98 protein-coding genes, 2 tRNA genes and 1 pseudogene (2 of these 101 cut by a window edge) are annotated in these 115,343 nt (G+C 71.2%); 70 read left to right on the top strand and 31 right to left on the bottom strand.

Features of this window, described 5'->3' with window-relative positions:
- Positions 1-772, bottom strand: partial view of a hypothetical protein gene (locus tag ACH4XV_RS14030; protein WP_395789458.1) — the 5' portion only. It extends 44 nt beyond the left edge of the window; only the first 772 of its 816 coding nucleotides appear in the window; the start codon lies at positions 770-772; its stop codon lies off the left edge, out of view.
- 194 nt (positions 773-966) lie between these two features.
- Positions 967-2,070, bottom strand: coding sequence for a M48 family metallopeptidase (locus ACH4XV_RS14025; protein ID WP_395789456.1), 1,104 nt, complete (start codon positions 2,068-2,070; stop codon positions 967-969).
- A gap of 160 nt (positions 2,071-2,230) precedes the next feature.
- On the opposite strand from ACH4XV_RS14025, the gene ACH4XV_RS14020 reads away from it, so the two are divergent.
- The 9 genes from ACH4XV_RS14020 to ACH4XV_RS13980 all read left to right on the top strand — a co-directional run bounded on the left by ACH4XV_RS14020 (position 2,231) and on the right by ACH4XV_RS13980 (position 11,081).
- The gene (locus ACH4XV_RS14020) at positions 2,231-2,380 is read left to right on the top strand and encodes a hypothetical protein (protein ID WP_170222196.1); all 150 of its coding nucleotides are present in this window, start codon (positions 2,231-2,233) and stop codon (positions 2,378-2,380) included.
- Between the two features lie 135 nt (positions 2,381-2,515).
- On the top strand, positions 2,516-3,901 hold the full coding sequence (locus ACH4XV_RS14015; RefSeq protein WP_395789453.1) for a TerD family protein: 1,386 nt from the start codon (positions 2,516-2,518) through the stop codon (positions 3,899-3,901).
- 102 nt (positions 3,902-4,003) lie between these two features.
- The gene (locus ACH4XV_RS14010; RefSeq protein ID WP_395789451.1) at positions 4,004-5,293 is read left to right on the top strand and encodes an extracellular solute-binding protein; all 1,290 of its coding nucleotides are present in this window, start codon (positions 4,004-4,006) and stop codon (positions 5,291-5,293) included.
- The gene (locus tag ACH4XV_RS14005) at positions 5,290-6,222 is read left to right on the top strand and encodes a carbohydrate ABC transporter permease (RefSeq protein ID WP_395789449.1); all 933 of its coding nucleotides are present in this window, start codon (positions 5,290-5,292) and stop codon (positions 6,220-6,222) included. Before ACH4XV_RS14010 ends, ACH4XV_RS14005 begins: the two co-directional genes overlap by 4 nt.
- Positions 6,219-7,052, top strand: a complete 834-nt coding sequence (locus ACH4XV_RS14000; protein ID WP_395789447.1) for a carbohydrate ABC transporter permease — start codon at positions 6,219-6,221, stop codon at positions 7,050-7,052. The genes ACH4XV_RS14005 and ACH4XV_RS14000 overlap by 4 nt, the downstream gene beginning before the upstream one ends.
- A gap of 42 nt (positions 7,053-7,094) precedes the next feature.
- A complete protein-coding gene (gene nadD / locus ACH4XV_RS13995) occupies positions 7,095-7,697 on the top strand; it encodes a nicotinate-nucleotide adenylyltransferase (RefSeq protein ID WP_380002968.1) in 603 nt (200 codons plus the stop codon).
- Complete coding sequence (locus tag ACH4XV_RS13990) at positions 7,694-9,871, top strand: LytR C-terminal domain-containing protein (protein ID WP_395789445.1); 2,178 nt, start codon at positions 7,694-7,696, stop codon at positions 9,869-9,871. The genes nadD and ACH4XV_RS13990 overlap by 4 nt, the downstream gene beginning before the upstream one ends.
- Positions 9,872-10,020: 149 nt before the next feature.
- On the top strand, positions 10,021-10,443 hold the full coding sequence (rsfS, locus tag ACH4XV_RS13985) for a ribosome silencing factor (protein WP_126638526.1): 423 nt from the start codon (positions 10,021-10,023) through the stop codon (positions 10,441-10,443).
- The gene (locus ACH4XV_RS13980; RefSeq protein WP_380003156.1) at positions 10,440-11,081 is read left to right on the top strand and encodes a histidine phosphatase family protein; all 642 of its coding nucleotides are present in this window, start codon (positions 10,440-10,442) and stop codon (positions 11,079-11,081) included. The genes rsfS and ACH4XV_RS13980 overlap by 4 nt, the downstream gene beginning before the upstream one ends.
- Before the next feature lie 120 nt (positions 11,082-11,201).
- Here the strand turns inward: ACH4XV_RS13980 and ACH4XV_RS13975 are convergent, their stop codons facing one another.
- A complete protein-coding gene (locus ACH4XV_RS13975) occupies positions 11,202-11,783 on the bottom strand; it encodes a PadR family transcriptional regulator (RefSeq protein ID WP_380002971.1) in 582 nt (193 codons plus the stop codon).
- Positions 11,784-11,901: 118 nt separating this feature from the next.
- Between ACH4XV_RS13975 and ACH4XV_RS13970 the strand changes: the two genes are divergently transcribed.
- From ACH4XV_RS13970 to ACH4XV_RS13945, 6 genes are all read left to right on the top strand, one after another.
- Positions 11,902-13,041 (top strand): LLM class flavin-dependent oxidoreductase, encoded by a 1,140-nt coding sequence (locus ACH4XV_RS13970; protein WP_395789443.1) that lies wholly within the window; start codon positions 11,902-11,904, stop codon positions 13,039-13,041.
- A 134-nt stretch (positions 13,042-13,175) separates the two neighbouring features.
- On the top strand, positions 13,176-13,940 hold the full coding sequence (locus ACH4XV_RS13965) for an SDR family NAD(P)-dependent oxidoreductase (RefSeq protein ID WP_395789441.1): 765 nt from the start codon (positions 13,176-13,178) through the stop codon (positions 13,938-13,940).
- Positions 13,941-14,051: 111 nt separating this feature from the next.
- Positions 14,052-14,828, top strand: coding sequence for a glucose 1-dehydrogenase (locus ACH4XV_RS13960; RefSeq protein WP_395789439.1), 777 nt, complete (start codon positions 14,052-14,054; stop codon positions 14,826-14,828).
- 99 nt (positions 14,829-14,927) lie between these two features.
- The gene (locus tag ACH4XV_RS13955; protein WP_380029190.1) at positions 14,928-15,689 is read left to right on the top strand and encodes an SDR family NAD(P)-dependent oxidoreductase; all 762 of its coding nucleotides are present in this window, start codon (positions 14,928-14,930) and stop codon (positions 15,687-15,689) included.
- Between the two features lie 177 nt (positions 15,690-15,866).
- A tRNA-Ala gene (locus ACH4XV_RS13950) sits at positions 15,867-15,939 on the top strand.
- 138 nt (positions 15,940-16,077) lie between these two features.
- Positions 16,078-17,055, top strand: coding sequence for an SDR family NAD(P)-dependent oxidoreductase (locus ACH4XV_RS13945; RefSeq protein WP_395789437.1), 978 nt, complete (start codon positions 16,078-16,080; stop codon positions 17,053-17,055).
- 76 nt (positions 17,056-17,131) lie between these two features.
- Here ACH4XV_RS13945 and ACH4XV_RS13940 read toward each other — a convergent pair whose 3' ends face one another.
- Positions 17,132-17,593: a nuclear transport factor 2 family protein gene (locus tag ACH4XV_RS13940; protein ID WP_380002981.1), complete on the bottom strand. Its 462-nt coding sequence runs from the start codon at positions 17,591-17,593 to the stop codon at positions 17,132-17,134.
- Positions 17,581-18,219 carry an HD domain-containing protein gene (locus ACH4XV_RS13935; RefSeq protein ID WP_395789435.1) on the bottom strand — a complete coding sequence of 213 codons (639 nt, stop codon included), beginning with the start codon at positions 18,217-18,219 and terminating at the stop codon, positions 17,581-17,583. The genes ACH4XV_RS13940 and ACH4XV_RS13935 overlap by 13 nt, the downstream gene beginning before the upstream one ends.
- A gap of 136 nt (positions 18,220-18,355) precedes the next feature.
- Here ACH4XV_RS13935 and ACH4XV_RS13930 point away from each other — a divergent pair, with 136 nt between their 5' ends.
- From ACH4XV_RS13930 to ACH4XV_RS13920, 3 genes are all read left to right on the top strand, one after another.
- On the top strand, positions 18,356-19,312 hold the full coding sequence (locus ACH4XV_RS13930; RefSeq protein WP_395789433.1) for a GlxA family transcriptional regulator: 957 nt from the start codon (positions 18,356-18,358) through the stop codon (positions 19,310-19,312).
- Positions 19,313-19,364: 52 nt separating this feature from the next.
- On the top strand, positions 19,365-20,141 hold the full coding sequence (locus ACH4XV_RS13925; RefSeq protein ID WP_395789431.1) for a rhomboid-like protein: 777 nt from the start codon (positions 19,365-19,367) through the stop codon (positions 20,139-20,141).
- Positions 20,142-20,152: 11 nt separating this feature from the next.
- Positions 20,153-20,225: transfer RNA gene (locus ACH4XV_RS13920), tRNA-Ala, on the top strand.
- A gap of 88 nt (positions 20,226-20,313) precedes the next feature.
- Here ACH4XV_RS13920 and ACH4XV_RS13915 read toward each other — a convergent pair.
- Positions 20,314-21,480, bottom strand: coding sequence for an epoxide hydrolase family protein (locus tag ACH4XV_RS13915; protein ID WP_395789429.1), 1,167 nt, complete (start codon positions 21,478-21,480; stop codon positions 20,314-20,316).
- Positions 21,481-21,542: 62 nt separating this feature from the next.
- Between ACH4XV_RS13915 and ACH4XV_RS13910 the strand changes: the two genes are divergently transcribed.
- The 8 genes from ACH4XV_RS13910 to holA all read left to right on the top strand — a co-directional run bounded on the left by ACH4XV_RS13910 (position 21,543) and on the right by holA (position 35,228).
- Complete coding sequence (locus tag ACH4XV_RS13910) at positions 21,543-22,529, top strand: helix-turn-helix transcriptional regulator (protein WP_395789427.1); 987 nt, start codon at positions 21,543-21,545, stop codon at positions 22,527-22,529.
- A gap of 134 nt (positions 22,530-22,663) precedes the next feature.
- On the top strand, positions 22,664-23,308 hold the full coding sequence (locus ACH4XV_RS13905) for a lysoplasmalogenase family protein (protein ID WP_380002992.1): 645 nt from the start codon (positions 22,664-22,666) through the stop codon (positions 23,306-23,308).
- A gap of 245 nt (positions 23,309-23,553) precedes the next feature.
- A complete protein-coding gene (gene leuS, locus ACH4XV_RS13900) occupies positions 23,554-26,454 on the top strand; it encodes a leucine--tRNA ligase (RefSeq protein ID WP_395789425.1) in 2,901 nt (966 codons plus the stop codon).
- Positions 26,455-26,735: 281 nt separating this feature from the next.
- Complete coding sequence (locus ACH4XV_RS13895; RefSeq protein ID WP_395789423.1) at positions 26,736-27,485, top strand: hypothetical protein; 750 nt, start codon at positions 26,736-26,738, stop codon at positions 27,483-27,485.
- Positions 27,486-27,683: 198 nt separating this feature from the next.
- Positions 27,684-28,529: a DegV family protein gene (locus tag ACH4XV_RS13890; protein WP_395789421.1), complete on the top strand. Its 846-nt coding sequence runs from the start codon at positions 27,684-27,686 to the stop codon at positions 28,527-28,529.
- Positions 28,530-30,035: 1,506 nt separating this feature from the next.
- Entirely contained in the window at positions 30,036-30,674 is a 639-nt protein-coding gene (locus ACH4XV_RS13885; RefSeq protein ID WP_395789419.1) for a helix-hairpin-helix domain-containing protein, read from the top strand.
- 68 nt (positions 30,675-30,742) lie between these two features.
- On the top strand, positions 30,743-33,790 hold the full coding sequence (locus ACH4XV_RS13880; protein ID WP_395789418.1) for a ComEC/Rec2 family competence protein: 3,048 nt from the start codon (positions 30,743-30,745) through the stop codon (positions 33,788-33,790).
- A 448-nt stretch (positions 33,791-34,238) separates the two neighbouring features.
- On the top strand, positions 34,239-35,228 hold the full coding sequence (gene holA, locus ACH4XV_RS13875; RefSeq protein WP_395789990.1) for a DNA polymerase III subunit delta: 990 nt from the start codon (positions 34,239-34,241) through the stop codon (positions 35,226-35,228).
- Between the two features lie 499 nt (positions 35,229-35,727).
- Here holA and rpsT read toward each other — a convergent pair whose 3' ends face one another.
- Positions 35,728-35,994, bottom strand: a complete 267-nt coding sequence (gene rpsT, locus ACH4XV_RS13870; RefSeq protein ID WP_078977364.1) for a 30S ribosomal protein S20 — start codon at positions 35,992-35,994, stop codon at positions 35,728-35,730.
- Between the two features lie 386 nt (positions 35,995-36,380).
- Between rpsT and lepA the strand changes: the two genes are divergently transcribed.
- The 3 genes from lepA to hemW all read left to right on the top strand — a co-directional run bounded on the left by lepA (position 36,381) and on the right by hemW (position 41,832).
- On the top strand, positions 36,381-38,234 hold the full coding sequence (lepA, locus tag ACH4XV_RS13865; RefSeq protein WP_126638507.1) for a translation elongation factor 4: 1,854 nt from the start codon (positions 36,381-36,383) through the stop codon (positions 38,232-38,234).
- Between the two features lie 459 nt (positions 38,235-38,693).
- Entirely contained in the window at positions 38,694-40,562 is a 1,869-nt protein-coding gene (locus ACH4XV_RS13860; RefSeq protein ID WP_395789416.1) for an AMP-dependent synthetase/ligase, read from the top strand.
- 49 nt (positions 40,563-40,611) lie between these two features.
- Positions 40,612-41,832 (top strand): radical SAM family heme chaperone HemW, encoded by a 1,221-nt coding sequence (gene hemW / locus ACH4XV_RS13855; protein WP_395789414.1) that lies wholly within the window; start codon positions 40,612-40,614, stop codon positions 41,830-41,832.
- A 197-nt stretch (positions 41,833-42,029) separates the two neighbouring features.
- Here the strand turns inward: hemW and ACH4XV_RS13850 are convergent, their stop codons facing one another.
- The 4 genes from ACH4XV_RS13850 to ACH4XV_RS13835 form a co-directional block, all read right to left on the bottom strand.
- The gene (locus tag ACH4XV_RS13850) at positions 42,030-44,003 is read right to left on the bottom strand and encodes a dynamin family protein (RefSeq protein ID WP_161500771.1); all 1,974 of its coding nucleotides are present in this window, start codon (positions 44,001-44,003) and stop codon (positions 42,030-42,032) included.
- Between the two features lie 70 nt (positions 44,004-44,073).
- Complete coding sequence (locus ACH4XV_RS13845; protein ID WP_395789412.1) at positions 44,074-46,767, bottom strand: dynamin family protein; 2,694 nt, start codon at positions 46,765-46,767, stop codon at positions 44,074-44,076.
- Positions 46,768-46,810: 43 nt separating this feature from the next.
- The gene (locus tag ACH4XV_RS13840) at positions 46,811-47,911 is read right to left on the bottom strand and encodes a hypothetical protein (protein WP_395789410.1); all 1,101 of its coding nucleotides are present in this window, start codon (positions 47,909-47,911) and stop codon (positions 46,811-46,813) included.
- A complete protein-coding gene (locus tag ACH4XV_RS13835; RefSeq protein WP_395789408.1) occupies positions 47,908-49,953 on the bottom strand; it encodes a dynamin family protein in 2,046 nt (681 codons plus the stop codon). The genes ACH4XV_RS13840 and ACH4XV_RS13835 overlap by 4 nt, the downstream gene beginning before the upstream one ends.
- A 297-nt stretch (positions 49,954-50,250) precedes the next feature.
- On the opposite strand from ACH4XV_RS13835, the gene ACH4XV_RS13830 reads away from it, so the two are divergent.
- Together ACH4XV_RS13830 and ACH4XV_RS13825 are read left to right on the top strand one after the other, a co-directional pair.
- Entirely contained in the window at positions 50,251-51,144 is an 894-nt protein-coding gene (locus tag ACH4XV_RS13830; RefSeq protein ID WP_395789406.1) for a phenylalanine 4-monooxygenase, read from the top strand.
- Positions 51,145-51,260: 116 nt separating this feature from the next.
- Positions 51,261-51,830 (top strand): Uma2 family endonuclease, encoded by a 570-nt coding sequence (locus tag ACH4XV_RS13825; RefSeq protein ID WP_395789404.1) that lies wholly within the window; start codon positions 51,261-51,263, stop codon positions 51,828-51,830.
- 81 nt (positions 51,831-51,911) lie between these two features.
- Here the strand turns inward: ACH4XV_RS13825 and ACH4XV_RS13820 are convergent, their stop codons facing one another.
- The 3 genes from ACH4XV_RS13820 to ACH4XV_RS13810 all read right to left on the bottom strand — a co-directional run bounded on the left by ACH4XV_RS13820 (position 51,912) and on the right by ACH4XV_RS13810 (position 54,795).
- Positions 51,912-53,117: a WD40 repeat domain-containing protein gene (locus tag ACH4XV_RS13820; protein ID WP_395789402.1), complete on the bottom strand. Its 1,206-nt coding sequence runs from the start codon at positions 53,115-53,117 to the stop codon at positions 51,912-51,914.
- Between the two features lie 62 nt (positions 53,118-53,179).
- Positions 53,180-54,010: a DUF3097 domain-containing protein gene (locus ACH4XV_RS13815; protein WP_395789400.1), complete on the bottom strand. Its 831-nt coding sequence runs from the start codon at positions 54,008-54,010 to the stop codon at positions 53,180-53,182.
- A 29-nt stretch (positions 54,011-54,039) separates the two neighbouring features.
- Positions 54,040-54,795 (bottom strand): MBL fold metallo-hydrolase, encoded by a 756-nt coding sequence (locus tag ACH4XV_RS13810; protein WP_395789398.1) that lies wholly within the window; start codon positions 54,793-54,795, stop codon positions 54,040-54,042.
- 150 nt (positions 54,796-54,945) lie between these two features.
- On the opposite strand from ACH4XV_RS13810, the gene hrcA reads away from it, so the two are divergent.
- The 11 genes from hrcA (at position 54,946) to era (ending at position 65,748) form a co-directional block, all read left to right on the top strand.
- A complete protein-coding gene (hrcA, locus tag ACH4XV_RS13805) occupies positions 54,946-55,962 on the top strand; it encodes a heat-inducible transcriptional repressor HrcA (RefSeq protein ID WP_078979500.1) in 1,017 nt (338 codons plus the stop codon).
- A gap of 2 nt (positions 55,963-55,964) precedes the next feature.
- Complete coding sequence (gene dnaJ / locus ACH4XV_RS13800; protein ID WP_078977376.1) at positions 55,965-57,098, top strand: molecular chaperone DnaJ; 1,134 nt, start codon at positions 55,965-55,967, stop codon at positions 57,096-57,098.
- Positions 57,099-57,922: 824 nt separating this feature from the next.
- Positions 57,923-58,990 (top strand): NAD(P)H-dependent flavin oxidoreductase, encoded by a 1,068-nt coding sequence (locus ACH4XV_RS13795; protein ID WP_395789988.1) that lies wholly within the window; start codon positions 57,923-57,925, stop codon positions 58,988-58,990.
- A complete protein-coding gene (locus ACH4XV_RS13790; protein WP_395789395.1) occupies positions 58,987-59,727 on the top strand; it encodes a 16S rRNA (uracil(1498)-N(3))-methyltransferase in 741 nt (246 codons plus the stop codon). The genes ACH4XV_RS13795 and ACH4XV_RS13790 overlap by 4 nt, the downstream gene beginning before the upstream one ends.
- Before the next feature lie 91 nt (positions 59,728-59,818).
- Positions 59,819-60,181 (top strand): histidine triad nucleotide-binding protein, encoded by a 363-nt coding sequence (locus ACH4XV_RS13785; RefSeq protein ID WP_395789393.1) that lies wholly within the window; start codon positions 59,819-59,821, stop codon positions 60,179-60,181.
- A gap of 6 nt (positions 60,182-60,187) precedes the next feature.
- Positions 60,188-61,099 (top strand): ribonuclease Z, encoded by a 912-nt coding sequence (locus ACH4XV_RS13780; protein WP_395789391.1) that lies wholly within the window; start codon positions 60,188-60,190, stop codon positions 61,097-61,099.
- A 214-nt stretch (positions 61,100-61,313) separates the two neighbouring features.
- Complete coding sequence (locus ACH4XV_RS13775) at positions 61,314-62,366, top strand: PhoH family protein (protein WP_380003159.1); 1,053 nt, start codon at positions 61,314-61,316, stop codon at positions 62,364-62,366.
- 5 nt (positions 62,367-62,371) lie between these two features.
- Positions 62,372-62,845 (top strand): rRNA maturation RNase YbeY, encoded by a 474-nt coding sequence (ybeY, locus tag ACH4XV_RS13770; RefSeq protein ID WP_078977380.1) that lies wholly within the window; start codon positions 62,372-62,374, stop codon positions 62,843-62,845.
- 51 nt (positions 62,846-62,896) lie between these two features.
- Positions 62,897-64,225: a hemolysin family protein gene (locus ACH4XV_RS13765; protein WP_395789389.1), complete on the top strand. Its 1,329-nt coding sequence runs from the start codon at positions 62,897-62,899 to the stop codon at positions 64,223-64,225.
- A 129-nt stretch (positions 64,226-64,354) separates the two neighbouring features.
- Positions 64,355-64,714, top strand: a complete 360-nt coding sequence (locus ACH4XV_RS13760) for a cytidine deaminase (RefSeq protein ID WP_395789387.1) — start codon at positions 64,355-64,357, stop codon at positions 64,712-64,714.
- Between the two features lie 83 nt (positions 64,715-64,797).
- A complete protein-coding gene (gene era / locus ACH4XV_RS13755; RefSeq protein ID WP_126638490.1) occupies positions 64,798-65,748 on the top strand; it encodes a GTPase Era in 951 nt (316 codons plus the stop codon).
- Between the two features lie 37 nt (positions 65,749-65,785).
- Here the strand turns inward: era and ACH4XV_RS13750 are convergent, their stop codons facing one another.
- Positions 65,786-66,517 (bottom strand): hypothetical protein, encoded by a 732-nt coding sequence (locus ACH4XV_RS13750; protein WP_395789385.1) that lies wholly within the window; start codon positions 66,515-66,517, stop codon positions 65,786-65,788.
- Between the two features lie 313 nt (positions 66,518-66,830).
- Here ACH4XV_RS13750 and leuA point away from each other — a divergent pair, with 313 nt between their 5' ends.
- The 8 genes from leuA (at position 66,831) to ACH4XV_RS13710 (ending at position 74,866) form a co-directional block, all read left to right on the top strand.
- A complete protein-coding gene (gene leuA, locus ACH4XV_RS13745) occupies positions 66,831-68,588 on the top strand; it encodes a 2-isopropylmalate synthase (protein ID WP_395789383.1) in 1,758 nt (585 codons plus the stop codon).
- 140 nt (positions 68,589-68,728) lie between these two features.
- Positions 68,729-69,685: a TauD/TfdA dioxygenase family protein gene (locus tag ACH4XV_RS13740; RefSeq protein ID WP_395789381.1), complete on the top strand. Its 957-nt coding sequence runs from the start codon at positions 68,729-68,731 to the stop codon at positions 69,683-69,685.
- A gap of 126 nt (positions 69,686-69,811) precedes the next feature.
- Entirely contained in the window at positions 69,812-70,483 is a 672-nt protein-coding gene (locus ACH4XV_RS13735) for a TerB family tellurite resistance protein (protein ID WP_395789379.1), read from the top strand.
- Positions 70,484-70,544: 61 nt separating this feature from the next.
- On the top strand, positions 70,545-71,297 hold the full coding sequence (gene recO, locus ACH4XV_RS13730; RefSeq protein WP_380003026.1) for a DNA repair protein RecO: 753 nt from the start codon (positions 70,545-70,547) through the stop codon (positions 71,295-71,297).
- Positions 71,294-72,181 (top strand): isoprenyl transferase, encoded by an 888-nt coding sequence (locus ACH4XV_RS13725; protein WP_395789377.1) that lies wholly within the window; start codon positions 71,294-71,296, stop codon positions 72,179-72,181. The genes recO and ACH4XV_RS13725 overlap by 4 nt, the downstream gene beginning before the upstream one ends.
- A 112-nt stretch (positions 72,182-72,293) precedes the next feature.
- Positions 72,294-73,382 (top strand): permease, encoded by a 1,089-nt coding sequence (locus ACH4XV_RS13720; RefSeq protein ID WP_395789375.1) that lies wholly within the window; start codon positions 72,294-72,296, stop codon positions 73,380-73,382.
- Positions 73,379-74,152, top strand: a complete 774-nt coding sequence (locus tag ACH4XV_RS13715; protein WP_395789373.1) for a TIGR03943 family putative permease subunit — start codon at positions 73,379-73,381, stop codon at positions 74,150-74,152. The genes ACH4XV_RS13720 and ACH4XV_RS13715 overlap by 4 nt, the downstream gene beginning before the upstream one ends.
- Positions 74,153-74,317: 165 nt before the next feature.
- Complete coding sequence (locus ACH4XV_RS13710; protein ID WP_395789371.1) at positions 74,318-74,866, top strand: hypothetical protein; 549 nt, start codon at positions 74,318-74,320, stop codon at positions 74,864-74,866.
- Between the two features lie 33 nt (positions 74,867-74,899).
- Here ACH4XV_RS13710 and ACH4XV_RS13705 read toward each other — a convergent pair whose 3' ends face one another.
- The 4 genes from ACH4XV_RS13705 to ACH4XV_RS13690 are packed head-to-tail and all read right to left on the bottom strand — an operon-like array spanning position 74,900 to position 78,007.
- Positions 74,900-75,319 (bottom strand): Fur family transcriptional regulator, encoded by a 420-nt coding sequence (locus tag ACH4XV_RS13705; RefSeq protein WP_078977389.1) that lies wholly within the window; start codon positions 75,317-75,319, stop codon positions 74,900-74,902.
- Entirely contained in the window at positions 75,316-76,278 is a 963-nt protein-coding gene (locus ACH4XV_RS13700) for a metal ABC transporter permease (RefSeq protein ID WP_395789369.1), read from the bottom strand. Before ACH4XV_RS13700 ends, ACH4XV_RS13705 begins: the two co-directional genes overlap by 4 nt.
- Positions 76,275-77,051 (bottom strand): metal ABC transporter ATP-binding protein, encoded by a 777-nt coding sequence (locus ACH4XV_RS13695; RefSeq protein WP_395789367.1) that lies wholly within the window; start codon positions 77,049-77,051, stop codon positions 76,275-76,277. Before ACH4XV_RS13695 ends, ACH4XV_RS13700 begins: the two co-directional genes overlap by 4 nt.
- Positions 77,048-78,007 (bottom strand): metal ABC transporter substrate-binding protein, encoded by a 960-nt coding sequence (locus ACH4XV_RS13690; protein WP_395789365.1) that lies wholly within the window; start codon positions 78,005-78,007, stop codon positions 77,048-77,050. The genes ACH4XV_RS13695 and ACH4XV_RS13690 overlap by 4 nt, the downstream gene beginning before the upstream one ends.
- A gap of 163 nt (positions 78,008-78,170) precedes the next feature.
- Here ACH4XV_RS13690 and ACH4XV_RS13685 point away from each other — a divergent pair, with 163 nt between their 5' ends.
- Positions 78,171-79,553 (top strand): glycine--tRNA ligase, encoded by a 1,383-nt coding sequence (locus ACH4XV_RS13685; RefSeq protein ID WP_395789363.1) that lies wholly within the window; start codon positions 78,171-78,173, stop codon positions 79,551-79,553.
- Positions 79,554-79,640: 87 nt separating this feature from the next.
- Here ACH4XV_RS13685 and ACH4XV_RS13680 read toward each other — a convergent pair whose 3' ends face one another.
- The gene (locus tag ACH4XV_RS13680) at positions 79,641-80,657 is read right to left on the bottom strand and encodes a hypothetical protein (RefSeq protein WP_395789361.1); all 1,017 of its coding nucleotides are present in this window, start codon (positions 80,655-80,657) and stop codon (positions 79,641-79,643) included.
- Between the two features lie 14 nt (positions 80,658-80,671).
- On the bottom strand, positions 80,672-81,373 hold the full coding sequence (locus ACH4XV_RS13675) for an NADAR family protein (RefSeq protein ID WP_395789359.1): 702 nt from the start codon (positions 81,371-81,373) through the stop codon (positions 80,672-80,674).
- Between the two features lie 101 nt (positions 81,374-81,474).
- Here ACH4XV_RS13675 and dusB point away from each other — a divergent pair, with 101 nt between their 5' ends.
- Together dusB and ACH4XV_RS13665 are read left to right on the top strand one after the other, a co-directional pair.
- A complete protein-coding gene (gene dusB, locus ACH4XV_RS13670) occupies positions 81,475-82,671 on the top strand; it encodes a tRNA dihydrouridine synthase DusB (protein ID WP_395789357.1) in 1,197 nt (398 codons plus the stop codon).
- A 57-nt stretch (positions 82,672-82,728) separates the two neighbouring features.
- A complete protein-coding gene (locus ACH4XV_RS13665; RefSeq protein ID WP_395789355.1) occupies positions 82,729-83,310 on the top strand; it encodes a TetR/AcrR family transcriptional regulator in 582 nt (193 codons plus the stop codon).
- Positions 83,311-83,420: 110 nt separating this feature from the next.
- Here the strand turns inward: ACH4XV_RS13665 and ACH4XV_RS13660 are convergent.
- Positions 83,421-83,840, bottom strand: a pseudogene (locus tag ACH4XV_RS13660) (peptidoglycan DD-metalloendopeptidase family protein); the annotation flags it as partial.
- Between the two features lie 490 nt (positions 83,841-84,330).
- On the opposite strand from ACH4XV_RS13660, the gene rpsB reads away from it, so the two are divergent.
- The 6 genes from rpsB (at position 84,331) to rlmN (ending at position 90,259) form a co-directional block, all read left to right on the top strand.
- Positions 84,331-85,251 carry a 30S ribosomal protein S2 gene (gene rpsB, locus ACH4XV_RS13655; RefSeq protein WP_395789353.1) on the top strand — a complete coding sequence of 307 codons (921 nt, stop codon included), beginning with the start codon at positions 84,331-84,333 and terminating at the stop codon, positions 85,249-85,251.
- A 203-nt stretch (positions 85,252-85,454) separates the two neighbouring features.
- Positions 85,455-86,288, top strand: coding sequence for a translation elongation factor Ts (gene tsf, locus ACH4XV_RS13650; RefSeq protein WP_395789351.1), 834 nt, complete (start codon positions 85,455-85,457; stop codon positions 86,286-86,288).
- Between the two features lie 80 nt (positions 86,289-86,368).
- Positions 86,369-87,178: a UMP kinase gene (pyrH, locus tag ACH4XV_RS13645; protein WP_078977400.1), complete on the top strand. Its 810-nt coding sequence runs from the start codon at positions 86,369-86,371 to the stop codon at positions 87,176-87,178.
- Between the two features lie 32 nt (positions 87,179-87,210).
- Entirely contained in the window at positions 87,211-87,768 is a 558-nt protein-coding gene (gene frr, locus ACH4XV_RS13640) for a ribosome recycling factor (protein WP_380003041.1), read from the top strand.
- A gap of 377 nt (positions 87,769-88,145) precedes the next feature.
- Complete coding sequence (locus tag ACH4XV_RS13635; RefSeq protein ID WP_395789349.1) at positions 88,146-89,033, top strand: phosphatidate cytidylyltransferase; 888 nt, start codon at positions 88,146-88,148, stop codon at positions 89,031-89,033.
- Between the two features lie 119 nt (positions 89,034-89,152).
- On the top strand, positions 89,153-90,259 hold the full coding sequence (rlmN, locus tag ACH4XV_RS13630; protein ID WP_380003043.1) for a 23S rRNA (adenine(2503)-C(2))-methyltransferase RlmN: 1,107 nt from the start codon (positions 89,153-89,155) through the stop codon (positions 90,257-90,259).
- Positions 90,260-90,651: 392 nt separating this feature from the next.
- Here the strand turns inward: rlmN and ACH4XV_RS13625 are convergent, their stop codons facing one another.
- The gene (locus ACH4XV_RS13625) at positions 90,652-91,959 is read right to left on the bottom strand and encodes a hypothetical protein (protein WP_395789347.1); all 1,308 of its coding nucleotides are present in this window, start codon (positions 91,957-91,959) and stop codon (positions 90,652-90,654) included.
- Between the two features lie 4 nt (positions 91,960-91,963).
- Positions 91,964-92,704 (bottom strand): ABC transporter ATP-binding protein, encoded by a 741-nt coding sequence (locus tag ACH4XV_RS13620; protein WP_395789345.1) that lies wholly within the window; start codon positions 92,702-92,704, stop codon positions 91,964-91,966.
- Between the two features lie 179 nt (positions 92,705-92,883).
- Between ACH4XV_RS13620 and ACH4XV_RS13615 the strand changes: the two genes are divergently transcribed.
- Entirely contained in the window at positions 92,884-93,690 is an 807-nt protein-coding gene (locus ACH4XV_RS13615) for a tyrosine-protein phosphatase (protein WP_395789343.1), read from the top strand.
- A 10-nt stretch (positions 93,691-93,700) separates the two neighbouring features.
- On the opposite strand, the gene ACH4XV_RS13610 is transcribed toward ACH4XV_RS13615, so the two are convergent.
- The 4 genes from ACH4XV_RS13610 to ACH4XV_RS13595 form a co-directional block, all read right to left on the bottom strand.
- Positions 93,701-95,080: an NAD(P)/FAD-dependent oxidoreductase gene (locus ACH4XV_RS13610; RefSeq protein WP_395789341.1), complete on the bottom strand. Its 1,380-nt coding sequence runs from the start codon at positions 95,078-95,080 to the stop codon at positions 93,701-93,703.
- A complete protein-coding gene (locus ACH4XV_RS13605) occupies positions 95,077-95,733 on the bottom strand; it encodes a pyridoxamine 5'-phosphate oxidase family protein (protein WP_395789339.1) in 657 nt (218 codons plus the stop codon). The genes ACH4XV_RS13610 and ACH4XV_RS13605 overlap by 4 nt, the downstream gene beginning before the upstream one ends.
- A 188-nt stretch (positions 95,734-95,921) precedes the next feature.
- Positions 95,922-97,307: an aspartate aminotransferase family protein gene (locus ACH4XV_RS13600; RefSeq protein WP_395789337.1), complete on the bottom strand. Its 1,386-nt coding sequence runs from the start codon at positions 97,305-97,307 to the stop codon at positions 95,922-95,924.
- Positions 97,304-97,795 (bottom strand): Lrp/AsnC family transcriptional regulator, encoded by a 492-nt coding sequence (locus tag ACH4XV_RS13595; protein WP_078977408.1) that lies wholly within the window; start codon positions 97,793-97,795, stop codon positions 97,304-97,306. The genes ACH4XV_RS13600 and ACH4XV_RS13595 overlap by 4 nt, the downstream gene beginning before the upstream one ends.
- A 186-nt stretch (positions 97,796-97,981) precedes the next feature.
- Here ACH4XV_RS13595 and ACH4XV_RS13590 point away from each other — a divergent pair, with 186 nt between their 5' ends.
- Together ACH4XV_RS13590 and ACH4XV_RS13585 are read left to right on the top strand one after the other, a co-directional pair.
- Complete coding sequence (locus tag ACH4XV_RS13590) at positions 97,982-99,412, top strand: gamma-aminobutyraldehyde dehydrogenase (RefSeq protein WP_395789335.1); 1,431 nt, start codon at positions 97,982-97,984, stop codon at positions 99,410-99,412.
- 192 nt (positions 99,413-99,604) lie between these two features.
- A complete protein-coding gene (locus ACH4XV_RS13585) occupies positions 99,605-100,822 on the top strand; it encodes a spermidine/putrescine ABC transporter substrate-binding protein (protein ID WP_395789333.1) in 1,218 nt (405 codons plus the stop codon).
- A 73-nt stretch (positions 100,823-100,895) separates the two neighbouring features.
- Here the strand turns inward: ACH4XV_RS13585 and ACH4XV_RS13580 are convergent, their stop codons facing one another.
- Complete coding sequence (locus ACH4XV_RS13580; RefSeq protein WP_395789331.1) at positions 100,896-102,095, bottom strand: cation:proton antiporter; 1,200 nt, start codon at positions 102,093-102,095, stop codon at positions 100,896-100,898.
- Positions 102,096-102,242: 147 nt separating this feature from the next.
- On the opposite strand from ACH4XV_RS13580, the gene ACH4XV_RS13575 reads away from it, so the two are divergent.
- On the top strand, positions 102,243-103,442 hold the full coding sequence (locus ACH4XV_RS13575) for a geranylgeranyl reductase family protein (RefSeq protein ID WP_395789329.1): 1,200 nt from the start codon (positions 102,243-102,245) through the stop codon (positions 103,440-103,442).
- Positions 103,443-103,585: 143 nt separating this feature from the next.
- On the opposite strand, the gene ACH4XV_RS13570 is transcribed toward ACH4XV_RS13575, so the two are convergent.
- On the bottom strand, positions 103,586-104,590 hold the full coding sequence (locus ACH4XV_RS13570) for a hypothetical protein (protein ID WP_395789327.1): 1,005 nt from the start codon (positions 104,588-104,590) through the stop codon (positions 103,586-103,588).
- A gap of 353 nt (positions 104,591-104,943) precedes the next feature.
- On the opposite strand from ACH4XV_RS13570, the gene ACH4XV_RS13565 reads away from it, so the two are divergent.
- Complete coding sequence (locus tag ACH4XV_RS13565) at positions 104,944-106,821, top strand: protein kinase (RefSeq protein ID WP_395789325.1); 1,878 nt, start codon at positions 104,944-104,946, stop codon at positions 106,819-106,821.
- Between the two features lie 7 nt (positions 106,822-106,828).
- Here ACH4XV_RS13565 and ACH4XV_RS13560 read toward each other — a convergent pair whose 3' ends face one another.
- Positions 106,829-108,442: a PucR family transcriptional regulator gene (locus tag ACH4XV_RS13560; protein ID WP_395789323.1), complete on the bottom strand. Its 1,614-nt coding sequence runs from the start codon at positions 108,440-108,442 to the stop codon at positions 106,829-106,831.
- Between the two features lie 365 nt (positions 108,443-108,807).
- On the opposite strand from ACH4XV_RS13560, the gene ACH4XV_RS13555 reads away from it, so the two are divergent.
- The 6 genes from ACH4XV_RS13555 to ACH4XV_RS13530 all read left to right on the top strand — a co-directional run.
- On the top strand, positions 108,808-110,304 hold the full coding sequence (locus tag ACH4XV_RS13555) for a gamma-aminobutyraldehyde dehydrogenase (protein ID WP_395789986.1): 1,497 nt from the start codon (positions 108,808-108,810) through the stop codon (positions 110,302-110,304).
- Between the two features lie 102 nt (positions 110,305-110,406).
- Entirely contained in the window at positions 110,407-111,558 is a 1,152-nt protein-coding gene (locus ACH4XV_RS13550; protein WP_395789321.1) for an ABC transporter ATP-binding protein, read from the top strand.
- A 5-nt stretch (positions 111,559-111,563) separates the two neighbouring features.
- Complete coding sequence (locus ACH4XV_RS13545) at positions 111,564-112,496, top strand: ABC transporter permease (RefSeq protein WP_395789984.1); 933 nt, start codon at positions 111,564-111,566, stop codon at positions 112,494-112,496.
- On the top strand, positions 112,496-113,296 hold the full coding sequence (locus ACH4XV_RS13540) for an ABC transporter permease (protein ID WP_078977419.1): 801 nt from the start codon (positions 112,496-112,498) through the stop codon (positions 113,294-113,296). The genes ACH4XV_RS13545 and ACH4XV_RS13540 overlap by 1 nt, the downstream gene beginning before the upstream one ends.
- A gap of 105 nt (positions 113,297-113,401) precedes the next feature.
- Positions 113,402-114,832, top strand: coding sequence for an NAD(P)/FAD-dependent oxidoreductase (locus tag ACH4XV_RS13535; protein WP_395789319.1), 1,431 nt, complete (start codon positions 113,402-113,404; stop codon positions 114,830-114,832).
- Positions 114,833-115,069: 237 nt separating this feature from the next.
- On the top strand, positions 115,070-115,343 hold the 5' portion of the coding sequence (locus tag ACH4XV_RS13530; RefSeq protein WP_395789317.1) for a CoA-acylating methylmalonate-semialdehyde dehydrogenase. 1,229 nt of this gene lie beyond the right edge of the window; the window shows 274 of its 1,503 coding nt (coding positions 1-274); the start codon lies at positions 115,070-115,072; its stop codon lies beyond the right edge, outside the window.

Below are 115,343 nucleotides of genomic sequence, written 5' to 3'. Positions count from 1 at the left end.
CCCTGCCGATCGGCCGGAGAATGGCCCGACCGACCCAGCGGCACGGCGCCACGACCAGAACCCGCCATACGGCGCGGATGGCCCTGCCGATCGGCGTGAGCACGTTGCGCCAGGCCCAGGCCACCGGCAGCACCACCAGATGCCGCCACACCACCGCGATGCCGCGACCGATCGGAACCAGCACCGCGCGCCACAACCAGGACAGCGGCCGGACGATCAGGAAGTTGAGCACCGCCGTGGAGACGTCCCACGCGAACCGCAGGGCGAGCAGCGTCGCGCGGCCGATCGGCCGCAGTACGTGCCGCCACAACCAGGCGCCGGGTACGAGCAGGAGGTAGCGGAACAGGAAGGCGAGGGGTCGGTGGATCAGCCGGGTGAACACCCATGCGAGGGCGTTGGCGAGCGGGACGAGGATGTAGCGGCCGACGAAGCTCAGCACCGGATACAGGAACCAGTCCCACAGCAGCTTCTTCAGCCCCCGCAGGATCGGACGCAGGAACCAGTCCCAGAACAGGAACTTGATCCCCCTGCCGATCAGCCGCACCAACTCCCACAGCAGGCGCAGCGGGACCACGATGATGAGCGCGATGATCCGGGCGGGCCAGCGAACCACCGTGAACAGGCAGCCCTCGCCCGGCTCGGGGCCGGTGCGCGGCGGGTACGCGTGGTCCGCGTGTTGTTGCCAGGCCGGTGGCTCCGGTCGGCCCGCCGGCGGATTCTCGCGGGACGGCTGCCACGGCACCCGATCCGGTTGCTCCCCGTTTGCAGTCACCCGGGAAGATTAGTGGTCCCGCCTCCGGCGGGGAGGCGGGACCGGCATTGCTGCTTTATATGACTATCCGACTACTTGACCGTGCTGCCTGTCGGTGTGGCCTGTGTGGCGCCGGCGCCTATATATAGGGAGAGCGAGCTGCCTCATGCGGGCCAATCCCTCGGCCCCGAGCCCGGCCAGGCCCCGCCCTCGGGTCACTCCGCCTTCTTCCCTCCGGACGACGGCGGCGTGTGATCGTCGGGCGGCGTGCCGCCGTCCGGCGTCGCCCCCGGCTCGTCGCGGCGGCCGGTGAACCGGTCCCGGAGCTTGCCGCCCGCGTCCACCGCGCCGTCGGCGAGGTCGCGCAGCAGGCCGAACAGCGGGTCCGTGGTGGTGCGTACGGACTCGCGGTAGGCGTTCGCCGAGGCCTTGACCTCCTCGCGCACCGACGCGTTCGGGTCGTACTCGCGACGCGGATACTCACCGGCCAGAATCCGCCGATAGTCGTCCCCGTCCGCCCACTTGCGCAGTTCGGCGACCCGGACCACCGGGAACGGGTGGGAACGCCCGAGCAGGTTCATCAACTTGAGCACGCTGTCGCGCAGGTCGCCGGCGCCCTCGTACTCGGCGGCCTGCTCCAGGAATGCGTCGGTGCTCATCTCGTGCAGCTGCGAGCCGCCCGCGACCTTCATCAGCGCGCGCATCGACACCTCGGGGTCCTGGCCGACCAGCAGGCCCGCCCGGTCGCAGGACAGCTCCGACTTGCGGAACCACTCCTGCAACGCGGTGATGATCGCGTGCACGCCGATCGTGCCCAGCGGGATCCCGGACAGCGCGGCGGCGAACCGGGTCAGGATCAGCAACATCGTGCGGTATACCGCGTGTCCGGACAGGATGTGCCCGACCTCGTGCCCGATGACCGTGCGCATCTCGTCGTCGTCGAGCAGTTCGACCAGGCCCGAGGTGACCACGATGAACGGCTTGTCCATGCCGATCGCCATGGCGTTCGGCTGCGGGTCCTGGGTGACGAACAGCTCCGGCACGGTGGGCAGATCCAGGATGTACGCCGACTCGCGGGCCATCTCGTGCAGGCGGTGGAACTGCTGCTCGCCCGCCCGGACCGAACCCGCCAGGAAGGCGAGTCGGATCGCCCGCTCGGACACCAGACCCGACATCTGTTTGAGCACGAGATCGAAACCGCTCAGCCGGCGCATCGCCACCAGCGCGGCGCGATCGGAGGGGTGTTCGTAGGCCCGGGAGGAGATCCCGGGGAATCGTCGGCGTCCCTCGAACGGTCCGATCGTCTTGTCGTCCGGCATGCTGCGCCCCCTAGCCTCGAGCAATCCGCCCCCCACCCTAGGCACATCCGACGCCCGAGGCCGAGGGTCGTCCCCGGAACCTGGCCGCGCGCCTCACCCTCCGCGCCCGTACGATGTCGTCCGCACACGTCGGCAAAAACTACGCAAGGGCTGACCACGGATGACCCAGCACGCCACGACCGTCCTCACCACGCTGGCCAACGAGAGCGGCAAGCACGAGAACCTGAACGCGCTGGGTGCCGGCATCGGCGCGCTGGCCACGCTGCTCATCCTGCTGTTCGTCGTGACGCGCTTCAACAAGGACCGCTGAGCCCTCGGTCCGAACCCGGACGGCCGCGTCCGGTTCGTCGAACCTCCCTGTCCGCGCCGGGTGCCCTGTTGCCGCCCGGCGCTTCGTCATGCGCGTTAAGGTGACGCCAGGTCAGGGGAGGCCGGGGAGGGCTCGATGCGCACATTCGCCATGGGCGAGAAGACGAGGCTGGACGATTCCGCCATCAGGGTGGAGTTCGACGTGTCGGGCGAGGGCCTGGCCGCGTACTGCTTCAGCCTCGGGACGGCGGATCTGGACGTGGTCTGCGCCGCCCGGCCCGCGTCGCTGACGAGCGCGGTCGCGCTCGTGGCCGGCGGGACCGGGATCGCCGAGTTCCATGTGGACCTGTCCGCCGTGGACGACGCGGTGGACCGGCTGGTGTTCGCGATCGGCGCGCAGGCGCCGGGGTTCGGCGCGGGGTCGCAGCTGCGCCTGCTCGGCGCCGACGACGAGATCGGCCGATTCGTGCTGCCGGTGGGCGAGTTGACCCGGGAGCGCGCGCTGATCCTGGCCGAGGTCTACCGGCGGGACGGGTGGCGGTTCGGCGCGGTGGGGCAGGGCTACGAGGCGGGCCTGGACCAGTTGGTGCGGGACCTGGGCGCGGAGCCCGACCAGGCACTGTTCACGGCCGCGGTGATGGCGGACCCGGTGGTACCGGACACGGCGGCGCACGCCGAGCCGGCGCCGGAAGCGGCCGAGGGGTCCGAGGCCGAGCCCGAGCCCGCGGCCGACGCGCCGGAACCCGCCCGGGCGTCCGAGACGAAGTCCAAGGCCGAATCCGTGATCGACCCCGAGCCGGCACCGGAGTCCGACGCCGAGCCCATGCCGGAGCCCGAGATCGGTTCCGACGCCGAACCCGCGCCGGCCGCCTCGGCCGACGTCGTGGCCGAACCGCCCCTCCCAGCCAAGCAGTTGCCGGAACCGGAAGCCGCGCCCGCGCTCGACCCCGCCGACACCGGCCCCCTCTCGCCCCGCCCCGCGCCCGCCGTCGAGTACGAGGGCCGCGGCGACCGGGTCCTCTCCATCGAGCGCCCCGTCGACGCCGGCCCCTTCCTGGTCGAGCTGGAGTCCCGGGGCACCGAGAACTTCGTGGTCTGGACGCTGGACGCCGACCTGGAGACGGACAAGCTCCTGGCCAACACGATCGGCGCGCACCGGAGCCGGGCCCTGGTGGACGAGCGCGGCACCCGTACCTCGCGCCTGAAGATCGAGGCCGACGGTGCGTGGACCGTGCGACTGCTTATCCCCGAGGCCGCCCGGCTGCTCACCGACCGGCTGGAGGGCACCGGCCCCGAGACGGTGCGCTGGGCCGGCCCGCGCACGGTGGTCGCGATGACGCACGCCGGCGGCAGCAACTTCATCGTCGGCACCTTCACCGAACACGGCGACGACGAGGCGTATCTCGGCACCCTGGCCAACGTGATCGGCGACTACGAGGGCGAGTCGATCCTGCCCAAGGGCCCCTGCCTGATCGAGATGGAAGCCGACGGCGCCTGGACCCTGACCACGATCCCCGACTGACCCTGCGGCGGCCCCGCCCACCCACGCCCCCCGACACGCCACCATTCGAGGGAGTTGTCGGGGTGAGCGTCGGTTCCTTGATCTGCTGATCAGGTGAACCACATGCCTCGTCGTCACGGGCTCCTGGCCGTCGCGCTCGCGTTGGTCGCCTCCGTCGTCGTCGGGTGCGGGGGCGGCGGTTCGGGGCCGCCCGAGCTGAACTGGTACGTGCCGCCGGACAACGGGGCCTATCAAAAGCTCGCCGACCGGTGCAGCCGGGCGTCCGGCGGCGCCTATCGGGTCAAGGTCTCGGTGTTGCCCACCGACGCGTCCGGACAGCGTGAGCAACTGGTGCGCCGGCTCGCCGCCAAGGACTCCTCGATCGACGTGATGGCGCTCGACCCCGTCTTCGTACCGGAGTTCGCCGAGGCGCGCTTCCTGCGCCCGTTCACGGCGGCCGAGGCCGCGACGCTGACCGACGGCATGCTGAGCAGCGCGGTGGAGTCCGCGGGGTGGCGGGGCCGACTGGTCGCCGCGCCGTTCCGGGCCAACACCCAACTCCTCTGGTATCGCAAGTCGGTGGCCGCCGAGGCCGGACTCGACCTCACCCGGCCGATCGGCTGGGACGACCTGATCACCGCCGCGGAGAAGACGCACAAGACCGTCGCGGTGCCCGCCAAGCGCTACGAGGGCCTGACCGTGTGGGTCAACGGCCTGGTCACCGGCGCCGGCGGGGCGATCGTGCGGGACGTGGAGAAGGGCGTCGACCTGAAGCCCACACTGCGCGAGGGCGGCGCGGGCAAGCGGGCCGCCGAGGTGATGCGCCGCCTCGGCCGCTCCTCCGCCGCGCCGGCCAACCTGGCCACCTCGATCGAGGACGACACCCGGACCGTGTTCCAGTCCGGCTCCGGCGGCTTCATGATCAACTGGACGTACGCCCGCGGCGCCGCGGCCGAGGCGGTCGCCGGCGGCCAACTCTCGCGCGAGGTGCTGGACGACTACGGCTGGGCGCGCTACCCGCAGACCGACCCGGACAAGCCGTCCAAGCCGCCGTTCGGCGGGATCTCACTGGGCGTCAGCCGCTACGGCAAACACGCTGCCGAGGCGGTGAGCGCGGTGCGCTGCGCGGGCACCCTGGAGAACCAGATCACCTACATGCTGGAGTCGAAGGAGACCACGGCCAAGGCCGCCGCCTACGACGATCCGGGCGTACGCGCGGCGTTGCCGATGGCGGATCTGATCAAGGAGTCCCTCGACCAGGCCGGCCCGCGTCCGCGAACGCCCTACTACAACGACGTCTCCGCGTCGGTGCAGCGCGAGTACCACCCGCCCGCCGACGTCGACCCGAACTCCGCCCCCCGCGCCACCGACGACCTCATCACCGGGGTCCTGCACGACAAGGTGCTGCTGTGAGCACGGCATCCGCGACCCGCACCGCGCCTCGGCACAGGAAGCCCCGGAAGCAGCTCGACCACGCGCAGCGCATGCGCCGCACCGGATGGCTGCTGTCCGCGCCCGCCGTGCTGATCATGCTCGCGGTCGCGATCGCGCCGCTGGTCGACGCCGTGTGGCTCTCGCTCTTCCACAAGCGGCTGACCACGCCCGACGCCAACTCGTTCGCGGGTCTGTCGAACTACTGGGTGGTGCTCAAGGACCCGCTGTGGTGGACCGACGTGTGGACCACCCTCGCGCTGACCGTGCTCACCGTCTCGGTCGAGTTCGTGATCGGCTTCGGGCTCGCCCAACTGATGCAGCGCGCGCTGTACCTGCGCCGCACGCTGCGCACCATCGTGCTGATCCCGTACGGCATCGTCACGGTCGTCTCCGCCTACGCCTGGCGCTACGCGTTCGACCCGTCCACCGGGTTCGTCAACGACTGGCTGGGCACCGACGTCGCCTGGTTCGACCACCGCTGGACCGCGCTGTTCGTGATCGCCCTCTCGGAGATCTGGAAGACCACGCCGTTCATGTCGCTGCTGCTGCTCGGTGGGCTGATCCAGGTCTCCCCGGACGTGCACGAGGCCGCGCGCGTGGACGGCGCGGGGCCGTGGCAGCGGCTCACCCGGGTCACCCTGCCGATCATGAAGCAGGCGATCCTGGTCGCGCTGCTGTTCCGGACCATGGACGCGTTCCGCATCTTCGACTCGGTCTTCGTGATGACCGGCGGCGCCAACGACACCGAGACGGTGTCCTTCCTGGCCTACCGCCAACTGGTCAGCCGCACGGCCCTGGGTCTGGGTTCGGCGATCTCGGTACTGCTGTTCGCCTGTGTGCTGCTGATCGCGTTCCTGTTCATCAAGCTCTTCCGTACCGACGTGAGCAAGCTCGGGAGCCCCGCGTGAGTCAGCCAAGCCCGGCCCGCGAGGGTGTACGCACCCTGGTCAGCGTCGTGGTGATCGGGATCACCATGCTCCCGCTGGCCTGGATGCTCTCGCTGTCCTTCAAGGGCGGCGACGACATCAACAACGCGCAGTTCCTGCCCAAGACCTGGAGCCTGGACAACTACCGCACGGTCTTTCGCAACAACCTCTTCACCGACGCGCTGCGCAACTCGATCGGCATCTCGCTGATCGCCACCACGATCGCGGTCGCCTGCGCCACCGGCACCGCGTACGCGATCGTGCGGATGGAGTTCCCCGGCAAGCGGCTGATCCTGCTCGGCGCGCTGGCGATCGCGATGTTCCCGACCATCGCGGTGGTCGGCCCGCTGTTCGACATGTGGCGCTCGATCGGCCTGTTCGACACCTGGATCGGGCTGATCCTGCCCTACCTGTCGTTCACCATGCCGCTGTCGATCTGGACGCTGACCTCGTTCTTCAAGCAGATCCCGTGGGCCCTGGAGGACGCCGCGCGGATCGACGGCGCCTCCGCGTGGCAGGCGTTTCGCTACGTGATCGCGCCGATGGCGGTGCCGGCCGTGGTGACCACCGCGATCCTGGTGTTCTTCTTCGCCTGGAACGACTTCGTCTTCTCGGTGTCGCTGACCTCGACCAACAAATCCCGTACCGTGCCCGCCGCGCTGGCCTTCTTCACCGGTGCCTCGCAGTTCCAGCAGCCCACCGCCGCGATCGCGGCAGCCTCCGTCGTGGTGAGCATTCCGGTGATCGTCCTGGTGCTCGTCTTCCAGAAGCGGATCGTCGCGGGGATCACCTCGGGGGCGGTCAAGGAGTAGGGGCGCGCGCTCGGGGAGCGCGGAACGATAGATTCTCGCGCCATGAGCGAGCGGAACAGACGTGTCGGTGTCATGGGCGGCACCTTCGATCCCATCCACCACGGGCACCTCGTCGCCGCGAGCGAGGTGGCGGGCCAGTTCGGGCTCGACGAGGTCGTGTTCGTGCCGACCGGTCGACCGTGGCAGAAGTCCGCGCAGGACGTGTCCTCGCCCGAGGACCGGTACCTGATGACGGTGATCGCCACCGCGTCCAACCCGAGGTTCTCGGTGAGCCGGGTGGACATCGACCGCGCGGGCGAGACGTACACCCTCGACACCCTGCGCGACCTGCGCGAGTCCTCGCCCGAGGGCACCGAAATATTCTTCATCACCGGCGCCGACGCGCTGTCCCAGATCTTCTCCTGGCACAACGCGCACGAGATGTTCGAGCTCGCGCATTTCGTGGGTTGCACCCGTCCGGGGCACACTCTGTCCGACCCGGGTTTCCCGGACGGCGGCGTGAGCCTGGTGGAGGTCCCCGCACTGGCCATCTCGTCGACCGACATCCGTACAAGGGTGGCCGGGGGCGATCCGGTCTGGTACCTGGTACCGGACGGGGTCGTTCAATACATCAGCAAGCGGGGGCTGTACCGGGGAGCTTCGTGAGCAACGACGACCGGCGCGATTGGGAGCCTTACGGCACCGAGCGAGGGGACGGCGGGCAGGCGCGGGAACCGTACGGCCCGGGGCGGGGCGACGGCGGACACCCGGGATACCCCGCACAACCGCCGGCCGGATCGGGCCCGGAGGGCCTCGAACCGGTGAACTTCGCGCCGCAGCAATACTCGTACGACCCGAACGCCGGTTACGACCCGAACGCGGCCTATGACCCGAACACCGGTTACGGCGCGGGTGGTTACGACCCGAACGCGTACGGGTCCGGGGCCTACCCGGCGGCGAACCCCGGTCAGGACCCGAACGGGTACGGCCAGGGCGCGGGGACGTACGACCAGAGCGGCGGCTACGGCACGGGCTACGACCCGAACGCCGGCGCCTACGCGCCCGGTGCGTACGCCCCCGGCACCTACGACTCCACCGGCTACCCCTCCGGCGGCTACGACACCAACGCGTACGACCCGAACGCCGGTTACGACCCGAACGCGTACAACCCCGACGCCTATGATCCGGCGGCCCCTTCGGGCCAGGCGTATCCGCAGCAGGGCAACCCGGGCGGATACCCGGACGGGCAGCAGGGCGGCCCCGAACCGCAGCAGCCCACCGCGTACTACGAGCAGCCCCCCGCGCCGCCCGCGCCGCCCGCGCCGCCCGTGGTGCCCGTGGTGCCCGTGGTGCCCGCGAGCCTGCCCGGGTCGGCCGCGTCGGTGCCGGTGGCCGGTACGGACCCGACCTCGATCGGGGTCGCGGCCGGATCGACACCGGTGCGGCCGTCGCGCTCGCGGTCCACGGGGGCCAAGGGCGACTCGGCCCCGCCCGCCGCCCGCTCGTCCACCACCAGGGCCGAGGCCGGCTCGACCGGAGACGGCCGGGTGCCGCCGCCGAGGACCCGTCGCCCGGGTCCGGGGCGGCCGGGGCGACCCGGCTACGGCTCGGACGAGTTCGCCTTCGTCGACGACGAGAGCGAGCAGGCCGAGGACGTCATCGACTGGCTCTCCTTCGCCGAGACGCGCTCCGAGCGCCGGGACGAGAAGCGCCGGGCGATCCGGACCCGGCTGATCGCCCTCGTCGTGGTGATCGCGGTGGCGCTGCTCGGTGTCGGCGGCTGGTTCGCCTGGGACACCTGGCTGCGGGACGACAAGAAGGTCGCCGCGCCGGGCAAGAACGGCGGCGTGCTGGTGCAACTGCGCGGCAAGGACGGCCGTGCCTCGGCCAACGCGCTGCTCACCGTCGACCCGGCGAAGAACACCGCGTCCATGGTCAGCGTGTCCTCGGTCACCATCGTCAACTCCGACAACAGCTCCTTCCCGCTCGGCCAGCTGATGGCCGACGAGGGCCCCGGCGCGTCCCGGGACGCGCTGTCCGACCTGCTCGGGGTCAAGCTGGACGGCTCCTGGGTGGTCTCCGAACCGGTCCTGCAGGGCCTGGTCGACCTCGCGGGCGGCATCCAGCTCAACGCCGACGTCGAGGTCAAGGGCCAGGACGGCAAGGTCCTGGTCGGACAGGGCCGCAACCCGGCGAACGGGGTCGCGGCGCTGGCCTTCGCCACGTACAAGCAGCCGGGCGAGTCGCCGACGGTGACCGGCGACCGGTTCGGCCGGGTCCTCCAAGGCCTGCTGGCCGCGTTCCCGACCCAGCCCGACGCGGTCCTGACGCTGCTCGCCAACATGGCGAACCTGCCGGACCCCTCGCTGCCGGACGACAAGCTCAGCACCCTCCTGGCGAACCTGGCCAAGGCGACCCAGGCGAAGCTGTTGCAGGTCCGGGCGCTGCCGGTGTCGCCGGAGGGAATCCTGGACATCAACGCCGCCGTCCCGATCGTGCGCGAGCTGCTGGGCGGCACCGTACGCCAGGGCCGGGTCGAGGCGGGTCCGGCGCGCGTGATGGTCGAGGACGCGAGCGGCAAGAACGGCGCCCAGGAGGACGCGCACGCCAAGCTGCTGAACGCGGGTGTCACGTACGTCCCCGGCGGCGCGTCGGGCAAGCGCGCACAGCCGACGTCGGTCGTGCAGTACTCCAACGACGCCCGCAAGGTCGACGCGGAACAGGCCGCGCTGACCCTGCACCTGCCGCCGACCTCGGTGAAGAAGGCGACGGGGGAGATGCTGGCGGACGTGGTGGTCACGCTCGGCCAGGACTACACGTTCGAAGCGCCCAAGTCGTAGCGGCGGCGTTCCCCGGCCCGCCGGTCCCGTGTGGACCGGCGGGCCGGTCGGCTCCGGCCGGGCCGGCGGGGAAATAACGAGTCGCCGTCGCACGCCCCGCGTGTGAGACCCTGAACGGTAATCCCCTTGTCGTCCGCAGGAAGCGAATCGTGACCGCAACCCCCCACGCCCTGGAGCTCGCCACCGCGGCTGCCGTGGCATGTGCAGAGAAGCTCGCCACCGACGTCGTCGCCTATGACGTGAGCGAGGTGGTCACGATCACCGACGTGTTCGTGCTCGCCTCCGCGTCCAACGACCGCCAGGTCAAGGCGATCATGGACGAGGTCGAGGAAGCGTTGCGCGGGCTCGGCGCCAAGCCGGTCCGCCGTGAGGGCGAGCGCGAAGGGCGCTGGATCCTCCTCGACTACATCGACATCGTGGTGCACGTCCAGCACGCCGAGGAGCGGGCCTACTACTCGCTCGAGAAGTTGTGGAAGGACTGCCCGCGGATCGAGCTGCCGGAAGCGGTGCTGCGCGGCAACGAGCAGGCCAGGGCCGCCGAGGCGGCGGGGGCGGCGGAGGGCGCGCTCTGAGCGGCACCGGCCGCCGGGTCCTGCTGTGGCGGCACGGCCAGACCACGTGGAACGTCGAGCGGCGTTTCCAGGGCCAGACCGACATCCCGCTGACCGACGAGGGCCTGGCCCAGGCCCGGCGCTCGGCCCGACTGCTGGCGGCGCTGCGCCCGGACGCGATCGTGTCCTCCGACCTGACCCGCACCGTGGACACCGCGGCGGAGCTGGCCCGGCTGGTCGACGTGCCGGTCACCCTGGACCCCGCACTGCGTGAGACCTACGCGGGCGAGTGGCAGGGGCTGACGAATCGCGAGATCGAGGCGACCTTCCCCGAGCAGTTCGCCGCCTGGCGACGCGGCGAACCGGTCCGGCGCGGCGGCGGCGAGCTGGAGAGCGAGGTCGCCGAGCGCATGGCCGAGGCGATCGGCCTCGCGGTCGAGAAGCTGCCCGAGGACGGCACGCTCGTGGTCGTCTCGCACGGCGGCGCGATCCGCTGCGGACTCGGCGCGCTGCTGGGCCTGCCCCGGGAGACCTGGGGTGCGCTGGGCGCGCTGTCCAACTGCTGCTGGTCGGTGCTCGGCCCGGGAGCCCGGGGATGGCGCCTGCTGGAGCACAACGCGGGGACGCTGCCGGAACCGGTCATCGGGGACGACGTCTGACGGTCGCGACACGAGACATGTGACGGTCTCGGAGCCGGGTTCGCACCCGGCTCCGAGACCGTTTTCGCTTCATCCCCGCTTCATCTCCCGCTTTGTCCCCCCGTCGCCTCGCCTAGTTCCTCACCCGGCGGCCTCGCCCCCCTGTTTGCGGTACAGGTCCTCCAGGTCGGCGAGCATGCCGTCGGCGAGATCGCGCTCGGCCTGCCAGTAGCGCTCGCTCCACTTGAGCACCAGGGCCGGGAACGGCCAGCGGTCCTGCGCGGTGTCCTCGCTCGCGCGCACCTCGACCAGCGTGCTCGCCGCGTAGTCGCGGTGCTCGACCAGGGTCTTGCGCAGTTCCTCCGGCTCGCTGAGGTGACCGAGCCAGACCCGCAGCGCGACCCCGTGCTTGAGCACGGGCGGTCCCGCCGGGGTCTCGCGCGCCCACGTGGCCAGCGCCTCCTGACCGGAATCGGTGATGCGGTACAGCCGCTTGTTGCGCAGCTCGTCCTGCGAGGCGATCCGCGAGACGGCGAAGCCGAGCTGCTCCAGGCGCTTGAGCTCGCTGTAGATCTGGCTGAGCGCCGGACTCCAGTAGAAGAAGCGCAGGGACGCGTCGGCCCACTTCTTGAGGTCGTAGCCGGAGCGCTCGCCCGGGAACGACAAGAGGCCGAGCACGGCCCACGCGGTTGCGGGCAGCTTCGGGAGCGGATCCCCCGTCATCGTGGCCTCCATCGGTACGCGGCGACTTTTTCTGATTCTACGTCAGTTGGCTATTGACCTGACTGGTCGTCATACATCTAATTGAAGTATTCCACGCCTCGCGCACCAGGAGTACGGCATGCAGTTCTCGATGATCTTCGAAGCCCAGATGGCCAACCCCACGGCGGAACACGAGCGTGAGGTCATCCTCGACTCCGTGGAGCAGGCCGTATACGCCGAGCGCATGGGCTTCGACCGCATCTGGGCCGTGGAGCACCACTCGACGAAGTGGTACTCGCACATGAGCGCCCCGGAGATCTTCCTGACCTGGGTGGCCGCGCGCACCAGCCGGATCCGGATCGCCCACGGCGCGGTCTGCATGCCGTTCAACTTCAACCACCCGGCCCGGGTCGCCGAGCGCATCGGCATGCTGGACACGCTCTCCGGCGGCCGGCTCGACGTCGGCGCGGCCCGTGGGGGCACGCTCCAGGAGTCCTCGCTGTGTGGCGTGGACATCGAGCAGACCAAGGCCCAGGTCGAGGAGGCGCTGCGGATCATCGGCGCCGCGTGGCAGCGGGACGAGCTGGTGTGGCACGGCGACGTGCTGGACATCGAGGGCTCGCACCCGATCCTGCCGCGCCCGGTGCAGACCCCGCACCCACCGCTGTTCCTGGCCTGCAGCAAGCAGCCGAGCCTGGTCGAGGCGGCGGAGTACGGCGTCGGCGCGCTGGTGCTCGGCTTCGCCGGTCCGGAGGAGGTGGCCAACCTCAACCAGATCTACCGGGACGCGATCAAGGAGCGCACCGGCGAGCGGTTCGTGTCCTCGGTGACCAACGACCACCTCGTCGCGCTGTGCCCGACGATCGTCTCCGAGGACGGCGCCCGGGCCCGCCAGGTGGGCGCGCGCGGTCAGCGCTTCTTCGCCCAGTCGATCGCGCACTGGTTCTCCGGCGGCAGGTCCGGCATCCCCGACGAGGCCGTGGTCGAGGGCCGGGACGAGGTGGCGGTCATCCACGAGGCCGCCGAACAGCAGGTCGCGATGCTGCACGAGGCGAAGATCCCGGTCACGGTGAACGCCACCGCCACCTACAACGTGAACCACGCGTACGGCACGGCGGAGGACGCGATCGGCTACGTCCAGAAGCTGATCGACGCGGGGGCCGACGAGATCATGTGCCTGATCCAGATGGGCACGGTTCCGCAGGCGGACTGCATGGAGACGATCCGGATCTGGGGGGAGCAGGTCATCCCGCACTTCCGTGCGAAGTACGGGGCCTGAGCGATCGAGACTTCGTTCGGAACGCGGCGCGTGGGCGCCGGTGTTCCGAACGAGACCGACCGGCCGGATCCGGTGCGGAGGACCGGATCCGGCCGACCCCGGGCCGAGGGCCCCACGACTGGGAGGTATCCACCATGAGCGATTCGATCGATCTGACCGGCAAGGTGGCGATCGTCACCGGTGCGGCGCGGGGTCAGGGTGAGGCCGAGGCGCGGTTGTTCGCCCGGTGCGGGGCCCGCGTCGTGCTGACCGATCTGCTGGAGGACGAGGGCGCCCGGGTCGCCGAGGAGATCGGCCCCGAGGCCCGATTCGTGCGGCACGACGTGTCGAACGCGGCGGACTGGGCGGCGGTCGTGGAGCTGGCCGTGCGGGAGTTCGGCGGGGTTGACGTGCTGGTCAACAACGCCGGGATCATGTGGACCAAGCCGATCCTGGAGGAGACGCCGGAGGGCCTGGATCGGATCCTGAAGGTCAACCTGTTCGGCACCTTCCACGGGATCCGGGCGGTGGCGCCGCTGATGCGGGCGAACGGCGGCGGGTCGATCGTGAACATCTCCTCGCTCGCCGGCCTCCAGGGCATCCCGGGACACGCGGCCTACGGCTCCTCCAAGTGGGCCGTCCGCGGCCTGACCAAGACCGCCGCCCTGGAGCTGGGCGAGTACGGGATCCGGGTCAACTCCGTGCACCCGGGCGCCGTGGATACGCCGATGATCGGCAACCGTTTCACGCGCGGGCCGGGCAATTTCCCCACCGTGCCGCTGCGTCGGGTGGGCGAGCCGGAGGACATCGGCGAACTGGTGGTGTTCCTGGCCTCCGACGCGTCCTCGTGGATCACCGGCACCGAGTTCGTGATCGACGGCGGTTCGATGGCGGGCATCGTGCCGCCGGTGCAGGGGTAGCGGCGGCAGCGGGGGCCGGCCGGCAACCGTTCGGTCGGATTTCGATTTGCTTAGTTGTACTATGCAAATGCGAGCCGAGAAGTCGGCAGGCACGGATCGAAGGAACGCATCATGGCTGAACTCCAGGGCCCCAATCTCACCGACAGGGTCGTCATCGTCACCGGCGGAGCCCGCGGCCTCGGCGCCGCGGCGGCGAAGCAGATCGTCGACGGCGGCGGCCGGGTGGTGCTCACCGATCTGCTCGACGAAGGGGCCGAGACGGCCGCCGCACTCGGCGCGCATGCCCGCTTCCACCGGCACGACGTGACGAGCGAGGAGCAGTGGAAGGCCGTCGTCGACTTCACCGTGGCCGAGTTCGGCCGGGTGGACGGGCTGGTCAACAACGCCGGCGTGTCCACCGGCGCGATGTTCGACACCGAGACGCTCGAACACTTCGAGTTCGTGATCAAGGTCAATCTGACCGGCGTCTGGCTGGGCATGCAGGCGGTGATCCCGCACCTGAAGGCGAACGGCGGCGGGTCGATCGTCAACATCTCCTCCGCGGCGGGCCTGATGGGGCTCGCGATGACCGGCTCCTACGGCGCGTCCAAGTGGGCCGTGCGCGGCATGAGCAAGGTCGCCGCAGTGGAGTTGGGCCCGGCGCGGATCCGGGTCAACTCGGTGCACCCCGGCATGATCTACACCCCGATGACGTCCTCGGTGGGCATCCGGGAGGGCGAGGGCAACTACCCGAATACCCCCATGAGTCGGGTCGGCGAGCCGAGCGAGATCGGCGCGGCCGTCGCGTTCCTGCTCTCCGACGCGGCGTCGTATGTGACGGGTGCGGAGTTGGCGGTGGACGGCGGGTGGACCACCGGGCCGACGGTCAAGTACGTGATGGGCCAGTGAGGCGGGTGATCGCGCCGCGTCCGGTGACGGGCCGGGCGGGTCCGGTGGATGGCGTGGTTTCCGTGGACGGTGTGGGCGACGTGGATGGGGTGCGTGGGCATGGCTGATCTGACCGGCAAGGTGGCGATCGTCACCGGGGCCGCCCGTGGGCAAGGGGCGGCCGAGGCGCGGTTGTTCGTGGCCTCCGGGGCGCGGGTGGTGCTCACCGACCTGTTGACCGAGGAGGGTGAGCGGGTGGCCGCCGAACTGGGCGCCGCCGCGCGCTTCGTCCGGCACGACGTATCCGACCCGGCGGACTGGGCCGCGGTGGTGGACGTCGCGGTCGAGGCGTTCGGGGGCCTCGACATCCTGGTCAACAACGCCGCGATCTACTGGACCAGGGGCTTCGCCGACGAGACGGCGGAGCGCGTGGAGCGGATCATGCGGGTCAACTTCTTCGGCGTCTGGCACGGCATGCAGGCCGTGCTGCCCGCGATGAAGGCGCGCGGCGGCGGCTCGATCGTCAACATCTCGTCCCAGGCCGGCCTGGAGGGCATGCCGGGACACGCGGCCTACGGCGCGACCAAGTGGGCGGTACGCGGACTCTCCAAGACCGTCGCCCTGGAGGTCGGCGAGCACGGCATCCGGGTCAATTCGGTACACCCGGGCACCATCGACACCCCGATGATCGCCGCGGTCGGGCTGGAGCAGGGCGCGGGGAAGTACCCGTCCGTGCCGCTGCGCCGGATCGCCGCCCCGGAGGAGGTCGCCGAGGTGGTGGCCTTCGTCGCCTCCGATGCGGCGTCCTACCTGACCGGCACCGAATTGGTCGTCGACGGCGGCGCCATGGCCGGGATGGTCAGGCCGGTCGGCAGCTTCTAGGCGTCTGCGGCCGGTATCGGCCGGGACCGGGGGTGGGTGGGGCGGCTCGACGAGCGCGCTCCGCGCATCCCCGGTCACCCGCGATCGGTGCCGGGAAAGGCGTTTGGAAGCGGTGCGGGGGAGCGTGTAAAGTATCCGTGGTCGGGCGGGCAAGCCCATCCGGCCCAAGTGAATAGCGGGGCTGTAGCTCAGTTGGTAGAGCGCTTGCATGGCATGCAAGAGGTCCGGAGTTCAATTCTCCGTAGCTCCACAGAGATGGTGAGACCGCCTTCCGGATTCGTTCGGGAGGCGGTCTTTTTCGCGTCCTCGATGCGGCGTCGGTGGAAAAAGTGTGAAAGCCCTGTTCCGGGCATTCTCCCTTCGGGATCTCGACGAAGGTGAGCATGCGATGACGGAGAGTCGGTTCTGGGAGCGGGCGATGGACCGGGCGATCGTGCCCGGATACAGCCGGATCGGGTACCGGGTGCGGCGGTCGGGATTCGCGGCCGACCCCGAGCACGCGCTCAAGGGGCGGACCGTGGTGGTGACCGGGGCCTCGTCCGGGATCGGCGAGGCGGCGGTGGCCGGCCTGGCCCGGCTCGGCGCGACCGTGGTGCTGGTCGGGCGGGACGAGGCGCGGGCCGAGGCGGCCGGCCGGCGGGTCGCCGAACTGGTGCCCGGGGCCGACCTCGCCGTGCGCCGCTGCGACGTGGGCAACCTGCCGGACGTGGCCCGCCTCGCGAAGGAGCTGCGGGCCGAACAGGGTCCGCTGCACGCGCTCGTGCACAACGCCGGTGTATTGCCCCGGGAGCGTGCGGTGACCGCCGAGGGGCACGAGGTGTGCCTGGCGGTGCACGTGCTCGGACCGCATCTGCTCACCCGGCTCCTCGCCACCGACGCCGCCTCCTGCGCGCGGGTGGTGTGGATGAGCTCGGGCGGGATGTACACCCAGCGGCTGCCGGTGGACGACATCGAGTACGAACGCGGCCCGTACCGGCCGACCGTCGCCTACGCCCGGACCAAACGTATGCAGGTCGTGCTCGCCGAACTGTGGGCCGAACACCTGGGCGAGGGCGGCCCGGTCGTGCACGCCACCCACCCGGGCTGGACCGACACCCCGGGGCTGCGCGCGTCGATGCCCACCTTCCGCCGGCTCACCGCACCGCTCCTGCGCAGCCCCGAGGAGGGCGCGGACACCGCCGTGTGGTTGTGCGCGGCGGACGAACCCGGCCGCACCACCGGGCTGTTCTGGCAGGACCGCGTCCCGCGCCCGACCCACTACCGCGCGGCCACACGCGAGAGCCGGCCGGACCGGGCCTGGTTCTGGCGGCGGTGCCAGGAACTCACCCACCCGTGGGCGGGGGAGTGCGGGGGACGCGGGGACTGAGCGTGCCCGGGCCGGTCGGGTCCGAGGGGCGGGCCCGAGGACGGCCGACGCCTCCGGGCCCCACCCCTCGAACCGCCTACGCGAGCGGGAATCCGACCCCGTGCTCCTCGACCGGCCGAGGTCCGTGGATGCGCCGGTCGGCCTCGGTGATCGCGACGTCGTTGATGCTCGCCTCGCGCCGCCGCATCAGGCCGTTGTCGGCGAACTCCCACAACTCGTTGCCGTAGCTGCGCCAGAAGGCGCCGGCGCCGTCGTGCCACTCGTACTGGAAGCGGACCGCGATGCGGTCGGCCGTGTAGGACCACAACTCCTTGCGCAGCGCGTAGTCCTGCTCGCGGGCCCACTTCTCGGTCAGGAACGCGACGATGGCCGGGCGGCCGGTGACGAAGCGGTCGCGATTACGCCACACCGAGTCGGGGGTGTAGGCGAGCGCGACGCGCTCGGGGTCGCGGGTGTTCCAGGCGTCCTCGGCGGCCTGCACCTTGGCGCGGGCGTCGGCCTCGGTGAAGGGGGGCAGCGGCGGCCTCACTCGGACCACCCCGACTGCTCGATCACGTCGACGAAGTTCGTGCGCTCGAAGCCGGGGACGAACCGGTCCAGGACATCCGCTTTGACGTTGCCGAACGTGGTCTGCGGGCGGTGTTCGATGCCCTCGGTGAACGCGCGCAGGATCCGCCGCTTGAAATCCGGGCGGGGATGCGCGGCGACCACGGCCGCGCGCGCCTGCTCGGAGAGGTCGTCGAGGCCGATCCCGAGCACGTCGAGTTCGACGCCGGCGGTCACCAGGGCGACCTCGGGCTCCATCCGGGTGGGGATCTCGGGGGTGGTGTGCAGGGCGATCGCGGTCCACACGATGCGGGCCTGCTCGGCGGAGAGGCCGTGTCGCAGTACGAAGTCGCGGGCCGCGTCGGCGCCGTCCAGTTCGAAGCGCTGCTGCGAGTCGCGGTGCTCGGCGGTCAGTCCGAGGTCGTGGAACAGCGCGGCAACGTAGAGCAGTTCGGGGTCGAAGACCAGGCCCCGGCGGCGACCCTGAAGCGCGCCGAACAGGTACACGCGGCGCGAGTGGTCGTAGAGCAGGGGGCCGGCGGTGTCCCGGACCAGTTCGGTCGCCTCCTTGGCGAGCGCGCTGTCGGGGATGTCGACGTCGGCGATGCGTTCGGACATGGCGTCGATCCTTTCCTGGATGACGGTGGCGGGTCTTTGTCTGCATCGAGCCTCCCGCTCCGTGCCCGTTCGGGGCCATGTCCATCCGGACACCGATCCCTCGGATTCGGACACGCTCTCCGGCTAGCCTGAGGTCATGCGACGCAGACATGTGGCCGTGCTCGGCTACGACGGAGTACGACTGATGGACGTGACCGCACCGCTGGAGGTGTTCGGCACCGCCGAGCGCATGGGCGGGGCGTACACCGTGACGCTGTGCTCGCCGACCGGTGAGCCGGTGACCACCTCGGCCGGCACCCGGCTCATGCCGGCCGCCGCCGCGGCGGAGATCGACGCCGCGCACACCCTCGTGGTGCCCGGATCGGTCGAGTTCCCGCAGTACGCGCCGCCGCTCGCGCTGCTCGACGCGGTGGCCGCGCTCGCCGAGGTTTCCGAACGGGTCGCGTCGGTGTGTACGGGGGCGTTCGTGCTGGCCCGGGCCGGCCTGTTGGACGGGCGACGGGCCGTGACGCACTGGCGGCACGCCGCGCTGCTCGCCCGGTACCACCCGGCGATCACGGTCGAGCCGGACGCGATCTTCGTCCGGGACGGCTCGGTCTACACCTCGGCCGGGGTCACCGCCGGCATCGACCTCGCGCTCGCCCTGGTCGAGGCCGACGAGGGCGCCGACCTGGCCCGCGAGGTGGCCCGCGACCTGGTGGTGTTCCTGCGCCGACCCGGCGGCCAGTCGCAGTTCTCGGTGCCCTCGCGCACCCCGCCCGGCGCCGACGACCCGCTGCGCCCGGTGCTGGACGCGGTCGCGGCGGATCCGGCGGCCGACCACTCGCTGCCCGCGCTGGCCCGGCTCGGCGGGTTCAGTCCGCGCCACCTGACCCGGCTCTTCCACGAGCGGGTCGGCTCGACGCCGGCGGTGTACGTCGAGGCCGTGCGGATCGAGGCGGCCCAGGCGCTGCTCGCCGCCGGCGCCACGGTCACGGCCGCCGCCGCGCGCAGCGGTCTCGGCAGCGACGAGTCGCTGCGCCGGGCATTCCTGCGCCGCCTCGGCGTCACCCCCTCCGCCTACCGGGCCCGCTTCCGCAGCACGACGGGCTGAGCGCCGGGGCGGGTCGGGATTGGCCACGATCGGCTTCGGGCACCGGCCCGGCGTGATCGTCGGAATCGGGCTCGGCCTCGTCGTCGCGTGGTACGTGCTGCGCGGGTTCGGCAACCGGTGGTGGTGGGCGCGGCGTTGGGTGAACCGGCTGAGCCCGTGGACCCGGCGACTGCACGCGTGGGTCCTGTCCGCACCCGTCACCTTCACCTACATTGCCATCTTCACCGCGTCCACCGTGGTGCAACGCACGTCGCCGCCACGGCTGATCGACCTGCTCACCAAGCTGAACAGCACCAACCTGTTCCGCCTCGGCGACGATCCGGTGGAAGCGCTGCTCACCAGCGCGTTCTGGGTCGCCGACCACGGGTCCGGCCTGGCCACGTACGTGCTCGTGTTCGGCACCGTGGTGGCCTGGGCCGAGCGCCGCTACGGGCCGCCTCGGATATTGCTGATCGGCGCGAGCGCGCACGTGTTCGGCTCGCTGATCACCGCCGCCGTGGAGAAGGGCGCGATCAGGGCGGGGCGACTGCCGGAGAAGATCGCGTTCGCCACCGACGTCGGAGTCAGCTACGTCGAGGTCGGCTCGTGCGTCGCGGCGGTGCTGATCATGACCGGCTGGGTCCGCCTGGCCGGCGCCGCGGTGATGTTCGTGTGGGTCGTCCTGCCGGTGATCGTGAATCACAGCATCTGGGACTTCGGGCACCTGTACGCGGCCATCAGCGGCCTCGCCGCCGCGATCGTGCTGCGCCTGGCCGGGCCGCTGCGCACCCCGCCGCCGCTCAAACCACCCTTGGTCATGAGCACGGTGACCGAGCGGGTAGACTCATAACGTATTCGCGCGGGGCTGTAGCTCAGTTGGTAGAGCGCTTGCATGGCATGCAAGAGGTCCGGAGTTCAATTCTCCGTAGCTCCACATCGCGTCGAAGGCCGCCTCCCGGTTCGGGAGGCGGCCTTCGATCGTCTCCGACCCGCGTGCCCCGCGCCCGCGCGTTCGTCGGTGCCTATCGCACCAGGCCCGCGAAGAATGCGCGGACGTCACCGATCAGCAACTCCGGCTGCTCCAGCGACAGGAAGTTGCCGCCGCGCTCGAACTCGGTCCAGCGCACCACGTGGTGGTCGCGCTCGGCGAACCGGCGGATCGCCACGTCCGACGGCAGTGCGACCGCCACCGCCGTCGGCACCGTGCCGCGCTCCTTCGGCGCCCACGCGCCCTGGTCGTGCGCCATCTCGTAGTAGAGGTTGGCGGAGGATCCGGCGGTGCCGGTGAACCAGTACACGCTGATGTTGGTCAGCAGGGTGTCCCGGTCCACCGCGTCCTCGGGCAGCGCGCTCGCGGTGTCCGTCCACTCCTTGAACTTCTCCACGATCCACGCGAGCTGGCCCACGGGCGAGTCGTGCAGCCCGAAGGCGAGCGTCTGCGGCCGGGTCGACTGGATCGCGTTGAAGCCCATCTTGTCGTCGCGGAACTCCTGGAGACGGGCAAGTCTGGCCTGCTCGCCGTCGGTCAGCCCGGCGAAGTCGGCCGGGTCCTCGGAGGGGAAGGTGACCAGGCCGTTGACGTGGATCCCGATGACGTGCTCGGGATCGATCCGGCCCATCTCGCCCGCGATCCACGCACCGCCGCCGTTGCCCTGTACGCCGTAGCGCGCATAGCCCAGGCGGGCCATCAACTCGGTGAACGCGCCCGCGATCCGGCCGGTGGTCCAGCCGGGGCCGGACAGCGGGCCGGAGAAGCCGACTCCGGGGGTGTCGGTGACCACGACATGGAAGTCGCGAGACAGCGGCTCGATCACGTCGACGAACTGCACGAACGAGCCCGGCCAGTCGTGGATCAGCAACAGCGCGGGCGCGTCGGCCCGCTCGGAGCGTACGTGCGCGAAGTGCACGTCCTGGCCGTCGATCCGGGTGACGAACTGCGGGAAGGCGTTGAGCCGCGCCTCGGCCTCGCGCCAGTCGAACCCGTCCGCCCAGTAGGCGGCCAGGTCCCGGAGGTAGTCCGTCGGCACCCCGCGCGACCAGGCGGGCACACCCGGCACGTCGGCGGCCCAGCGGGTGCGGGCCAGCCGGTCGCGCAGGTCGTCGAGATCGGCCTGCGGGATGTCGATCCGGAAGGGGCGGATCGTGGTGTCGGCGACGGTCTGGGCTGCGGTGCTGCTGCTGTTCTCCATGAGAAGAAGACTAGGATCCAATTAGGAACACTACGCTCCTATCGAGGCGGCACGCTGAGAAAATGTTGGAAACCTCCGCGCGGTTGTTGCGCCTGCTGTCCCTGCTCCAGACACCCCGTGAGTGGCCCGGCTCGGAACTGGCCGAACGACTCGGCGTGACCGGTCGCACGATCCGCAAGGACGTCGACCGGCTGCGCGAACTCGGCTATCCGGTCGACGCCTCCCGCGGCTCCACCGGCGGCTATCGGCTCGCCGCCGGCGCCGCGATGCCGCCGCTGCTGCTGACCGACGACGAGGCGGTGGCGGTCACCGTCGGCCTGACCACCGTCGCCCGGGGCGCGATGGCGGGCATGGAGGAGACCTCGGTACAGGCCCTGGCCAAGCTCGAACAGGTGCTGCCCGCGCGCCTGCGCCGCCGGGTGCGCGCGTTGCAGCGCTACGCGGTGTCGGTGCCCGCGGATCGGCCGGACACGAGGGTGGACACCGAGGTGCTCACCGCCCTGGTCGCGGCCTGCCGGGACCGCGAGCGGCTGCGCCTGGACTACCTCGACCACACCGGCGCGGCGACGCGGCGCACGGTCGAGCCGCAGCGGGTGGTCAACTGGGGGCGCCGCTGGTATCTGGTCGCCTGGGACGTGGACCGCGACGCCTGGCGTACCTTCCGGGTCGACCGGCTCACCCCGCGCACCCCGACCGGGCCGAGGTTCGCGCCGCGCGAGGATCCGGAGGGCGACGCGGCTCGGTACGTCGCGGGCAAGGTTTCGGCCGCCGCCTGGCGGTACCGCGCCCGGGTGCTGGTACACGCGCCCGCCGCGGAGGTGCTGGAGCGGATCAACCCGGCCGTGGGCACCGTCGAGGTGGTCGACGCGCACACCTGCGTGCTGGACACCGGCGCCGACTCGCTCGACACCCTGGCCGTGCACCTGGGCCTGCTCGGCCACGACTTCGACGTCACCGAGCCCCCGGAACTGGTCGCCCACCTGCGCGCCTTGACCGCCCGCTACGCCCGCTCGACACCTCCCGAGCCGGCATCGCCACGAGCGCGGTGAAGCGGCGGGCCCGGGCGGTTTGTCGCCCCCGTCCGGCACCGGTGATCACGATTGGGGTTTTTCCCGTCACGGTTGCGTGACGGGTCGAACGAGTGGGCGAATGGTCCGGTTTCCGGCCAGTAATGTCGCCGGACGTGACCCTCACCGCCGTACTCGTGCTGGTGCTCGCGAGCCTGCTCGCGGTCGCCGACTGGGTGGCCGTCGCCCGGGAACGACTCCCGCTCGATCGCCTCCTGAAACCCGCGGTGATCTGTGCCCTGATCGTGGTCGTCTGGTCGTTCGACGACGTCGACGGGGCACTGCGCGCGCTGTTCAGCGTCGCGCTCGCGTTGTCGCTGGCGCGGGACGTGCTCGCGCCCCGCTGGTTCGCCGGGGCCGTGACCGCCTCGCTGCTCGCGCACGGCGTCTACGTCGGCGGCTTCCAGCGCATGGGCTGGTCCTGGTTGTGGGCCGCCGCGGGCATCGTGGTCGTGCTGTTCGCGGCGGGGGCGTACGCGGTCCGGCTGGTCACCGGCGCGCGCGAGACCGCGCCCGCCTACACCGGCATGGTGCCGGTCTACGTCGGCGTCGTGTCGGTGATGGTCGTCGCCGCCGCGGCCACCGGCCGGCCGAGCGCGGTGGCCGGCGCGTTCCTGTTCTACGTCTCCGACACCCTCGTCGCCTGGAACCGGTTCCGCGCCCCGACGCCCTACGCCCCGGTGCTGATCGCCGGCGCCTACCATCTCGCCCAGATCCTGCTGGTGTTGTCGCTGTCCACCGGGCCCGCCCCGGGATTGTGAGCGGTGCGGGCCCGGGTGCGACCCCGGGCCGACGGCGTCCTGCGGTAACCTGGGGCCATGCGTGCCGTACTGCTGCTTACCGGGCCGCGCTGAGCAGGCCGGGTGGAGACCACTCCCACCCGACTCGGCGCGGCGACCCCTCCTGAGCGAGGGGTCTTTTCGTTTCCAGAACCGGCCGCTTCGCGGAGGCGGCCGTAACCGGAAGAAGCAGTCGACGGCTGCCCACACCCCGATGGTTGAGGACGATGACCGAGATGACGCAGGGCCCTGCCGGCAACACCGACGCCCCGACCGAGCCCTACCGCTACACCGCAGTCCTGGCCGGCGACATCGAGGCGCGGTGGCAGGACCGCTGGGAGGCCGACGGCACGTTCGAGGCGCCCAACCCGGCCGGCCCGCTGGCCGAGCCGGAGAAGGTCGCCGGGCGGCCCAAGATGATGGTGATGGACATGTTCCCGTACCCCTCGGGTGTGGGCCTGCACGTCGGACACCCGCTGGGCTTCATCGCGACCGACGTCTACGCCCGGTTCAAGCGCATGACCGGCCACAACGTGCTGCACACACTGGGCTACGACGCCTTCGGCCTGCCCGCCGAGCAGTACGCGGTCCAGACCGGCACCCACCCGCGCGTGACCACCGAGGCGAACATCGCCAACATGCGCCGCCAGCTGCGCCGGCTGGGCCTGGGCCACGACCAGCGCCGGTCGGTGGCCACCACCGACCCGGCGTACTACCGCTGGACGCAGTGGATCTTCCTGCAGATCTTCAACTCCTGGTACGACCCCGAGGCGCCCGGCGCCGACGGCGGCGTCGGGCGGGCGCGGCCGATCGCCGAACTGGTCGAGCAGTTCGAGAAGGGCGCGCGGCCCACCCCGGACGGGCGTGCGTGGGCCGACCTGAGCGGCACCGAGCGCGCCGCCGTGCTGGACGAGTTCCGCCTGGCGTACGTCTCGCAGGCCCCGGTCAACTGGGCCCCGGGCCTGGGCACCGTGCTGGCCAACGAGGAGGTCACCGCCGACGGTCGCAGCGAGCGCGGCAACTTCCCCGTGTTCAAGGCGAATCTGCGGCAGTGGATGATGCGGATCACCGCGTACTCCGACCGGCTGCTGGCCGACCTGGACAAGCTGGACTGGCCCGAGCCGATCAAGATCATGCAGCGCAACTGGATCGGTCGATCCGAGGGCGCCCGGGTCTCGTTCGCCACCGACGCCGCGCCCATCGAGGTCTTCACCACCCGCCCCGACACGCTGTTCGGCGCCACGTACATGGTGCTGGCGCCGGAGCACGACCTGGTCGACTCGATCGTGGCCGACGCGTGGCCCGAAGGTATTCCAGCGGTCTGGACGGGCGGCGCGGCCACGCCGGCCGAGGCGATCGCCGCGTACCGCCGGTTCGCCCAGTCCAAGAGCGACGTCGAGCGGCAGAGCGAGGGCAAGGACAAGACCGGCGTCTTCACCGGCGCCTACGCGACCAACCCGGTCAACGGCGAGCGGGTGCCGATCTTCATCGCCGACTACGTGCTGATGGGCTACGGCACCGGCGCGATCATGGCGGTCCCGGCGCACGACCACCGCGACTTCGAGTTCGCGCGCGCCTTCGAGCTGCCGATCCGGTGTGTGGTCCGGCCGAGCGACGACCGCTCGATCGAGGACACCACCGACTGGGCCGACGCGTTCGTGTCCTACGACGCGGCGCTGGTGAACAGCACCGGCGAGGGCATCGGCCTGGACGGGCTGGGCGTGGCCGACGCCAAGAAGGCGATCACCGAGTGGCTGACCGAGCGTGGCATCGGCGAGGGCACGGTCAACTTCAAGCTGCGCGACTGGCTGTTCTCCCGGCAGCGCTACTGGGGCGAGCCGTTCCCGATCGTCTTCGACGAGGACGGCGTCGCGCACGCGCTGCCCGACTCGATGCTGCCGGTCGAGCTGCCCGAGATCGACGACTACCGCCCGCGCACCTTCGACCCGGACGACGCGAACACCAAGCCCGAGACGCCGCTGTCGCGCAACGCCGACTGGGTGAACGTCACCCTGGACCTGGGCGACGGGCCCAAGAGCTACCGCCGCGAGACCAACACCATGCCCAACTGGGCCGGTTCGTGCTGGTACGAGCTGCGCTACCTGGACCCGACCAACTCCGAGGTGCTGGTCGACCCCGAGGTCGAGAAGTATTGGATGGGGCCGCGGCACGAGGGCCACACCGGCGGCGTGGACCTGTACGTCGGCGGCGTCGAGCACGCGGTGCTGCACCTGCTGTACTCGCGCTTTTGGCACAAGGTGCTGTTCGACCTGGGCCACGTGTCCTCGTTCGAGCCGTTCCACAAGCTGTTCAACCAGGGCTACATCCAGGCGTTCGCGTACAAGGACGAGCGCGGCGTCTACGTCGAGGCGAGCGAGGTCGAGGAGCGTGACGGCGGCTTCTTCCTGGGTGAGCAGGCGGTCAGCCGCGAGTACGGGAAGATGGGCAAGTCGCTGAAGAACTCGGTGACTCCCGACCAGATGGCCGAGGAGTACGGCGCGGACACGCTGCGCCTGTACGAGATGTCGATGGGCCCGCTGGAGATCTCCCGGCCGTGGGACACGCGCGCGGTGGTCGGTTCGTACCGCTTCCTGCAGCGGCTGTGGCGCAACATCGTGGACGAGCACACCGGCATGCCGACCGTGGTCGACGAGCCGGCCGACGAGGCCACGCTGCGCGCCACCCACAAGGCGATCGACGGCATGCGGCGGGACATGGACGCGCTGCGCTTCAACACCGCCATCGCCAAGGCGATCGAGCTGAACAACGCGCTGGTCAAGCTGCCGGCCGTGCCGCGCGAGATCGCCGAGAAGCTGGTCCTGATGGTCGCGCCGCTGGTGCCGCACGTGGCCGAGGAGCTGTGGTCGCGGCTGGGGCACGGCGACACGGTCACCTACGAGGCGTTCCCGCAGGCGGATCCGGCCTACCTGGTCGAGGACACCGTCACCTGCGTGGTGCAGGTCAAGGGCAAGGTGCGGGCCCGGCTGGAGGTGCCGCCGACGATCGGCGAGGACGACCTGAAGGCGCTGGCGCTGGCCGATCCGGCGATCGTGGCGGCGCTGGACGGGGCGGGTGTGCGGATGGTGATCGTCAAGCCGCCGAAGCTGGTGAACGTGGTTCCGGCGTAGGGGGTTGGTGGCGGGTCGGTCGCTCGTTGGTGGCGGCCGGCCCGGCTGCTCGGCACGGGGGCGTCGCTCGTCGCGGGGCGGGCGGCCCGGCTCGCGGGCCGGGTGAGCGGCGCCGGCGAGTGGCCTTTAGGGGTGGTGATTTCCGGCCGGTGGCGGGGGTGTTTCCGGTCGGTGACGATCGCCCGGAACGCGGGGTTTTCCCGGCGCGTGCGTGGCGGAGGCTCGCGGCGGGGTTAGTGTGAGTGAGTACCTTCCGGCCCCGACCAGGCAGGAGACGCCTCGTGGCCCTCGCCGACGTTCCCGCGCCCACCCACTCCTTGGCGGGCGGTGCCGAGACCCTGGGCGTGGTGCTGGGCGCCGGCGTGCTCGCGTGTCTCGTCCTCGTGGGCGTCGTGGTGGGCCTGATCACCATGATGCGCCGCGCGGTGCGGCGCCGGATCGAGCGGCACGCCCCACGCGTGCGCGGCATGGTCGAGGACGCCGCGTCGAAGGCCCGTTCGTACACGCTCACCGGCGGCGCCGGCGAGGCGGCTCGGATGCGCGGTTCGGTGCGTCGTTCGCTCGACCAGACCCGGCGGGTGCTGGAGGCGGGCTACGCGCACGACGCCCAGCTGTCCGACGCGGTCGCGCTGCTGCGCCGGTTGGACGAATTCGCCAAGGCGCTGGACACCGACCTGAAGCTGCTCGAACGCGAGCCGGACCGGACCAGGGTCGACCGCGAATTGCCCGGTCTCAAGGACCGCGCGGACCGCATCGAGCACGCCGCGGCGTCCCTGCGGTGGGCCGTCCAGGACCGCGAACGCCATTTGGGCGAGGACGAGTTGGACCGACTCGGCACCGACGTCGAGCGCGAGGCGGCGGCCTTGCGGGCGTATGCGGAGGAGGGCGGGGCGGGTGGAGCGGGTGGGCTGGGTCCGGCGGGGTTGCGGGGTCCGTCGGGGGGCTCCGGCGCGTCCGACCCGTCGCATCGTCCGGATCGCTCCGGTCGGCTCGGTCGCTCCGATCGATCCGAAAGCAAGCGCCTGACCTGAACACGTGCCGACGGCGAGCCCCCACGACGGGACGCGTCGGCCGCACCGTGGCGCGCGCCACCCGCGTGCCGGGGCGTGGCATGGTGACCGAAAATTGATTGTGGTGTCCCGAATCGGCAACCCGACCCCGGGTAGCCGGGACACCGACCCCGCCCCCCTGTCGTCTCACATCCGGGTGGTTGCCCGCTCATGCCGACGATGCCGACCGATCTCGCCGTGGTCACGGACTCCACGGCCTACCTGCCCGAGGAGCTCGTGGAGCGGCACCGCCTCGTGGTGGTCCCGCTCAAGGTCGTCCTGCGCGGGCGGCCACTGGACGACGGCATCGAGGCCACCCCGGCCCAGCTCACCGACGCCCTGCGCCAGCGCCGGATCGTGACCACCTCGCGGCCGGCGCCCGAGACGTTCGCGGAGACCTACCGCGAACTCGCCGAGAAGGGCGCGACGGGCATCGTCTCGATCCACCTCTCCAGCGAACTCTCCGGCACGTACGAGGCGGCGCTGCTGGCCGCCCGGGACGCCGAGGTGCCGGTGCGGGTGGTGGACTCGCGCACGCTCGGGATGGGGATGGGCTTCGCCGTACTGGCGGCGGCCGAGGCGGCCCGGGACGGCGCCACCCTGGAGGAGGCGGCGATCGCGGCGGAAAAGCGGGCCCAGGCGGCCTCGGCCCTCTTCTACGTCGACACCCTCGAATACCTGCGCCGAGGCGGCCGGATCGGCGCGGCGGCGGCCTTCATGGGCACGGCGCTGGCGGTGAAGCCGCTGCTGCACGTGAGCGACGGCCTGGTCGGCCCACTGGAAAAGGTCCGCACCTCGGCGCGCGCGATCAGCCGCCTGGAGGAGTTGGCGGTGGAACACGCGGGCGCAGGCCCGGTAGACGTTGCGGTACACCACCTGGCCAGCCCGGACCGAGCAGAGGCACTGGCCTCACGCCTCCAGGAGCGCCTGCCGAATCTGCACGAACTTTTCGTAACGGAGGTGGGCGCGGTAATCGGCGCCCACGCGGGCCCGGGGCTGCTGGCGGTGGTGGTGTCGCCGCGGTGAGGCGGGTGGGTGGGCGGGTGGGCTGGGGTGTCGGGTGCCGGCCGCTCGTGATTGGGGTGCGGTGCGCGGTGTGGCACGGCGGGAAGGCGGCCTGAGGCGGCGGGGTGAGAGGGCGCTCGGCTTGAGCCCGCCGGCCAGCCCTTCCGGGCGGGTTGAGGTGCGTCCGGCGTGCGTTGCGCCTGTGGCTGCGGGTGGCTGGTGTGGGGCTGGTCTGAGTCGGTGGTGGGCCGCCGCCGGCGTGCGGGGCTCCGAGACCCGGGGTGCCCGGCGAGCCGGCCGCGTTGCTCGGCGAAGACCGGCCGGCGGCGGGGGAGCGGGAGGGCGCTCGGGTCGAGTGGCCCGGGAGCCTTCCCGAGTGGGTCGGGCGTTTCTGGCGGGAGTTGCGCTTTTGGTGGCGTGGGCTGGTGCGGGGCCGGTCTGAGTCGGTGGTGGGCCGCCGCCGGCGTGCGGGGCTCCAAGGCTCCGGCCCCCGACGAGATGGGCGCCTTGCTCGGCGAAAACCGGCTGGCAGCGGCGGGGAGGTAGGGCGGTCGGGTCGAACCTGCCGGGGGCCTTCCCGAGTGGGTTGGGCAGGGTATTTCAAGGTGTGGGGGCGGGAGTTCACGAAACCGGACGGCGTGAGGTGCCGTGGACTCGGCGCGAGAGAAAACCGCAGGTCAGCGAGAAGGGAAGCCGTTTCGAACGCCTCGGGATCCGGTTTCGACCCCCAGTGGGCAATTTCGGTTACCTCAACGGCCTCTGCAAAGTCGCAGCGCCCGAAGCCGACCCCCCGCCGGCCAGTTTCGGTCTCCACAGCGGCATTACAGGTGCCTGGAGCACACGAAACCGGCACTCGACGCCCGACTTTCCACCCCGATCCCACAAAACCCCAGGTCACCGAAGCCCGAAGCCCACAACCACCCACCGCGATCCGGTTTCCAACCCCAACTCCCCTCCAAACGCCCCCGAAACGTCCCAACCCACCCGGGAGGGCTCCTCGGAGGACTCGACTCGCGTGCCCTCCCTGCCCGCCGCTGCCGGCCGGTTTTCGGTGAGCAACACACCCGTCTCGTCGGGAGCTTCGAGTCTCGGAGCCCCGCACGCCGGCGGCGGCCCATCACCGACTCCGACCAACCCCGCACCGGCCACCCGCAGCCACAAGCGCAGCACCCGCCGGAAACGCCCAACCCACCCGGAAGGCCCCCGACTCCCGTCGAACACCAGAACCCCCGCCCGGTACCCAAGTGGGGGGATCCGGTTTCCACAGGTGGGCTGTTGTGCACAGGTGCAGGGCGACGGCCCGGTCGGGGGATAGGGGCGGCCTAGTTTCGGGGCATGTCCGGGAATTCGGCTGGTTCTTCTGCATCTGCTCCCTCGGGGTTGCCGAGGTCGGGGGCGGAGCGGGTTGCGGCGTTGCTGGGGGCACCGGAGGTGCTTTCGGTGCGGGGGGCGGATTCGGGGCGGCGGTTGGTCGAGGCGGTTGCGGATCGGGTGCCGCCTCGGCTTCGGGTGGGTGTGGATCGGCGGGTGGTGGTTGCCGTCGCGGTGCTGGCGTTGGTGGCGGTTGCGCTGGCCGTGGGCGGGTGGTGGCGGGCGCGTCCGCAGAGTGTGGCCGCGCCGGTTGCGGTGGGACAGGCGACGGGTGGGGCCGGGGTGGGGGCTCCGGTGCAGGCCGGGCCCGCGTCGGGGGTCGCCGGCGGTGCGCCGAGTTCCGCGGGTGGGCCGCTTACCGTGCACGTGGCGGGGAAGGTGGCCCGGCCCGGGGTGGTCGTCCTGCCGCCCGGGTCGAGGGTGGCGGACGCGGTGCAGGCCGCCGGGGGTGCGCTGCCGGCGGCGGATCTGGCCACGTTGAACCTGGCCCGCCCCCTGGCCGACGGCGAGCAGATCCCGGTGGGTGTCCCCGGTGCCACGCCGCCGCCCGCCGCCGATCCGTCCGGAGCCGGCTCCACCGCCTCTGCGGGCGGCGCCCCGGCAGCCGTTCTCGACCTCAACACGGCGACCGCCGCACAGCTCGAGCAACTGCCCGGCGTGGGCCCGGTCCTGGCTCGCCAGATCATCGAAAAGCGCACCCAGTTGGGCCGCTTCGCCACCGTCGATCAACTGCGTCAGGTCCGGGGCATCGGTGATCGCAAGTACAGCGACCTGAAGCCGAGGGTTCGGGTATGACCGCGCCCGACGCCCTCGGCCGCCAGCGCCCGGGAGCCCCGCCCCCGGCGCCCCCTCGTCCGGCACCCATGCGCCGGAGAAGCCGTGTCCGGATCGACGCCCGCCTCGTCCCCGGCGCGGCCTCCGCCTGGGCCGCCGCGTGGGGTGCGCCGCTGATCCCGCTCCGGGCCGTCGTCGTGGTGAGCGTGTGCGCCGCCGTGTGTGCCGCCGTGCTCGCGTGTCGGCCCACGGTTCGGCGCCGGGCCACGCTCGCCGTGGTGCTCGTGTGCGTCGCGGCCGGTGGACTGGTCGCCGGCCTCCGCACCGCCGCCGACCACGACGGCCCGGTGGCGGTCGCGGCTCGGCAGCGCGCCGAGGCCACCGTCGAGCTGACGGTACGCACCGACCCGGAGCGCCGCGTCACCCGCGTCCGAGGCAGCGAACTCGGTTCGCCGCCCACGATGTTCGAAGCCCGGATCGACCGCGTCGACCGCATCGATCCACCCGGCGGCCCACTCGGCGCGCCCGGCCGCTCCGGCGCACCGGGGATCCCGCGGATGGCCGGGGTGCGGGTGCGGACGCCGGTCACGGTGCTGGCCACCGGGCCCGATGCGGGCGCCTGGCTCGGGCTGTTGCCGAGTACCCCGATTCGGGTCCACGGCCGCCTGGTTCCGGGGCGGAGCGGCCAGGCCCTGCTGCTGATTCGGGCCGCTCCGGACCGGATCGGCGCCCCCGCCGCCCACCAGCGTTTCGCGGGTCTGCTCCGGGCGCGGCTGCGGGCCGCCTGCACTGAACTGCCGCCCGCTGCCCGGGGATTGCTTCCGGGCCTGGTCGTCGGCGATACGAGTCGGCTTCCGACCGACCTCGAAGCCGACTTTCGTACCACCGAACTCACCCATTTGACGGCGGTCAGCGGAACCAACATCACAATTTTGTTGGGTTTTGTGCTGTTCGTGCTTCGCCGGGTGGGCGTCCATGGACGTACGCTGCCGATCGCGGGCGCCGCCGCCGTCGCGTGCTTCGTGGTCGTCGCCCGTCCCGAGCCCAGTGTGCTGCGGGCCGCCGCGATGGGCCTGGTCACCGTGGTCGCGCTGTACACCGGTCGGCCCCGGCGAGGACTCCCGGCGCTCGCGGTCGCCGTGCTCGGCTTGGTCCTGCTCGATCCGACCCTGGCCCGCTCATACGGGTTCGCGCTGTCCGCGCTGGCCACCGGCGCGCTGCTCCTGCTCGCCCCGCACTGGACGAACCGGCTCCGGGCCCGGGGCCGGCCGACGTGGGCCGCGGTCCTGGTCGCCGTGCCGCTCGCCGCGCAGGCCGTATGCGGGCCGCTCGTGGTCACCTTCGCCGGCCGGGTCAGCTTGATGGCCGTCCCGTGCAACCTGCTCGCCGAGTTCGCGGTCGCACCGGCCACGATTCTCGGCTTCGTCACCCTGCTCCTCGCCCCGATCTGCCTTCCGCTCGCCCACCTCACCGCCTGGCTCGGCTCGTGGCCGATCGCCTGGATCGCGGCGGTGGCGCGCACCGGCGCCGACCTGCCCGGCGCCGCCGTCACCTGGCCGACCGGCCTCTTCGGCGGCGCGGCGCTGGCGGCGATCACGGTCGCGGCCGTCCCGACTCTGCGATTGCTTCGCCGGCCGCCGAGACCCGGGCGGGCCGAGCAGTCCGGGCAGTTCGGGCGGTCCGGGCCGTCGGGGTGGGGGCGGGCGATGACGACGGCGCTGCTCGCGACCCTTGCGGTGGTTCTGCTGTTGCGTCCGCCGATGCTGGTGCGCCCATTGACCGGCTGGCCGCCTCCGGGCTGGCATTTGGTGATGTGTGACGTCGGTCAGGGCGACGCCATCGTGCTGAACGCGGGTGCCGGCGCGGGCGTTCTGATCGATGCCGGTCCTGATCCGGATGCGGTGGACGGGTGTCTACGCGACCTTGGCATTCGCCGGCTGCCGCTGATTTTGCTGAGCCATTTCCATGCGGATCACGTGGAGGGCCTTCCTGGTGCCTTGCGCGGTCGAGGGGTGGGGCTTATCCAGGGGACTCCGATTCTTGATCCTTCGGGTGAAGTAACGCGAGTCCGTCGTTGGGCCGCCAGAGCCGGTGCCTCGTTGAGTGCCCCTGCCGGCGCCATTGAGCGGCGCACATTGGGCTCGCTGGCGTGGCAAACGCTTACTCCGTCGAACCCGGAAGCGCTCTCCGTTGCTTCCGGCCCGATTGTGTCGGGAGGGGGCGGGGGCGGGACCGAGGTGAGGAGGACGAGCGGCCGTTCGTCGGGCCACCTGCCGGATCGGCAGGCGCTGTCGCACGCCGCGTCAACCGTCATGGCTGCGGATCCATTCTTGGGGGAGGTGGTGGTGGGCGGTGCGAGGCCGGGGCGGGCTGTGGGTGGGTCGGTGGGTGGGTCGGTGGCCAACAACGCGAGTCTGGTGGTGCTTGCGGAGCGGCACGGGGTTCGGATGTTGCTCACCGGCGATGCCGAAGTCGAGGCGCAGGAGGCCCTGCGGGGGCGGCTGGCCGGTGTTCGGGTGGACGTCCTGAAGGTTGCGCATCACGGCTCGGCTCGACAGGACCCCGCCTTCGTTCTTGGGTTGCACCCCAGGCTGGCTCTGGTTTCGGTGGGGAAGGACAACCCCTACGGCCACCCGTCGCCGTCCGCCCGTGCGTTGGTCGCCGCATCCGGCGCCCGTCTTCTGCGCACCGACACCGATGGGCCCATTGCGGTATCCGGCTCCTCGGCCCACCTCAGGGCGGTGGCCCGAGGACCGGCCACCACGCATGCCCACCGGTCTTTGGTGGATGGCGGTCGGCCCGCCGGTGTGGCCGCAGGCAGCGGGCGTCGGCGCTGTGGATCCTGCGGCGGGTCGGGGGACGGCGTTCCGTGGCGTGGGGCGGGGTGTGGCCGGCCCGGGGGAGCGTGGCCAAGGGCGGCGTGGGCGCCGCCTGGGTCGGGGTGGTGGTGGAGTGGTTTCTCCTCCGCTTCGCTCCGTCGGGGGCGGAAGGGGGGCGGGGCGTTGCCGCTGCGCGGCGCCTGGTGGTTCCGGCTCCGCTGCGCTCCGCCGGTGGTGGAGAGAGTCCGGCTCCGCTGCGCTCCACCGCTGCCTGGATCGGGCCCGGGCCGGGTCGGGGCGGGGCGGGGTGGGTCGTGATGGGGCGGGGTGGAGGCGGTTCCGAGACTGGAGTCGGATGTCTGTGGGCGGTGTGGCGAGAAGCAGGTGCCGAGGGCTGATTTCCGGCATTTCGTAACTGGAGTGCGCGAGTCGAGCCCCCGAGATTGCCCAGTGGGAGGCGGAACCGGATTCCAGGACGGCTCTCCTGGCTTCGTGTCCATGCCGACCTGCGGTTTTACCTGCTGGTCGTGCCGTAGGCCCCCGTGCCATCCGGTTTCGGGAGTGCCGCCGGCCGGTCAATGCCAACTTCTGGCCTCGGCGCGCCCGTTGGTGCTCCGTTGCTTGGGGGCGGTCCGAGGTGTTGCGTGTGAGGCAGGCAGGGGCCTGGCGGATTGCGGGTTGCGGGGACGCTGGGGCGGCCCGGCCCGGCCCGGCCCGGCCCGGCCCGGCCTGGTGTGGGTGGGGTGGGGTGTCTGTTGGGCGTGGGATGCTTGGTCGGGTGGCCAGACGAATGCAGGATGATCCGCTCGCGCCGGTGACGCTTGTCGTCGGGGCCGAGGAGTTGCTCGTGGATCGGGCGATCGGGGATGTGGTGCGCGCCGTGCGGGCGCAGGATCCCGAGGCGGATGTTCGGGACTTGGCGCCGGGGGCGTTGCAGGCCGGGATGTTGTCCGAGTTGGCCAGTCCCTCGTTGTTCGGTGAGCGCAAGGTCATCGTGATCCGGTCCGCGCAGGACCTTGGGACGGATCTGGTCGGCGAGGTCACGCGGTTGATTGCCGATCCGGCCGACGAGATCGTGCTGGTGCTCGCGCATCTGGGCGGCCCCAAGGGCAAGAAGCTGTTGGACGCGGTGCGCAAGGTGGGTGTGCGCGAGGTCGCGTGTCCCAAGGTGACCAAGGTCGGGGATCGCATCGCGTTCGCGCGGGCGGAGTTTCGGGTTGCCGGGCGCTCGCTCACCGAGGACGCCTGTCGCACGTTGGTCGAGGCGATCGGCAACGATCTGCGGGAGTTGGCCTCCGCGTGCAGCCAGTTGATGGCGGACGTCGACGGTGTGGTCGACGAGGAAGTGGTTTCGCGCTACTACAGCGGCGTTGCCGAGGCGTCCAGCTTCACCGTCGCCGACAAGGCCGTCGAGGGGCGTACCGCCGAGGCGCTGGAGCAGTTGCGCTGGGCGTTGTCCGTGGGTGTCGCGCCGGTCATGGTCACGAGCGCGCTCGCGCAGAGCGTGCGGCAGATCGCCCGGGTCGGCGCCGCCCCCCGGAACGCCCGACCGAACGATCTGGCGCGTGATCTCGGCATGCCGCCGTGGAAGGTCGATCGGGTTCGGCAGCAACTGCGCGGCTGGACTCCGGACGGCATCGTCCGAGCCCTCACCGCCGTCGCCGACGCCGACGCGGCGGTCAAGGGCGGCGGTATGGATCCCGCGTATGCATTGGAAAAGGCCGTGGTGACGATCTCCACCGCCCGCAACGCCTGACCACCGCGATCACCACCATCCCAGTGGCGGCCCGAAGCGCTCGTCGCTTCGCATCCAGACGACACGATCGTCCTGCTCCGATGCCCCACCTCGGGGCTGACCCGGCCTAGCGGCAGGCGTCAGGAACCGCCCCACCCCGCCCCATCCCGCCACGACCCGGCCCCGATCCGATCCAGGCAGCGGCGGAGCGCAGCGCAGCCGGAACCACCAGGCGCCGCGCAGCGGCAACGCCCCGCCGCCTTCCGCCCCCCCCGGACGGAGCGAAGCGGAGGAGAAACCACTCCGTCTCCGCCTCGGCCCGCCGCGGCGTGGGCCGCCGCCCCGACCGCCGCCACCCGCGTCGCCGCCCATGATCCATGCCCTCGGCGGCCAACTCTCCATCGCCACCCACCCCCCGCGCACCACAAAAGCGCCGCCCCCCAAATGGGGAGCGGCGCTCTCGTAGGTGTGCTGAGCGCGGTGCGCTCGGGTGTCACGCCATGGTGACCGGTGTTGCGAGTCAGGCCTTGGCCGTCGCGACACGCTTCGCCAGGGCCGACTTCTTGTTGGCGGCCTGGTTCTTGTGGATGACACCCTTGCTGACGGCCTTGTCGAGCTTGCGGGCCGCGAGGCGGGTCAGCGCCTCGGCCTGCTCGACGTTGCCGGCCTCGGCGGCCTCGCGCGCCTTGCGCACGAAGGTCTTCAGCTCCGACTTGACGGCCTTGTTGCGCTGGCGCGCAATCTCGTTCGTCTTGTTGCGCTTGATCTGGGACTTGATGTTCGCCACGAAAGAGCCTTCTGAGTACTAGGTCGGGATCCGATCCAGGGAGAGGGCCCGTCCGGACGTTGACTTGCGTGGCAGAGACACGTACGCCACACGCGATCCATCAGATTACCAGCAGCCGGCGGTCGGCACGGACACGGCCCACATTCCGACCCCGCCCGGACCCCACTCCGACCCCACCTCGACCCGCCGAACACCCCCGACCCCCGCCGCCAACGCGGCGTACCCATGCCGCATGGGACGATATGGAGGACACCTGTGCTCCGGCGCGTGATCCGATCACGATCACCCGCGGCCCGCACAGGGCACTCGCGACATCCGAGCTTGACCCTTGCTTGACCTTCGCCCGACCCTCGCCAGTCCACCCGATCGAGAATCTGGAAGCCCGCGTGCCCGCGACCCCGCCAGTGAACGTGCCGGAGCCCAGCCGTACCGACCCGGCGCTGATCCGGAACTTCTGCATCATCGCCCACATCGACCACGGCAAGTCGACGCTTGCCGACCGGATGCTTCAGATCACCGGCGTGGTCGATGCGCGGCAGATGCGCGCGCAATACCTCGACCGCATGGACATCGAGCGTGAGCGCGGCATCACCATCAAGTCGCAGGCGGTGCGGCTGCCGTGGACGGCCCCCGACGGGCAGATCCACATCCTCAACATGATCGACACCCCCGGCCACGTGGACTTCACGTACGAGGTGTCCCGCTCGCTCGCGGCCTGTGAGGGCGCGATCCTGCTGGTCGACGCGGCCCAGGGGATCGAGGCGCAGACGCTCGCCAACCTCTACCTGGCCCTGGAGAACGACCTCCAGATCATCCCGGTGCTGAACAAGATCGACCTCCCGGCCGCCCAGCCCGAGAAGTACGCGGCCGAGCTCGCGCACATCATCGGCTGCGACCCGGAGGACGTGCTCAAGGTCTCCGGCAAGACCGGCGTGGGTGTGCCCGAGCTGCTGGACGAGTGCGTACGCCTGGTGCCGCCGCCGATCGGGGTCAAGGACGCGCCCGCCCGCGCGATGATCTTCGACTCGGTCTACGACTCGTACCGCGGCGTGGTCACCTACGTCCGCGTGGTCGACGGCGACCTGAAGAAGCGCGAGCGCATCCAGATGATGTCGACGGGGGTGACCCACGAGCTCCTGGAGATCGGCGTCATCTCGCCCGAGCCCAAGCCGTCCGACGGCCTGAGCGTCGGCGAGGTCGGCTACATCATCACCGGCGTGAAGGACGTTCGCCAGTCCCGCGTCGGTGACACCATCACCTCCCTGCACAACGGCGCCACCGAGGCCCTCGGCGGGTACAAGGACCCGAAGCCGATGGTGTTCTCCGGCCTGTATCCGCTGGACGGGTCCGATTACCCCGAGCTGCGCGACGCGCTGGACAAGCTCCAGCTCAACGACGCCGCGCTGGTGTACGAGCCGGAGACGTCGGTCGCGCTCGGCTTCGGCTTCCGCTGCGGCTTCCTGGGGCTGCTGCACCTGGAGATCGTCCGGGAGCGGCTGGAGCGCGAGTTCAACCTGGAACTCATCTCGACCGCGCCGAGCGTGGTGTACCGGGTCGTCATGGAGGACGGCACCGAGCACACCGTGACCAACCCGAGCGAGTTCCCCGGTGGCAAGATCGCCGAGGTGCACGAGCCGGTGGTGCGGGCCACCATCCTGGCCCCGAGCGAGTACATCGGCACGATCATGGAGCTGTGCCAGACCCGGCGCGGCGTCCAGATCGGGATGGACTACCTCTCCGAGGACCGGGTCGAACTGCGCTACACGCTGCCGCTCGCGGAGATCGTGTTCGACTTCTTCGACGCGCTCAAGTCCAAGACGCGCGGCTACGCGTCGCTCGACTACGAGACCACGGGCGAGCAGCAGTCCGCGCTGGTCAAGGTCGACATCCTGCTCCAGGGCGAGGCCGTCGACGCGTTCAGCGCGATCGTGCACAAGGACAAGGCGTACAACTACGGCGTCGAGATGACCAAGAAGCTGCGCGAGTTGATTCCGCGTCAGCAGTTCGAGGTGCCGATCCAGGCCGCCGTCGGGGCGCGGGTGATCGCCCGCGAGAACATCCGCGCGATCCGCAAGGACGTGCTCGCCAAGTGCTACGGCGGTGACATCAGTCGTAAGCGCAAGCTGCTGGAGAAGCAGAAGGAAGGCAAGAAGCGGATGAAGATGGTCGGCCGCGTGGAGGTGCCGCAGGAGGCCTTCATCGCGGCGCTGTCCACCGACGACAGCGGCGGGCGGAAGTAGGGCCGAGGCAGCGCTGCGAGCCGGGATGTGGTCAGGGCCGTGGTTGTGGCCGCGGTCTGGACCGAGACAGGGCTGAAATAGGACATCCGGGCGACGTCGGTCGCCCGGGAGGAGAATCGATTACTCGATTCAGCAACAGATCCGAAAAAGCTACTACCGCGTAGCCCTCGAGCAGCGTACGTTGCGGGTGCATCGGGCAGAATCGATGCACCCGCTTCGTGTTTTGCCCGCGCTGTACCGAACCTGTCGGCCGAGCCGCGCGCCGCACCGCACCGACCCGAACCAAACCGACCATGCTTCATCGTCTGATTTCTTCATCGGCATCTTCCGCAGACCGGTTGGTCGGTTTCGACGCCCACCCCGGGCACGCGCATACCGGTACCGATACGGGTATGCGATCGCGACACCGCTCGGCACCACCACCACACCCCGGAAACCGCCCTGGACACGGAGGCCGAAGTGAGTTCAGAGTCCGCCGCCATCGAGAACCGTTCGCCGTCCATCGCGGTGGACTTCCTGGAACGGATTCGGGCCACGCCCGACAACGAGGCGTACCGCCACCCGGTCGCGGTGGGCGACGGTGATCGCGAGGAGTGGCGTTCGGTCACCTGGGGGCAGGCGGGCGAGCGGGCCAAGGCGATCGCCGCCGGGCTGGTGGCGCTCGGAGTCGAGGCCGAGGACCGGGTCGCGATCGTGGCCGAGACCCGGCTGGAATGGGTGCTGGCCGACTTCGGGGTGATCTGCGCCGGCGCGGCCACCACCACCGTGTACCCGACCACCAACGCCGACGAGGCCGCCTTCATCCTGACCGACTCCGGCAGCGTGATGGCGTTCGTATCCGACGACGCCCAACTCGCCAAGCTGCGCGGCGTGCGGGCCGACCTCGCCGCGATACGCAAGGTGATCGTCTTCGACCCGCCGAAGCCCGGGCCCGAGGGCGAGCCCGCCGACGACTGGGTGATCACCCTCGCCGAGCTGGAGGACCTCGGCCGCGCCCGGCTGGCCGAGGAGCCCGACCTGGTGGAGACCCGGGTCGCCGCGATCACCCGGGACCGGCTCGCGACCCTCATCTACACCTCCGGTACCACCGGTCGGCCCAAGGGCGTCCGGCTCTCGCACGACACCTGGGCGTATCAGGCCGCCGCGCAGGCCGCGATCGGGGACAACGACGCCGACGAACTCCAGTACCTGTGGCTGCCGCTCGCGCACTGCTACGGCAAGGTGATGGTCTGCGGACAGATCCGGATCGGCTATCCGACCGCCATCGACGGCCGGATCCCCAAGCTGATCAGCAACCTCCCGATCGTGCGGCCGACGTTCATGGCCGCCGCGCCGCGCGTGTTCGAGAAGGTGTACAACTCCGTACACATGACGGTGCGCGCCGAGGGCGGCCTCAAGTACCGCGTCTTCCGCTGGGCGATCGGCGTCGGCCGGGAGATGTCGCAGGTCAGGCAGGCCGGCCGGACCCCGTCCGCGGTGCTCGACGCGAAGTATCGGGTGGCCGACCGGCTCGTCTTCGACAAGCTGCGCGCGTTGTTCGGCGGTCGGCTCAAGGGCTGTATCTCCGGCAGCGCGGCGCTCTCGCCCGACGTGGCCGAGTTCTTCGACGCGATCGGCATACCGATCCTGGAGGGCTACGGTCTCACCGAGGCCAGCGCGGGCAGTTCGGTCAACCGCTTCGACCGGCACCGGATCGGCACCGTCGGCCCGGCGCTGCCCGGCTCGGAGATGCGCATCGCCGAGGACGGTGAACTGCTGGTGCGCAGCCCGGCGGTGATGCAGGGCTATCACAACAACCCCGAGGCGACCGCCGACGTGCTCACCGAGGACGGCTGGCTGCGCACCGGCGACATCGCCGTGATCGAGGACGGCTATCTGCGGATCACCGACCGCAAGAAGGACCTGATCAAGACCTCGGGCGGCAAGTACGTCGCGCCCAGCGAGATCGAGGGCCGGTTCAAGGGTCTGTGCCCGTTCGTGAGCAACATCCTCGTGCACGGGGAGGGCCGCAACTTCTGCTCCGCGCTGATCACGTTGGACCCGGACGCGCTCCTGGGCTGGGCCGCGGGACAGCCGGCGCTGCGGGGCAGGTCGTACGAGGAACTGGTCGGTGCGGAGGAGGTCCGGGCGCTCGTCGCGGACTACCTCGACCGGCTCAACGCCGACCTGCAGCGGTGGCAGACGGTGAAGAAGTTCGCCATCCTGCCGCGAGACCTGAGCGTCGAACGCGGTGAGCTGACGCCGAGCCTGAAGGTGAAGCGGCGGGTGGTGGAGAAGGAGTACGCGGCGGTCCTGGACGACATGTACAAGGGCACGCTGGTCACCTGAGGGCGGTTGCCGTCGGCGGGTCGGTCGTGTGCTCGTGGACAATGGGGAGATGCCCTCCGCACCCCCCGACGGTCTGCCCGTGCCCGAAGACGGCTCGCTGCCCGCGTCCGCGCTCGCCGAGTTCGCCGGCGCGAGCCGTCCGTTCGGCTTCTATGTGCACGTGCCCTACTGCGCGTCGCGCTGCGGCTACTGCGACTTCAACACCTACACCGCGACCGAACTGGGCGGATCGGCCTCGCAGGGGTCCTACGCGGACGACGCGATCGCCGAGATCCGGCTGGCCCGGCGATTGCTGGGGGACGTGGACCGGCCGGTGGAGACGGTGTTCTTCGGCGGCGGTACGCCCACGCTGCTGCCGGCCGCCGACCTGGCCCGGATCCTGGGGGCGATCCGGGACGAGTTCGGGCTCGCGCCGGGGGCGGAGGTGACCACCGAGGCCAATCCCGAGTCGGTGGATCCGGCCTACCTGGACACGCTGCTCGCGGGCGGGTTCAACCGGCTGTCGTTCGGCATGCAGAGTGCGCGCGAGCACGTGTTGCGGGTCCTGGACCGGCGGCACACTCCGGGGCGGCCCGAGCGGTGTGTGGCCGAGGCGCGCGCGGCCGGGTTCGAGCACGTCAACCTGGACCTGATCTACGGCACGCCGGGGGAGTCGGACGACGACTGGCGGGCCTCGCTGGACGCGGTGCTCGGTGCGGGGCCGGACCACGTCTCGGCGTACGCGCTGATCGTCGAGGACGGTACGCGCCTGGCCGGGCGGGTGCGGCGGGGCGAACTGCCGATGCCGGACGACGATGTGCTCGCCGACCGCTACCTGATGGCGGACGAGGCGTTCGAGGCGGCGGGGCTCGGGTGGTACGAGGTGTCCAACTGGGCGACCGACGCGGCGGCGCGGTGCCGGCACAACGAGCTGTACTGGACCGGGGCTGACTGGTGGGGGGCCGGGCCGGGGGCGCACAGCCATGTGGGGGGTGTGCGGTGGTGGAACGTGCGGCATCCCGCCGCATACGCGAAGCGTTTGGCGGCGGGTTCGTCTCCCGGGCAGGGACGTGAGTTGCTGGGCGCGGAGGATCGGCGGGTCGAGCGGATCCTGCTGGAGCTGCGGCTGGTGGAGGGGGTTCCGCGCTCGCTCCTCACGGAGGTGGGGAGAAAGGCGGCGGATCGGGCGGTGGCGGATGGCCTGCTTGTCCGCGACGCGGGGGATCGGGTCGTGTTGACCTTGCGGGGGCGGCTGTTGGCCGACGCGGTCGTGCGGGATCTGGTCGACTAGCCGGCCGGCCGTACTCGGGCTGTTGGCCGGCCGGGCTGTGTGGCCTTATGCGCCGGCCGGGCTGCTCGCCTCAAGCGCCGGCGGGGCTGCTTGGCCTCATGCGCCGGCCGGGCTGCTTGGCCGGTCCGGGTGCTTGGTTTTGAGCCTCCTTGTGGCTGTTTGGGCTCGTGCGCAGGCCCAGCCGGCGTTTGCTTCGTTTACATGGCTACGTCCATGATCAAGTCGGCCAAGGATTCGTCGACTCGGTTTAGTTCCTGAGCGTAGCGGCGCATTTCGGTGCTTTCGCGCTTTGCGTCTGATTCGCCCTGTTCCTTTGTGCGCAAAGCTGCGCCGACCTCGTCGCGGATGGACTTGATTTCCGCGTCCAGGCCCTGGGCGATCGCGTCGCGCATCTTGCGGAGTTGTTTGACGACCTCTTCGCCCAGGTTGGTGACGTCGGTGTCGGCCTGCTTGCGCAGTTCCAGCTGGACCTGTTCGGCCACCTGCTCCTTGAGCCGGCGGTTGGCCTTGTTCAGTTGCAGCGCGCCCTTGAACACGGTCGAGCCGAGGACCGCGCCCAGGATCACGAACGGTCCGAGGCCGACCAGGAACGCCGCCGTGCCGACCGCGATCTGCGGAAGGAGCGCGGTGAGCATCGAGCGCAGGTTGAACTTGCCGCCGGAGACCGCCGTCGCCGGGTCGAGCACGAAGCTGACCGCGTCGGCGAGCAGGCGCTCGATCGGCGTCGAGGGTTTGCCGTCCTCCTCCGTGCCGACCGGCCCGGCGGTGAGCGAGGCCCGGATCTCGTCGATGCGCGTGACGAACTGCTTCACGTCGTCGTCGATCATCCGCTCCATGTCCTCGACACGGCGCGCGACGAGCGGCTTGAGCTCGTTCTCCTGCCACTGCGCGAACTCGACCTGGACCCGCCCGGAGAGGTGGTCGGTGATCTCCTTGACCGCCGCCTCCATCTTCTCCCGGGCGTTGAACGGGTTGGCGCCGATGGTGTTGCTCGGGTCGTATTCCTGCGCCCAGGTCGGGATGTTCGCCGCGACCCGGTCCATGAACCGCCGGGTCGCACCTTCGACCTCGCCGCGGGTCTCGCGCAGGTGCTCCTCCATCTGCGCGACGATCACCCGCCGGTTCTGCTCCAGGCGGGTCAGCGGACCCTGGACCCGCTCGTAGGTGGCGCGCAGCTCCTCCACGTCCTGGGTGAGCAGCGCCTCCTTGCGGTCGATCTGCTCGCGCGCCTCGATCAGCAGGTACTTGAGCTCCCGGGCGGGGGACAGGATCTTGGCCCGGCCGCGCTCGCGGGTCAGGAACTCCTCCAGGCCGCGTTCGAGTTCGGGCATCCCGGATCCGGCCAGCAGGTCCGGGTCGCCCTTTTGCCGACCGGTCAGCGCGGCCCGGGCGTTGACGAAGAAGACCCGGTCCGGGCGGGAGAGGTAGGGCGAGAGGCGCTTGCGGATCTCCCGCTGTACGTCCTCGCGTTCCTCCTCCTCGACCAGGTTGATCTTGTTGCCGACGTAGAAGACGTCCTCGTGGCCGCGCGCCTTGACGTGCACGTCGAGGAACAGCTGCTCGCTGCGCGACATCGCGGCCTGACAGTCCACCACGAACACCAGCACGTCGGCCTGTTCGAGGTAGTTCAGGGTGACCTTCTCCCGCTCCGGCGCCTCGTTCAGGCCGGGGGAGTCGACCACCACCACGCCGTTGCGGCACAGTTCGAGCGGCCAGCGCACCACCGCCCGCTCGTACGGGTTCGGGGTGTTGTCGTCGTCCGCACCGATGGTGACGTAGTCGGCGATCTCGTCCACGCCGACGGTCAGCGGCTCACCGGCGCTGCCGTCCGCCTCCAGCGGGTAGATCAGCGCCGAGCGGGTGTCGCCCCACGTCACCTCGTTGATGATCGCGGTGCACGGTCGGGCGAAGGAGGGCAGCACCTTCTCGCCGAGCATCGAGTTGATCACGGTGCTCTTGCCGCGCTTGAACTCGCCGACGATCATCACCTTGAACGCCTCGGACGCGGCCCGCTGCTTCAGCGAGTCCAGCTTCTTGACGCCCGCGCCGATGCGCAGTCCGGCCACGATCGGCGTGAGCCGATCGATCAGGCCGACCAGGGTCTCCTGCCGTGCCCGCCACGCGCCGTACCCCGCGTAGGCCCCATCGGCCGCCCCGTGACCCGTGTCCACCTGACCGCTCCCCTCCTCGACGGCTGCCCGATGCCGGGACCTGTTTCGGTCCCGGCATCGGCGTCCGGCACTAGCCTCTGGCGCCCAGCATGGTGTTGAGCTGAACCCCGAGCTGCTCGCTGCGCGAGACCAGATCCTGCCATGCGGGTCCATCGGCGCCGACCTTGGCCAGCGCGGTCTGCCGATCGGTGCGCCAGGCCCGCTGGCCGCGCACCGCCTCGTCCATCACTCCGGCGTACAGCGTGTGCAGCCGCTTGGAGACCTCCTCGGAGAAGCCGCCGAGGACCTCCTCGACCATCGGCTCCAGGGCCTTCATCGCCTGCGCGCGCTGTGCCTCGGTCAGCGAGGTCGACTTGACCTCGCCGAGCACCATGCCGCCCGCCGACGCCGCCATGCTCGCGCCCATCGGCAGCGCGGCGACGCCGCCGGTGAGCGGGATCAGCAGCGCGCCGAGCACGGCGAGACCGGTCGGGCCGATCCGCCAGGCCAGCTTGCGGCTCTTGAGGTCCTTCAGGCCCAACGACTCCGCCTCGCCGAGTTCGAACTCGGTGGACAACTGCTCGACCTTCTCCAGGCGGTAGCCGCTGCCGCGTCCGAAGTGCAACTTCATCTTCGCGTCCAGCCACTGCACGTCGGCCTGCACGCTGGAGTGCAGCTGGGCCTCGAACTTCTTGGCCAGCGCCGTCAGTTCGCGGCGCAGTCGGAACGGCAGATCGCGCTCCCACCAGGTCCGGGAGTCGGGCGCGCGCTCGAGTTCGTAGCGCAGCGTGTCCAACAGGTCGCCGCGCGAGAGTTGCAGGTGCTCGCGGAACTTCTCCGACGTCTGCGTGCGGCGCTGCTGGAGCTCGACCCGGACCCGGCCCCATTCGCCGGCCATGCGGTCGATCTCCACCTCGGACTCCTCGACGGCGCGCCGCCGTTCCGCCTCGCCGAGCGCCGCGGTGGCCAGTCCGTCCCGACCCAGGCCCGCCATCTCGTCGAGCAGCGCGAGCAGTTGGCCCGCCGTCTGGCGCGAGCGCATGCTGCGCCGGCCGCCGGAGGTGGTGTATTCGGTGATCCGCGCGTACACGCCGGCCGCGGGCGAGGCGTCCTCGCGATGCGGGCCGGCCAGTACCTGCAGGGTCGGCGAGATGCGGCGCACCCGGCCGCCGAGGTAGTCGACGATGTCCTCGCGCTCGTCCTCGTCGACGGTGTCCAGCTTGGACACCACCACGGTGATCCGCGGCACGTGCCGGGCGATCACCTCCTCCTCCAGGAACGCGGTCTCGGACAGGCCGAGCGGCGCGCTCGCGGAGACCACCATCAGCACCGCGTCGCTGGCCGCGACCGTACGCCGGACCAGGTCCTCGGTCCGGCGGTCCAGGTCCTCCGCGTCCTCGCCCTTGCCCCGGCCCGCGTTGACGCCGGGGGTGTCCACCAACTCGACGTCCAGGCGGGCCAGTTCGGGTTCGGCCACGAGCACGCGCACGCCGACCAGGCGGGGTGCCTCAAAATCGTGGTCCTCGCTCAGCCGATACACCTCGTCCCAGGCCGCGGCCACCGCCGGACGCGGCTCGGCGCGCCCGTCGGCGAACTGCAACTCCAGGCGCGGCTCGGGTCCGGCCACGACCACCAGGGGCACCGGGGTGTGCCGGCCCTCGGGCAGCACGGGGGCGCCGAGCAGCCGGTTGATCAGCGACGTCTTGCCGCGGCCGAACTCGCCGACCACCGCGATCCGCAGCCCCGGTCGGCGCATCCGCGCCCGCAACCGGTCCAGCTCGGCGGCGATCGCGTCCAGGCCGAAGTCGGTGGCGATCGTGTGTGCGTCGTTGATCCGCCGGCCGAGCGTGGTCGCCGAGGGCGCCTGCCGGACCAGGCTCGTCACCGAGCCGGGAGGCGTGGCGGCGGGTGCTGCGGCGGGAGCGGGAGCGGGGGCGGGCGGCAAAGCCGACACCGGCGCGGCGGGGGCCTCGGTGGCCGGCCGCGGCGCCGGCGGCCGAGGCGCGACCGGCGCACCCGCGCCGCCCGCACCACCCGCGCCGGGCCCGCCCCCGAGGCGCCCCGCCCACCCCTGGTTCGGCCCCGCTGTACCGGAAGAGTCGTCGCCCGCCGGGCGCGGACCCGGAGCCGGGGCCTGCCTCCGGTCCGCCGTCTGCCCCGACGGGCCGGGTCGGCCGGTGGGCGAGTCGCCCGAGTCGCGCCGCGCGCCCGCCTCACGCGGTGCGCCCGCGCGCAGCCACGAGGCGGTCGACGGCACCAGCCGGTGATACGCGGCCACCGCCCCGACGGGCATCACCCGTGCGTAGAGCCCGGCGAGGATCTTCGGTCCGCCGCGCGCGTCCGCCTCCGGGTCGGCCAGGAATCGGCCCAGCGACTGGAAGAAGCGGGCCCGCTCCGCCAGCGCGTCGGGCTGCATCGACAACGTCCAGGCGGACACGTCCGAGATGGTGCTCTCCACCGATGCGGCGACCTCGGGCAGCTCGCTCAGCTTGACGTGCCGCAGCACGTTCTCGCTCGGCCAGGCCCACTGGACCGCGCCCCAGACCGGGTGGATCGGCAGCTCCCGCCGTCCCGGGGTGGCCTTGCCGACCCCGATCAGGCTCCACAACGTCCAGCCGTCGGCGGTCCGCTCCGGTACCGGCGGCAGTGCCACCGACTCCATGGTGATCCAGCCGCGCAGCTCGTCGCTGCGGTGGATCCCGCTCAGCAGACCCGCGACGCCCGGACGGCGGCGTGGTTGTACCTGCGCGGCCTGGCGCAGCACGTGTTCACGATCGAACGACATGTGTGGTCCCTACTCCCGTCGAATGTGTGGTGGTGTCGAACGATCAGGCGTGCGTGGGGTGGGCCACGATCATCGTGGTGTCCCGGTCCTGCCACGCGTTGACGAAGTCGGCGAGCGGAATCGGCTCGACCTTGCCGAACGGTGCGCCCGGGTCGTTGAGCAGCACATACGTCGACCCGTCGGGACGGGTGTCGACGCCGGTCACCCACACCGCGTGCCCCATCGTGGGGTCCTGCTCCAGCGGCGCGCCGGTGGTCGCGTCGTGCAGCGGCGACCAGATCTCCTGCGCGTCGAGGGCGACGATCACCTGGTCGCCCTTCTGCAGGGCGTCGAGCATCTGGCGCATGTCGGCGCCCGGGACCATGTCCGTGTCCACGCCGTGCATTTCGAGCAGCTTGCCGATGTCGCTGGTCATGGTGCCGGTGGCGGGGTCGAAGATGCCCGCCTGCTGCGCCTCGGTCACCAGCGCGTTCTCGTCCATCGGCATGCCGGTGAGCTTCTCCAGGATCATGCCCTGGGAGACCACCGCGCAGCTGGTGTTGCCGGCCTGCTGGTGCCAGTACTTGGCGTCGCCGACCGGGTCGCCGGTGCCATGGAACTGCTCCGGAGCCCAGTCCGGCGCGTGGTAGGTCCAGTTGCCCTGATCGTCGTAGACCGCGCCCCACGACGCGGGCGTCGCCTCGGTGTAGGTGCTCGGGTCGTACGAGGCCGGGTCGGCGTACGGGTCGGAGCCGTAGGGGTCGCCGTACGGATCGCCGTACGGGTCGCTGCCGTACGGGTCGCCGTAGGGATCCGTGAACGGGTCGCCGTACGGGTCCAGGTACGGGTTGTTGACCTGGTCGTCGTGCCACTGCTGACTGGGCGTGGGCTGGTTGCCGTCGGTCGGGTCGAACGCCTTCGGGTCCCACGCGTCGACCTTGCCGTCGCCGTCGCTGTCCGCCTGGAACGGGTCGTAGTTGGGGTCGTGCAGCGGATCGAAGTTGGGATCCGTGTACGGAAGGGTGGAGTTCGGGTAGGTGCCGATGGATCCGCCGGTCGCGTCGGTCTCCCACAGTGGCGCCGCCCCGACGGCGGTGTCCACTGTGTCGATGGTGTCGTCGGAGACCACCGCGAACAGGTCGTCGTCGTGCGTGTAGTCGCTCATCTGCCGAAATCCCCCCGGTGCGTGAGGCGTTCGCGTTGGCTGTTCACCGTGGCGCGACGCCGTTCCGTCTGCCTGTCCGCGTCCTGCAACAGGTTTCTGCGAGCCGCGAGAATATCCTCACGGCGTTGGTGTTCGGCCACCAGTTCGGCGACCGTCGCCTCGTAGGTGGCCCGGTAGCGGTCCACGTGTCGCGAGACGTCCTGCGAGTAGTGCGTGGTGGCCGTGCGCACGGCCTCGTCGATCTGTCCGGACAAACCGTCCGCGACGGTTCGCAGTGTCTGATGCATTTCGGTGCGCGCGTGGTTCCGCAGGGCCGTCATGTCGGTGGATGACAACGAATCGGCCACTTTGGCGATGAATCCGCCGAATCCGATCCGTCCGGGAGGGACGCTCTGGGAGCCGTTGCGGGTGCCGCCGAACCACTGGTCCAGGGCGCCGCCGATCCGCGCGCCCGGGGTTTTGGGCGCGGTCGGGTCGAGCCGGACGGCCCGGATCTGCTGGGTCACCCCCGTGACGGAGCTCTCGTACGCGCGCATCGCCGCGTCCGCGAGTTGATGCCCGGTCAGCACCGTGACCGCCTCCGATCCGGCTGGTCGGGCCACCGCGCCGAGGCGGGCGTAGGCGGCGGCGAACGCGGTGTCCGCGGCGGCGCGCGCGGTCTCGGCCGCGGTCGACAGCGCGCCGGTGACCGCCTGTTGCACGATGTCGCCGATCCGGGGCAGGCCGCGCCGGATCAGTTCGGGGGCCTGTTCGGCGAGTACCGCGCGCAGTTCGTCGGGGGTGTTCGCGCGCTCCAGGGCCCGATCGATCTCGTCCCGGGTGTAGCCCCACCACTGCGGGGCCATGCCACCGACCGCCTGCTGGGCGCGCTGGGCGCCGGCGCCGAGCAGGCGCGCGGTCTCGCCGTGTTGGGCCCGGACGAAGGCGGCCATGTCGGCGATCCGCGCCTCGGCCAGCTCCGCCTCCTCGGCGTCGAGCCGCTGCTCGGCCAGCGTCACCTCGCGGCGCAACTCGTCGAGCAGGTCCTCGAGGAGTCGCAGCAGGTGGTCGGAGACCGCGACGATGCGCTGGCGCTGCATCAGGTCGCGCAGCCGGGCCACGGTGCGCGGAAACTCCTCCGCCCAGTGCTCCTGTTCGGGGCCGCGCAGCGGCCGTCCGGTGGCCAGTCGCACCACCGGCTCGGCGGCGACCGGTTCCAGGACCGGGTCGGGCACACCGAGCATCCGGGCGAACCGCTGTCGGACGTGGGCGAGCAGATCGTCCCGTTCGTCCTCGTCGATGTGGTCCATCTTGGTGACGAGGATGATGCAGCGGCGCAATTGCCCCGGATCGAGCGCATCGGTGAGGAATTCGGTCAGCGACACCGGCGACGGCGAGGTGGACGCGGTCAGTACGGCCGCCACGTCGGCGACGTCGCGCATCACCGCGCGCGTGATCTCCGTGTGACCTGCCCGGGCGTTGGTTCCGGGCGTGTCGATGATCACCAGGCCGTCGCGCAGCGCCGGCGCGGGGTGGCGGACCTCCAGGCTCTGCACCCGCGGGGCGATCGCCTCGTCGGCGGTGAGCAGGCGCAGGATGCCGGCGGTGTCCTCGGGGATCGGGGTGTCCGGCGCGAGGTGCGCGAGCATCCGGCCGAGCGGGCTGTCCGCCCCGGTGTAGCGCCCGGAGGGGTACACGTAGCGGATCCCGTGGCCGGTGAAGCGCACCTCGACGGAGAACTCCTCCCCGTGGGTGATCCTGGTCGCGGCGCCGGTGGTCGGCAGCGCCGACGTGGGCAGCAGGTCGTCGGCCAGCAGCGCGTTGACGAAGGTGCTCTTGCCGGCCGAGAACTCGCCGATCACCGCGAGGTAGTAGCGGTCGTCCCGGAGCCGGGTCTCGATCTCGCGGATGCGGGCGGTCAGTTCCCCGAGCCGTTCCTGGTCGCCGACGATGCGGCGGACCATCGCCAGTGCGAAGTCGAGATGGTCGGAGGTCTCGGTGAGTGCCTCGACCACCTCGCGTCGCCTCGCCCGATCCCCGGCGATGCCGTGTGAATCCACCACCGCGCGCCCCCTCTCGACGGTGCCCTCCCCGATGTACGGGCGATCCTGTCACGCGCGCGGGAATCCCGTCTCGGTCTGTGGACGGTGCGTTCGACGCGGCCGTCTGCACCCCTGTGCCCCTTGTGTGACGCCCGTCCGGATGATGCGATGAGGGCGTCGAGGCGATCCCTCGCAGCTGATTCCCGTTGCCGTGGCCCCCGACCCGATCGGTCTGAATGGCATGAAAACGGCGCATACTGGTTGCGTGGGTGCCGCGACTTGTCCGGCGAGTCGATTCCGATGCGATCAGGAGATGGCATGTTCGAGGAGGCCCAGTATCTGGCCCCGGTCACCCGTAGGGCCGACGGCGGAGTCGAGGTCGAGCTGTCGCGCAGCCACCCGGGGTTCGCGGACGCGGTCTACCGCGAACGCCGGAACCGGATCGCGGCGCTGGCGCTGGACCACCACCGCGGCGACCCGATCCCGGAGGTCGAGTACACCGACGAGGAGCACGAGGTCTGGCGCCTGGTCTCCCGCGAGCTGTCCGCCTCGCACGCGGAGTACGCGGTCGCGGACTACCTGGACGGCGCCGCGCGCCTGAAGCTGCCGACCGAGCGGATCCCCCAGTTGGAGGAGGTCAGCGAGGCGCTGCAGCCGCTCACCGGCTTCCGCTACCTGCCCGCGGCCGGCCTGGTTCCGCTGCGCGACTTCTACGGGTCGCTGGCCGACTCCTACTTCCACTCCACGCAGTACATCCGCCACCACAGCGTGCCGCTGTACACCCCCGAGCCGGACGTCGTGCACGAGGTGATCGGCCACGCCAACATGCTCGCCTCGGACCGCTTCGCGGCGCTGTACCGGGTCGCGGGCGAGGCGGCCCGCCGGGTGGAGAGCCGCGAGGCGCTGGAGTTCGTCTCCAAGGTCTTCTGGTTCACCCTCGAATTCGGCGTCATGCACGAGGGCGGCGCGCTCAAGGCCTACGGCGCCGGGATCCTGTCCTCCTACGGCGAGATCCGCGAGTTCCGCACCGTCGACATCCGCGACCTGGACCTGGTCGCGATGGGCACGATGCAATACGACATCACGCACTACCAGGACATCCTGTACGCCGCCCACTCGATGACCCAGCTGGAAGACGTCGTCGGCACCTTCTGGGCGGACTGCACCGACGACTCCATCGCCGCCCTGTCGGCCTCGGCGAAGACCCCGTAACGCCGCTTCACGTAGTCGTTCACCCGTGCGGGTGACCGGAACGGAAACGTTCGGGTCACCCGCACGACGCGTCCCTATGCTCGCCTCGACTACGGAAGGGGTTGAGAATGTCTGTCATGGCACACGAGATCCCCGCGCAGGAAGACGTCATGCTCGACGGCTTCCTGGCGTTGGACACCCCCTTGGGCTTCCGCGCCGAGTTCATCGAGGGGGACATCGTCGTGACACCACCGCCGATGGGGAATCACGAGCGCATCATCAGCGCGGTGGTTCGCCAGATCCTCAGCGGATCGGCCGTGCCGATGGATTTCTCCGGCGGCAAGGGATTGGTGGTGGCCGCCGGTGGGGGACTCGCCCGCAACCACGTCATCCCGGACGGCACGTTCGCGCCCGAGGACCTGGACCTGTTCCTGGACGCCGAATCGTGGATGCCGTGCGCCGGGGTTGCCCTGGTCCTGGAGGTGACGTCGTATCGCGCCGGCTTCGATCGTGAACAGAAACGACGGGCCTATGCCCGCAGCGGCATTCCGCTGTACCTGCTGGTGGATCGAGAGCAGAGCAAGGTCACGCTCTTCCTGACGCCGAAGGGTGACGACTACCTGGAGGGTCACACCGGTCCCTTCGGTAAGCAGATCGATCTTCCCGCGCCGTTCTCGATGACGTTGAGCACCAGCAGATTCGTCTGACGAACCATGGGCTCGGGCGTCACCGTTCGAGTGGCGCCGTGTCGAAGCCGACGGGTTGTTCGGCGCGCCCGGGCGGATGCCCTACACCCGGCGGACGAAGACCCGGCCGAAGTCGCCGCCGGTGGCCAGGAGGGTTCCGTCGGCGGAGAAGGCCAGGCGGCGGACGCGTTGTTCGTCGTGGCCGGGGAGGGCGACGGCGTCGCGCTCGCGCAGTTCCGCGTCGTACACGCACAGGGCGCTCGTACGACGACCGCCCACCGCGATCCGCCGGCCGTCCGGCGAGTAAACCCACGCGTAGCAGGTCGCCCAGCCGTTCGGGTGGTGCGGATCACCGAGGTGCCAGGCCGGCTCGCCGGTGTCGATCGAGATCGCGAACGGCCCGTGTACCCGGCCCCGGTTGACCAGGAGCAACGTCTCGCTCGGATCGAAGCCGAGGTCGCCGATCTCCCACTCCAGCGGCACCCGCGCGACCGGGCGGCCGGTGTCCACGTCCCACACCTCGACCTCGTTGGTCGGATCGCCGCTCGCGTCCCGATGCCCGTACACCAGCCCGCGACTGACCCGCCACACCGCGAGCAGCCGACCCGAGGGGGACAGCGCGGCGCCCCGGCACTCGGTGGTCGGCGATCCGGTGGACACCTCGCAGACCGGGGCGCCGGCCGCGTCCAGGACGCGCACGCGGTCGTCGGCGTCGAAGACCACCAGCCGTTTCCGGGCCGCGTCCCAGGACGGTTGCACGATGTGCGGATTGAACAGGGCGTTCTCGAACTGCCGGTAATCGGCCAGTGGTTCCTCGTACAGCGTGCCCAGGTCCAGTCGCCGGGTCGAGCCGCCGACGGTGTAGACCACGGCCGATCCGGTCGCGTCGAACAGCGCGGTGTCGATGCCGGCCGGCCGCTCCGCCGCGGGCACCGCGTGCACCGTGCGGCGGACCCCGGTCGCCACGTCCACGAGCCGGATCGCGCCGTCGTAGGCGATCAGCACGGTGCGCCCGTCCGGATGCAGGTCCACGGCCCGGGACGAGGTCTTGCCCGGCGGCATGAACTCCAGCACCACCGGGTCCTCGGCCCCGCCCAGTCGCACGAACCCCGCGCGCATCGCCTTGCCCACCTCCCGGCGCAGCGCGATCACGGCGGCGGCCGGGTCGGCGAAATCCTTGCGCGTCTCCCGGGCCGCCCCATCACCCGAGCGGGCGGACCGCACGAACGTGGTGTCGAAGACGCCGAACAACCGATACTTCGGTCCCGCCGAGTCCGGCAATACGAGGGTGATCTCTTCCTGCGCCATCGCCGTACGGTAGCGCCGCAGGTCGCGCGCGGTGCGGGCCGGCCATCGCGTCGACCGGGGCCTCACCCCTCGGACGGCGCCGTCACGAAGTCGATGAGTTCCTCGACCCGCCCGAGCAGGGCCGGTTCCAGGTCGCGGTACGAGTCGACCGCCGCGAGGATGCGGCGCCAGGCCGCGGGCGGATTCACCGGCCAGCCGAGGGCCGCGCAGACGCCCTCCTTCCACGGGACGCCGCGCGGGACGTCCGGCCAGGCCGCGATGCCGACGGAGGCGGGGCGTACCGCCTGCCAGACGTCGATATAGGGGTGTCCCACCACCAGCACGTGGTCACCGCTCACCCGGCCCGCGATCCGGCTCTCCTTGGAGCCCGGTACCAGGTGGTCGACCAGCACGCCGAGCCGGCGACCCGGGCCCGGCGCGAACTCGCGGACCACGTCCGGCAGATCGTCGACGCCCTCCAGATACTCCACGACCACGCCCTCGATCCGCAGGTCGTCGCCCCACACCCGCTCGACCAACTCGGCGTCGTGGCGGCCCTCGACGTAGATCCGCCCGGCGCGCGCGACCCGGGCCCGGGTGCCCGGTACCGCGATCGAGCCCGACGCGGTGCGCCCCGGGGCACGGGCCGGACCGGGGGCGGCCGGTCGGACCAGGGTGACCACCTCGCCGTCGATCAGGAACCCGCGCGGATCCATCGGGAACACCCGCAGCCGCCCGTGCCGATCCTCCAGCGTGACGGTGAAGCCCTCGGGGGTCTTCTCCACCCGGACCACCGCGCCGCAGAAGCCGGTGGACGCCTCCTCCACCACCAGATCGCGGTCGGCCGCGACCTCGGGGACGGGCTTGTCCTTCTTCCATCCCGGGATCAGCGACTCGGGTCCATAACTGCGCATGACCACGACGCTAGCCGGGTGACGGTACGTCAGTCCGGTACGACGCGCCCGGCGGCCACCTCGGCCAGCCAACGGTTCTGCCGGATCACGAACTCCTCGTCGACGACCGCGCCGTGTCCGGGCAGCCAGACACTCGCGTGCAACCCCCGCACCCGGGCCAGTGAATCGCTCCACTCGGCGGCGAACGCGTCCGAGCCGAAGACCGGCGGCCCGCTCTCCTCCACGATGTCTCCGGCGATCAGCACGCCGCAGTCCGGTACGTGGACGACCACGTCGTGGTCGGTGTGTCCACGGCCGGGCGCGAACAGCACCACCTCGCGCCCGCCCAGATCCACCGTTACCGGTGTGCCCGTGGACACCGGGCGGGTCGGCGGCACGATCCGCGCCGCGCGCATCAGCTCCGGGTCGAACCCGTGGTGGATGCCGCTCGCCCGCCCGGCCTCGGCCCACCGCTCCAGATACCGCGGCAGGTCCGCGTGGCCCCAGATCTCCGCGTCGGGGAAGGCGCGCAGCACCTCGTCGTTGCCGTAGCAGTGGTCGAAGTGACCGTGGGTGTTCACCACCGCGACCACCCGGTCGGGCAATCCGTGTCCGGGCAGTTCGCGGGCCAGCGAGGCCAGGATGTCGGCGGCCTCGTGGTCGTGCGAACCGGTGTCCACGAGCAGGATCCCGTCCCGCCCCGTGACGACCGCCACATTCAGTTCGAGGCCGGGCAACCGACGACGCAGTACGCCCGGCCCGATCGGCTCCCACGTGGCGTGTTTCGGCTGTTCGGCGCGTAGCATGCGTCAACCTTGGCACGGACGCAGGGGTACGGTCCGGATCGGGTGACCCGTACACTGGCACTCGGCGGGACGGAGTGCCAACCAGTGGGACGAACCACCGCCTACGCGACACGGCAACGGGTGGAAGAACGGGTCAGGGAGGTGCGCACCATGCTCGACGATCGGAAACAGGACGTGCTGCGTGCCATCGTGCAGGACTACGTGGCGACCCAGGAGCCGGTCGGCTCCAAGGCGCTCGCGGACCGACACAACCTCGGGGTCTCCCCGGCCACCATTCGCAACGACATGGCCGCGCTGGAGGAGGAGGGCTACATCACGCAGCCCCACACCAGCGCCGGCCGGGTGCCCACCGACAAGGGCTACCGGCTGTTCGTCGACCGCCTCGCGGGCGTCAAGCCGCTGTCCGGCGCCGAGCGCCGGGCGATCCAGACCTTCCTGGCCGGCGCGGTCGACCTGGACGACGTGGTGGGCCGTACGGTCCGGCTGCTCGCGCAGCTGACCCATCAGGTCGCCGTCGTGCAATACCCGTCGCTGACCCGCTCGACGATCCGGCACGTCGAGTTGCTCACCCTCGCGCCCACCCGGGTCATGCTGGTGCTGATCACCAGCACGGGCCGGGTCGAGCAGCGGGTGATGGACACGCCGGGCCCGGTCGGCGAGAACCTGCTCGCCGACGTCCGGGCGCGGCTGAACAGCCGCATCACCGGCAAGCGGTTCGCCGATGTGCCGTTGCTGGTCCAGGATCTCGCCGAGCCGTTCACCGCCGAGGAACGGCCGATCGTGGCGGACATCCTGGCCACCCTGCTCGACACCCTGGTCGAGCACAAGGAAGAGAAGGTCGTCCTGGCCGGGACGGCCAACCTGACCCGTTTCGGCATGGACTTCCCGAACACGATCCGCCCGGTCCTGGAAGCACTCGAGGAACACGTCGTATTGCTGCGGCTGTTGGGCGAGGCGACCGACCCGGGCATGGTCGTGCGGATCGGACACGAGAACATGCACGAAGGACTGGCCGCGACCTCGGTGGTCGCCGTCGGATACGGCAGTGGGCAGGAAACACTGGCGAAGCTCGGAGTACTCGGGCCGACCCGGATGGACTACCCCGGAACGATGGGAGCGGTGCGCGCCGTGGCACGGTACGTCGGACAGATCCTCGCGGAGTCGTAGAGTTGGCTACCGATTACTACGAGGTCCTCGGGGTACGGCGCGACGCCACCCCGGAGGAAATCAAGAAGGCCTTCCGCCGGCTCGCTCGGGAGCTGCACCCGGACGTCAATCCGGACCCGAAGACGCAGGACCGGTTCAAGGAGATCAACAACGCCTACGAGGTCCTCTCGGACCCGCAGAAGCGTCAGATGTACGACCTCGGCGGCGACCCGCTGTCCTCCGGGGGCGGCGGGGGCGGTGGTGGCTTCGGCCAGGCCGGCTTCGGGTTCAGCGACATCATGGACGCGTTCTTCGGCCAGGCCAGCCAGCGCGGACCGCGCTCGCGCACGCGCCGTGGCCAGGACGCGATGATCCGGATCGAGATCACCCTCGAAGAGGCCGCGTTCGGCACCACCCGGGAGATCCAGGTGGACACCGCCGTCACGTGCAACACGTGCAACGGCGAGGGCGCGGCTCCGGGCACCACGGCGCAGACCTGCGACATGTGCCGCGGGCGGGGCGAGGTCAGCCAGGTCACCAAGTCGTTCCTGGGCCAGGTCATGACGTCGCGGCCGTGTCCGCAGTGTCAGGGCTTCGGCACCGTGGTCCCGCACCCGTGCCCCGAGTGCGCGGGCGACGGCCGCATCCGCGCGCGGCGCACGCTCACCGTCAAGATCCCGGCGGGCGTGGACAGCGGTACGCGGATCCAGCTCGCGGGCGAGGGCGAGGTCGGCCCCGGCGGCGGCCCGGCGGGCGATCTGTACGTGGAGATCGTCGAGGTCGCGCACGCCACCTTCCAGCGGCGCGGCGACGACCTGCACTGCACGGTCACCATCCCGATGACGGCGGCGTCGCTCGGCACGAAGGTGCCGCTGCAGACGCTGGACGGCACGGAGGAGATCGACATCCGCCCGGGCACCCAGTCGGGCCAGTCGATCCCGCTGCACGGGCGGGGCATCACCCACCTGCGCGGCGGCGGCCGAGGCGACCTGGTCGTGCACGTCGAGGTGCAAACGCCGAACAAGCTCGACCCGGAGCAGGAGGAACTGCTCCGCCGCCTGGCCAAACTACGCGGCGAGGAACGCCCGTCGGGACAATTCACACCGGGCCAACAGGGCCTGTTCTCCCGCCTGAAGGACGCCTTCAACGGCCGGTAGCGGGCGGGCGCGACGGCGCGTCGTGACGTCGTCCTCAGGCGCCGGACGGGCTGCGATTCGGCCGCGTCCGGCGCCCTCGGGCCGCCTGCGGCGAGCGCCCTCAAACGCCGGACGGGCTGAATCCGACCGCGCCCGACAACGCGAAGCGGTCACGGCACGCCTCGACCGAGCGACGCCGAGGCCGCCCCGAGCCGTGGGCTGAGCCGCAGCCGGCCGGCGTGCGGGGCTCGGGTACTCCGGGGCGTCGGCGTGGCGGATGCGCTGCTCGGCGAAAACCGGCCGGCAGCGGGGGCGGGGAGCGAGAGGGCGCTCGGGCCGTGTTCCCCGGGGCACCTTTCCAAGTGAGCCGGGTGCTTCCGGCTCGCGTTGCGCTGTCGGCTGCGGGTGGCCGGTCCGAGTCGGCGGCGGCCCACCACCGACTCCGACCAACCCCGCACCGGCCACACCCGCAACCAAGGCACAACGTGCGCCGAAAATACCCCGGCCCATTCGGGAACGCACGCCCGGCGAACCCGACCCGAGCACCCACCCTGCCCGCCGCCGGGTGCTTTTTCGCCGACCAACACGTCCCGCTCGTCGGGACCGCGAAGTCTCGGAGCCCCGCACGCCGGCGGCGGCCCACCACCGACCGTGACCAGCCCCGCACCGGCCCTGACCACCCGCAACCAAAGGCGCAGCGCGCGCCGGAAACACCCGGCCGGATCGGGAAGGCGCCCTGGTGGCGTGTTGGGGGTCCGTGGGTGGGGTTCGGTTCGGGGGACCCCGGGGCGCCTAGGCTTGGGTGGGTTGTGGGTGTGCCGTCGATCGAGGGAACGGGGAGCATGATGGCGACGAACGTCGATCCGATCCGGCTGACCGAACTGCCGATCGTGCAGGCGCCGATGGCCGGGGCCGGCGGGCCCGCGTTGGCGGCGGTGGTTACCCGTGTCGGGGGGCTCGGGTTTTTGGCGGCCGGGTATCGGTCGGCCGCGGCGTTGGGTGCCGAGATCGAGGAGTTGCGGTCGCTGGTCGGTGACCTGCCGTTCGGGGTCAACGCGTTCATGCCGCAGCCGCCGCCCACCCGCGCCGAGGACGAGCTCACCGCGCGCTACGCCCGCTCGCTGGCCCGGGCCGCCGCGCGCTACGGCGGCAGTGTCGGCACCCCCGCGCCGGGCGTCGAGCGCGACGACTGGGACGCCAAGCTCGACCTCCTCCTGGCCCGCCCCGTCCCCGTGGTGAGCTTCACCTTCGGCCTGCCCGACACCGAGGCGATCACCGCGCTGCGGGCGGCCGGGACGCTCACCGTCGCCACCGTCACCACCCCCGAGGAGGCCCGGCTCGCCGTCGCGCATGGCGTCGACGCGCTGTGCGTCCAGGGCGGCGAGGCCGGCGGCCACCAGGGCAGCTTCGACAACCCCGCCGCCCCCGCCCCGTACGGCCTGCTCACGCTGCTCACCCTGATCGCCGCCGAGACCGACCTCCCGCTCATCGCCGCCGGCGGCCTGATGACCGGCCGGCAGATCGAGGCGGTCCGGCTCGCCGGGGCGAGCGCCGCCCAACTGGGCACCGCGTTCCTGCGCTGCCCGGAAAGCGTCGCCTCCACCGCGCACAAGGCGGCCCTCGGCGACCCCGCCTTCGAGCGCAGCGTGCTCACCCGCGCCTTCTCCGGCCGCTGGGCGCGGGGGCTGCACAACGGCTTCGTCGCCCGGCACGAGGCCGAGGCTCCCGGGGTCTACCCGTACGTCCACCACCTGGTCGCGCCGATCCGCAAGGCCGCCGCCGCGCGCGGCGAGGCCGACGGCCTGGCCCTGTGGGCCGGTCAGGGCTGGCGCCTCGCCCGCGAGGAGCCGGCCGCCGAGGTGATCCACCGGCTCGTCGACGAGATGGCCGCAGCCCGAAAGGCATCCGCTTGAGCGCCCCCGTCTTCCTCGCCCCCGGCGACACGATCCGGCACGGCCGGCAGGTCGTCCTGGACGGCGCCGAGGGCCGACACGCCGTCACGGTGCGCCGGCTCGCGGCCGGTGAGCCGATCGTCCTCGCCGACGGCGCCGGACTGGCCGTGTACGGCACGGTCAACCGCACCGAGGGCAAGGACACGCTCTACATCGACGTCGACTCGCGCACCGAGGAACCCGCCCCCGCGCCCCGGATCGTGGTGGTCCAGGCGCTGCCCAAGGGCGATCGCGGCGAACTCGCGGTGGAGACGACCACCGAGGTCGGCGTCGACGTGATCGTGCCCTGGACCGCCGCCCGCTGCATCACCCAGTGGAAGGGCGAGCGCGGGGCCAAGGCACTGGCCAAGTGGCGCGCCACCGCACGCGAGGCGGGCAAGCAGGCCCGTCGGCTGCACCTGCCCGAGGTCACCGAGCCGATGAGCACCCGGCAGGTGACCGCGCTGCTGGCCGCCGCCTCGTTCGCGGGCGTCCTGCACGAGGCGGCCACCGAGCCGATCGCGACCGCCGCCGTCCCGAGCGAGGGCGACCTGGTCCTGGTGGTCGGCCCCGAGGGCGGGATCACCCCGGACGAACTGGCCGCGTTCACCGCCGTCGGCGCGAGCGCCTACCGACTCGGCCCGACCGTACTGCGCACCTCCACGGCAGGCGTCTCGGCCGCCTCGGTCCTCCTGGCCCGCTCCGGCCGCTGGAGCTGAGCCGCCCCGTGGACCCGCGCGAGCGAGGGGTCCGGCCCACTACGATCGACGGCGACCGCTCGTGATCGACACGGACCCGATGGAGGCACCCATGGCTGCGGGGGAACCCCAGGCCGACTGCCTGTTCTGCAAGATCCTCGCCGGCGACGTCCCGGCCACGATCGTCCACGAGACCAAGGACGTGGTGGCCTTCCGCGACATCAACCCGCAGGCGCCCACGCACATCCTCGTCATCCCGCGCGCGCACTACGCCAACGCCGGCGAACTGGGCGCCGACGCCCCCGAGCTGGCCGGCGCACTGCTGGCCGAGGCCGCCGTGATCGCGGCCGCCGAGGACATCACCGACTCGGGCTACCGGATCGTCTTCAACACCGGCGCCGGCGCCGGCCAGACCGTCTTCCACGTACACGCGCACCTCCTCGGCGGCCGAGGGCTGAGCTGGCCTCCCGGCTAGGCGTACGTGAGCACCAGGGAGTTCGTCGTCCTCGGCACCGCGAGCCAGGCCCCGACGCGGCAGCGCAACCACAACGGCTACCTGCTGCGCTGGGACGGCGAGGGGCTGCTGTTCGACCCGGGCGAGGGCACCCAACGCCAGATGTTGCACGCCGGCGTGGCCGCGCACGACATCACCCGGATCTGCGTCACGCACTTCCACGGTGACCACTGCCTCGGCCTGCCCGGCGTGCTCCAGCGGCTCTCGCTCGACCGGGTCCCGCACCCGGTGACCGCCCACTTCCCGGCGAGCGGGCAACACTGGTTCGACCGACTGCACCACGCGACCGCGTTCCACGAGGCCGCCGTGCTGGTCGAGCACCCGCTCGCGGGCGAGCACGTACACGCCCCCGCCGGGCCGTTCACGCTGGAGGCCCGCCGCCTGTCCCACCCGGTCGAGTCCTACGGCTACCGCGTCGTCGAGCCGGACGGCCGCCGGATACTGCCCGAGCGACTCGCCGCGCACGGCGTGGCCGGTCCCGACGTGGGCCGGCTCCAGCGCGAGGGCCGGATCGGTGAGGTGACCCTGGAGCAGGTGAGCGTGCCCCGACCCGGGCAGAAGTTCGCCTTCGTGATGGACACCCGGCGCTGCCCGGCCGCGGTCGAGCTGGCCCGCGACGTCGACCTGCTCGTGTGCGAGTCCACCTTCGCCGACGCCGACGCCGACCTCGCGCACGAGGTCGGCCACCTCACCGCCCGCGAGGCGGCGGCCATCGCGGCCGAGGCGGGCGCGCGGCGACTGGTGCTCACCCACTTCTCGCAGCGCTACCCCGACGTGGGCCCGCTCCTGGACCAGGCCCGCGAGGTGTTCCCGGACACGATCGCCGCCCACGACCTGGACCGGATCCCGATCCCGCGCCGCCGGCCGGCGCCGGAATAATCCCGAAGTTCGCGGGGGCCGGAGAGTTACCATTGAGCAGCATCGAACCGCTTCCCGAGCACGGAAATGAGGCGTGATCAGGCCGCCAAGGCCGCCCATGGCTCCCACGACGAACGCGCGAGGCGCGAGCTCCGAGAACACCCCGCGGACCGACTCCCGGGCAACTCCGACCGCGCAGGCCCAGGCGAAGATCACGATCCCCGCCAAGCATCCGATGGTGGCGCTCCTCGGTTCCGGCGACTCGTTCCTGCGAGTGGTCGAGCAGGGCTTCCCCGAGGTCGACATCCACGTCCGCGGCAACGAGGTCACCGTCTCCGGCAACGAGGCCGAGGTCGCCCTCGTCCGCCGGCTCTTCGACGAACTCCTGGTCATCGTCCGCACCGGCCAGCCGCTCAACGAGGAGGCCGTGGAGCGCTCGGTGGCGATGGTCCGCTCGAACGACGGACACGGTCCCGCCGAGGTGATGACCCTCAACATCCTGTCCAACCGCGGCCGCACGATCCGTCCCAAGACGCTCAACCAGAAGAGCTACGTGGACGCGATCGACGAGCACACCATCGTGTTCGGACTCGGCCCGGCGGGCACCGGCAAGACCTACCTCGCGATGGCGAAGGCCGTCCAGGCCCTGCAGTCCAAGCAGGTCACCCGGATCATCCTGACCCGGCCCGCGGTCGAGGCGGGCGAACGCCTCGGCTTCCTGCCCGGCACCCTCTACGAGAAGATCGACCCGTATCTGCGCCCGCTCTACGACGCGCTGCACGACATGATCGACCCCGACTCCATCCCGCGCCTGATGGCCGCGGGCACCATCGAGGTCGCCCCGCTCGCCTACATGCGTGGTCGGACCCTGAATGACGCGTTCATCATTCTCGACGAGGCGCAGAACACCTCGGCCGAGCAGATGAAGATGTTCCTGACCCGCCTCGGGTTCGGTTCGCGCATGGTGGTCACCGGGGACACCACCCAGGTCGACCTGCCCGGCGGCACCCAGTCGGGGCTGCGCGTGGTGCAGGAGATCCTGCGCGGCGTGGACGATATCGCGTTCTGCACGCTCACCAGCGATGATGTGGTCCGACACAAGCTCGTCGGCCGGATCGTGGACGCGTACGCGCGCTACGACATCCAAGTCGAGGCGGACGCGCGGCCGAACGGCAACGGCTCCGGAAACGGTGACGTGCCCAGGTCGCGCGGCCGGCGGCCGATCGACAAGAACGGCCGCGGCAAGCACACAGTGAACATGCAGACAGTGGAACGGGAAGTGAACTGAGGGCCATGTCCATCGACATCGCCAACGAGTCCGGCACGGGGGTGGACGAACACGCGATCGTGGACGTCGCCCGATGGACCCTGGACCGTATGCGCATCCATCCACTGGCGGAACTGTCCGTGGTCATCGTGGACGAACCCGCGATGGAGCAGCTGCACATCCAATGGATGGACCTGCCCGGTCCGACCGACGTGATGTCCTTCCCAATGGACGAACTGCGTCCGGGCAAGGCCGACGAGGATCCCCCGCAGGGGCTGCTCGGCGACGTCGTGCTGTGCCCGACCGTCGCCGAGCGCCAGGGTGCGGCGGCCGGCCACACCATGGACGACGAGCTGCACCTGCTCACCGTGCACGGCGTGCTGCACCTGCTCGGCTACGACCACGCGGAGCCCGACGAGGAGCGCGAGATGTTCGCGCTGCAGAAGGAACTGCTCGAATCCTGGCGGGAGGCCCGCCGCGCCGCGGACGACCGCGGATGAGCCGGCCACGGGATATCCCTGCCCCCGGCCGAGCGCGCGTCGGGGGCGGCAGTGCCCGCTGACAGCGTGGTGCGCCTCGTGGTCGGCGCGATCGTCCTGGTCGTGGTGGCCGGTCTCTTCGCGTGCCTGGAGGCGGCCCTCTCGCGCATTTCGCGCGTCCGCGCCGAGGAATTGGTCCGCGCCGAACGCCGGGGCGCCAAACGACTGCTGACGGTGGTTCAGGACCCCGCCCGATATCTCAACCTGGCCCTGCTCGTGCGGGTCGCGTGCGAGCTGTCGGCGGCCGTACTGGTCACCGTGGTGTGCGTGGACGACTTCGACGAGACCTGGCAGGCCGTACTGGTCACCATCGGCATCATGGTCGTGGTGTCCTACGTCGCCGTCGGGGTCTCCCCGCGCACCGTCGGCCGGCAACACCCGGTCACGGTGGCCACGATCGGCGCGCCCGTGCTGTTCGGGCTCGCGCGGGTGCTCGGGCCGCTGCCGAAACTGCTGATCCTGCTCGGCAACGCGCTCACCCCCGGCAAGGGTTTCCGGGAGGGGCCGTTCGCCTCCGAGGCGGAACTGCGCGCGTTCGTGGACCTCGCCGAGAAGGACTCGCTGATCGAGGACGACGAGCGCGAGATGTTGCACTCGGTGCTGCAACTGGGCGACACGATCGTGCGCGAGGTGATGGTGCCGCGCCCGGACATGGTCTTCATCGAACGGCACAAGACGCTGCGACAGGCGATGTCGCTGGCGCTGCGCAGCGGCTATTCGCGGATCCCGGTGATCGGCGAGAACGAGGACGACGTGGTCGGCATCGTCTTCCTCAAGGACCTGGCCCGGCGCAGCACGATGGGCGATCCGGGCTGGGCCAAGGAGAGCGTCGACTCGATCATGCGCTCCGCGACCTTCGTGCCGGACAGCAAGCCGGCCGACGACCTGCTGCGCGAGATGCAGTTCGAGCGCACGCACATGGTCGTGGTGGTCGACGAGTACGGCGGCACCGCCGGCCTGGTCACCATCGAGGACATCCTGGAGGAGATCGTCGGCGAGATCACCGACGAGTACGACACCGAGACCGCGCCGGTCGAGCCGCTGCCCGACGGCGCGTTCCGGGTCACCGCCCGGCTGCCCGTGGACGAATTGGGCGAGCTGTTCGGGCTCGAACTCGACGACGAGGACGTGGAGACCGTGGGCGGCCTGCTGGCCAAGGCGCTGGGCCGGGTGCCGATCCCGGGCGCGACGGCGGTGGTCGAGGGGCTGCGGCTGGTCGCGGAGAGCCCGTCGGGGCGGCGCAACCGGGTCGGCACGATCGTGGTGCGCCGGACCGAGCGGGGAGAGGAGCGCCAGGAGGCACCCGCCGAGGGGGATTCCGCGGCCGAGCGGAACCAGTGACGGCGGGGCGGTGACGTCGGCCCAGTCGGCCCGGCAGGCCCGCCGGGCCGGTTCGGACCGGTACATCGGGCCTCGGCGGCGGCAAGTTACTGTGTCGGCATTCGTACCGCGCCGAACAGGAGAGCCGCCGTGAGCGCCGAGACGCCCGAGTTCGCCGTCGACCCCGAGGACGCCAAGATCGTCACGCTGGCCCGGGCCACCCGGGCGCGCAACGGGGCGAGCGAGGGGGCCGCGGTACGGGACGAGACCGGGCGCACCTACACCGCGTCCACGGTCGCGCTGCCCTCGCTGGAGCTGTCCGCGCTGCGCACGGCGGTCGCGATGGCCGTCGCGGGCGGCGCGCGCGGCCTGGAGGCGGCGGCGATCGTCGGGGCCCACGACACCGTGACCGAGGCCGACCGGGACGCGGTGCGCGACCTCGGCGGCGCCGGCACGCCGATCCTGTCCGCCGGCCCGGACGCGGTCGTACGCACCATCGTGACGGTCTGAGGCCGCCCCCGGGCCCGCGTCCCCCCGGCCGGCGCGACCGCGACCGACCCGCGCGGCGAGGAGTGCTCGCGGCTTGAGCGACAATGTCACCCATGAGTGATCGCCCCAACCCCTCCGCACCCGTCCACCGCTCGGGCTTCGCGTGCTTCGTGGGCCGCCCCAACGCCGGCAAGTCCACCCTGACGAACGCGCTGGTGGGCACGAAGGTGGCGATCACGTCGGGCCGCCCCCAGACCACGCGGCACACGGTGCGCGGCATCGTGCACCGCCCCGACGGCCAGCTCGTCCTGGTCGACACCCCCGGCCTGCACAAGCCGCGCACCCTGCTCGGTCAGCGGCTCAACGACCTGGTCCGGGCCACCTGGGCGGAGGTCGACGTGATCGGCTTCTGCATCCCGGCCGACCAGAAGGTCGGTCCCGGCGACCGCTTCATCGCGGCCGAGCTGGCCGAGGCCAAGCGCACGCCCAAGGTCGCGATCGTCACCAAGACCGACCTCGTGGACCCGCAGACGCTGGTCCAGCAGTTGCTCGCGGTGCAGAAGATGGGCGAGGACGTCGGCATCGAGTGGGCCGAGATCATCCCGGTCTCCGCGGTCGGCGACAGCCAGGTGACCCTGGTCGCCGACCTGCTGATGCCGCTGCTGCCGGCCGGCCCGCCGCTGTACCCGGACGGCGAGCTGACCGACGAGCCCGAGATGGTGATGGCCGCGGAGCTGATCCGCGAGGCCGCGCTCGAAGGTGTGCGCGACGAGCTGCCGCACTCGCTCGCGGTGGTCATCGAGGAGATGATCCCGCGCGAGGACCGCCCCGCCGACAAGCCGCTGCTCGACGTGCACGCGAATCTCTACGTCGAGCGCCCCAGCCAGAAGGCGATCGTCATCGGGCACAAGGGCGGGCGGCTCAAGGACGTGGGCACGCGCGCCCGCAAGCAGATCGAGGCGCTGCTTGGGACGCCCGTCTACCTGGACCTTCACGTGAAGGTGGCCAAGGACTGGCAGCGCGACCCCAAGCAGCTCCGCAAGCTCGGCTTCTGACCCGAGCCCGCCCCCGAATCCGACCCGAAGGGGCGGGTCAGCGGCCGTAAGGTGCCGGCGTGTTGCGCTTGGCGGTCACCAGGATGAAGACCGCCGCGCCGAGCGCGACGACGGCGCCGACCAGCAGCAGCCACAGGCCGATACCGGTGCTGCCGTACTCGTCGATGGTCTTCTTGACGAGTTCGTGCGCGCGGCTGGGGATGTTGTCCTTCTTGATCGGCAGCCGGGACGGCTCGGCGAGGTTCCACGCCGCCAGACCGAGCGCGACGACCGCCGGCACCGCGGCGGCGGCGGCAATGGTTGCCTTGCGCACCAGGATGGCGGCGCCGAACAGGGCTAGCACCACGATGCCGGCGATCAGGGTGTAGACGCCGTCCCCGCCGAGGCCCTTGTACGTTCCGGTCCTGCCGTCGGCGTCGATCTTGAGCCAGGGCAGGCACGAGCCGACGATGATCAGCACCGCCGCGATCGCACCCGCGATCGCACCCGGCCCGAACGACGGAAGCCCGCCGCCCATGCCGCCTCCGCCCGGCGCGGGCGGCGGGTATCCACCGGGCTGCTGACCGTACGGGTTCGGCGGTTGGCCGTACGCGGGCGGCTGCTGGCCGTACTGCGGGGGCTGCTGTCCGTACTGCGGCGGAGGCGGCTGCTGTCCGTACCCGCCCTGCTGGGGCTGTTGTCCGTAGCCCGGACCGCCCTGCTGGGGGTATCCGCCGGGGCCGCCCTGGCCCGGCTGTGGTCCGTAGGGACCCTGGTTGTAATCGCTCATGGGGAGTGAGCGTAGGAGCATCGCGCCCGTCGGGGGGAGGGGGCCGGCCGAAAAGATCACATGTGTTCGTATGACGGACGCCGTCTCGACGTCTTCGACCCGTCGGGTATGGTTGCCGACATCATGCGTCAGTGGCTGCTTCTCCTTAGCCGCCGCGCCGGGGGCTCATCCCTCTGACAGAGGTCAGACCGGCTCCCCCGTCGCGGGGATAGAGGCATGTCCGCACGTCGGAGCCTCCGGGATGTCGTTCCTCCCGTCGCCGGCCCATCTGCTCTCGCCGCAGTCCTTCCTCGCGTTCAGGAGACCCGTCCGCATGCCTTCCGTGAATCGCTCCACCCCGATCACCGCCGCGTCCGTGACCCAGCAGCCGTCCGGGATGCCGATCCACAAGTACCAGCCGTTCCGGGGCGTCGACCTGCCGGACCGCACCTGGCCGTCGAAGACGATCACCGTCGCCCCGCGCTGGCTGTCCACCGACCTGCGCGACGGCAACCAGGCGCTGATCGACCCGATGAGCCCGGCCCGCAAGCGCACCATGTTCGACCTGCTGGTGCGGATGGGCTACAAGGAGATCGAGGTCGGCTTCCCGGCCGCCTCGCAGACCGACTTCGACTTCATCCGCTCGATCATCGAGGAGGGCGCGGTACCGGAGGACGTCACCATCTCGGTACTGACCCAGGCCCGTGAGGAACTGATCGAGCGCACCGTGGAGTCGCTGATCGGCGCGCCCAAGGCCACGGTCCACCTCTACAACGCGACCGCGCCGACCTTCCGCCGGGTGGTCTTCAACGTCGACCGCGACCAGTGCAGGGCGATCGCGGTGACCGGCACCGAGCACGTGATGCGCTACGCCGAGAAGCACCTGGGCGAGGAGACCGCGTTCGGCTACGAGTACTCGCCCGAGATCTTCATCGACACCGAGCTGGACTTCGCGCTGGAGGTCTGCGAGTCGGTGATGGACGTATGGCAGCCGCAGACCGGTCGCGAGATCACGCTGAACCTGCCCGCGACGATCGAGCGTTCCACGCCGAACGTGTACGCGGACCAGATCGAGTGGATGAGCCGCAACCTGACCCGCCGCGAGTTCATCGCCCTGTCGGTGCACCCGCACAACGACCGCGGCGCCGCGGTGGCCGCGACCGAACTGGCCGTGATGGCGGGTGCCGACCGGGTCGAGGGCTGCCTGTTCGGGCACGGCGAGCGCACCGGCAACGTGGACCTGGTCACGCTGGGGATGAACCTGTTCAGCCAGGGCGTGGACCCGATGATCGACTTCTCCGAGATCGACGAGATCCGGCGCACCGTCGAATACTGCACGCAGCTGCCGGTGCACCCGCGCCACCCGTACGCGGGCGACCTGGTCTACACCGCGTTCTCCGGCTCGCACCAGGACGCGATCAAGAAGGGCCTGGAGATCCTGGAGCGGGACGCGGCCGCGGCGGGCAAGTCGGTCGAGGAGATCGAGTGGGCGGTGCCGTACCTGCCCATCGACCCCAAGGACGTCGGCCGCACCTACGAGGCCGTGATCCGGGTGAACAGCCAGTCCGGCAAGGGCGGCGTCGCGTACGTGCTCAAGGCCGACCACCGGATGGACCTGCCGCGGCGCGCGCAGATCGAGTTCTCCCGGATCATCCAGACCAAGACCGATGCCGAGGGCGGCGAGGTGACGCCGGCCCAGATCTGGGCGGTGTTCCGGGACGAGTACCTGCCCACCCCCGACGCCCCGTGGGGTCGGCTGGCGCTGCGCGGCCACCGTACGGTCTCCGGCGCGGACGGCAAGGACGTGCTGACCGTCGAGCTGAGCGTGGACGGCGAGGTGCAGACGCTGGAGGCGATCGGCAACGGTCCGATCGACGCCTTCGTCCGGGCCCTGGGCGGGCTGGGCTTCGACACCCGGGTGCTGGACTACAGCGAGCACGCGATGAGCGGTGGCGAGGACGCGCGGGCCGCGGCCTACGTCGAGTGCGCGGTCGACGGCCGGGTGCTGTGGGGCATCGGCGTGAACGAGAACATCGTGCGCGCGTCGCTGGAGGCCGTGGTGAGCGCGGTGAACCGGGCAGCCCGCGGGTGACGTGACGCGGTGAGGCGAGACGACGGCGGTTCCCGGGCGACCGGGGCCGCCGTTTCGCTGTTTCCGACCGGTCCGACGCCATTCCCCATTTAACTCGACTGGGTTAAAGTGCGGCCCTCTACTCCAGGGAGGGCTCTGCCATGACGTCATCCACGGCCCCCGGTACACCCGTCGCATCCGGTACGCCCGCCGCCTCCGGGCGTAGTCGGATCGCCGAGCGCGGCCTGATGCCGGGGCCGCGACCGCTGCGCCGGCTGCCCGAGGGCGTCGGCTCCGAGCCGTACACCCGGTTCGAGCTGGTCCCCTACGGCGACCTGATCGGCGCCGAGATCCGCGGCATCTCGCTCGCCGAACCGGTGGGCCCCGAACTGTTCGCCGAACTCGACCGCGCTCTCCTCGAATGGAAGGTGCTGTTCTTTCGGGACCAGCCGATCACCCCGGCGCAACACTGCGCCTTCGCCCGCCTCTGGGGCGAGTTGGAGGTGCACCCCTTCCTCGGGCAGGGGGACGTGCCCGAGGTGGTGCGATTCGCCAAGGACGCCGCCTCGGTGGGTGTGGAGAACATCTGGCACACCGACGTCACCTGGCGCCAACGGCCCGCGCTCGGCTCGGTGTTGCGCGCGATCGAGGTGCCCGAGCGGGGTGGTGACACGGTCTGGGCGGACATGGGCGCCGCCTACGACGCGCTGCCGGCCGACCTGAGGGAGCGGGTGGCCGGTCTGACCGCCGTCCACGACTTCACCCTGGCCTTCGGGCACGGCCTCGATCCCGAGCAACTGGCGGCCAGGCGCCGGGAGTTCCCGCCGGTGGAGCACCCCGTGGTGCGTACCCACCCGGTGACCGGCCGGCGCACCCTGTTCGTCAACGGGATCTTCACCGACCACATCGTCGGGCTGCCCGAGGCGGAGAGCGAGGAACTGCTCGGGGTGCTGTTCCGGCAGGCGATGACGCCCGAGTACCAGGTCCGGCTGCGCTGGGCGCCGGACACGGTCGCCTTCTGGGACAACCGGGCCACCCAGCACTACGCGGTCAACGACTACCACCCGCACGTGCGGGTGATGGAGCGCGCGGCGATCCTGGGCGACCGTCCCTACTGACGCCCGGCCGGCCTGTCCGCGCCCGCCGGATCCGGCCGCCCCCACCGGCTCCGATGCAGGTCGGCCCCGTTCCGCACCGGGAAAAAGTAACCATCTGTCCGCTTTCGATGACGCTTCGTGAAATTCGTGGCAGCATCGAAGCAGGCGGACAGAAGGCTCTCCGCCGCGCGGGACGCAGGGGGCGGCACCATGTTCTTCGTCGTGGGCATCCGGACCATCCGATCGGCGATCGGTGACGGCGAGTTCCACTGTCCGGCGTGCGGAGGTGATCGGCGCTTTCGCAAGGGCGGCGGTCGGCGTCGGCTCGTGTTGTTCGGCGTCGCGCTGATTCCGCTCGGGCGGGCCGGCTCCGGCGTCGAGTGCGCGGTGTGCTGCACCCGGCACGACGTCGCGGTGCTCGAGACGCCGACCGCCCGGGCGCTGACCCTGCTCCTGCGCGAGGCCGTGCGCACGCTGGTGGTGGCCGTGGTGGCCGCCGTCGACGACGAGCCGCAGGAGGTGGACGCGGTCCGCGCGGCGGCGGTCGAGGCGGTCCGGGCCGCGGGCATGCCGAGCTACGACGCGTGCGCGCTCGCTGTCGACGTCGGCGCGCACCTGGCCCAGGACACCGCGTGGGCGCTCGCCGAGATCGCCCCGCACCTCGCCGTCGCCGGGCGCGAGCACCTGGTCGGCGTCGCGGCCCGGGTGGCGCTGGCCTGCGGGGCGTACGACCCGGCGCATCGGGTGATCCTGTACCACGCCGGCGACCAGCTCGGGCTCGGCCGAGCCCGCGTCGACCACGTGCTCGCGGGCCCGTGACCCGCGGGTAGGAGGGGACCGGCCGACGCGGCACGTCGGCCGCGCGCGGCACAATGGGAGCATGAGCCTCCTCCGTGACGAGGGTGTCGTGTTGCGAGCCCAGAAGTTGGGTGAGGCCGACCGCATCATCACCCTGCTGACCCGCGACCACGGGATAGTGCGCGCCGTGGCGCGCGGAGTGCGCAAGACCAAGTCCAAGTTCGGCGCCCGGGTGGAGCCGTTCGCGCACGTCGACGTGCAGTTCTTCACCCGGGGCAGCGACTTCCCCGGGCGCGGCCTGCCGATCATCACGCAGGCCGAGACCCTGGGCGCGTACGGCGGTCGGCTCGCGCTCGACTACGCCGCGTACACCTCGGGCACGGCGATCCTGGAGACCGCCGAGCGACTGACCGACCACGAGCGCGGCCAGCCCGCGCTGCAGCAATACCTGCTGCTGATCGGCGCGCTGCGCACGCTGGCCTCGGGCGCCCACGAGCCCGGTCTGGTCCTCGACGCGTTCCTGCTGCGCTCGCTCGCGGTGGCCGGCTACGCGCCGAGTTTCGCCGACTGCGCCCGCTGCGGCCTGGACGGACCGAACCGGTTCTTCACCGTCCAGGGCGGCGGGACGGTGTGCGGCGACTGCCGGCCGGCCGGATCCGTCGTACCCTCACCCGAGACCCTTTCCCTGCTCGGTGCGCTGTTGACCGGCGACTGGGGCCGAGCCGACGCCAGCGAGCCGCGGCACCGGCGCGAGGGCAGCGGCCTGGTGGCCGCGTATCTGCAATGGCACCTGGAGCGGGGTATCCGCTCGTTGAGATTGGTGGAGAGATCGTGAGTCAGTCGCGTGGCCGCTTCGGCCTGTTTCCCCGCCGTCGGCGGGCCGAGTCGGCGCCCGCCCGGGCCGCTCGCGAGCAGCGGCACTACCGCGATCCCAAGCCGCACGCCGAGGGCGTGCTGCCGCCGGACATCCCGGCCGATCTGGTGCCGAAACACGTCGCGCTGGTGATGGACGGCAACGGCCGCTGGGCCAAGGAGCGCGGCCTGGCCCGCACCGACGGGCACACCGCGGGCGAGGCGTCGTTGTTCGACGTGGTCGAGGGCGCCGCCCAGATCGGCGTCAAGTACGTCTCCGCGTACGCGTTCTCCACCGAGAACTGGAAGCGCTCGCCCGAGGAGGTGCGCTTCCTGATGGGCTTCAACATCGACACGATCCACCGCCGGATCGACGAGATGGACGAACTCGGCGTTCGGATCCGCTGGTGCGGCCGGCGGCCCCGGTTGTGGGCGAGCGTGATCAAGGAGCTGGAGATCGCCGAGGAGCGCACCAAGGACAACACCCGCCTGACGCTGGCGATGTGCATCAACTACGGCGGCCGGGCCGAGATCGCGGACGCCGCCGCGCTGATCGCCGAGGACGTCAAGGCGGGCCGGCTCGACCCGAAGAAGGTCGACGAGAAGACGTTCGCCAAGTATCTGGACGAGCCGGACATGCCGGATGTCGATCTGTTCATCCGCTCCTCCGGTGAGCAGCGCACCTCCAATTTCCTGCTGTGGCAGTCCGCCTACGCCGAGATGGTCTTCCTCGACGTGTTGTGGCCGGACTTCGACCGGCGGCACATGTGGCAGGCGTGCGAGACGTACGCGTCGCGCGACCGCCGCTACGGCGGCGCGCTGCCGAACGCGGTTGCCGAGCCGGAGCCGGTGCCGTCGGGCTCCTGAGGCTCGGTGGCCCGAAATGTCCGGGCCCGCTCCCGAAGTCGCGGCTCCCGAAGCGTGAAAGCTTCGCAAAGCGGGGTGTGGAGCGAGCGGCGGCGCCGCGATCGATGCGAACATGACCATCATGTTCGAAAAGAGCGCGCCGCCGCGCCCCGCTGCCGCCGCTCGGGTGGCGCCCCCGCCACCCCGTGGCGCCGAGTCGTCGGCCGCGACCGCCGGGTCCGCGGCACACGCGCGCCCGCCCGCCGAGCGGTGGCGGCCGGGCCAACTCGAATTCTTCGTACTCGCCCTGCTGGTGCTGCTGTTCGCGCAGCCGTGGATCGTGGACCGGCTCGGCACGCCCGCGGTGCAGACCTGGGCGACCGTGTTCGTGGCGATCTCCGTCCAGGCGTTGCCGTTCCTGGTCCTGGGCACCCTGCTGTCCGCCGCGATCACCGCGTTCGTACCGCCCTCGGTGTTCACCAAGGTGCTGCCCAAACGGCAATCCCTCGCGGTGCCGGTCGCGGGCGCCGCCGGAGCGATCCTGCCGGGCTGCGAGTGCGCGTCGGTGCCGGTCGCCGGCGGACTCATGGCGCGCGGGGTCGCGCCCGCCGCGGCGCTGGCGTTCCTGCTGTCCTCGCCCGCGATCAACCCGATCGTGTTGACCGCGACCGCGGTCGCCTTCCCCAAGCAGCCCGAGATGGTGCTCGCCCGCTTCGTCGCCTCGCTCGGCACGGCGGTGCTGATGGGCTGGCTGTGGGCCCGGTTCGGCCGGCCCGAGTGGATCAAGCCCATGCGCCGTCCGCACGATCACGGCGGCAACGGCAGGTGGGAAAACTTCCGGCTCGCGCTCCAGCACGACTTCCTGCACGCGGGCGGCTTCCTGGTGATCGGCGCGATCACCGCCGCGACGCTCAACGTCACGGTGCCCAAGCACGTGATCGACGCGGTCTCCGGCTCGCCCTGGTTCGCGGTGCTCGCGCTGGCCTTCCTGGCCGTGGTGCTCGCGGTGTGCTCGGAGGCGGACGCGTTCGTGGCGGCGAGCCTGCTCGGCTTCTCGCCGACCGCGAAGCTGGCCTTCATGGTGGTCGGCCCGATGGTGGACGTGAAGCTGATCGCGCTCCAGTCGGGCACCTTCGGGCGCGGTTTCGCGGCCCGGTTCTCCTCGGCGACGTTCGTGGTGGCGATCGTCGCGAGCTACGTCGTCGGATGGTGGTTGTTGTGAGGCGGGACGTCCAGGCGGTGCTGTTGATCCTGATCGGCGGCGCGCTGCTGCGGATCTCGTTGACCGACATGTACCTGCGCTACGTCAAGGACGGGCTGCGGCCCGCGCTGATCGCGGCGGGCGCGATCCTGCTCCTGGTCGGCCTGGTCTCGGCGGTCCGGGACGGGATCCAGCGGCGGGCGGTGGAACCGGCGGAGGCCGGGCACCCACACGCGGGGGACGGGGAGCCCCCGGCGGTCGACGACGCCGGACACGGGCACGACCACGCGGCGGGCCCGCGCGCGGCCTGGCTGCTGTGTCTGCCGGTGCTCGCGCTCTTCCTGATCGCACCGCCGGCGCTCGGGTCGTACACCGCCTCGCGCTCGGACAACGTGGTGGCCAAGCCGGCCGCCGCGAACAACGACGCCGGCTTTCCCGCGCTGCCGCCGGGGAACCCGCTGCCGATGACCCTGGCCGACTTCCTCATCCGCTCGGTGTGGGACACCGCCGCGCCGCTGAAGGACCGCGACGTCCAGCTCACCGGCTTCGTCACGCCCGGCAAGAGCGCGGGCACCTGGTACGTGACCCGGATGGTGATCAGCTGCTGCGCGGCGGACGCGTTCGCGCGCAAGATCGAGGTGCACGGCGCCGCGGCCCCGCCGACCGACTCGTGGGTGACCGTCACCGGCCGCTGGCTGCCCAACGGCCAGGTCCAGGCCGACGACGCGATGCCGGCCCTGACCGCGACCAAGGTCGATCGGGTGCCGATGCCGAAGGAGCCATACGAGTAGGCACGTGGTGCCGATCGGCCGCGCTGTGACGATGTCACCGTCCGGTCACCGCCGCGTTCGTGTCCTGCGAGCACGGCGGTGCCGCAAGATCCTTTCCCCTAGCGTGAGTTCGCGGACGGATCGCCTGGGGAGGACGATCCGCCGAACCAATCGGGGGGAATCGTCATGGGTTGGGGAATTCGTCGTGCCGTCGTCGCGGCGGCCGTCGTGGGCGCACTCGTATCGGGTGCCACCGCGTGCCAGAAGGACCGGGGAGCGGACGCCGACCGGAAGGGAAAGACGAGCGAGCCGGTCGGGACCGCCGACGCGGACGGCAAGGCCGGCGACGGGGACCTCCGGGTCAAGGGCGTGTTCCTGACCGTCACGCCCGGCACGCTGGCCGGCGTCCGGTGCCGGACCGCGTTCATGGAGACGTACATCGGCACGATCACCTTCGCCGACGGACACCGGGGCGGCCGGATCACCATCTCCTACGGCGGATCCTCCGGCGGCATGAAGCAGGAGGAGATCGACGTGCCCGCGGGCAAGAAGTCGATCACCAAGACGTTCGCCTACTCGGAGTTCCTGTCCGGCGGCTCGATCGCGGCCGGGCAGCTCAACGTGCTGAAGCCCAATCCGGTCGGCTCGGCCACGGTGCGGCCCACGGGCACGTGCTCCGAGGGCGGGACGTGGGGCGGTAGCACGACCGGTGCGACCGGGGGCGGCAGCTGGTAGCCGACCCCGACCCCGACACCGACGCGGGCGGGGTCAGCCCGGCGTGCCGGCGCACTGGGCGCACGTACCGAAGATCTCCAGTTCGTGGGAGACGTCGCCGAAGCCGTGTTCGGCGGCGATCCGGTTCGCCCAGCGCTCGACCGCCGGGCCCTCGACCTCGACGGTGCGGCCGCAGGAGCGGCAGACCAGGTGGTGGTGGTGCCCACGGCTGCATCGACGGTAGACCGACTCGCCGTCCTGGGTGCGCAGGACGTCGACCTCGTCCGCGTCCGCCAGAGCCTGGAGGGTGCGGTACACCGTGGTCAGACCGACCGCCTCGCCGCGCTGCTTGAGCAGGTCGTGCAGATCCTGCGCACTGCGGAAGTCCTCGATCTCGTCGAGGAGCGCGGAGACGGCGGCACGCTGCCGGGTGGACCGACCCCGAACCGGGCTCGTGCCGTGGGCGGTGGTCACCTGGGTGCCTCCTCGATGGGTGCGGGCCGGACGACGACGCTGGGTGCCTGCCCCGCCATTGTGCCGGCGCCGGCGGCCTGCGCGTCCACACGCACGTCGTCGATCCGAGGCGCGTCCACCTCCCCCGCCGCCGCCTCCGCGCGTCGGGCCCGGCGCCGATTCAACGGCGTCGCGAGCACTCCCACCAATACGAACAGCCCGATCGCGAGCAACACGATGGTGGCCCCGGGCGGCGCGTCGACGTAGTACGTCAGCGCGGTGCCGGAGACCGAGACCAGCACGCCGACCACGATCGCCAGCGCCGCGGTCATCGAGAACGTGCGGGAGATCTGCTGCGCGACCGCGACCGGGACCACCATCAGCGCGCTGACCAGGAGCAGGCCCACCACCCGCATCGCGACCGTGACGGTGACCGCGGCGGTGACCGCGAGCAGCAGGTTCAGCGTGCGCACCGGCAGCCCGGTGACCCGGGCGAAGTCCTCGTCCTGGCACACGGTGAACAGCGCGCGACGCAGTCCGAGGGTGACCGCGAGCACGGCCGCGGCCAGGATCGTGATCACCCGGATGTCGTCGGGCGAGACCGAGGTCAGCGAGCCGAACAGGTACGACTGGAGATTGGCGTTCGAGCCCTCGGGGGCCAGGTTGATCAGCATCACCCCGCCCGCGATGCCGCCGTAGAACAGCACCGAGAGCGCGACGTCGCCGCTGACCCGGCTGCGTTCGCGGATCAGTTCGATCAGCACCGCGCCGACCGAGGCGGTGAGCACCGCGGTGAGCACGGGGGAGGTGCTGAGCAGGAAGCCGAGACCCACGCCGGTGAGCGCGACGTGCCCGATGCCGTCGCCCATGAACGCCTGCCGGCGCTGCACGAGGTATACGCCGACGGCGGGCGCGGTCATGCCCACGAGCAGGGCCGCGAGCAGCGCGCGCTGCATGAAGGGGAAGTCCAGGATCGTCACGAGAGCAGTCCCATCCCGGCGTGGTGCGCGGTGTGATCGTCGTGCGGATGTACGTGGTCGTGGCCGGGCAGCGCGTGCTGGCCGACCGCGCGCGGCGGCGGTCCGTCGTGGCACACGCAGCCCTCGCGCAGCACCACGGCGCGGTCGATCAGCGGCTCCAGCGGGCCGAGTTCGTGCAGGACGAGCAGCACCGCCCGGCCCTGCTCCTGCTGTCCGCGCAGGGTGCCGGCCAGCACCTCCTGGCTGCGCAGGTCCACGCCGGCCATCGGCTCGTCCATGATCAGCAGGTCGGGGCGGCGGGCCAGGGCGCGGGCGATCAGCACCCGCTGCTGCTGGCCGCCGGACAGGTGGGCGATGCCGTCGCGGGCGCGGTCGCGCATGCCGACCGCGTCGAGCGCCGCGTCCACCGCGGCCCGCCCCTCGCGGCCCGGCCCGAACAGCCGGCGGCCGTCCAGCAGACCCGAGGTGACCACTTCGCGCACGCTCGCGGGCACACCCGCCGCGGCCGTGGTGCGCTGCGGTACGTAGCCGATCCGGGACCAGTCGCGAAAACGCGCGAACGGGGTGCCGAACAGCTCGATCGTGCCGCCGGTGAGCGGGACCAGCCCGACCAGGGTGCGCACCAGCGTGGACTTGCCCGAGCCGTTGGCGCCGAGCAGCGCGACCACCTCGCCGGGGTGCACGGTCAGGTCCACTCCGCGCAGCACCGGTCGGCCGCCGAGGGACGCGGTGCCGCCGGTCAACCGGGCGACCGGGGTCCGAGAATCCGTCATGAGCAGCCCAGCCCCTTCCGCAGCGCGTCCAGGTTGGCGCGCATCACCGAGAAGTAATCGTTGTGCGCCTCGTCTTTTATGCCCTCGAGCGGATCCAGGACCGCGGTCTGCACGTGCAGGTCCTCGGCGAGCGTCTTGGCGGTCTTGGGCTCGGCCAGGGTCTCGAAGAAGATCGTGGTCACCCCCCGGTCCCGGGCCAGACGCTGGATGTCGGCCCGCCGGGCGGGGGAGGGCTCCGACTCCGGGTTGACGCCGTTCACCCCGATCTGGTTCAGGTGGTAACGCTCCGCGACGTAGCCGAAGGCGGCGTGGCTGGTCACCACGTCCCTGCGGGCGCAGGTGGTCAGGCCGGCGGTGAACTCGCCGTCGAGGGTCTTCAGCCGGGCGACCAGCGCCGCGGCGCGCTCGCGGTAGTCGGCCGCGTTGGCCGGGTCGGCGCCGGCGAGCGATTCGCCCACGCCGGTCGCGATCGCGGACAGCCGGATCGGGTCGAGCCACACGTGCGGGTCGCCGTGTTCGGCGTCGGCGTGGTCGTGACCCGCGTGCTCGTCCTCGGCGCCCTGTACCTCGGTGCCGTGCTCCTCCAGCGGCGCGAACCGGCTCGCCTCCGCGATGTGCTTCGGCTTGTTCTGCGAGATCGCCTTGTCCACGGCGGGCTGCAGGCCCTTGAGATAGACCACCAGATCGGCCTGCGAGACGGCGCCGACCTGCTTGGGGGTCAGCTCCAGGTCGTGCGGCTCGGCCCCGGCCTTCGTCAGGTTGGTCACCTTCACATGCGGGCCGCCGACCTGCTGTGCGACGAATTTCATCGGGTAGAACGCGGCGATCACCCGCACCTTCGCACCCGCCCCGGTGTCCGCCTGCGCGTCGTCGGTGCCGGCGCATCCGGAGAGCAGCAGCGCGGATGCGGCGGCGGTCGCGAGCAGGGCGACCGGGGCGGAGCGACGTATCTTCATGACAATGATTCTCAACTAGAATGACAATCGTTGTCAATAATACGGGTTTGGGCCAACCGTGGCGGACCCGGGCCGGCAGTTATCGATTTACGGGGGTGACCAGCGCGCCGGTAGCCTGTGCCGACACTGTCACTGCCCGCATCGTCGCACCGAAGAGAGCATTGTGGCCGCCGACAAGATCGACACCATCGTCAGCCTGAGCAAGCGCCGAGGCTTTGTTTACCCCTGTAGTGAGATCTACGGCGGCCAGAAGGCCGCCTGGGACTACGGTCCCCTCGGCGTGGAGCTCAAGGAGAACATCAAGCGCCAGTGGTGGCGCACGATGGTCACCTCGCGTGACGACATCGTCGGTCTGGACTCCTCGGTCATCCTCGCCCGCGAGGTGTGGGAGGCGTCCGGTCACGTCGAGGCGTTCGTCGACCCGCTGACCGAGTGCACCTCGTGCCACAAGCGCTACCGCGCCGACCACCTCGAAGAGGCCTACGAGGCCAAGCGCGGCAGGCTGCCGGAGAACGGCCTCGCCGACATCACGTGTCCCAACTGCGGGAACAAGGGCACCTTCACCGAGCCCAAGATGTTCAACGGTCTCCTGCAGACCTTCCTCGGCCCCACCCAGGACGAGTCCGGCCGCGCCTACCTGCGCCCGGAGACCGCCCAGGGCATCTTCGTCAACTACAAGGCCGTCGAGCAGACCTCGCGCAAGAAGCCGCCGTTCGGCATCGCCCAGACCGGCAAGAGCTTCCGCAACGAGATCACGCCGGGCAACTTCATCTTCCGCACGCGCGAGTTCGAGCAGATGGAGATGGAGTTCTTCGTCAAGCCCGGCGAGGACGAGCACTGGCAGGAATACTGGATGCAGCAGCGCTGGGACTGGTACATCGGTCTCGGCCTGAACCCGGACAACATGCGCTTCTTCGAGCACCCGAAGGAGAAGTTGTCGCACTACTCGAAGCGCACCGTCGACATCGAGTACCGCTTCAACTTCGGCGGCACCGAGTTCTCCGAACTGGAGGGCATCGCCAACCGCACGGACTACGACCTGCGCACCCACTCGGAGAAGTCCGGCACCGACCTGTCGTACTTCGACCAGGACGCCAATGAGCGCTGGTTCCCGTACGTCATCGAGCCGGCCGCCGGTCTGAACCGGGCGATGCTCGCGTTCCTGCTCGACGCCTACTTCGAGGACGAGGCGCCGAACGCCAAGGGCAAGCTGGAAAAGCGCACCGTGCTGCGGCTCGACCCGCGCCTGGCGCCGGTCAAGGCGGCCATCCTGCCGCTGTCGCGCAACGCCGACCTGTCGCCGAAGGCCCGGAGCCTGGCCGCCGACCTGCGGCAATACTGGAACTGCGACTTCGACGACGCCGGTGCGATCGGCCGCCGCTACCGCCGCCAGGACGAGATCGGCACGCCGTTCTGCATCACCGTCGACTTCGACACGCTCGAGGACAACGCGGTGACCGTGCGCTCGCGCGACACGATGCAGCAGGAGCGGGTGTCGCTCGACCAGGTCGTGGGCTATCTGGCGGCACGCCTGCCGGGCTGCTGACCCGAAACCGGCCGTGGGCCGGGTGAACGCCGTGAGTGGCGCCGTCTCGGACGGCGCCCCTCACGTGTGTCCCGGGTCTGATCGGAACTACTTGAAGACGCCCGCCACGATGCGGTCGGCCATCCGGAAGTTCAGGTCGCTCAGTACGTTGCCCGCGGCCTTCGAGGCATCCTCGCCCTGACCCTTCATCGGCCCGCCGTCGGCCCGGCCGATGTCCAGGACCAGGACGTAGCGCCCGGTCGTGGTGGCGATCGCCGCGTGCTCGGAGCCGTCCTTGAAGGTGACCCCGCTCGACGCCGGCGGCTGGAGCCAGGCGATCGGGGAGTTGGACAGCGCGATCGTGCCCAGCCCCTTCTTCACCGCCTCGGCCTTCTCCTTGTTCGGCATCGAGATCACCGACAGCGTCACCGCGTACTTCCCGGCCGAGTCCTTGTACGACCCGCGCAGCACACCCACGCAACCGTTCTGGGTGACCGCCGAGCCGCCGGCCGTGATCACCTTCGAGCAGTCCTTGGCCGCCGAGTCGTCGCTGCTCAGCTGCCGATACTTCGCGCCGGTGCGGCCCTGGAACTCGGCGGGGTCCTTGAAGAAGTAGTCGGTGGTGAAGGACAACTTGTCGGTCGACAGGTCGTCGATGGCCGAGTTGTTCGGCGGCGGCGCCGACTGGAACCCCTTGGGCTCGTCGGCGGTCGGTCCGGGCGAACCGCCGGTCGCGGGCAGCGAACCGCCGTTGACGGGGGCGGTCGGCGACGTCTGCGCGGCGGGCTTCTTGTCGTCGTCCTTGTCCTTGGACAGGAAGAAGAACGCCCCGCCGCCGATCACCGCCAGCGCCACCACCGCCGCCGCCGGCACCAGCCACCTCGGCCGGCCCGACGGCGGGGGCGGCGGCTGGCCGTAACCCTGCCCGTACTGCTGGGGGTAGGGCTGCTGTCCATACGGCTGTTGCCCATACGGTTGTTGTCCGTACGGCTGTTGCCCGTGGGCCGGTTGCCCCTGGGGCTGTTGCCCGTAGGCCGACCGGCCGTTGTTCGGTTGTCCGTACGGCTGTTGCCCGTGGCCGTAGCCGGGCCCGTTCGGGGGCTGCGGGGGCGGGAAGGCACTCATGTGCGGAGGTTAGTTCATCCGGACGACGGCGCAGGAGCGGATTCCGACACCGCGAGATCGTGCCCACCGGCCGACGTCGTCGAGCCGTTCGGGCCGGTCGAAATGCCGGAGCCGGTCGCGTCGGCCAGCCGGGCGCGGGCCGCCATCAGCGCGAAGCCGAGCAGGTTCAGCCCGCGCCAGCGCTCGGGGTCGCCCGCCCGCTCGTCGTCGGCGGCCAGCCCGATGCCCCAGATCCGATCCAGCGGACTGGCCTCGACCAGGATCCGCCGCCCGGTGCCCAGCAAAAACGCGCCCATGTCCGGGTGCTGCCCGAACTTGGCCACGTTGCCGCGCACGATCAACTCGAACCGCTCGTCCACCCACCGCCGCTCGTCGAAGCCGCGCACCTGGCGCCCGATCGTCTTGGCCGTCTTGGGGTGATCGGCCGCCAGCACCCGGCGCTCCGCGTCGGCGTCGGCGAACATCCGGGCCTTGCCGGCCATCATCCAGTGCTCGGCGGTGCGATAGATGATCCCGTCCACCTCGAACGGCGACGGATACCACTGACTCAGACAACTCGCGTCCACACCCCGGATCGGCTCGCGGTGCCCCCAGAAGAAGACGTACTTCAGCCGGGGCTGCCGCCGGGCCCGCAGGATCAGGGACGCGACGTCGAGCGGCTCGGGGTCGGACTCGGCGGCGGACCCGGCGGACGCCGGCAGGGAATCGGAGGTCATGCCCGCGATGCTGTCAGGACCCGGCGACACCCGGAAACCGCTTTTCCCGGTGGGGGACAATGGGTCGGACCCATCCCCGCACCCCTCCTGGAGCACCGTCCATGGCACCCGCCGACGCACCCACGCCCGACGCCCCCGGCAGCCCGTGGCCGCCGCTGCGCCTGGGCGCCTTCGGCGGCGCGCGGATTCGGCCGCCTGTGGTACTGGCCCCCATGGCCGGCATCACCAACGCGCCGTTTCGCACGTTGTGCCAGGAGCAGGCCGAGGCGGCCACCACCGCGCGCCCGGCCGGGTTGTACGTCAGCGAGATGATCACCACCCGCGCGCTGGTCGAGCGGGACGCCAAGACGCTGCGGCTGATCCGCTTCGCCGAGACCGAGCGCCCGCGCAGCATCCAGCTGTACGGGGTCGACCCGCACATCGTCGGTCGCGCGGTCGCGATGATCGTGGACGAGGGCCTGGCCGACCACATCGACCTCAACTTCGGTTGCCCGGTGCCCAAGGTGACCCGCAAGGGCGGCGGTTCCGCGCTGCCCTACAAGCGCAACCTGCTGCGCGACATCCTGCGCTCGGCGGTCAAGAACGCGCGGGGCGTGCCGGTCACCATCAAGATGCGCAAGGGCATCGACGACGACCACCTGACCTACCTCGACGCGGGCCGGATCGCCGTGGACGAGGGCGTCACCTGGGTTGCCCTGCACGGCCGCACCGCCGAGCAGCACTACGGCGGCACCGCCGACTGGTCCGCCATCGCGCGGCTGAAGGAGGTCGTCACCGACATCCCGGTGCTCGGCAACGGCGACATCTGGGACGCCGAGGACGCGCTGCGGATGATGCGCGAGACCGGCTGCGACGGCGTCGTGGTCGGCCGCGGCTGCCTGGGCCGCCCGTGGTTGTTCCGCGACCTCGTCTCCGCCTTCGAGGGCAGCGCCGAGCGGGCCCGGCCGACCCTGGGCGAGGTCACCACGATCATGCGCCGGCACGCGGTGCTGCTCGCCGAGTGGATCGGCGACGAGACCCACGGCGTCACCGACCTGCGCAAGCACGTCGCCTGGTACATGAAGGGCTTCTCCGTCGGCGGCACCATCCGCCGCGGCCTGGCCACCGCGAGCAGCCTGGCCGAACTCGACGACTGGTTCGGGCAACTCGACCTGGACCAGCCCTGGCCGATCGGCGCCGACGGCCCGCGCGGGCGCACCGCGGGCGGCAAGCGCGTCGTGCTGCCCGAAGGATGGCTCGACGACCCCGAGTGCGCGCTGCCCCCGGTCGACGCCGAACTGGACCACTCCGGCGGTTGACCGGGGAATTGCGCAAGCTCCCCGATGGCACGCACGGTGACGTCGTAGAGTGAGGGAATGCCCAAGATTCGAGCCTCCTCCGTCGCCGAGCACCGTGCGATGCAGCACGCCGCGCTGCTCGACGCCGCCCGGAGCCTGCTCGACGAGGGCGGTTTCGCCGCGCTCACCTTCCCCGCCCTGGCCGAACGCACCGGCCTGGCCCGCTCCTCGCTCTACGAATACTTCGCCTCGCGCGCGGCCGTGGTCGAGGAGCTGTGCGCCGTCGACCTGCCGGCGTGGGTGGCCGAGGTCGAGGACGCGATGGGCGCGACCGACGACCCGGCGCAGAAGATCGCGGCCTATGTCGCGCGCCAGTTGGAACTGGTCGGTGATCGTCGTCATCGCGTCGTCGTCGCGATCTCCACCGGCGAGCTGGACGCGAACGCACGCGAGCGCATCCGGGCCGCCCACGGGCGAATCGTCGAACTGGTGGTGGACGCGCTGTCCGCGCTCGGCCACCGGGACCCGATGCTGGTCGCCACACTGGTCCAGGGCATGGTCGACGCGGCCGTCCGGCGGATCGAGTGCGGCGCCGACCCCGCCGAGGCCGAGTCCGCCACCCTGGCCCTGGTGCTCGGCGGCGTCGCCCGGGTCGCATAGCCCGCCGAACCCGACGGGCCCGGCCCCGGGCGGTTCGGGTACAACCGCACCCGCGGCCGACGCAGCAGCGTGAGCGGGTCCTGATACCCCGGCACCAGCAACCCCCAGTGCAGGCACGGCACCGGCAGATGGAACGGCCCAGGCGCCAGCACCCCGATCGCCTCGCCCGCCGCGACCACCCGACCCGCCGCCACCGAGGCGAGCACCGGCTCGTAGGTGGTGCGCACGTCGCCGTGCCGCACGGTGACCACCCCGCGCCCGGCCACCGCGCCGGCGAAGACCACCACCCCCGCGCCCGCCGCGCGCACCGACTGGCCCACCGTCGCGGCCAGATCCACCCCACGATGCCCGGCCAGCCACGCCGCCGCCGGCGGCTCGAACCCGCGCAGCACCACCGGCCGGGGATCCAGCGGCCACACCCAGCGCCGCACCTCCGGCGCGGCCCGAGCCGCCCCCGACGCGAGCGGCGCCGGGGAGGCGAGGGGCGATGCGACCGTCGACACCACGGCGGTGAGCAACAGCAGACCCATCACGGCGGGTCCGCGAACCGACCTCGAATCGTTCATGCGCCCAGACTCACCGCCCGCGCCCGCCGCGCGCGCCGAGCCGCGTCGGCCTGTGGACAAACAGCCGTCCCGTGCGTGTAGACAACTTTTTCGTCCACAAGCGGTCGTCGATCGTCGAAGTGCGATACCCCGCGAAAAGCCGGCATACAAGCCGACGAGACGGTGGAAAAGGGTGGCCGGAAGGCGAGTCGCCGGGCCGCGTACCGGTCCCGTACACTTCCCGGAGCGGCCCGGCCTTCCGGGTCGACTTCGCGCGCCCACCTTCGAGCCGCCGACGTCCCGCATGGCGAGACGCCAGTGAGCGGGACTCGATGGGGACACCTCTCGGTCCGGGAATCCGCAAGGACCTCGGCGTGGTGTCGCGGGCGTCAGGCGTGACGGCGACCCGTCGTCACGACACAACCGAGAGTCCCGGGCTCGATCGCCGGGACGAGAGTCCAAGGAGCGTACGGCCATGGCCGTCGTCACGATGCGGGAGCTGCTGGAAAGCGGCGTCCACTTCGGTCACCAGACCCGCCGCTGGAACCCGAAGATGAAGCGCTTCATCTTCACGGAGCGCAACGGCATCTACATCATCGACCTGCTCCAGTCGCTGTCGTACATCGACCGCGCCTACGAGTTCGTCAAGGAGACCGTCGCCCACGGCGGCACGATCCTGTTCGTCGGCACCAAGAAGCAGGCGCAGGAGGCGATCGCCGAGCAGGCGACGCGCGTGGGCATGCCCTACGTCAACCAGCGCTGGCTCGGCGGCATGCTGACCAACTTCTCGACCGTCTACAAGCGCCTCCAGCGCCTGAAGGAGCTCGAGCAGCTGGACTTCGACGACGTGGCCGGCTCGGGCATGACGAAGAAGGAACTGCTCGTCCTCAAGCGCGAGAAGGACAAGCTGGCCAAGACCCTCGGCGGCATCCGCGACATGCAGCGCGTGCCCTCGGCCGTGTGGATCGTGGACACCAAGAAGGAGCACATCGGCGTCGGCGAGGCCCGGAAGCTGCACATCCCGGTCGTCGCGATCCTCGACACCAACTGTGACCCCGACGAGGTCGACTACAAGATCCCGGGCAACGACGACGCGATCCGTTCGGTCACGCTGCTCACCCGCGTGATCGCCGACGCCGTCGCCGACGGCCTCATGTCGCGTGCCGGTGGCGCCGCCGCCGACACCAAGGCCACCGCCGGCGAGCCCCTCGCCGACTGGGAGCGCGAGCTGCTCGAGGCGGGCAAGAAGGACGAGGCCGCCGCCCCCGCCGCCGAAGAGGTCGTCGAGTCCGGCTCGGTCACCGAGGCCGACGCCGCTGCCGAGCCCGTCGAGGCGCCGGCCGTCGAGGCCGCCGCTGCCGAGGCGCCCGCCGCCGAGGCCGACCCGCAGGCCTGACCCTGGAACGAGGGGTACGACGGCTAGGCCGGCGTACCCCTCGCCCTGTGCCGGGACCCGATCACGGTGCGTACGCATCCCGTACGTCCCTGTATGTGTCGGAATACCGCACGGACCCTTGACCTTCATCGGGTGGGGCGACACCCTCACCCGCAGTCGCTCGGGCAACCGGGCCGCTGACCGAGAGACGAGAGAATCAGGACATGGCGAACTTCTCCGCCGCGGACGTGAAGAAGCTCCGTGAGCTCACCGCCGCGGGCATGATGGACTGCAAGAAGGCCCTCGAAGAGGCCGAAGGCGACGTCGACAAGGCGGTCGAGATCCTTCGCGTCAAGGGCCAGAAGGGCGTCACCAAGCGCGAGGGCCGCTCGGCGTCCAACGGCGCCGTCGTCGCGCTGCTCGACGGCAACGCCTCCGGCGTCCTGCTCGAGCTCAAGTGCGAGACCGACTTCGTGGCCAAGAGCCCGAAGTTCATCGAGGCCGCCAACGCGATCGCCGCGCACGTCGCCAAGACCTCGCCCGCCGACATCGCCGCGCTGCTCGCGAGCGAGATCGAGGCCGGCAAGAGCGTCCAGCAGTTCGTGGACGACGCGAACGTCACGCTCGGCGAGAAGATCGTGCTCGACCGCTTCGCGCAGTACGCCGACGGCTTCGTCGCCGCGTACCTGCACAAGACCAGCCCCGACCTGCCCGCGCAGATCGGCGTGCTGATCGAGCTGGACGGCGCCAACGCCGAGGTGGCCAAGGACGTCGCGCAGCACATCGCCGCGTTTTCGCCCACCGTGCTCGCCCGCGAGGACGTGCCGGCCGAGACGGTCGAGACCGAGCGTCGTGTGGCCGAGGCCACCGCGCGCGAGGAGGGCAAGCCCGAGGCCGCCCTGTCCAAGATCGTCGAGGGCCGGGTGACCGGCTACTTCAAGGACAACGTGCTGCTCGACCAGGCGTTCGCCAAGGACAGCAAGAAGTCCGTGGGCAAGGTCCTGGACGAGGCCGGCGTCAAGGTCAAGCGCTTCACCCGCTTCAAGGTCGGCGTCTGATCGCCACTTGTGGCACCGCCCCGGCCGGAAAGTGAGCGCGGCCGGGGCATGTAGTAGGCATGAACGCAGTGAAAAGCAGTATGGCGAGGAGGCCGCAAGGCGTGGAGGGAACCGTGCAGGAAACCGAAACGAAGGCGGCCTCCTCGTCGTCCGCCGAGGGCGACGAGCCGAACCCCTACGCGCGCCGGGTGCTGCTCAAGCTCTCCGGTGAGGCGTTCGCGGGCGGCGGGGCCCTCGGTGTCGACCCCGACACCGTGCAGACCATCGCGCTCCAGATCGCCGACGTGGTCCGCCGCGGCACCCAGGTCGCCATCGTGATCGGCGGCGGCAACTTCTTCCGCGGCGCCGAGTTGCAGATCCGCGGCATGGACCGCGCCCGCTCGGACTACATGGGCATGCTCGGCACCGTGATGAACTGCCTGGCGCTCCAGGACTTCCTGGAGAAGCAGGGCATCGACACCCGCGTGCAGACCGCCATCACGATGGGCCAGGTCGCCGAGCCGTACATCCCGCGCCGCGCCGTGCGACATCTGGAGAAGGGTCGCGTGGTCATCTTCGGCGCGGGTATGGGCATGCCCTACTTCTCCACCGACACCACGGCCGCCCAGCGGGCGCTCGAGATCGACGCGGTCGCGCTGCTCATGGCCAAGGGCGTCGACGGCGTATACGACTGCGACCCGAAGTCCAACCCGGACGCGGTCATGTTCGATCGTCTGGATCACGCCGAGGTGCTCGCCCGCGGGCTCAAGGTCGCGGACGCCACCGCGATCAGCCTGTGCATGGACAACGAACTGCCGATCGTCGTCTTCAACCTGCTCGTCGAGGGCAACATCGCCCGCGCCGTGCGGGGTGAGAAGATCGGCACCCTGGTCAGCCGTACCGACGGCTGATCGACGGCGACAGGACCGGGACAGGAGCCGACATGATCGACGAGATTCTCCTCGAGGCCGAGGAAAAGATGGAGAAGGCCGTCGTGGTCGCCAAGGACGACTTCGCGGCGATCCGCACGGGCCGGGCCACCCCGGCGATGTTCAACAAGATCCTCGTGGACTACTACGGCTCGCCGACCCCGGTGAACCAGCTCGCGTCGTTCACCACCCCCGAGCCGCGGATGGTCCTGGTGACCCCGTTCGACGGCGGTTCGAGGAACGCGATCGTCAAGGCGATCCGCGACTCCGACCTCGGGGTCAACCCGACCGACGACGGCAAGGTCATCCGGGTCGTTTTCCCGCAGCTCACCGAGGAACGCCGCAAGGAGTTCATCAAGGTGGCGCGGAGCAAGGGCGAGGACGCGAAGATCTCGCTGCGGTCGATCCGCCGCAAGGCCAAGGACACGCTGGACAAGCGGGTCAAGGACGGCGAGTCCGGCGAGGACGAGGTGCGTCGCGCCGAGAAGGAACTCGACGACACGACCCACAAGTACGTCGCGCAGATCGACGAGTTGCTGAAGCACAAGGAAGCCGAGCTGCTCGAAGTCTGATGAACGACTCGACCTGGGGCGGTACGCCGCCGGCCGATCCGTCCGCGGGAGCGCACCCCGATCTGCCGCCCGGCCACGACCCGTACGGGTCGTACGGCGCGTGGCCGGAGCAGGTCCCGGACGCGCCGAACGGTCAGGAACCGGCCCACTACGATGCGGCACGGTCCGGCGGCCACGGCGGCGGCGCCACTCGTGCGCAGCAGCACTTTTCCGCCGGCGTCGGGGTACGGACACAGGATGACCACACGCAGGTGCTCTCACCGATCGCGGGTCACGACCCGGACGACGGGTCGCAATCGCACGCGGACGGGCGCTTCCACGAGGAGCCCGTTCGGCGGGATCCGGCGTACACCGAGGCGCCACGCGGAGGCCGTGGAGTGACCGGGGACCAACCCGCGAAACCGGTCGGCAAGGCCGGACGCAATCTGCCCCAGGCGATCGGCGTCGGCGTCGCCCTCGGCGGGGTGATCGTGGCCTCGCTGCTCACCGTCCAGGTGTTGTTCGTGGGCGTCGTGCTGCTCGCGGTCCTGGTCGGACTGTGGGAGCTGGCGGGCGCCTTCGGCCGGGCCGAGGCGGTCGCCGACGCGGCCGGGCGGACCGCGCAGGGCGCCACCGTCGGGCGCGGGATCCGGATTCCGGTGATCCCGCTGGCGGTCGGCTCGGCGGCGATGTTGATCGCCGCCTACGCGCGCGGTGCCCAGGGGTTGGCCGTGGCGACCGCGCTGACCGCCGTGGCGGTGATGATCTGGCGGATGACCGAGGGCGCCGAGGACTTCCTGCGGGACATGACGGCGGCTGTGTTCACCGTCTTCTACCTGCCGTTCCTGGCCGGCTTCGCGGTGCTCATGCTGGGCGACGACGACGGCGCGAAGCGGGTGCTGACCTTCATCATCCTGGTGGTGTGCGCCGATACCGGCGCCTACGCGGCCGGGGTGATCTCCGGCGGCCGGCACAAGATGGCGCCCACGATCAGTCCCGGCAAGAGCTGGGAGGGCTTCGCCGGCGGCGTGATCCTGGCCGCCGCCGCGGGCGCGCTGTGCGTGGTGTCCATGCTGGACGGCGCGTGGTGGCAGGGCGCCGTGGTCGGCGTCGCGGCCGCGGCGGTGTCCGCGCTCGGCGACCTCGCCGAGTCGATGATCAAGCGCGACCTCAAGGTCAAGGACATGGGCAGCCTGCTGCCCGGTCACGGCGGTGTGATGGACCGCCTCGACTCGCTGCTCGCCGCCGCCCCGGTGGTGTGGCTGCTGCTCGCCGTATTCGTATGACCCGGACCTGATCCGGCCCTTTCCGGACAGGCCCGGCAGATGCACGGAGCGGGGCCGGGCGGGTCTTCGGAACCCGTCGGATCCGGCCCCGCCCGTACACCTGCGACACTGGACGAGCCATGCCCAAACCTGGAGAACTCACCTTCACCGCGCCGCCGCGTCGTTCGAAGCCGCCGCGCCACCTTGCCGACCTCACCCTCGCCGAGCGCCGCGAGGCGGTGGCCGAGCTGGGCGAGAAGCCGTTTCGCGCGGCCCAACTGTCCAAGCACTACTTCGGCCACCTCTCGGACGACCCCGAGCAGTGGACCGACATGCCCGCCGCGACCCGGGCCAGGCTCGCCGAGGCGCTGCTGCCCTCGCTGATGACCTCCGTACGGGACATCTCCTGCGACGACGGGGCCACCCGCAAGTCGTTGTGGAAGCTCTTCGACGGCACCCTCGTCGAGGCCGTCCTGATGCGCTACCCCGACCGGGTCACGATGTGTGTGTCCTCGCAGGCGGGCTGCGGGATGAACTGTCCGTTCTGCGCCACCGGCCAGGCGGGCCTGACCCGCAACCTGTCCACCGGCGAGATCGTCGAGCAGGTGCTCGCCGGCGCGCGGGCCCTCGCGCGCGGCGAGGTGCCCGGCGGTCCGGGCCGGGTCAGCAACATCGTCTTCATGGGGATGGGCGAGCCGCTGGCCAACTACAAGGCCGTGGTCGGCGCGGTGCGCCGGCTGGTCGACCCGAGCCCCGAGGGCCTGGGCATCTCCGCCCGCTCGGTGACCATGTCCACGGTCGGCCTGGTCCCGGCGATGTACAAGCTTGCCGAGGAGCGGATCCCGGTCACCCTCGCCCTGTCCCTGCACGCGCCGGACGACGAGCTGCGCAACACGCTCGTCCCGGTCAACACCCGCTGGGACGTGCGCGAGGTGCTGGACGCCGCCTGGCATTACGAGGGCGTCACCGGTCGCCGGGTCTCCATCGAGTACGCGCTGATCAAGGACATCAACGACCACGGCTGGCGGGCCGACCTGCTCGGGCGCCGGCTGAAGAACCACAACGCGCACGTCAACCTGATCCCGCTCAACCCCACCCCGGGGTCGAAGTGGACCGCCTCCACGGCCGAGCGCCAGGAGGAGTTCGTCCGGCTGCTGACCAAGCACGGCGTGCCGGTCACCGTCCGCGACACCCGGGGTCGCGACATCGACGGCGCGTGCGGGCAACTCGCCGCAGCCGAGGTCTGACTCCGCGGCACGATCGGCGGGCGGCCCACGCCGGCCCGCCGATCGAGGGGGACACAGCCGGCAAGCGGGACAATCGGTGCAGGTCACGGGTGCGCGGCGCGGCGATATAGAACGGGTAACGAATCCTTATCGGATCCTTAGGCCGCACAGGGCAGACTGATCTCAGTGCCAAGCCGTCGGATCCTTTGATCCCCCCGTTCGAATGATCCGACGGTGGCACGCCCAAGCCGCCGGTCGAAGGGACACGATCCGGCGCACGGCTCGGGGTCGCGTGGCCCCCGAGACGAGAAGCACTTCGAGCCCGTCGCGGAAGGGGACGCCGCGCCGGGCTCGGAGTGTTTTCGCATGTCCGGGGGGTTTCCCACATCCGAGCGTTTGCCGATGGCCGGGGTTCAGGACCGGCGCCGCCGGGGTCGTTCGTCCCGCAGGATCACCGCCGCCGCGGCGATCAGCGCGGCCACCAGCAGGCCGATCGCCCAGACCGTGCCGAGCAGCGCGGTGCGGGTGGACACCGTCGGGAACGGATTGGCGCCCTCGCGCGCGGGCCAGGCCGCCAGCGCGCCGACGGTGATCGCCGTCGGCACGCAGACCAGGACCGGGACGGCGAGGGCGACCAGGGCCGCACGGCGATCCGTCGGCGTGGCCGCGCCGATCGAGTGCAGCGTCCGTGAGGTCTCCCGGCGGGCCGGACCGTACTCGACCACCACCGCGAACAACATCGCCGCCGCGCACAGCGAGACCGTGGCCACCGTCAGAAACAGCGGCGCGTCGGCCATCCGGACCGGCGTGCGCTCGCCCGCGAGCCGGCCGGTGGTGACCACCGCCAGCGCGATCGTGGTCAAGCCGAGTGGCAGCGCCAGGCCGTGCGCGCCGGCCTCCATCCGCCGGGCCGCGCACAGCGTCCAGACCCGACCGGCCCGGGCCGCCCAGCCGCCGCCGAGCCAGGCCACCAGCCACGGCATGGTGAGCGCGGTCCCGATCAGCACCGCGGCGTATCCGCCCACCGCCGCCGGCAGCGCGCCGTGCGGCAACTGCTCCGGACGGGCCGGGTCGGCGATCAGATACTGCGCGAGCAGCCCGGCGAGCACCAGGAGCGGCCCGACGTACGGCGGCACCCGGGGCATCGACCGGGTCGACGGCCCCCGCACCGCGCTCGCCGCCGCGGCCGCGGCGATCGCGGGCACCACCACGAGCAGCGCCGCCAGGCCCGGCCAGTGCACCTCGGCGCCCACCGCGAGCAGTCGGCGAACCGGCGGCGGGACCGAATCCCGTACCGAGCGCAGCAGCAGGTGTGCCCGCATCCCGGCGATCGTGCCGACCATGGCCGTGATCGCCGCCTCGGTCGCGACCGCCCCCCGCCCCGTTCCGGGCGCGGCCCCGTGCTCGGGGACCGGCGGCCCCCCGGCGACCTCGGCGCGCGCGTGCCGAGCCCGGTCGGCCCGGTCGTGCCGATGCAGGACCGCGAGCCGGGTGCCGACCGCGGTCAGCACCGCCACGGCGGCCAGCACCGGCAGCGCCGCGAGCAGCGGTCCGATCGGCGCCGGTGCCGGGTGCCCGCTCGGGCGGGCCCAGGCCAGCAGGCAGAGCAGCACGATCGTGGCACTGCCCGCCAGCGCCGCGCCGGCCAGCACCCGCAGCGCGTCGACGCGGGACGCGCCGTGCCATGCGTCGCGCAGGACCATCGGTCCGGTTCGGGACATCGGACTACCACCCGTCCGCGCGCGGGTCGGGACGGCCCTCGCGCAGGACCAGGCCGTGGTCCGCGTGTGCCGCCACCCGCCGATCTGCGGTGGCCAGCACGAGGGTGATTCCGTGCGAGCGCACGGCGGAGGCCAGGATCCGCATCAGATACTCGAGTTCGGCGCCGGCCAGGCCGTGCGCCGGTTCGTCCGCGAAGACCACCGCCGGACGGGTGACCAGTGCCCGGGCGACCGCCGCCCGACGCAGCAGCGCCGGTCCCAGGCCCGGCGGCCGGGCTTCGGCGTGCTCGGTGACGTCGAGGCGCTCCATCCAGTGCCGGGCGATCGCGAACGCCTCGGTCCGACGCATACGATCCAGCAGCAGCGGCAGTGCGACGTTCTCCGCGACGGTCAGCTCCGGAAGCAGCCGGGTGCGCCCGTCGACCAGGCCGAAGTACCGGCGTCGCAGCGCGGCGCGGCCCTTCTCGTCGAGCACGTGCATAGGGCCGCTGTTGAACCAGACCTCGCCGGCGTCGGGGGCGACTACGCCGGACAGGCAGGCGAGGAGCGCCGACCTGCCGGCCCCGGTGATCGCGAACGTCTCGTCGGTGCGGATCGCCGCGGAGACGTCGCGCAGCAGTGTGGTCGGCCCGTGGGTGAGGGTCAGTCCGTGAGCGCGCAGCACGTCGTTGTCGGGTGGAGCGCTCGGCGCGTCGGCGACGGCGCGCCGGTCGGCGGGTCCGGTCGCGCGGGACGACAGGGACATGGCACACCTCCCGCAGAGTCGTGTTCGTTGCCACCCGTTCTCCTCCAACGAGCGTCTCGGCGCGTGGTTTCGGCACGGGCGACAAACCCCCTCGGTCGGGAGCCCTGTCGGCGGCGGGAGTTCGCACACATCATGATGAGGCGAACAGGTGTCTCGAACGCGTTCCGAACGGGGTGCACATGAACCGCCGACTCGATCTTCCAGATCTGCTCAATGCCCGCGACGTCGGCGACCTACCGCTGATCGGCGGCGGTGTCACTCGAACGGGCGTACTGATGCGGTCCGAGACCCCGGATCTGCTCACCCCCGAGGGGGTCGAGCGATTGATCCATACCTATCGCGTGCGGCACGTGCTCGATCTGCGTTCGGACCACGAGGGGTTGCCCCTGACCGAGTGGGCGGGCGTGGTCCGGCACCGGCTGCCGCTGCTCGGTCGCCGCTCCGCGCTGGCCGCCGACCGGGCCGCGATCGGCGACGTGTCGGCCGGGCAGACCCAGGGCCTGGAGTTGGACGACGACATCGACCTGGGCAGCGTGGACGAGTTCGGGGCCGGGCTGCTCTACATGCGGATGGCCGAGCGCGGAGGCGCGTCGTACGTACGCTCGCTGGAGATCCTGGCCGGCGACGGCGGGGTGCCGGCGCTGGTGCACTGCACCGCCGGCAAGGACCGGACCGGGATCCTGGTCGCCCTGCTCCTGTCGGTCGCCGGGGTCGAGCGCGAGGCGATCATCGCGGACTACACCGAGACCGAGACGCATCTCGTGGAGATGTTCGAACGTATCGACCGATTGCCGCGCCAGCCCCGGATCGACCCGTCGCATCCGGTCGCGCCCGCGATGCGCGGTGCGGCGCGGGCGTCCATCGACACCTTCCTGCGGGTGTTGGAGGAGCGGCACGGCTCGGCGGCGGAGTTTTTGCTCAAGGCTGGTGCGGCACCGGACCACCTCGAGTCCTGGCGCCGCACCATCCGAGGGGGAACGGGGTGACCGGCCCGGCTCAGTGGCCGAGGAACCGGCCGAACGCGTGCGCCAGGCGCGACTCGCGCCCGGTGCGCCGCTCCTCGACGTCGGCGCCCGCCATCACGCGCAGGCCCACGTTGGCGCCGATCCAGCGCAGCGGTTCCGGCTCCCACCGGGGCGAGCGGTGGCGGACCCAGGGCAGCCGGGTCAGGTCGGTGTACTCGTCGCGGATCAGGTCGGCCAGGGTGCGGCCGGCGAGGTTGGCGGTGCCCACGCCGTCGCCGACGTAGCCGCCGGCCCAGGCCAGTTTGCGGGCGCGGTCCAGGCCGCAGCTCGCGTACCAGTCGCGGGCCACGCCCAGCGGGCCGCCCCAGGTGTGGGTGATCCGCGCGTCGGCGACGGCCGGGAACAACTCGGTGATCACCCGGCGCAGTTCGGCGAAGACCTTCTCGTCGCGGTCGAACTCGGGCCGTACCTTCGAGCCGAAGTGGTACGGCGCGCCGCGCCCGCCGAAGGCCAGGCGGTCGTCGGCGGTGCGCTGGCCGTAGATGATCAGGTGCCGCATGTCGCTGAAGCTCTCCCGGCGGGCCAGGCCCACCTCGTCCCAGAAGGTCTTCGGCAGCGGCTCGGTGGCGATCATCAGCGAGTAGACCGGCGCGAGGTCGCGGTGGAAGCCGGCCAGTTCGGGGGTGTAGCCCTCGGTGGCGCGGACCACCACGTCGGCGCGGACCCGGCCGTGCGGTGTGACGGCGACGCCGTCCTCGATCGAGAGCACGGGGGTTTGCTCGTGGATGCGCACGCCGAGGCCGGCCACCGTCGCGGCCAGGCCGCGGGCCAGCTTGGCGGGGTGGAGCACCGCGCAGTGCGGGGTGTAGGTGCCGCCGAGCACGTCGGTGGCGCCGACCAGCGCGCGTGCCTCGGCGGCGTCGAGCAGCCGGGCGTCGGAGGTGTCGAAGCCCCACGCGTGTTCTCCGGCGACCGCCTCGCGCGCGCGGGCCAGCTGTACCGGGGTGCGGGCCAGCACGACCGTGCCGCCCTTGTCGAAGTCGCAGTCGATGCCCTCGGCGGCGACGACCCGGCCGACCTCGTCGACGGTCGCGTTCATCGCCCGCTGCTGGGCGATCGCGCGTTCCCGGGTGCTGTCGCGGGCCACCTTGGCGATGGACGCGGGGAACAGCGCCGAGCACCAGCCGCCGTTGCGGCCGGACGCGCCGAAGCCGGCCACCTCGCGCTCCAGCACCACGATCCGCAGCGAGGGGTCGGCCCGGGCCAGGTAGTACGCCGTCCACAGGCCGGTGTAGCCGGCGCCGACGATCGCCACGTCGACGTCCAGGTCGCCCGCGAGCGCGGGGCGCGCGATGACGTCCTCGCCGAGGGTGTCGAACCACAGGGATACGTCGCGGTAGTCGCCCGTCATCGGGTCCACGTCCTCAGGTAGTCCGGCGCGGGGAGGTCGAAGCGCAGGTCGGGGGCGGGCACGGGGGTGCCGAAGTGCTCGGTGATCGGGACCGTGCCGGCCCAGATCGGGGTGTCGAGGTCGGCCTCGTCGTCGTCGGGCGGTCCGGCCGAGATCTTCACCGATGCCTCGTCCAGGGACAGCGCGAGGACGAGCGTCGCGGCGAGTTCCCTGGTCGAGTGCGGGCGCAGGTCGCCGCGGCGGCCGGGGAGCAGCCGGTCGGTGAGCAGGTCCAGGGCGGCGACCTTGTCGGCGTCCGGGAGCACCGTGCACGAGCCGAGCACCATCGCGCTGCGGTAGTTCATCGACGACTCGAAGGCGGATCGGGCCAGCACCAGGCCGTCGAGCAGGGTCACGGTCAGGCAGGTCGGCGCGCCCGCGGCCAGGCCGCGGAAGAGGCGGCTGCCGGTCGAGCCGTGGATCAACACCCGCTCGCCGTCCCGGGCGTAGGCGACGGGCAGGACGAACGGCTGACCGTCCTCGCCGGTGATGGCGAGGTGGGCGACCAGGCCGGCGTCGAGCACGGCGTGCAGCGCGGCCCGGTCCCGGGCGGCGTGATCGGGTAGGCGGCGTATGCGGGTTCGGGGGGTGGAGCCGGGAACGGGGTGACTCATCGGGCCTCTTCGGGGATGTCGGTGGTGCCGATGGTGCCGGTGGTTCGGGGTGTTTCGGGGGATTCGGCGCCGGATATGAGTCTGCCGCCGTCGCGCACGGGTGTGTGCGCGACGGCGGCAGCCTCACTGAGGGTTCGTCGAAATGCCGGTGTCCACCGTCGAGTCGGGCGTCGAGTCGACGGCGCGTGCTACAGCTTGGTCCAGGCCTCGGTCAGCACTCCGCGCAGGATCTGCTCGATCTCGTCGAACACACCCTGGTCCGCGACCAGCGGCGGGGAGAGCTGGATGACCGGGTCGCCGCGGTCGTCGGCGCGGCAGTACAGGCCGTTGTCGTAGAGCGCGGTGGACAGGAAGCCGCGGAGCAGGCGCTCGGCCTCGTCCTCGTTGAACGTCTCCTTGGTGCCCTTGTCCTTGACCATCTCGATGCCGTAGAAGTACCCGTTGCCGCGCACGTCGCCGACGATCGGCAGGTCCTGGAGCTTTTGCAGGGTGGCCAGGAACTTGGACTCGTTGTCCAGCACGTGCTGGTTCAGGCCCTCGCGCTCGAAGATGTCGAGGTTGGCCAGCGCCACGGCGGAGGACACCGGGTGCCCGCCGAAGGTGTAGCCGTGCATGAAGACGTTGTCGCTGCCGTTGTAGAACGGCTCGGCGAGGCGGTCCGAGACGATCATCGCGCCGATCGGGGAGTAGCCCGAGGTCATGCCCTTGGCGCAGGTGATGATGTCCGGGACGTAGTCGAACTTGTCGCACGCGAACATGGTGCCGAGCCGGCCGAACGCGCAGATGACCTCGTCCGAGACGAGCAGCACGTCGTACTGGTCGCAGATCTCGCGCACACGCTGGAAGTAGCCGGGCGGCGGCGGGAAGCAGCCACCGGCGTTTTGCACCGGCTCCAGGAAGACCGCGGCGACGGTGTCGGGGCCCTCGTTGAGGATCGCCACCTCGATCTGGTCGGCGGCCCAGCGGCCGAACGCCTCGGGGGAGTTGTCGGCGAGGAACTCCGGCTTGCGGTACTGGTTGGTGTTGGGCACCCGGAAGGTGCTCGGCACCAGCGGCTCGTACGGCGCCTTGTAGTCGGGCAGGCCGGTGATCGACAGCGCGCCCTGCGGGGTGCCGTGGTAGGCGATGGCCCGCGAGATGACCTTGTGCTTGGTCGGCTTGCCGGTCAGCTTGAAGTAGTGCTTGGCCAGCTTCCACGCGGACTCGACGGCCTCGCCGCCACCGGTGGTGAAGAAGACCTTGTTCAGGTCGCCCGGGGCGTAGTTCGCCAGGCGCTCGGCCAGCTCGATGGCCTTGGGGTGGGCGTAGCTCCACACCGGGAAGAAGGCCAGCTGCTCGGCCTGCTTGCGGGCGACCTCGGCCAGCTCGGTGCGGCCGTGTCCGGCCTGTACCACGAACAGGCCGGCGAGGCCGTCGATGTACTTGCGACCGTTGGTGTCCCAGATGTAGCTGCCTTCACCGCGCACGATGGTCGGCACGGGAGCGTTCTCGTACGACGACATGCGGGTGAAGTGCATCCACAGGTGGTCGTAGGCGCTCTTGGAGAGGGCCGCGTTGTCGTACTGCTGTGTCATCGAGTACCCCACTGGTAGGTCTGCTTCCGGAGCTTCAGGTAGACGAAGCTCTCGGTGCTCCGTACGCCCGGAATCGCTCGGATCCTCTTGTTGATGATGTCGAGCAGGTGGTCGTCGTTCTCGCATACGAGTTCCACGATGAGGTCGAACGAACCCGCCGTGATGACGACGTAGTCCACTTCCTTCATCGTGGCCAGTATGTCCGCAACGGGTTCGATGTCTCCTTCGACCCGAACCCCGACCATGGCCTGGCGATGGAAGCCGACGGTCAGCGGATCGGTCACCGCGACGATCTGCATCACGCCCTGGTCGAGCAGGCGCTGTACGCGTTGGCGCACGGCGGCCTCCGAGAGACCGACGGCCTTGCCGATCGCGGCGTACGAGCGGCGTCCGTCCTCCTGGAGCTGCTCGATGATCGCCTTCGACACGGCGTCGGCCGGCGCACTCGGGTTTCTGTCTCGACCGGCCACGTGGTCACTCTGCCTCATCAGATAGGCCTTTCGCAAGGGAATCCGTTGACTTTGCTCAATCAGACAACTGATTCAGTTGTTGGTGTGTGATGGGGATGCGGATACCGACAGCAATCCGGTTAGGCTGGGATCGCGGCCCAGGTCGGGAATCGACCCCCTCGCCGTCCTGCCGGCGCCGCCCCGTTTTCGAAGGAGACTTGGGACATGAGCGACCTGCGTACTCTGCGCAACTACATCGACGGCACGTTCACCGACGCCGCGGACGGCGGCACGCTCGACATCGTCGATCCCGCCACCGGCGAGGTCTACGCGACGTCCCCGCTCTCTCGCGAGCGGGACGTCGACGCGGCGATGCGCGCGGCGGCCACGGCGTTCGAGAGCTGGAGCGAGACCACGCCCGCGGAGCGCCAGCTCGCTCTGCTCAAGATCGCCGACGCGGTCGAGAAGCGCGCCGACGAGTTGATCGACGCCGAGTGTCGCAACACCGGCAAGCCCCGGGCGCTGACCGCGTCCGAGGAGATCCCGCCGATGGTGGACCAGATCCGCTTCTTCGCGGGTGCCGCGCGCATGCTGGAGGGCAAGTCGGCCGGCGAGTACATGGCGGGGCACACCTCCATGGTGCGGCGGGAGCCGGTCGGTGTCTGCGCCCAGGTGGCGCCGTGGAACTACCCGATGATGATGGCGGTGTGGAAGTTCGCGCCGGCCCTCGCCGCAGGCAACACCGTGGTGCTCAAGCCGTCCGACACCACCCCGGCGTCCACGGTGCTGCTCGCCGAGATCATCGGCGAGATCCTGCCGGCCGGCGTGTTCAACGTGATCTGCGGCGACCGCGACACCGGTCGGCTGATGGTCGAGCACCGGACCCCGGCGATGGCCTCGATCACCGGTTCGGTACGGGCCGGCATGTCGGTCGCGGAGAGCGCGTCCAAGGACCTCAAGCGGGTGCACCTCGAACTCGGCGGCAAGGCGCCCGTCGTGGTTTTCGAGGACGCCGACATCGCCGCCGCGGCCGAGGGCATCGCGGGGGCCGGCTTCTTCAACGCGGGCCAGGACTGCACCGCCGCCACCCGGGTGCTCGTGCACTCCTCGATCCGCGAGGAGTTCGTCGCCGCGCTGGCCGCCGCCGCGAAGGCCACCTCCACCGGCCCGCAGGACGACGCCGACTACGGCCCGGTCAACAACGTCAACCAGCTCGCCCAGGTCTCCGGCTTCATCGACCGTCTGCCCGGACACGCCAAGGTCGAGGCCGGCGGGCACCGGGTCGGCGACAAGGGCTTCTTCTACGCTCCGACCGTGGTCTCCGGACTGAAGCAGGACGACGAGATCATCCAGAACGAGGTCTTCGGCCCGGTGATCACCGTCCAGGCGTTCGAGGACGAGGCCGAGGCGCTGGCCAACGCCAACGGCGTGCAGTACGCGCTCGCCTCCTCGGTGTGGACCAAGGACCACGGCCGGGCGATGCGGATGGCCAAGCGGCTCGACTTCGGCTGCGTGTGGATCAACACGCACATCCCGCTGGTCGCCGAGATGCCGCACGGCGGCTTCAAGCACTCCGGCTACGGCAAGGACCTCTCCGGCTACGGCTTCGAGGACTACACCCGGATCAAGCACGTGATGACCAACTACGACGCCTGATCCACCCCGCCGCGCGAGCGGCACCCGGCGCCACCCGACACGCACCCTGTCAACTCCGCTTCGCGAGGGTTGACAGGGTGCGTGTTGCCGTCCGGGGCGGCACCCGGCCACGATGCGGTGGGCCGTCCGTACGCCCGGCGCGTCCCCGCGCCCAGGGAGCAGGCCCCGTTCCGTACCGCCAAGGAGTCGCCGATGATCCGCGCCCGCACTCGCGCCCAGTCCCCGCCGCGGATCGCCGAGCACCGGGTGGACCGGCGGATGTTCCTGCGCGGCACCGGCGCGGCCGCGGCCGTCGGCGCGCTGGCCGCGTGCGGCGTGCCCTCGGCGTATGTCGAGGAGTCCAAGCGCGGCGCAACGGACCGGTCGGAGCGCGAGAAGGTGGTCCGGTTCTCCAACTGGGCGCTGTACATCGACGTCGACGACGAGGACGAGCAGCGCCACCCCACGCTCGACGCGTTCACCGACAAGACCGGGATCAAGGTCCGGTACTCGGAGGAGATCAACGACAACGACGAGTTCTTCGGCAAGATCCACCCGGCGATCCAGGCGGGCAAGGAGCCGGGGCGCGACGCCATCGTCATCTCCGACTGGATGTGCACCCGCTTCGTCCGGCTCGGCTGGGTACAGAAGCTGAACAAGGCCAACCTGCCGCGGGTGGGCGCCAACCTCGCCGAATCGTTGCGCAGCCCCGGCTATGACCCGGGACGCGAGTACACCGTGCCGTGGCAGAGCGGGATGACCGGCATCGCGTACAACAAGAAGCTGGTGGACCGCGAGATCCGGTCGGTGAACGACCTGTGGCGGCCCGAACTCAAGGGCCGGGTCACCGTGTTCGCCGGCTTCATGGAGGCGGTCGCGCTGTTGATGCTCGGCGAGGGCTCGGACATCCGTACCTTCACCGATGCGGACGTGGACAAGGTGATGGAGCGGATGCAGAAGCTGGTGGACAAGGACCACATCCGCAGCTTCACCGGCAACGACTACACCTCGGGCCTGGCCAGTGGCGACATCCTGGCCTGTCAGGCGTATTCCGGCGACGTGGGTCAGCTCAAGCTGGACAACCCCGACATCGAGTTCGTGGTGCCCGAGGAGGGTGCCGAGCTGTGGTCGGAGAACCTGATGGTGCCGAACAAGGCCGCGCACAAGACCAACGCCGAGAAACTGATGGACTTCTACTACGACCCCGAGGTCGCCGCGGAGCTGGCGAACTACGTGGCGTACGTGTGTCCGGTGCCGGCCGCGCAGCAGGTGCTGGCCGAGTCGTCGGACCAGGAGATGCGCGCGTCGGCGACCAATCCGCTGATCTTTCCGGACGCGGAGATGACCGCGAAGCTGCACGGGATGCGGGAGACCACCGAGGACGAGGAACGGCGCTGGGAGAAGGCGTGGGGGAAGATCATCGGCCTGTGAGCCGGCGGTCGGTGCCGCGTGGGCGGTCGGTGCCTGTCGGGCGGTCGGCGGGCCTCGGTTCGCGGTGGCGCCGTCAGTGTTCCGCCATGGCCGGGTCGGCCGTCCGGGCCTTGCGGTAGGCGCGCAGGCCGAGCAGCGGGAACACCAGCACCGAGGCCATGCCCGCGCCGACCATCGCGGCCGCGGTGCCCGCCCGCAACTCGCCCTCCTCCACGCCGATCCCGGTGATCACCACGATCAGTGGCAGGCCGGCCGAGGCGAACAGGGCCAGGCCCAGGCGTACCGCGACCGGGGAACCGCGCTCCACCAGGTAGGTCGGCACGCCGCGGACCAGCAGGAACAGCGCCAGGAACAGCGGGAGCAGGGCCACCGTGCCCAGGTCCGCGAACAACGCCCGTCCGTCGAAGCGCACGCCGCTGATCACGAAGAACACCGGGATGAACATCCCGAAGCCGATCGCGTCCAGCTTGGCCGCCACCGTCTCGCGCGACTGCGCCGGCATGTCGGACAGCAGCAGCCGGATGATCAGGCCGGCCGCGAACGCGCCGAGCAGCGCGTCGAGGCCGAGTTCGTCCGCCGCCCAGACCAGCGCCGCCAGGACCAACACGGCCAGCCGAATGGCGAGTTGGCCGCTGGAGTGCAGGGTTGCCCGGACCACCCGGTCCAGTGCCGAGGGCAGCGGCCGGCGCGCGAACGCCAGCACCACCAGCGTCACCGCGGCGAAGCAGGCCAGCGCGACCGCCGAGGCGTCCGCGTTGCGCCCGCTCAGCAGCAACGAGACGGCGACGATCGGACCGAACTCGCCGAGGGTGCCGATCGCCATCACCTGCGCGCCGAACCGGGTGGGCAGCGCCCCCGCGTCGCGCAGGATCGGCAACAGCGTGCCGAGCGCGGTGGTGGTCAGGGCCAGGCCGACCACCAGGCGCGACATGGTCGAGCCGGACCACACCAGGAGCAGCCCGACCACCAGGCCGACCACCAGGGACACCACCCAGCCCAGCGTGGCCAGGCGCAACGGCCGCCCGTTGAGCCGGGACGGGTCGATCTCGAAGCCGGCCAGGAACATCAGGAAGGCCAGCCCGAAGTTGGCGGTGAAGGAGAGCACGGTCGTTTCGTGTACCCAGCCCAGGACGGACGGTCCGGCCAGGACACCCAGCAGGAGTTCGAGCACGACGGTGGGTACTGGGACCCGTCGCCCGAGCAGATCGGCCGCCAACGGCGCGACGAAGGCCAGGGCCAGGACGATCAGGAACGGCGCGCTGTCGTGGGGCACCGGCGGAGCATAAGGCGCATTCGCCGCCGATTCGGTCAGACGCGCGGGCGGGGGCGCGCGTGCGGGTGGGAGCCACCCGGACGGACGCACCGTGTGGTGGCACTAGGGTCGATTTCCATGACTAGCAGCTCCTCAGAGGCCACTGCCGTGCCCGCCGTCGTAACGCCCGCCGACCCCGGCAACGATCCGGGTGAGCCCTCGGGTTGGGACGTCGTGGTGATCGGCGCGGGCCCCGCCGGCGCGTCGGCGGCGCTGGCCGCGGCGCGCGCCGGACGCCGCGTGCTGGTCCTCGACCGGGCCGAACTCCCGCGCTACAAGACGTGTGGCGGCGGCATCATCGGCCCGTCCAAGAACGCCCTCCCGCCGGGCTTCGAGCCGCCGGTGGAAGACCTGGTGCGCGAGGTCGAGTTCACCCTGCGCGGACGCCGTCGCCGGGTTCGCTCGGCCCGGACCACGCTGATCGGACTGGTCGACCGGGCCCGCTTCGACGAGGCGCTGACCCGGGCGGCGGTGGCCGCGGGCGCGGTGCTGCGCGAGGGCACGGCGGTCTCCCGGATCGTCGAGCGCGACGGCCGGGTGGAGTTGACCCTCGCGGGCGGCGAGATGGTGCGCGCGAACGCGGTGGTCGGTGCGGACGGCAGCGCGGGGCGCAGCTCGGCCTACGTCGGGGTCACCTTCGAGCAGGTCGATCTGGGCCTGGAGGCGGAGATCCCGGTGCCGCCGGAGGTCGCCGCGCACTGGCGCGGACGGATCCTGCTCGACTGGGGCCCGCTGCCGGGCTCGTACGGGTGGGTGTTCCCCAAGGGCGACACGTTGACCGTCGGGGTGATCTGCGCGCGCGGCGAGGGTGAGGCCACCCGTGCCTACCTGCGCGACTTCATCGGCCGGTTGGGTCTGGCCGGGTTCCGGCCGGCGGTGGAGTCGGGCCATCTGACCCGCTGCCGCAAGGAGAGCGCGCCGCTGTCGCGCGGCCGGGTGCTGGTCGCCGGGGACGCGGCCGGGCTGCTCGAACCGTGGACGCGCGAGGGCATCTCGTACGCGCTGCGCTCGGGTCGGCTGGCGGGGGAGCGGGCCGCGCAGGTGGCCGGGGTCGACACCGTCGCCGAGGTGGACAAGATCGGCGCCAGCTACCACGCGGACGTGGACGCGGTCCTCGGTCGCGAGATGCGCGCGGGGCGCATCCTGCTCGATGTCTTCGAGCGGCACCCGGCGATGTTGCACCACGCGGTCACCACGCTGCCGCAGGGCTGGCGGGTGTTCCGCAAGGTGGTCCAGGGGCGCACGACGTTTGCCGACCTGCTCGAACGGCCCGCCGCCCGGCGGGTGTTGGCGCTGACCGGTCACTGATCGAGCGGCTGCCGGTCGTCGATCGGCGGGGTTGTACCGGGCACGGCCCCGGGTCCGCGGTGCGCGGGCCCGGGGCCGTGTTCGCGGGGTGTGCGGCCGGCCCGGGTGCCGCGGTGTCGCGGTGGGCCGGGTCGGGCTTCCGGTCAGTCCTGCTCCGGCTCCTCGTCCTCGGCGGAGCGGATCCGGCGCAGCCGCGCGCCCTGGAACAGCGCGTTGCCGACGAGCAGCAGGCCGACCGCGCCGCCCGCGAGCGACAGGGTGTCGTCGTCGGGGCCGGTCTTGGGCAGGGTGCTCGGCGGCGTCTGATCGGCGCCGCCGGTGGAGGCGCCGTCCGTGGTTCCGGCGGTGCTTCCACCACCCGTGCTGCCGGCGCCGGTGCTCCCGCCACCGGTGCTCCCGCCACCGGTGGATCCGCCGCCGCTCGTGCCGCCGCCCGACGTCCCGCCGCCCGACGTGCCTCCGCCGGTGGTGCCGCCGGAGGTCCCGCCCGGGAAGCTCGGCAGGGGTGTGTCGACGGTGTAGCCGATGAACGACGGGTCGTTGTTGTCGGCCCGGCCGACCAGGGTCAGCGGTCCGGCCCGACCCAGGACCACCGAGGTGTCCGTGGCGCCCTCGGGTACCACCAGGGCGCAGAACGTGGAGATGTCGGTCTCCGGCGCGAGCGGGAGCCGTACCTGCGCGCGGGCCGCGCGCGGCGACCCGGCCACGGCGGGCGGGTATTCCACCGACGCCGTCCAGCGCCTGGTCTCGTGTGGCCGGAGCGAACCGGGTGAGCACTTGAACGTGGTCGCCCATGGCGGCCCCGGATCCCGCAGCGCGGGTGCCGCCGAGCAGCCGGCCACCGAGGTGATCCGCAACTGCCCCGTGCTGTAGGCGTAGACGTCCCGGGCCGGCTGGGCCTTGTCGGTGTCGTTGGTGACGGTGAACCAGATCGTGCCCCGGCCCCGGGCGTCGAAGGTGATCTGGAGGGCGGTCGCCACCCCGAACCGCGTGGCCGGTGGTGGCGTGGTCGACGGTCGGGTGGACGACGAGGTGGTGCTGGGCCGTCCGGTGGTCGGTGGTGGCGTGGTCGGCGGCCGGGTGCCGGGCGGCTCGGTGGTCGGCCGGTGGGTGCTCGGCGGCGACGTCGTGGCCGGATTCGTGCTCACCGGCGGTTTGGTGGTGACCGGCGGCCTGGTGCTCTCGCCGGTCGGGGGCCGGGTATGCGTGTGCCCCTCGCCGCCGCCTCGCGGTACCGACCCGCTCGAGCCGGTATCCGCGACGGCCAGGCCCGCGTTCAAAATCATTCCTATTCCGATCGGAACAGAAATGATCAACGCGGCTCGCTTGACATTTTCTGATCGAACTTTTCTCCGTAGGAACATGCGGTATCCCCCTCCCGCTATGTGTGACGATTCGTTCTACCATGTCCGTCCTAAGCTTTAGGACGGCTTTTGGGGGATAACCCTGGTAAAGCTGAAATAGTCTGATCTTGAAAAGCGGCGAACCTGGGGGAAAGCCGATGTCGGGCGCGCCTGGTGACGGTGGGACGGGCTTCGTGGTCGGAGCGCGCTACGAGCTGGTGAGCGTGCTCGGCAGCGGCGGAATGGGCACCGTGTGGCGGGCCCGCGACCGCCTGCTCGAGCGACCCGTCGCGGCGAAGGTGATCAGCACGGGCTGGGGGCGCAACGCGTCGCAGTCCTTCCGCGAGCGAAGTCTGCGCGAGGCCCAGGCGACCGCCCGGATCAACCACCCCAACGTGGTGCGGGTCTACGACTACGTCGAGGACGACGACCGGTTGTGGATCGTCATGGAACTGCTCGACGCCCGCTCACTGGACACGATCCTGGCCGAGGACGGGCCGCTCACCCCGCACGCCGCCGCGGCGATGGCGGTACAGATCGCCCGCGCGCTCGGCGTCGTACACGCACACGGGGTGATCCACCGCGACGTCAAGCCGGGCAACGTCCTGATCGAGCGGGACGGGCACGCGGTGCTCACCGACTTCGGCATCGCCGCCCTGGAGGGCGTGAGCGGACTGACCGGGACCGGCGCGATCCTGGGCTCGCCCGAGTTCATGGCGCCGGAGCGGATCGAGAGCGAACACCCGGGACCGGCCTCGGACCTGTGGTCGCTGGGCGTCACGCTGTGCGCGGCGGTCACCGGCGCCTCGCCGTTCCGACGGGCCACCCCGGTGGCCACGATGCACGCGATCGTGATCGCCGAGCCCGAGGTGCCGGAGGAGATCGGGCCGCTGGAGCCACTGGTCCGCGACCTGTTCCGGCGCGATCCGACGCTGCGCCCGAACAGCGCCGAGGTGGAGGCGCGGCTGAGCGCGGTGGTCGCCGCCGAGGGCCGCCGGCGCGCGGGCGATCCGACCCGGCCCATCCGGCCCACCCTGCTCGGGTGGACGTCGGCGCCCGGGGCGGTGGAGGCGGGGGAGCCGGCCGTGACCGTCCCGCACCCGAGCGACCCGCCCGCGACGGACCCGCACGCAGGCGACCCCGACACGAGCGACCCGGACGCGACGCTGCTGCCCTCCTCGCACCGGCAACCGCCGCTGCGCGACCTGCTGCCCACCGCCCGGCCCGCCCCCGACGACGCCGGATCCTTCGACCCGCTGCCCCGGGTGCCCGCCGCGCCGCCGCCCGGACGCCGACCCGGCGGCCCGCCGGGCGCCGGGGATCCGCCGACCTTCCCGCTGCCCTCCCGCGGCCGGCGGCCGGCCCGCTCGCGCCGTCGGTTGTTGGCGGTCCTGCTCCCGATCGTCACCTTCCTCGTCGCGGGCGCGATCGTGGCGGCGGTGCTGCTCGCCCGCGCCGACGGCCGGGGCGGCGACGCGGGCGGGGCGTCGTCCCGGCCGAACCCGCCGACGGTCACCGGGTCCGGCTCACGACCGGCCGCCGATCCGCTCGCCGGCCTGGCCGCGTACCCCACCGCGCCCCCGGGGAGCGCGCCGATCCCGGTGCGCCGGGTCGACGAGAGCACCTTCGCCTGGCAGGTCCCGCAGGGCTGGACCCGCAGGGAGCAGAACCAGAGCGTGATCTACACCGACCCGGCCGGCCCGACCGTGTTGACCGGGCGGACCGCCTTCCAGCAGACCAGCGACCTGCTGGAACAGTGGCGCGACGACGAACAGAACGCGGCCCGGGTATTTCGCGACTATCGGAAAGTGACCTTCGAGTCGCGTGCCATTCACGGCCGGAAAGGCGTGGTCTGGGAATACACCTGGACCGAGTCCGGTATTGCCCGGCACGCGATGTTGGCGTCGGTGATCATCGACGGGATCTACGTCGAGGTCGATGTGTTCGGCACCGAGCAGCTGTGGCCGCGCGACTCGGTCCTGCACGCGCTCGCGATGAACGATTTCACCCTTGCCGGCACCCGGCCGGCCGCCTGAGCGGCGGTCAGCGCCGGAGCGCCTCCAGGCCGAGCAGCGCCACGTGCAGCGACAGGCAGCTCTCCACCTGGTCCAGATCCACGCCGAGCACCCGCTCGATCCGGTGCAGCCGCTCGTAGAAGGACGGCCGGGACAGGTGCGCGGCATCGGCGGCGGCGGACTTGTTGCGTCCGTGCTCCAGATAGACCCGGAGCATCGGGACCAACTGGGTGCCCTGCTGCGCGTCGTAGGCCAGCAGCGGCCCGAGTTCGCGCTCGACGTAGGTCTGCAGCCGCGCGTCGTCGCGCAGCAGGTGCAGCAGACCGCGAAGCCGCACGTCGGGCAGCCGGTAGAACGCGGCCTTGCCGCCTTGGTGCAGCGCCGCGTCGGCGACCTGGGTCGCCTCCAGGAGCGAGCGCCGCGCGTCGCGCGCCGCGCCCACCGAGGAGCCCACCGCGACCACGATGTCGTCCGCGAGGTCCGGCGCGAGCCGGCGGATCGCGGCGGAGAAGCCCTCCAGCGCGCCGTCCTCGGTGTCCTGCGAGGCGAGCGCGACGAGCAGCCCGACATTGTCGTCGTCGAGCCCGCCGACCAGCGCGGCCAACCGGCGCTCGCGCACCGCGGCGGCGGCGATCTCGGTGAAGTCGCGCAGCCGGGCCTGGGATTCCAGCGCGGCGGGGGTGCTGTTGCGCCGCAGTCGCAGCACTACGCCGACCAGACGCCGGCCCTCCAGCGGGATGCCCAGGGCGCGGGCGCGCAGGGTCACCTCGGCCACGGTGTACGAGTGGGTCAGGATCCCGGACAGCAGCGTGCGGTGGGTCTGCCGCTCCAGGCTCTCCCGGTCGCGCACCACCAGCCGGTTCAACGCCAGCGTGGAGGCGGCCCGCTCCAGGAGCATGGTCTGCTGCGCCGGCGGCGGGGTGCCGTCGCCGACCAGCACCAGCCGGCCCCAGTCGTGCCCCCGGGCTCCCACGGTGGTCACCAGCCACCCGGTGCGCTCGTCGAAGGCGGTGCGGGTGGACAACCGCAGCTGCCGGGAGCGGTCCTCCCAGTTCTCCAGCAGCGTTTCGGCCGCCACGCCCGCCGCGTCGTAGGCGAGCACCTGGTGCGCCAGGTTCTCCAGGATCACCGGCCGCCCGGCCATCCGGGACGCCTGGCGGACCACCTCGGCGGGCTCGGCGCCCTCCACGGCCAGCTCGTTGAACGCCTGGTGCACCGCCTCGGACGCCTGCAACTCGGCCAACTGGGCGTCGATGATCAGCGCGTGCACGGCCTCGGTGATACCGATGAACCGGGTCTCGTTGCGCAGCGTGATCACCGGCAGGCCGGCCTGCTCGGCCGCGGCGACCAGCGCGCGCGGCAGGTGTTCGGTGTAGCGCCGGCCCAGTTCGAGCACGAGCCCGGCGGCGTCCACCTCGGCCAGATCGCGGATGTAGCGCTGCAACCCCTCACGCTCCTCCGGGAGCGCGATGCCGGTGGCCATCACCAACTCGCCGCCCTTGAGCAGGCGGGTCACGTCGGGCAATTCGCTGATGTGCACCCAGCGCACCGGACGGGCCAGGCCACGCTCGCCCGCCACCACCTGCGGGCGGCCACGCCGGACGATATCGAGGGCCAGTACGTCGGAAACGGTGGGGAACATTCGACAACCTCCGCGTGCTGACTACGACCCGACCGCGGGGCGGTTGGTTCCCGAGGGGAAGGCGAGGGGAACCCGAGGGATCCTGAGAGAAGGAAACCCGCGAGCAAACCGTGAGCAAGCTGTAAACGGCTCGGCGGGCGGTGCTTCCATGGTGACAGGTCGAGGGCGGCTTCGACCTCCCGCCCCGGGGTTAGCCCGGTCGATTCACGACCTGTAAAGGCCATGGTCCTCTACCTGTCGATGTGCCTGTTGCGGCACCCCGTGTCGAAACGGCATCGTCCTACGCTGACGCGGCTCACGCGCATAACCACCACCCGCGACGCCCCGTCGGCTCATCGAAATTCCCTTGGAGGGCTTCCATGCCTATGCAGGACTTCGGCAACGGTCATCAGTACGTCGGGGGACAACTGCGGCAGGGCTCGTCCGGGGAGACGTTCGACGTCGTGAACCCCGCCACCGGCGACACGGTCGAGACGCTGACCCTCGCGGACCCCTCGGACGTGGACGCGGCCGTCGCCGCCGCCAAGGGCGCCTTCCCGCAGTGGTCGGGCGCCACCCCGGGCGAGCGGGCCGGCGCGCTGAACAAACTGGCCGCGCTGCTCGAGGAGCGGGCCGAGGACTTCGCCCGGGTGGAGAGCGCGCAGGCCGGCAAGCCGATCCGGCTGACCACCGAGTTCGACGTACCGGGCACGATCGACAACACCGCGTTCTTCGCGGGCGCCGCGCGCAATCTGGAGGGCAAGGCGGCCGGGGAGTACGCGGCCGGCTCCACCTCCATGGTGCGCCGCGAGGCGATCGGCGTGGTCGGCTCGATCGCGCCGTGGAACTACCCGCTGCAGATGGCCGCCTGGAAGATCCTCCCGGCGATCGCCGCGGGCAACACCATCGTGCTCAAGCCGGCCGAGATCACCCCGCTCACCTCGCTGATGTTCGCGCAGGCATGCACCGACGCGGGCATCCCCGACGGTGTGGTCAACGTGGTCACCGGCAAGGGACGGACCGTCGGCGAATACCTGATGGGCCACGCCGACGTGTCGATGGTCTCCTTCACCGGCTCCACCGGGGTGGGCAAGCGGGTCGGCGAGGTGGCCCTGCGCACGGTCAAGCGGCTGCACCTCGAACTGGGCGGCAAGGCCCCGTTCGTGGTCTTCGACGACGCCGACCTCGACGCCGCGATCAACGGCGCGGTCGCCGCGTCCCTGATCAACTCCGGCCAGGACTGCACCGCCGCCACCCGCGCCTATGTCCAGCGCCCGCTCTTCGACGCGTTCGTCGCCGGGGTCGCGGAGCTGTACGAGGGGGTGCGCCTGGGTGACACGACGGACCCCGCGACCGACCTCGGCCCGCTCGTCTCGCGCCGCCAGCAGGAGTCGGTGGCCGGCTTCGTCGAGCGGGCCCGCGGCTACGGCGCCACCATCGTCACGGGCGGCGAGATCCCCGGCGGCGACCTGGCCAAGGGCGCCTTCTACCGGCCGACGCTGGTCACCGGGGCCGCCCAGGACAGCGAGATCGTGCAGGACGAGATCTTCGGCCCGGTCCTGGTGGTACTGCCGTTCGACAGCGACGACGAGGGCATCCGGCTCGCCAACGACACCCCGTACGGCCTGGCCGCCTCGGCGTGGACCCGCGACATCTTCCGCTCGCTGCGCGCGACCCGGGAGATCCAGGCCGGCTGCGTGTGGGTCAACGACCACATCCCGATCATCAGCGACATGCCGCACGGCGGCTACAAGGCATCCGGCTTCGGCAAGGACATGTCGCAGTACTCCTTCGACGAGTACACCCAGGTCAAGCACGTCATGTACGACGGCACGGGCATCGCCCGCAAGGACTGGCACCGGACCATCTTCGGAGCTCGGTAGACACCCCCCACCTTCCGGATCGGCGGCCGAGAGCGAGAGCTTTCGGCCGTCTCGTGTGGCCGGCGGACGGGCCTTCACCCGTCCCGGGCGGCGAGAGGAAACATGACTGAGCAGCAGCGGGCCGGCGCCTCCGGCGATGTCTCCTTGGCGGGTCTGAGCAAGCACTACGGTGACTTCACGGCCGTCCGCCCCATGGACCTGACCATCCCCGCGGGATCGTTCTTCGCCCTCCTCGGCGCCTCGGGGTGCGGCAAGACCACGACGTTGCGGATGATCGCCGGACTGGAGCAGCCCTCGACGGGCACCGTCCACATCGGCGATCGCGACGTCACGGCGCTGCCGCCGTACAAGCGCCCCGTCAACACGGTGTTCCAGAACTACGCGCTGTTCCCGCACCTGAGCGTGGCCGACAACGTCGGCTTCGGGCTGCGCCGCCGCGGCGTCAAGGACACCACGGGGCAGGTGAAGGACATGCTCGACCTGGTCGAGCTGGGACACTTGGCCAAGCGCAAGCCGACCCAACTCTCCGGCGGCCAGCAGCAGCGGGTCGCGGTGGCCCGGGCGCTGATCAACACGCCGCAGGTGTTGCTCCTGGACGAGCCGCTGGGCGCGCTCGACCTCAAACTGCGCCGACAGATGCAGCTCGAACTCAAGCGTATCCAGACCGACGTGGGCATCACCTTCGTGCACGTCACGCACGACCAGGAAGAGGCCATGACGATGGCCGACACCATCGCCGTGATGAACGGCGGCCGCATCGAACAGCTCGGCTCCCCCGTCGAGTTGTACGAGTCGCCCCGCACCACCTTCGTGGCCAACTTCCTCGGGCAGTCCAACCTCGTCGAGGCCAAGGTGACCGGGCGCGCCGACGGCGACCTGCTGCTCGACGCGCAGGGCGACCGGCTCGTGCTGCCCGCCGCGCGCTCCGCCGCCGACGGGGACCGGCTGGTGATGGGCATCCGCCCCGAGAAGATCACCATCGTGCACGCGGCCGACGCGAAGGTCGCGGACGGCCGCAACCGCCTCGACGGCGGGGTGATCGTGGACGCCGCGTTCATCGGCGTCTCCACCCAGTACGTGGTGCGGATGCCGTGGGGCCAGGAATTCACCGTCTTCGAGCAGAACATGGAGCGCGACCGGCGCCTGATACCCGGCGCGGGGGTGCTGCTGCACTGGAACCCGGAGCACGGCTTCGGGCTCGAATCGGGCGACCTCACCGCGGGCATCGCCGAGGCGAGCGAGGACGCCGCGTGAGCGCGCTGGGCACCCTCGGCACGGGCACGACGGGAGGTGCGGACACCACCGACAAGGCGGCCAACGAGCCGGCGCGGCGCGGCAGATGGGTGCCGTACGCCCTGCTCGCCCCCGGCCTGCTGTGGCTCGTGGTGTTCTTCGCCATTCCGATGGTGGTCCAGGGCTCCACCTCGCTCCAGAGCGGCAACCTGACCAAGGGCTACGACCTCACCTGGCACTGGGCCACCTACTGGGACGCGATCGAGCAGTACTACCCGCAGTTCCTGCGCTCGTTCGGCTATGCCGCCGCGGCGACCGTGATGTGCCTGGTGATCGGCTATCCGCTCGCCTACGCGATCGCGTTCAAGGCGGGCCGGTGGCGCGGCATGTGGCTGGTGCTGGTGATCGCGCCGTTCTTCACCAGCTTCCTGGTCCGCACCCTGGCCTGGAAGACGATCCTCGCGGACAACGGGATCGTCGTGGACGCGCTCAACACGCTGCGCTTCACCGACGTGACGGCGTTCCTCGGACTCACCCAGGACGACCGGGTGTTGGCCACGCCGCTCGCGGTGATCTGCGGATTGACCTACAACTTCCTGCCGTTCATGGTGCTGCCGCTGTACGCATGCCTGGAGCGGATCGACCCGAGGCTGCACGAGGCGGCCGGCGACCTGTACGCCTCGCCGCGCACCACGTTCGCCAAGGTCACCTTCCCGCTGTCGCTGCCGGGCGTGGTCTCCGGCACGCTGCTCACCTTCATCCCGGCCTCCGGCGACTACGTCAACGCGCAGTGGCTCGGCTCGCCGGACACCGGCATGGCGGGCAACGTGATCCAGACCCAGTTCCTGCGGGTCCTGGACTACCCGACCGCCGCCGCCCTGTCGTTCATCCTGATGTTGCTGATCGTGCTGATGGTGACCGCGTACATCCGCAAGGCGGGGACGGAGGACCTGGTCTGATGGCCGTCGTCAACTGGTTGCGTCGCAACGTCATCGTGCTGGTGGGCCTGCTCGCGCTCGGCTACATGACGCTGCCCAACATCGTCGTGCTGATGTTCTCGTTCAACGACCCGAACGGGCGCTTCAACTACACCTGGAACGGCTTCACCACCGACGCGTGGGAAAAGCCGTGCGGGGTCGCGGGCATCTGCGACTCGGTCGAGGTCAGCATGAAGATCGCGGTGTTGTCCACGCTGATCGCCACCGCCCTCGGTACCGCGATCGCCTTCGCGCTCGGCCGCTACCGGTTCCGGGCCCGGGGCGCGATCAACACGCTGCTGTTCCTGCCGATGTCGATGCCCGAGGTGGTGATGGGCGCCTCGCTCGGCACGCTGTTCCTGAACATGCGGATCAACACCGGCTTCGTGACCATCCTGATCGCGCACATCATGTTCTGCCTGAGCTTCGTGGTGGTCGCGGTCAAGGCCCGGGTGCTCGGCATGGATCCCAAGCTCGAAGAGGCCGCGCAGGACCTGTACGCGTCGCCCACCCAGGTGTTCCTGCGGGTGACCCTGCCGCTCGCGGCACCCGGCATCGGAGCCGGCGCGATGCTCGCGTTCGCGCTCAGCTTCGACGACTTCGTGATCACCAACTTCACGTCGGGCAACACGGTCACGTTCCCGATGTTCGTGTACGGCGCGGCCCAGCGCGGCACCCCGCCGCAGATCAACGTGATCGGCTCGGCGATGTTCGTGATCGCCGTACTGATCGTGATGATCGGGCAGATCCGCGCGTCGCGGCGGGCCAGGCAACGCGCCTAGCCACGCCTGTTGGATGATGAACACTCCCAGATCCGTAGCTATGCGGTGAAACCGCCGGGGTCCGACCAGGAACCCCGGCGGGCATCGCGAAAGTGGTGAAACCCCATGGGTCCCCGGAACACGTCGGATCCTGCCCCCTCGGTCGAGGCCGTCCGCTCGCTCGCGGACGCCGCGCCGGTTCCCTTCTGGCTGGACCAGCCGGACCGCCCCGCGCCGCACGCGGCCTTGATCGGCGACGACCACTGCGATCTCGCGGTGGTCGGCGGCGGGTACTCGGGCCTGTGGACCGCGCTGATCGCGAAGGAGCGCAACCCCTCGCGGGACGTGGTCCTGATCGAGGCGCACGAGATCGGCTGGGCGGCCTCGGGCCGCAACGGCGGTTTCTGCGCCGCGAGCCTGACCCACGGCTTCTACAACGGCCTCGACCGCTGGGAGGGCGAACTCGCTCGGCTGGAACGGCTCGGCGAGGAGAACCTCGACGAGATCGAGGCGGCGATCGAGCGCTACGGCATCGAGTGCGACTTCCGACGCACCGGTGAACTCAACGTGGCTACCCAGCCGCACCAGGTCGAGGAACTGCGCGAGGAGATCGACCTCGCGGCGAAGTACGGCACCGAACTGACCTTCCTGGACCGGGACGAGGTGCGGGCCGAGGTGGACTCGCCCACCTACCTCGCGGGCGTCTGGGACAAGACGGGCTGCGCGATCGTCGACCCGGCCCGGCTGGCCTGGGGCCTGAAGGCCGCGTGCGAGTCGCTCGGCGTACGCGTCTTCGAGCGCACCAAGGTGACCGAACTGGCCGAGCACGGCTCGGGGATGCTGCTGAAGACGCCCTATGGGCGGGTCTTCGCGGGCCATGTGGCGCTGGGCACCAACGTCTTCCCGTCGCTGGTCAAGCGGCTGCGACCGTTCGTGGTCCCGGTGTACGACTACGCGATGATGACCGAGCCGCTGAGCGCCGGGCAGTTGGCGGCGATCGGCTGGAACAACCGCCAGGGCATCGGCGATACGAACAACCAGTTCCACTACTACCGGCTGAGCGCGGACAACCGGATCCTGTGGGGCGGTTACGACGCCGTCTACCACTACGGCTCGCGGATGTCCCCGGAGCTGGACCAGCGCCCGGAGACCTTCGCGAAGCTCGCGGGGCACTTCTTCGAGACGTTCCCGCAGCTCGAAGGTCTGCGCTTCACCCACACGTGGGGTGGCGCGATCGACACGTGCAGCCGGTTCTCGGCGTTCTTCGGCACGGCGTACAAGGGCAAGGTGGCCTACGCGATGGGCTACACGGGCCTCGGCGTGGGCGCGACCCGGTTCGGCGCCGAGGTGATGCTCGACAAGCTCGACGGCCGCCCGACCGAGCGCACCGAACTGGAGATGGTCCGCACCAAGCCCCTCCCGTTCCCCCCGGAACCGATCAAGTGGGCCGGCGTCACGATGACGAAGTGGTCGATGGACCGAGCCGACAAAAACGCCGGCAAGCGCAACCTGTGGCTCAAGACCCTCGACAAGTTGGGCATGGGTTTCGATAGCTGAGCAGCAGTCCCCGAAGGGGTGGACGGACCAGGGCCGAGGGGCCCGATCCGCCCACCCCTTCGCGGTTGGATCCGCAGCCTTGGCTCGAAACGCAACGGGCGGTACGGGTGGGCACCAAGAACCTGACCGAGACGGTCTGTAAGCCAAAAGCCGCAACCGCCGACAACCTGAAGGTTGAGCCGCCCGCACCGGACCACGCAGACTGGCGAAACCACATCCCCTCGGAAGGTCGGACCCGTGACGAACCACGTAACCCACTGGATTGCCAACGCGGAGTGGACGGGGACGTCCGAGCGTCGTGGCGACATCCACAACCCCGCCACCGGCAAGGTCACCGGCACGGTCGACTTCGCGTCCGTGGCCGAGGTCGACGAGGCCGTCTCCGTCGCCGTCCGGGCCTTCGCGACGTGGCGCAACGCCTCGCTGGCCAAGCGCTCCCAGGTGCTCTTCAACTTCCGCGAGCTGCTCAACGCCAAGAAGGACGAACTGGCCGCGATCATCGTGGCCGAGC

The organism is Embleya sp. NPDC020630 (assembly GCF_044334985.1).
Lineage (GTDB): Bacteria > Actinomycetota > Actinomycetes > Streptomycetales > Streptomycetaceae > Embleya.
The sequence above is the reverse complement of the archived record's forward strand: the minus strand, read 5'-3'. Positions and strand labels throughout refer to the sequence as shown.

Excerpts from the sequence above, each read along its gene's own strand:
- ACH4XV_RS14025 (WP_395789456.1), bottom strand. The coding sequence starts at position 2,070 with ATGCCGGACGACAAGACGATCGGACCGTTCGAGGGACGCCGACGATTC.
- ACH4XV_RS14020 (WP_170222196.1), top strand. The coding sequence starts at position 2,231 with ATGACCCAGCACGCCACGACCGTCCTCACCACGCTGGCCAACGAGAGC.
- ACH4XV_RS14015 (WP_395789453.1), top strand. The coding sequence starts at position 2,516 with ATGCGCACATTCGCCATGGGCGAGAAGACGAGGCTGGACGATTCCGCC.
- ACH4XV_RS14010 (WP_395789451.1), top strand. The coding sequence starts at position 4,004 with ATGCCTCGTCGTCACGGGCTCCTGGCCGTCGCGCTCGCGTTGGTCGCC.
- nadD (WP_380002968.1), top strand. The coding sequence starts at position 7,095 with ATGAGCGAGCGGAACAGACGTGTCGGTGTCATGGGCGGCACCTTCGAT.
- ACH4XV_RS13975 (WP_380002971.1), bottom strand. The coding sequence starts at position 11,783 with ATGACGGGGGATCCGCTCCCGAAGCTGCCCGCAACCGCGTGGGCCGTG.
- ACH4XV_RS13970 (WP_395789443.1), top strand. The coding sequence starts at position 11,902 with ATGCAGTTCTCGATGATCTTCGAAGCCCAGATGGCCAACCCCACGGCG.
- ACH4XV_RS13965 (WP_395789441.1), top strand. The coding sequence starts at position 13,176 with ATGAGCGATTCGATCGATCTGACCGGCAAGGTGGCGATCGTCACCGGT.
- ACH4XV_RS13960 (WP_395789439.1), top strand. The coding sequence starts at position 14,052 with ATGGCTGAACTCCAGGGCCCCAATCTCACCGACAGGGTCGTCATCGTC.
- ACH4XV_RS13955 (WP_380029190.1), top strand. The coding sequence starts at position 14,928 with ATGGCTGATCTGACCGGCAAGGTGGCGATCGTCACCGGGGCCGCCCGT.
- ACH4XV_RS13945 (WP_395789437.1), top strand. The coding sequence starts at position 16,078 with ATGACGGAGAGTCGGTTCTGGGAGCGGGCGATGGACCGGGCGATCGTG.
- ACH4XV_RS13935 (WP_395789435.1), bottom strand. The coding sequence starts at position 18,219 with ATGTCCGAACGCATCGCCGACGTCGACATCCCCGACAGCGCGCTCGCC.
- ACH4XV_RS13930 (WP_395789433.1), top strand. The coding sequence starts at position 18,356 with ATGCGACGCAGACATGTGGCCGTGCTCGGCTACGACGGAGTACGACTG.
- ACH4XV_RS13915 (WP_395789429.1), bottom strand. The coding sequence starts at position 21,480 with ATGGAGAACAGCAGCAGCACCGCAGCCCAGACCGTCGCCGACACCACG.
- ACH4XV_RS13910 (WP_395789427.1), top strand. The coding sequence starts at position 21,543 with ATGTTGGAAACCTCCGCGCGGTTGTTGCGCCTGCTGTCCCTGCTCCAG.
- leuS (WP_395789425.1), top strand. The coding sequence starts at position 23,554 with ATGACCGAGATGACGCAGGGCCCTGCCGGCAACACCGACGCCCCGACC.
- ACH4XV_RS13890 (WP_395789421.1), top strand. The coding sequence starts at position 27,684 with ATGCCGACCGATCTCGCCGTGGTCACGGACTCCACGGCCTACCTGCCC.
- ACH4XV_RS13880 (WP_395789418.1), top strand. The coding sequence starts at position 30,743 with ATGCGCCGGAGAAGCCGTGTCCGGATCGACGCCCGCCTCGTCCCCGGC.
- holA (WP_395789990.1), top strand. The coding sequence starts at position 34,239 with ATGCTTGGTCGGGTGGCCAGACGAATGCAGGATGATCCGCTCGCGCCG.
- hemW (WP_395789414.1), top strand. The coding sequence starts at position 40,612 with ATGCCCTCCGCACCCCCCGACGGTCTGCCCGTGCCCGAAGACGGCTCG.
- ACH4XV_RS13845 (WP_395789412.1), bottom strand. The coding sequence starts at position 46,767 with ATGTCGTTCGATCGTGAACACGTGCTGCGCCAGGCCGCGCAGGTACAA.
- ACH4XV_RS13840 (WP_395789410.1), bottom strand. The coding sequence starts at position 47,911 with ATGAGCGACTACACGCACGACGACGACCTGTTCGCGGTGGTCTCCGAC.
- ACH4XV_RS13830 (WP_395789406.1), top strand. The coding sequence starts at position 50,251 with ATGTTCGAGGAGGCCCAGTATCTGGCCCCGGTCACCCGTAGGGCCGAC.
- ACH4XV_RS13825 (WP_395789404.1), top strand. The coding sequence starts at position 51,261 with ATGGCACACGAGATCCCCGCGCAGGAAGACGTCATGCTCGACGGCTTC.
- ACH4XV_RS13820 (WP_395789402.1), bottom strand. The coding sequence starts at position 53,117 with ATGGCGCAGGAAGAGATCACCCTCGTATTGCCGGACTCGGCGGGACCG.
- ACH4XV_RS13815 (WP_395789400.1), bottom strand. The coding sequence starts at position 54,010 with ATGCGCAGTTATGGACCCGAGTCGCTGATCCCGGGATGGAAGAAGGAC.
- ACH4XV_RS13810 (WP_395789398.1), bottom strand. The coding sequence starts at position 54,795 with ATGCTACGCGCCGAACAGCCGAAACACGCCACGTGGGAGCCGATCGGG.
- hrcA (WP_078979500.1), top strand. The coding sequence starts at position 54,946 with ATGCTCGACGATCGGAAACAGGACGTGCTGCGTGCCATCGTGCAGGAC.
- ACH4XV_RS13795 (WP_395789988.1), top strand. The coding sequence starts at position 57,923 with ATGGCGACGAACGTCGATCCGATCCGGCTGACCGAACTGCCGATCGTG.
- ACH4XV_RS13785 (WP_395789393.1), top strand. The coding sequence starts at position 59,819 with ATGGCTGCGGGGGAACCCCAGGCCGACTGCCTGTTCTGCAAGATCCTC.
- ACH4XV_RS13775 (WP_380003159.1), top strand. The coding sequence starts at position 61,314 with ATGGTGGCGCTCCTCGGTTCCGGCGACTCGTTCCTGCGAGTGGTCGAG.
- ybeY (WP_078977380.1), top strand. The coding sequence starts at position 62,372 with ATGTCCATCGACATCGCCAACGAGTCCGGCACGGGGGTGGACGAACAC.
- era (WP_126638490.1), top strand. The coding sequence starts at position 64,798 with ATGTCACCCATGAGTGATCGCCCCAACCCCTCCGCACCCGTCCACCGC.
- ACH4XV_RS13750 (WP_395789385.1), bottom strand. The coding sequence starts at position 66,517 with ATGAGCGATTACAACCAGGGTCCCTACGGACCACAGCCGGGCCAGGGC.
- leuA (WP_395789383.1), top strand. The coding sequence starts at position 66,831 with ATGCCTTCCGTGAATCGCTCCACCCCGATCACCGCCGCGTCCGTGACC.
- ACH4XV_RS13740 (WP_395789381.1), top strand. The coding sequence starts at position 68,729 with ATGACGTCATCCACGGCCCCCGGTACACCCGTCGCATCCGGTACGCCC.
- recO (WP_380003026.1), top strand. The coding sequence starts at position 70,545 with ATGAGCCTCCTCCGTGACGAGGGTGTCGTGTTGCGAGCCCAGAAGTTG.
- ACH4XV_RS13720 (WP_395789375.1), top strand. The coding sequence starts at position 72,294 with ATGACCATCATGTTCGAAAAGAGCGCGCCGCCGCGCCCCGCTGCCGCC.
- ACH4XV_RS13710 (WP_395789371.1), top strand. The coding sequence starts at position 74,318 with ATGGGTTGGGGAATTCGTCGTGCCGTCGTCGCGGCGGCCGTCGTGGGC.
- ACH4XV_RS13695 (WP_395789367.1), bottom strand. The coding sequence starts at position 77,051 with ATGACGGATTCTCGGACCCCGGTCGCCCGGTTGACCGGCGGCACCGCG.
- ACH4XV_RS13690 (WP_395789365.1), bottom strand. The coding sequence starts at position 78,007 with ATGAAGATACGTCGCTCCGCCCCGGTCGCCCTGCTCGCGACCGCCGCC.
- ACH4XV_RS13680 (WP_395789361.1), bottom strand. The coding sequence starts at position 80,657 with ATGAGTGCCTTCCCGCCCCCGCAGCCCCCGAACGGGCCCGGCTACGGC.
- ACH4XV_RS13675 (WP_395789359.1), bottom strand. The coding sequence starts at position 81,373 with ATGACCTCCGATTCCCTGCCGGCGTCCGCCGGGTCCGCCGCCGAGTCC.
- dusB (WP_395789357.1), top strand. The coding sequence starts at position 81,475 with ATGGCACCCGCCGACGCACCCACGCCCGACGCCCCCGGCAGCCCGTGG.
- ACH4XV_RS13665 (WP_395789355.1), top strand. The coding sequence starts at position 82,729 with ATGCCCAAGATTCGAGCCTCCTCCGTCGCCGAGCACCGTGCGATGCAG.
- rpsB (WP_395789353.1), top strand. The coding sequence starts at position 84,331 with ATGGCCGTCGTCACGATGCGGGAGCTGCTGGAAAGCGGCGTCCACTTC.
- tsf (WP_395789351.1), top strand. The coding sequence starts at position 85,455 with ATGGCGAACTTCTCCGCCGCGGACGTGAAGAAGCTCCGTGAGCTCACC.
- pyrH (WP_078977400.1), top strand. The coding sequence starts at position 86,369 with ATGGCGAGGAGGCCGCAAGGCGTGGAGGGAACCGTGCAGGAAACCGAA.
- frr (WP_380003041.1), top strand. The coding sequence starts at position 87,211 with ATGATCGACGAGATTCTCCTCGAGGCCGAGGAAAAGATGGAGAAGGCC.
- rlmN (WP_380003043.1), top strand. The coding sequence starts at position 89,153 with ATGCCCAAACCTGGAGAACTCACCTTCACCGCGCCGCCGCGTCGTTCG.
- ACH4XV_RS13625 (WP_395789347.1), bottom strand. The coding sequence starts at position 91,959 with ATGTCCCGAACCGGACCGATGGTCCTGCGCGACGCATGGCACGGCGCG.
- ACH4XV_RS13620 (WP_395789345.1), bottom strand. The coding sequence starts at position 92,704 with ATGTCCCTGTCGTCCCGCGCGACCGGACCCGCCGACCGGCGCGCCGTC.
- ACH4XV_RS13615 (WP_395789343.1), top strand. The coding sequence starts at position 92,884 with ATGAACCGCCGACTCGATCTTCCAGATCTGCTCAATGCCCGCGACGTC.
- ACH4XV_RS13610 (WP_395789341.1), bottom strand. The coding sequence starts at position 95,080 with ATGACGGGCGACTACCGCGACGTATCCCTGTGGTTCGACACCCTCGGC.
- ACH4XV_RS13605 (WP_395789339.1), bottom strand. The coding sequence starts at position 95,733 with ATGAGTCACCCCGTTCCCGGCTCCACCCCCCGAACCCGCATACGCCGC.
- ACH4XV_RS13600 (WP_395789337.1), bottom strand. The coding sequence starts at position 97,307 with ATGACACAGCAGTACGACAACGCGGCCCTCTCCAAGAGCGCCTACGAC.
- ACH4XV_RS13595 (WP_078977408.1), bottom strand. The coding sequence starts at position 97,795 with ATGAGGCAGAGTGACCACGTGGCCGGTCGAGACAGAAACCCGAGTGCG.
- ACH4XV_RS13590 (WP_395789335.1), top strand. The coding sequence starts at position 97,982 with ATGAGCGACCTGCGTACTCTGCGCAACTACATCGACGGCACGTTCACC.
- ACH4XV_RS13585 (WP_395789333.1), top strand. The coding sequence starts at position 99,605 with ATGATCCGCGCCCGCACTCGCGCCCAGTCCCCGCCGCGGATCGCCGAG.
- ACH4XV_RS13565 (WP_395789325.1), top strand. The coding sequence starts at position 104,944 with ATGTCGGGCGCGCCTGGTGACGGTGGGACGGGCTTCGTGGTCGGAGCG.
- ACH4XV_RS13560 (WP_395789323.1), bottom strand. The coding sequence starts at position 108,442 with ATGTTCCCCACCGTTTCCGACGTACTGGCCCTCGATATCGTCCGGCGT.
- ACH4XV_RS13555 (WP_395789986.1), top strand. The coding sequence starts at position 108,808 with ATGCAGGACTTCGGCAACGGTCATCAGTACGTCGGGGGACAACTGCGG.
- ACH4XV_RS13550 (WP_395789321.1), top strand. The coding sequence starts at position 110,407 with ATGACTGAGCAGCAGCGGGCCGGCGCCTCCGGCGATGTCTCCTTGGCG.
- ACH4XV_RS13540 (WP_078977419.1), top strand. The coding sequence starts at position 112,496 with ATGGCCGTCGTCAACTGGTTGCGTCGCAACGTCATCGTGCTGGTGGGC.
- ACH4XV_RS13535 (WP_395789319.1), top strand. The coding sequence starts at position 113,402 with ATGGGTCCCCGGAACACGTCGGATCCTGCCCCCTCGGTCGAGGCCGTC.